The organism is Dehalococcoidia bacterium (assembly GCA_041653995.1).
GTDB lineage: Bacteria > Chloroflexota > Dehalococcoidia > GIF9 > UBA5629 > CAIMUM01.
In genome coordinates this window covers 115,343-230,685 of record JBAZEK010000002.1, presented here as the reverse complement: position 1 = coordinate 230,685, position 115,343 = coordinate 115,343, and the positions used below count along the sequence as shown (strand labels likewise).

Annotated in this window: 106 protein-coding genes and 1 riboswitch (2 of these 107 running past the window's edge); of the genes, 52 read left to right on the top strand and 54 right to left on the bottom strand. The window is 54.1% G+C overall.

The window, feature by feature from the left end:
* Positions 1–198: the 3' portion of a DNA polymerase IV gene (gene dinB / locus WC359_07270; GenBank protein ID MFA5400221.1), read on the top strand. Its footprint begins 1,032 nt before the window's first position; 198 of the gene's 1,230 nt are visible here — the last part of the coding sequence; the start codon falls outside the window, past its left edge; its stop codon occupies positions 196–198.
* Here dinB and WC359_07265 read toward each other — a convergent pair.
* Complete coding sequence (locus tag WC359_07265) at positions 195–353, bottom strand: DUF5670 family protein (protein MFA5400220.1); 159 nt, start codon at positions 351–353, stop codon at positions 195–197. The genes dinB and WC359_07265 overlap by 4 nt on opposite strands.
* Before the next feature lie 132 nt (positions 354–485).
* On the opposite strand from WC359_07265, the gene WC359_07260 reads away from it, so the two are divergent.
* Both WC359_07260 and WC359_07255 read left to right on the top strand, forming a co-directional pair.
* Complete coding sequence (locus WC359_07260; GenBank protein ID MFA5400219.1) at positions 486–1,721, top strand: ABC transporter permease; 1,236 nt, start codon at positions 486–488, stop codon at positions 1,719–1,721.
* A gap of 9 nt (positions 1,722–1,730) precedes the next feature.
* On the top strand, positions 1,731–2,507 hold the full coding sequence (locus WC359_07255) for an enoyl-CoA hydratase-related protein (GenBank protein ID MFA5400218.1): 777 nt from the start codon (positions 1,731–1,733) through the stop codon (positions 2,505–2,507).
* A gap of 83 nt (positions 2,508–2,590) precedes the next feature.
* On the opposite strand, the gene WC359_07250 is transcribed toward WC359_07255, so the two are convergent.
* The 3 genes from WC359_07250 to WC359_07240 are packed head-to-tail and all read right to left on the bottom strand — an operon-like array spanning position 2,591 to position 5,642.
* Positions 2,591–3,163 carry a class II aldolase/adducin family protein gene (locus tag WC359_07250; protein MFA5400217.1) on the bottom strand — a complete coding sequence of 191 codons (573 nt, stop codon included), beginning with the start codon at positions 3,161–3,163 and terminating at the stop codon, positions 2,591–2,593.
* A 22-nt stretch (positions 3,164–3,185) separates the two neighbouring features.
* Positions 3,186–3,455: a 30S ribosomal protein S20 gene (rpsT, locus tag WC359_07245; GenBank protein MFA5400216.1), complete on the bottom strand. Its 270-nt coding sequence runs from the start codon at positions 3,453–3,455 to the stop codon at positions 3,186–3,188.
* 21 nt (positions 3,456–3,476) lie between these two features.
* The gene (locus WC359_07240) at positions 3,477–5,642 is read right to left on the bottom strand and encodes a bifunctional (p)ppGpp synthetase/guanosine-3',5'-bis(diphosphate) 3'-pyrophosphohydrolase (GenBank protein ID MFA5400215.1); all 2,166 of its coding nucleotides are present in this window, start codon (positions 5,640–5,642) and stop codon (positions 3,477–3,479) included.
* Between the two features lie 202 nt (positions 5,643–5,844).
* Between WC359_07240 and WC359_07235 the strand changes: the two genes are divergently transcribed.
* The 8 genes from WC359_07235 (at position 5,845) to WC359_07200 (ending at position 12,351) form a co-directional block, all read left to right on the top strand.
* Positions 5,845–6,000, top strand: coding sequence for a hypothetical protein (locus WC359_07235; GenBank protein MFA5400214.1), 156 nt, complete (start codon positions 5,845–5,847; stop codon positions 5,998–6,000).
* Between the two features lie 154 nt (positions 6,001–6,154).
* Entirely contained in the window at positions 6,155–7,597 is a 1,443-nt protein-coding gene (locus WC359_07230; GenBank protein MFA5400213.1) for a CoA-binding protein, read from the top strand.
* Between the two features lie 22 nt (positions 7,598–7,619).
* Positions 7,620–7,949: a divalent-cation tolerance protein CutA gene (gene cutA, locus WC359_07225; GenBank protein ID MFA5400212.1), complete on the top strand. Its 330-nt coding sequence runs from the start codon at positions 7,620–7,622 to the stop codon at positions 7,947–7,949.
* 52 nt (positions 7,950–8,001) lie between these two features.
* On the top strand, positions 8,002–9,258 hold the full coding sequence (gene hisS, locus WC359_07220) for a histidine--tRNA ligase (protein MFA5400211.1): 1,257 nt from the start codon (positions 8,002–8,004) through the stop codon (positions 9,256–9,258).
* A 19-nt stretch (positions 9,259–9,277) separates the two neighbouring features.
* Positions 9,278–9,829 (top strand): nitroreductase family protein, encoded by a 552-nt coding sequence (locus WC359_07215; GenBank protein ID MFA5400210.1) that lies wholly within the window; start codon positions 9,278–9,280, stop codon positions 9,827–9,829.
* A 102-nt stretch (positions 9,830–9,931) separates the two neighbouring features.
* Entirely contained in the window at positions 9,932–11,137 is a 1,206-nt protein-coding gene (locus WC359_07210) for a homocysteine biosynthesis protein (protein MFA5400209.1), read from the top strand.
* 14 nt (positions 11,138–11,151) lie between these two features.
* Complete coding sequence (locus WC359_07205; protein MFA5400208.1) at positions 11,152–11,562, top strand: NIL domain-containing protein; 411 nt, start codon at positions 11,152–11,154, stop codon at positions 11,560–11,562.
* 66 nt (positions 11,563–11,628) lie between these two features.
* On the top strand, positions 11,629–12,351 hold the full coding sequence (locus WC359_07200; GenBank protein MFA5400207.1) for a UPF0280 family protein: 723 nt from the start codon (positions 11,629–11,631) through the stop codon (positions 12,349–12,351).
* 9 nt (positions 12,352–12,360) lie between these two features.
* Here the strand turns inward: WC359_07200 and WC359_07195 are convergent, their stop codons facing one another.
* Together WC359_07195 and WC359_07190 are read right to left on the bottom strand one after the other, a co-directional pair.
* On the bottom strand, positions 12,361–13,098 hold the full coding sequence (locus tag WC359_07195; protein ID MFA5400206.1) for a hypothetical protein: 738 nt from the start codon (positions 13,096–13,098) through the stop codon (positions 12,361–12,363).
* 39 nt (positions 13,099–13,137) lie between these two features.
* Complete coding sequence (locus WC359_07190; protein MFA5400205.1) at positions 13,138–13,677, bottom strand: MauE/DoxX family redox-associated membrane protein; 540 nt, start codon at positions 13,675–13,677, stop codon at positions 13,138–13,140.
* 232 nt (positions 13,678–13,909) lie between these two features.
* On the opposite strand from WC359_07190, the gene WC359_07185 reads away from it, so the two are divergent.
* The 3 genes from WC359_07185 to WC359_07175 all read left to right on the top strand — a co-directional run bounded on the left by WC359_07185 (position 13,910) and on the right by WC359_07175 (position 16,881).
* Positions 13,910–14,203: a zinc-ribbon domain containing protein gene (locus WC359_07185; protein ID MFA5400204.1), complete on the top strand. Its 294-nt coding sequence runs from the start codon at positions 13,910–13,912 to the stop codon at positions 14,201–14,203.
* Positions 14,204–14,275: 72 nt separating this feature from the next.
* A complete protein-coding gene (locus WC359_07180; GenBank protein MFA5400203.1) occupies positions 14,276–14,560 on the top strand; it encodes a DUF503 domain-containing protein in 285 nt (94 codons plus the stop codon).
* A gap of 35 nt (positions 14,561–14,595) precedes the next feature.
* Complete coding sequence (locus tag WC359_07175; GenBank protein ID MFA5400202.1) at positions 14,596–16,881, top strand: DEAD/DEAH box helicase; 2,286 nt, start codon at positions 14,596–14,598, stop codon at positions 16,879–16,881.
* Between the two features lie 39 nt (positions 16,882–16,920).
* On the opposite strand, the gene WC359_07170 is transcribed toward WC359_07175, so the two are convergent.
* The 5 genes from WC359_07170 to WC359_07150 all read right to left on the bottom strand — a co-directional run bounded on the left by WC359_07170 (position 16,921) and on the right by WC359_07150 (position 22,311).
* Positions 16,921–17,658, bottom strand: a complete 738-nt coding sequence (locus tag WC359_07170; protein ID MFA5400201.1) for an amino acid ABC transporter ATP-binding protein — start codon at positions 17,656–17,658, stop codon at positions 16,921–16,923.
* A gap of 3 nt (positions 17,659–17,661) precedes the next feature.
* A complete protein-coding gene (locus WC359_07165) occupies positions 17,662–18,489 on the bottom strand; it encodes an amino acid ABC transporter permease (GenBank protein MFA5400200.1) in 828 nt (275 codons plus the stop codon).
* A gap of 57 nt (positions 18,490–18,546) precedes the next feature.
* Positions 18,547–19,299, bottom strand: coding sequence for a basic amino acid ABC transporter substrate-binding protein (locus WC359_07160; GenBank protein MFA5400199.1), 753 nt, complete (start codon positions 19,297–19,299; stop codon positions 18,547–18,549).
* A 71-nt stretch (positions 19,300–19,370) separates the two neighbouring features.
* Positions 19,371–21,302, bottom strand: a complete 1,932-nt coding sequence (locus WC359_07155) for a hypothetical protein (GenBank protein ID MFA5400198.1) — start codon at positions 21,300–21,302, stop codon at positions 19,371–19,373.
* Positions 21,303–21,354: 52 nt separating this feature from the next.
* Entirely contained in the window at positions 21,355–22,311 is a 957-nt protein-coding gene (locus tag WC359_07150) for a hypothetical protein (protein ID MFA5400197.1), read from the bottom strand.
* Positions 22,312–22,569: 258 nt separating this feature from the next.
* On the opposite strand from WC359_07150, the gene WC359_07145 reads away from it, so the two are divergent.
* The 9 genes from WC359_07145 to lgt all read left to right on the top strand — a co-directional run bounded on the left by WC359_07145 (position 22,570) and on the right by lgt (position 30,270).
* Positions 22,570–23,142: a flavin reductase family protein gene (locus tag WC359_07145; GenBank protein MFA5400196.1), complete on the top strand. Its 573-nt coding sequence runs from the start codon at positions 22,570–22,572 to the stop codon at positions 23,140–23,142.
* 75 nt (positions 23,143–23,217) lie between these two features.
* On the top strand, positions 23,218–23,652 hold the full coding sequence (locus WC359_07140) for a Fur family transcriptional regulator (GenBank protein MFA5400195.1): 435 nt from the start codon (positions 23,218–23,220) through the stop codon (positions 23,650–23,652).
* A 10-nt stretch (positions 23,653–23,662) separates the two neighbouring features.
* On the top strand, positions 23,663–24,535 hold the full coding sequence (locus WC359_07135) for a zinc ABC transporter substrate-binding protein (protein ID MFA5400194.1): 873 nt from the start codon (positions 23,663–23,665) through the stop codon (positions 24,533–24,535).
* 65 nt (positions 24,536–24,600) lie between these two features.
* Complete coding sequence (locus tag WC359_07130; protein ID MFA5400193.1) at positions 24,601–25,296, top strand: ABC transporter ATP-binding protein; 696 nt, start codon at positions 24,601–24,603, stop codon at positions 25,294–25,296.
* Positions 25,297–25,298: 2 nt separating this feature from the next.
* On the top strand, positions 25,299–26,126 hold the full coding sequence (locus tag WC359_07125; protein MFA5400192.1) for a metal ABC transporter permease: 828 nt from the start codon (positions 25,299–25,301) through the stop codon (positions 26,124–26,126).
* 53 nt (positions 26,127–26,179) lie between these two features.
* Positions 26,180–27,028: a hypothetical protein gene (locus WC359_07120; protein ID MFA5400191.1), complete on the top strand. Its 849-nt coding sequence runs from the start codon at positions 26,180–26,182 to the stop codon at positions 27,026–27,028.
* 115 nt (positions 27,029–27,143) lie between these two features.
* Positions 27,144–28,520 (top strand): NAD(P)H-dependent oxidoreductase, encoded by a 1,377-nt coding sequence (locus WC359_07115; protein MFA5400190.1) that lies wholly within the window; start codon positions 27,144–27,146, stop codon positions 28,518–28,520.
* Positions 28,521–28,541: 21 nt separating this feature from the next.
* Positions 28,542–29,459, top strand: coding sequence for a signal recognition particle-docking protein FtsY (gene ftsY, locus WC359_07110; protein MFA5400189.1), 918 nt, complete (start codon positions 28,542–28,544; stop codon positions 29,457–29,459).
* Positions 29,460–29,463: 4 nt separating this feature from the next.
* Complete coding sequence (gene lgt, locus WC359_07105) at positions 29,464–30,270, top strand: prolipoprotein diacylglyceryl transferase (protein ID MFA5400188.1); 807 nt, start codon at positions 29,464–29,466, stop codon at positions 30,268–30,270.
* Here lgt and recJ read toward each other — a convergent pair.
* A complete protein-coding gene (gene recJ, locus WC359_07100) occupies positions 30,254–31,861 on the bottom strand; it encodes a single-stranded-DNA-specific exonuclease RecJ (GenBank protein ID MFA5400187.1) in 1,608 nt (535 codons plus the stop codon). The genes lgt and recJ overlap by 17 nt on opposite strands.
* 160 nt (positions 31,862–32,021) lie before the next feature.
* Positions 32,022–33,062, bottom strand: a complete 1,041-nt coding sequence (locus WC359_07095; GenBank protein MFA5400186.1) for a CARDB domain-containing protein — start codon at positions 33,060–33,062, stop codon at positions 32,022–32,024.
* Positions 33,063–33,239: 177 nt separating this feature from the next.
* Here WC359_07095 and WC359_07090 point away from each other — a divergent pair, with 177 nt between their 5' ends.
* Positions 33,240–34,058, top strand: coding sequence for an alpha/beta hydrolase (locus WC359_07090; GenBank protein ID MFA5400185.1), 819 nt, complete (start codon positions 33,240–33,242; stop codon positions 34,056–34,058).
* A gap of 19 nt (positions 34,059–34,077) precedes the next feature.
* Here WC359_07090 and WC359_07085 read toward each other — a convergent pair whose 3' ends face one another.
* The 6 genes from WC359_07085 to WC359_07060 all read right to left on the bottom strand — a co-directional run bounded on the left by WC359_07085 (position 34,078) and on the right by WC359_07060 (position 42,455).
* The gene (locus WC359_07085; GenBank protein ID MFA5400184.1) at positions 34,078–34,935 is read right to left on the bottom strand and encodes a pyridoxamine 5'-phosphate oxidase family protein; all 858 of its coding nucleotides are present in this window, start codon (positions 34,933–34,935) and stop codon (positions 34,078–34,080) included.
* A 12-nt stretch (positions 34,936–34,947) separates the two neighbouring features.
* Positions 34,948–35,985 (bottom strand): glycyl-radical enzyme activating protein, encoded by a 1,038-nt coding sequence (locus WC359_07080; GenBank protein ID MFA5400183.1) that lies wholly within the window; start codon positions 35,983–35,985, stop codon positions 34,948–34,950.
* 11 nt (positions 35,986–35,996) lie between these two features.
* Positions 35,997–38,513, bottom strand: coding sequence for a pyruvate formate lyase family protein (locus WC359_07075; protein ID MFA5400182.1), 2,517 nt, complete (start codon positions 38,511–38,513; stop codon positions 35,997–35,999).
* Positions 38,514–38,712: 199 nt separating this feature from the next.
* Positions 38,713–40,002, bottom strand: coding sequence for an MFS transporter (locus WC359_07070; GenBank protein MFA5400181.1), 1,290 nt, complete (start codon positions 40,000–40,002; stop codon positions 38,713–38,715).
* A gap of 279 nt (positions 40,003–40,281) precedes the next feature.
* Entirely contained in the window at positions 40,282–40,860 is a 579-nt protein-coding gene (locus tag WC359_07065; GenBank protein ID MFA5400180.1) for a rubrerythrin family protein, read from the bottom strand.
* Positions 40,861–40,997: 137 nt separating this feature from the next.
* The gene (locus WC359_07060; protein ID MFA5400179.1) at positions 40,998–42,455 is read right to left on the bottom strand and encodes a CoA-binding protein; all 1,458 of its coding nucleotides are present in this window, start codon (positions 42,453–42,455) and stop codon (positions 40,998–41,000) included.
* A gap of 192 nt (positions 42,456–42,647) precedes the next feature.
* Here WC359_07060 and WC359_07055 point away from each other — a divergent pair, with 192 nt between their 5' ends.
* From WC359_07055 to WC359_07045, 3 genes are read left to right on the top strand one after another with little or no spacing between them, the layout of a single operon-like run.
* The gene (locus WC359_07055; GenBank protein ID MFA5400178.1) at positions 42,648–43,379 is read left to right on the top strand and encodes a PKD domain-containing protein; all 732 of its coding nucleotides are present in this window, start codon (positions 42,648–42,650) and stop codon (positions 43,377–43,379) included.
* Between the two features lie 32 nt (positions 43,380–43,411).
* The gene (locus WC359_07050; protein MFA5400177.1) at positions 43,412–44,134 is read left to right on the top strand and encodes a PKD domain-containing protein; all 723 of its coding nucleotides are present in this window, start codon (positions 43,412–43,414) and stop codon (positions 44,132–44,134) included.
* A 2-nt stretch (positions 44,135–44,136) separates the two neighbouring features.
* Entirely contained in the window at positions 44,137–45,018 is an 882-nt protein-coding gene (locus WC359_07045) for a PAC2 family protein (GenBank protein ID MFA5400176.1), read from the top strand.
* Positions 45,019–45,132: 114 nt separating this feature from the next.
* On the opposite strand, the gene icmF is transcribed toward WC359_07045, so the two are convergent.
* A complete protein-coding gene (gene icmF, locus WC359_07040; protein MFA5400175.1) occupies positions 45,133–48,411 on the bottom strand; it encodes a fused isobutyryl-CoA mutase/GTPase IcmF in 3,279 nt (1,092 codons plus the stop codon).
* A 246-nt stretch (positions 48,412–48,657) separates the two neighbouring features.
* On the opposite strand from icmF, the gene WC359_07035 reads away from it, so the two are divergent.
* Positions 48,658–49,131 carry a redoxin domain-containing protein gene (locus WC359_07035; protein MFA5400174.1) on the top strand — a complete coding sequence of 158 codons (474 nt, stop codon included), beginning with the start codon at positions 48,658–48,660 and terminating at the stop codon, positions 49,129–49,131.
* A gap of 84 nt (positions 49,132–49,215) precedes the next feature.
* Positions 49,216–49,869: a hypothetical protein gene (locus WC359_07030; GenBank protein ID MFA5400173.1), complete on the top strand. Its 654-nt coding sequence runs from the start codon at positions 49,216–49,218 to the stop codon at positions 49,867–49,869.
* Here the strand turns inward: WC359_07030 and WC359_07025 are convergent.
* The 12 genes from WC359_07025 to WC359_06970 all read right to left on the bottom strand — a co-directional run bounded on the left by WC359_07025 (position 49,862) and on the right by WC359_06970 (position 62,089).
* A complete protein-coding gene (locus WC359_07025; GenBank protein ID MFA5400172.1) occupies positions 49,862–50,515 on the bottom strand; it encodes a transglutaminase-like domain-containing protein in 654 nt (217 codons plus the stop codon). The genes WC359_07030 and WC359_07025 overlap by 8 nt on opposite strands.
* On the bottom strand, positions 50,512–50,739 hold the full coding sequence (locus WC359_07020) for a DUF167 domain-containing protein (protein ID MFA5400171.1): 228 nt from the start codon (positions 50,737–50,739) through the stop codon (positions 50,512–50,514). The genes WC359_07025 and WC359_07020 overlap by 4 nt, the downstream gene beginning before the upstream one ends.
* The gene (gene mtaB / locus WC359_07015) at positions 50,736–52,028 is read right to left on the bottom strand and encodes a tRNA (N(6)-L-threonylcarbamoyladenosine(37)-C(2))-methylthiotransferase MtaB (protein ID MFA5400170.1); all 1,293 of its coding nucleotides are present in this window, start codon (positions 52,026–52,028) and stop codon (positions 50,736–50,738) included. Before mtaB ends, WC359_07020 begins: the two co-directional genes overlap by 4 nt.
* A 91-nt stretch (positions 52,029–52,119) precedes the next feature.
* Entirely contained in the window at positions 52,120–54,243 is a 2,124-nt protein-coding gene (locus WC359_07010) for a hypothetical protein (GenBank protein ID MFA5400169.1), read from the bottom strand.
* A 17-nt stretch (positions 54,244–54,260) separates the two neighbouring features.
* The gene (locus WC359_07005) at positions 54,261–55,142 is read right to left on the bottom strand and encodes a CbbQ/NirQ/NorQ/GpvN family protein (protein ID MFA5400168.1); all 882 of its coding nucleotides are present in this window, start codon (positions 55,140–55,142) and stop codon (positions 54,261–54,263) included.
* 120 nt (positions 55,143–55,262) lie between these two features.
* On the bottom strand, positions 55,263–56,030 hold the full coding sequence (locus WC359_07000) for a hypothetical protein (GenBank protein MFA5400167.1): 768 nt from the start codon (positions 56,028–56,030) through the stop codon (positions 55,263–55,265).
* A 33-nt stretch (positions 56,031–56,063) separates the two neighbouring features.
* Positions 56,064–56,366: a hypothetical protein gene (locus WC359_06995; GenBank protein MFA5400166.1), complete on the bottom strand. Its 303-nt coding sequence runs from the start codon at positions 56,364–56,366 to the stop codon at positions 56,064–56,066.
* A gap of 101 nt (positions 56,367–56,467) precedes the next feature.
* On the bottom strand, positions 56,468–58,276 hold the full coding sequence (locus WC359_06990) for a bifunctional metallophosphatase/5'-nucleotidase (protein MFA5400165.1): 1,809 nt from the start codon (positions 58,274–58,276) through the stop codon (positions 56,468–56,470).
* Between the two features lie 41 nt (positions 58,277–58,317).
* Positions 58,318–58,794, bottom strand: a complete 477-nt coding sequence (locus WC359_06985; protein ID MFA5400164.1) for a GNAT family N-acetyltransferase — start codon at positions 58,792–58,794, stop codon at positions 58,318–58,320.
* Positions 58,795–58,798: 4 nt separating this feature from the next.
* Complete coding sequence (locus WC359_06980; protein ID MFA5400163.1) at positions 58,799–59,791, bottom strand: ATP-grasp domain-containing protein; 993 nt, start codon at positions 59,789–59,791, stop codon at positions 58,799–58,801.
* Positions 59,782–60,783, bottom strand: a complete 1,002-nt coding sequence (locus WC359_06975; protein MFA5400162.1) for a D-alanine--D-alanine ligase — start codon at positions 60,781–60,783, stop codon at positions 59,782–59,784. Before WC359_06975 ends, WC359_06980 begins: the two co-directional genes overlap by 10 nt.
* A 7-nt stretch (positions 60,784–60,790) precedes the next feature.
* A complete protein-coding gene (locus tag WC359_06970; protein ID MFA5400161.1) occupies positions 60,791–62,089 on the bottom strand; it encodes a KamA family radical SAM protein in 1,299 nt (432 codons plus the stop codon).
* A 338-nt stretch (positions 62,090–62,427) separates the two neighbouring features.
* Here WC359_06970 and WC359_06965 point away from each other — a divergent pair, with 338 nt between their 5' ends.
* Positions 62,428–63,927, top strand: a complete 1,500-nt coding sequence (locus WC359_06965) for a phosphoenolpyruvate carboxykinase (protein ID MFA5400160.1) — start codon at positions 62,428–62,430, stop codon at positions 63,925–63,927.
* 4 nt (positions 63,928–63,931) lie between these two features.
* Positions 63,932–64,765, top strand: a complete 834-nt coding sequence (locus WC359_06960; GenBank protein ID MFA5400159.1) for a hypothetical protein — start codon at positions 63,932–63,934, stop codon at positions 64,763–64,765.
* Positions 64,766–64,788: 23 nt separating this feature from the next.
* Here the strand turns inward: WC359_06960 and WC359_06955 are convergent, their stop codons facing one another.
* The 10 genes from WC359_06955 to WC359_06910 form a co-directional block, all read right to left on the bottom strand.
* Positions 64,789–65,997, bottom strand: a complete 1,209-nt coding sequence (locus WC359_06955) for an ABC transporter permease (GenBank protein ID MFA5400158.1) — start codon at positions 65,995–65,997, stop codon at positions 64,789–64,791.
* The gene (locus tag WC359_06950) at positions 65,994–66,662 is read right to left on the bottom strand and encodes an ABC transporter ATP-binding protein (protein MFA5400157.1); all 669 of its coding nucleotides are present in this window, start codon (positions 66,660–66,662) and stop codon (positions 65,994–65,996) included. Before WC359_06950 ends, WC359_06955 begins: the two co-directional genes overlap by 4 nt.
* A gap of 34 nt (positions 66,663–66,696) precedes the next feature.
* Complete coding sequence (locus WC359_06945) at positions 66,697–68,412, bottom strand: HlyD family secretion protein (GenBank protein ID MFA5400156.1); 1,716 nt, start codon at positions 68,410–68,412, stop codon at positions 66,697–66,699.
* Between the two features lie 10 nt (positions 68,413–68,422).
* Positions 68,423–70,612 carry an HlyD family efflux transporter periplasmic adaptor subunit gene (locus WC359_06940; GenBank protein MFA5400155.1) on the bottom strand — a complete coding sequence of 730 codons (2,190 nt, stop codon included), beginning with the start codon at positions 70,610–70,612 and terminating at the stop codon, positions 68,423–68,425.
* 144 nt (positions 70,613–70,756) lie between these two features.
* The gene (locus WC359_06935; protein MFA5400154.1) at positions 70,757–72,223 is read right to left on the bottom strand and encodes an ATP-binding protein; all 1,467 of its coding nucleotides are present in this window, start codon (positions 72,221–72,223) and stop codon (positions 70,757–70,759) included.
* Position 72,224: 1 nt separating this feature from the next.
* Entirely contained in the window at positions 72,225–72,908 is a 684-nt protein-coding gene (locus WC359_06930; protein MFA5400153.1) for a response regulator transcription factor, read from the bottom strand.
* Positions 72,909–73,024: 116 nt separating this feature from the next.
* Positions 73,025–74,275, bottom strand: a complete 1,251-nt coding sequence (locus WC359_06925; GenBank protein ID MFA5400152.1) for a transposase — start codon at positions 74,273–74,275, stop codon at positions 73,025–73,027.
* 548 nt (positions 74,276–74,823) lie between these two features.
* A complete protein-coding gene (locus WC359_06920; GenBank protein ID MFA5400151.1) occupies positions 74,824–75,147 on the bottom strand; it encodes a hypothetical protein in 324 nt (107 codons plus the stop codon).
* 198 nt (positions 75,148–75,345) lie between these two features.
* Entirely contained in the window at positions 75,346–75,924 is a 579-nt protein-coding gene (locus WC359_06915; GenBank protein ID MFA5400150.1) for a hypothetical protein, read from the bottom strand.
* A gap of 6 nt (positions 75,925–75,930) precedes the next feature.
* Positions 75,931–76,605, bottom strand: coding sequence for a hypothetical protein (locus WC359_06910; protein ID MFA5400149.1), 675 nt, complete (start codon positions 76,603–76,605; stop codon positions 75,931–75,933).
* A gap of 117 nt (positions 76,606–76,722) precedes the next feature.
* Here WC359_06910 and WC359_06905 point away from each other — a divergent pair, with 117 nt between their 5' ends.
* Together WC359_06905 and WC359_06900 are read left to right on the top strand one after the other, a co-directional pair.
* Positions 76,723–77,049 carry a hypothetical protein gene (locus WC359_06905; GenBank protein MFA5400148.1) on the top strand — a complete coding sequence of 109 codons (327 nt, stop codon included), beginning with the start codon at positions 76,723–76,725 and terminating at the stop codon, positions 77,047–77,049.
* Between the two features lie 236 nt (positions 77,050–77,285).
* Positions 77,286–77,531 carry a hypothetical protein gene (locus WC359_06900; GenBank protein MFA5400147.1) on the top strand — a complete coding sequence of 82 codons (246 nt, stop codon included), beginning with the start codon at positions 77,286–77,288 and terminating at the stop codon, positions 77,529–77,531.
* 327 nt (positions 77,532–77,858) lie between these two features.
* On the opposite strand, the gene WC359_06895 is transcribed toward WC359_06900, so the two are convergent.
* Positions 77,859–79,097, bottom strand: coding sequence for a homocitrate synthase (locus WC359_06895; protein ID MFA5400146.1), 1,239 nt, complete (start codon positions 79,095–79,097; stop codon positions 77,859–77,861).
* Between the two features lie 137 nt (positions 79,098–79,234).
* The gene (locus WC359_06890) at positions 79,235–81,283 is read right to left on the bottom strand and encodes a hypothetical protein (protein MFA5400145.1); all 2,049 of its coding nucleotides are present in this window, start codon (positions 81,281–81,283) and stop codon (positions 79,235–79,237) included.
* 191 nt (positions 81,284–81,474) lie between these two features.
* Here WC359_06890 and WC359_06885 point away from each other — a divergent pair, with 191 nt between their 5' ends.
* Genes WC359_06885 through WC359_06875 form a run of 3 tightly spaced genes read left to right on the top strand, consistent with a single transcriptional unit; the run spans position 81,475 to position 84,098 of the window.
* Complete coding sequence (locus WC359_06885; GenBank protein ID MFA5400144.1) at positions 81,475–82,317, top strand: tetratricopeptide repeat protein; 843 nt, start codon at positions 81,475–81,477, stop codon at positions 82,315–82,317.
* A gap of 58 nt (positions 82,318–82,375) precedes the next feature.
* Entirely contained in the window at positions 82,376–83,011 is a 636-nt protein-coding gene (locus WC359_06880) for a GNAT family N-acetyltransferase (GenBank protein ID MFA5400143.1), read from the top strand.
* A complete protein-coding gene (locus WC359_06875) occupies positions 82,983–84,098 on the top strand; it encodes a M20/M25/M40 family metallo-hydrolase (GenBank protein ID MFA5400142.1) in 1,116 nt (371 codons plus the stop codon). Before WC359_06880 ends, WC359_06875 begins: the two co-directional genes overlap by 29 nt.
* Before the next feature lie 21 nt (positions 84,099–84,119).
* Here the strand turns inward: WC359_06875 and WC359_06870 are convergent, their stop codons facing one another.
* Both WC359_06870 and WC359_06865 read right to left on the bottom strand, forming a co-directional pair.
* Positions 84,120–85,013 carry an ArsA family ATPase gene (locus WC359_06870; protein ID MFA5400141.1) on the bottom strand — a complete coding sequence of 298 codons (894 nt, stop codon included), beginning with the start codon at positions 85,011–85,013 and terminating at the stop codon, positions 84,120–84,122.
* A gap of 29 nt (positions 85,014–85,042) precedes the next feature.
* Positions 85,043–85,597: a tetratricopeptide repeat protein gene (locus WC359_06865; protein ID MFA5400140.1), complete on the bottom strand. Its 555-nt coding sequence runs from the start codon at positions 85,595–85,597 to the stop codon at positions 85,043–85,045.
* Positions 85,598–85,685: 88 nt separating this feature from the next.
* Here WC359_06865 and WC359_06860 point away from each other — a divergent pair, with 88 nt between their 5' ends.
* Entirely contained in the window at positions 85,686–86,405 is a 720-nt protein-coding gene (locus WC359_06860; GenBank protein MFA5400139.1) for an MBL fold metallo-hydrolase, read from the top strand.
* 13 nt (positions 86,406–86,418) lie between these two features.
* Here the strand turns inward: WC359_06860 and WC359_06855 are convergent, their stop codons facing one another.
* Positions 86,419–87,468: a nitronate monooxygenase gene (locus WC359_06855; GenBank protein ID MFA5400138.1), complete on the bottom strand. Its 1,050-nt coding sequence runs from the start codon at positions 87,466–87,468 to the stop codon at positions 86,419–86,421.
* 171 nt (positions 87,469–87,639) lie between these two features.
* Between WC359_06855 and WC359_06850 the strand changes: the two genes are divergently transcribed.
* A complete protein-coding gene (locus tag WC359_06850; protein MFA5400137.1) occupies positions 87,640–88,638 on the top strand; it encodes a (Fe-S)-binding protein in 999 nt (332 codons plus the stop codon).
* 67 nt (positions 88,639–88,705) lie between these two features.
* Here the strand turns inward: WC359_06850 and WC359_06845 are convergent, their stop codons facing one another.
* Complete coding sequence (locus WC359_06845) at positions 88,706–90,085, bottom strand: MFS transporter (GenBank protein MFA5400136.1); 1,380 nt, start codon at positions 90,083–90,085, stop codon at positions 88,706–88,708.
* 54 nt (positions 90,086–90,139) lie between these two features.
* Positions 90,140–91,408 carry a phenylacetate--CoA ligase family protein gene (locus WC359_06840; protein MFA5400135.1) on the bottom strand — a complete coding sequence of 423 codons (1,269 nt, stop codon included), beginning with the start codon at positions 91,406–91,408 and terminating at the stop codon, positions 90,140–90,142.
* Between the two features lie 483 nt (positions 91,409–91,891).
* On the opposite strand from WC359_06840, the gene WC359_06835 reads away from it, so the two are divergent.
* Positions 91,892–93,253: a glycoside-pentoside-hexuronide (GPH):cation symporter gene (locus tag WC359_06835; protein MFA5400134.1), complete on the top strand. Its 1,362-nt coding sequence runs from the start codon at positions 91,892–91,894 to the stop codon at positions 93,251–93,253.
* A 39-nt stretch (positions 93,254–93,292) separates the two neighbouring features.
* Positions 93,293–94,819: an NAD(P)/FAD-dependent oxidoreductase gene (locus WC359_06830; protein ID MFA5400133.1), complete on the top strand. Its 1,527-nt coding sequence runs from the start codon at positions 93,293–93,295 to the stop codon at positions 94,817–94,819.
* Positions 94,820–94,928: 109 nt separating this feature from the next.
* Here WC359_06830 and WC359_06825 read toward each other — a convergent pair whose 3' ends face one another.
* The 3 genes from WC359_06825 to WC359_06815 all read right to left on the bottom strand — a co-directional run bounded on the left by WC359_06825 (position 94,929) and on the right by WC359_06815 (position 97,226).
* Positions 94,929–95,225: a GYD domain-containing protein gene (locus WC359_06825; protein ID MFA5400132.1), complete on the bottom strand. Its 297-nt coding sequence runs from the start codon at positions 95,223–95,225 to the stop codon at positions 94,929–94,931.
* Between the two features lie 118 nt (positions 95,226–95,343).
* Positions 95,344–96,108, bottom strand: coding sequence for an SDR family oxidoreductase (locus WC359_06820; protein MFA5400131.1), 765 nt, complete (start codon positions 96,106–96,108; stop codon positions 95,344–95,346).
* A gap of 101 nt (positions 96,109–96,209) precedes the next feature.
* Positions 96,210–97,226, bottom strand: coding sequence for a methyltransferase (locus WC359_06815; GenBank protein ID MFA5400130.1), 1,017 nt, complete (start codon positions 97,224–97,226; stop codon positions 96,210–96,212).
* Positions 97,227–97,648: 422 nt separating this feature from the next.
* Between WC359_06815 and trpE the strand changes: the two genes are divergently transcribed.
* Genes trpE through trpA form a run of 7 tightly spaced genes read left to right on the top strand, consistent with a single transcriptional unit; the run spans position 97,649 to position 104,154 of the window.
* Positions 97,649–99,112 carry an anthranilate synthase component I gene (gene trpE / locus WC359_06810; GenBank protein ID MFA5400129.1) on the top strand — a complete coding sequence of 488 codons (1,464 nt, stop codon included), beginning with the start codon at positions 97,649–97,651 and terminating at the stop codon, positions 99,110–99,112.
* Complete coding sequence (locus WC359_06805; GenBank protein ID MFA5400128.1) at positions 99,093–99,665, top strand: aminodeoxychorismate/anthranilate synthase component II; 573 nt, start codon at positions 99,093–99,095, stop codon at positions 99,663–99,665. The genes trpE and WC359_06805 overlap by 20 nt, the downstream gene beginning before the upstream one ends.
* Before the next feature lies 1 nt (position 99,666).
* Positions 99,667–100,686 (top strand): anthranilate phosphoribosyltransferase, encoded by a 1,020-nt coding sequence (gene trpD, locus WC359_06800; protein ID MFA5400127.1) that lies wholly within the window; start codon positions 99,667–99,669, stop codon positions 100,684–100,686.
* Between the two features lie 16 nt (positions 100,687–100,702).
* On the top strand, positions 100,703–101,482 hold the full coding sequence (gene trpC, locus WC359_06795) for an indole-3-glycerol phosphate synthase TrpC (GenBank protein MFA5400126.1): 780 nt from the start codon (positions 100,703–100,705) through the stop codon (positions 101,480–101,482).
* On the top strand, positions 101,479–102,195 hold the full coding sequence (locus WC359_06790) for a phosphoribosylanthranilate isomerase (GenBank protein ID MFA5400125.1): 717 nt from the start codon (positions 101,479–101,481) through the stop codon (positions 102,193–102,195). Before trpC ends, WC359_06790 begins: the two co-directional genes overlap by 4 nt.
* Positions 102,182–103,369 carry a tryptophan synthase subunit beta gene (gene trpB / locus WC359_06785; GenBank protein ID MFA5400124.1) on the top strand — a complete coding sequence of 396 codons (1,188 nt, stop codon included), beginning with the start codon at positions 102,182–102,184 and terminating at the stop codon, positions 103,367–103,369. The genes WC359_06790 and trpB overlap by 14 nt, the downstream gene beginning before the upstream one ends.
* Positions 103,366–104,154 (top strand): tryptophan synthase subunit alpha, encoded by a 789-nt coding sequence (trpA, locus tag WC359_06780; GenBank protein ID MFA5400123.1) that lies wholly within the window; start codon positions 103,366–103,368, stop codon positions 104,152–104,154. The genes trpB and trpA overlap by 4 nt, the downstream gene beginning before the upstream one ends.
* Positions 104,155–104,156: 2 nt before the next feature.
* Here the strand turns inward: trpA and WC359_06775 are convergent, their stop codons facing one another.
* Both WC359_06775 and WC359_06770 read right to left on the bottom strand, forming a co-directional pair.
* Positions 104,157–105,842 (bottom strand): AMP-binding protein, encoded by a 1,686-nt coding sequence (locus WC359_06775; GenBank protein MFA5400122.1) that lies wholly within the window; start codon positions 105,840–105,842, stop codon positions 104,157–104,159.
* Positions 105,843–106,056: 214 nt separating this feature from the next.
* Complete coding sequence (locus WC359_06770; GenBank protein ID MFA5400121.1) at positions 106,057–106,848, bottom strand: SDR family oxidoreductase; 792 nt, start codon at positions 106,846–106,848, stop codon at positions 106,057–106,059.
* A 224-nt stretch (positions 106,849–107,072) separates the two neighbouring features.
* Positions 107,073–107,205: riboswitch (molybdenum cofactor riboswitch) on the top strand.
* 184 nt (positions 107,206–107,389) lie between these two features.
* Here WC359_06770 and WC359_06765 point away from each other — a divergent pair.
* The 5 genes from WC359_06765 to WC359_06745 form a co-directional block, all read left to right on the top strand.
* Positions 107,390–108,955, top strand: coding sequence for an aldehyde dehydrogenase family protein (locus WC359_06765; GenBank protein MFA5400120.1), 1,566 nt, complete (start codon positions 107,390–107,392; stop codon positions 108,953–108,955).
* Between the two features lie 56 nt (positions 108,956–109,011).
* A complete protein-coding gene (locus WC359_06760) occupies positions 109,012–111,672 on the top strand; it encodes an aldehyde dehydrogenase family protein (protein ID MFA5400119.1) in 2,661 nt (886 codons plus the stop codon).
* A gap of 136 nt (positions 111,673–111,808) precedes the next feature.
* Positions 111,809–112,903 carry a hypothetical protein gene (locus WC359_06755; GenBank protein ID MFA5400118.1) on the top strand — a complete coding sequence of 365 codons (1,095 nt, stop codon included), beginning with the start codon at positions 111,809–111,811 and terminating at the stop codon, positions 112,901–112,903.
* A gap of 7 nt (positions 112,904–112,910) precedes the next feature.
* Positions 112,911–113,591 (top strand): MBL fold metallo-hydrolase, encoded by a 681-nt coding sequence (locus WC359_06750; GenBank protein ID MFA5400117.1) that lies wholly within the window; start codon positions 112,911–112,913, stop codon positions 113,589–113,591.
* A gap of 192 nt (positions 113,592–113,783) precedes the next feature.
* Positions 113,784–115,343 carry the 5' portion of an AMP-binding protein gene (locus WC359_06745; protein MFA5400116.1) on the top strand. 144 nt of this gene lie beyond the right edge of the window, so 1,560 of the gene's 1,704 nt are visible here — the first part of the coding sequence; its start codon is at positions 113,784–113,786; its stop codon lies off the right edge, out of view.

The window sequence follows — 115,343 nt, the reverse complement described above, 5'->3', positions numbered from 1 at the left end:
GTCTCCAACCTGACCGGGGCTGAAACGCAACTCAGCCTGTTCGATGCCGAGACAAAAAGGCTGGAGAAACTGGACCGTGCCATCGACCGGGTGCGAGATAAGTACGGATTCGACGCCATTCAGACGGGCTATACAATAGAGTTAAAGAAAAAATATGGCGGGCGCCGCATCAAAGATGATAAGCCGCCTGCCGGCTAAAATACCTTGAAAACCTTCTTCAGCAACCAGATGATGATCAATATAATACCGATGATGAGGGCAATATTGATCAGCCAGCCGAGGCCGGGAATGGCGATGAAGCCTAAAAGCCAGAGTACCAGCAGGATGATGCCGATGATTAATAGAACGTTCATAGCCACCTCACTTATCAGATACCGTACATTCTCTCTGCGATAATTATAACAGCATCACTGAAAATATAGCCAGATATACACCGCCGAAACTGCGGCAGGTCTCTGAAATAAATTTGCAATATAATAGTAATAATGAGTTTCAGGGACTGTCTGCAGGTATCAATCCAGGTGCTGCGCTCGAACAAGATGCGTTCCGCGCTTACCATTCTGGGGATCGTTATAGGTGTCAGCTCGGTCGTGTTCATGATCTCCTTCGGACGGGGACACGAGGCTAACCTGATGGGCATTTTTAAAAGCCTGGGCGCTGAGACCATTTATATCACCAGCGCCTCCCAGATGATTGACCAGATGTCCGGTATAACGCGGAAATTGACTATGGAAGATGCCCTGGCCCTGGAGAACTCCAGCCGGCTGCCCTCTGTGGCACTGGTATCCCCGATGACGGAAAAGATGTCGACTGTCACCTATGCTAACGAGAAAGTCGGCACGGATGTAATGGGAGCTATGCCCAATATCCGCAGCATCATCGATTATCCCATTGAGAGGGGTTCGTATATAACGGATGAGCATATTATGTCGGGTTCCAGTGTGGCTGTGCTGGGCGCAACGGCTAAAAGTAATCTGTTTAAGGACGAGGATCCGCTGGGTAAAAACATACGCATAAACGGCCGGAATTTCGAGGTCGTTGGCGTACTGGAGGCCAAGGGAGGGTTCCTGCCGGGTGCGGACGACTTCATCATGATCCCGCTGACGACCATGCAGGCCAAGCTGATGGGCGAGACCACCACTGAAGGCCGGCCGGTGCAGACTATCGCTGTCAGGGCCCTCTCGCCTGCCCATATCGACAGCGCCAAGGACGAGGCGGTATCTGTGCTCAGGCAGCGCCACCACATCCGCGAGGGTGAGGACAACGATTTCTATGTCATGGATATGCGCGATATCATCAATCAGATGAAACAGGCGCTGGAGATTTTTCAGCTTTTCCTGGCCAGCGTCGGCGCCATTTCTCTGGTTGTGGGTGGAATAGGCATCATGAATATCATGCTGGTTTCGGTCACGGAACGGACGCGCGAGATCGGTATTAGAAAGGCTATCGGGGCGAGGAGGGTGGACATCGTGAAGCAGTTCCTGGTCGAGTCCGCCATACTAAGCGTATCCGGCGGCATCATCGGTATACTTGTCGCTTTTCTCTTTGTGCTTATGGTGACCGGTGTCAAACTGGGAGGCTATACGGTTCAGGCGCCTTTTTCGCTCGATATAGTGCTGGTCGCACTGGCCGTGTCCACTTTTATCGGCATAGCATCCGGACTCTACCCGGCTGTCCATGCAGCCGGTATGGACCCCGTGGAATCGCTGCGCTACCAGTAGGAGTCAACGATGGCGAAGGTTGAGATAGAGAGGCGCGGACAGATCCTTGTGGTGAGGATAAACCGGCCCGAAGCCCGCAATGCCGTGGACGCCGAGACGGCCGGCCTGCTGGAAGCGGCTGTGAACGAGTTCAGGCACGATAAAGGTCTCAGGGTCATGGTGCTGACAGGCTCAGGGGATGTTTCCTTCTGTGCGGGCGCCGACCTGAAAGCAGCGAGGGGTCTAATAGAGAGAAGGGGCGCCGGGAGAAGCGGCCCTATGGGATTCAGCCGCATCACCGATTTAGGCAAGCCGACCATAGCTGCCGTCAATGGATACTGCCTGGCGGGAGGGCTGGAATTAGCCTGCTGGTGCGATTTCCGCATCGCGTCTGCCGGGGCAAAATTCGGTGTGGTCAACCGCCGTTGGGGTGTACCGCTTATCGACGGCGGCACGCAAAGGCTGCCCCGCATCGTGGGGCTGGGCAATGCGCTCTACCTGATCGAGAGCGGCGCCATGATTAACGCAGAGCATGCGTTGAGGATGGGCCTGATTCAAGAGATAGTGCCTGACGGGGCTGCCCTGGACAGGGCGGCTGAGCTGGCTGTTAGGATGGCGGAGTACCCGTGGACCAGCCTGATTAATGACCGCAGGGCGGCTTACGAGGGGTTGGCCCTCGATTTGCCGCGGGGCATCAAGCGGGAAAAAGATATACACGCCGAGTTTTTCCGGGACGTGGAGATGTTCGAAGGGTTGGAGAAGTTCAAACAGGGCCGGAGACCGGCGCCGCCCACGCCGCCGGTATAATATGTCCTGGAGCATTTGCGGAACAATGCAGGGGCGGGTTTTCAAACCCGCCCGGTTTAATGGGCGCACCTGAAGGTACGCCCCTACAGCTGCTGGATTTTTAAGTTCTTCACCAGGCAGAGTATGCGGCAACTGATCTCAAGCAGTTCTGTAATAACGTAGGCTTCCTCAAGGGTCATGCCTCTGGCAAAGCTGCCGTGGCGGTGCACCATGACCACCGCATGCGTTTTCAGCGCCTCAGCGATCTCATCTGCCGCTCCGCCCGGCTGAGGCTCCAGGCCGAATCCTACTACCGGCACTTCGGGGATAAAGAGCTTTCCTCCCTCATCCTCGGTATGGATGACATGCCGGACGAAGGAGAGGGCTGTAGCATGAATCGGGTGGCTGTGTACGATGGCCTTGAACAATCCCTTTCGGTAGATAGCTCGGTGCACCTGCAGTTCCGTCGAAGCGAGGCGGGTATTTTCGTCATCTTTTTCGAGGCCGGTCCTGATCAGGTCCGATTCAGACAGGTAACCCAGGCGGCTGCCGCTGCGCGTGATTACGACGCTGTCCTCGTCCCTGACGCTCAGGTTGCCGCCGTGTACGGAAACCATGCCGCGGCTGTAGAGATCCGATCCTACGGACTGAAAATGGGATAACAAATCGTCAGTCACTGGCCGGCCTCCTGCGCAAGTGTTATTTCTTTTTAGACGCGTTGAATTTCTTCATCAGGCGCGATTTCTTGCGGGCTGCAGTATTGGCATGAATAACTTTGCGTTTGGCCGCCCGGTCCAGGGAGCTTATGGCCTCGGTTACCGCCCCGCCGGCCTCAGCGCCTTTTTTAGTGGCAATTAATTTTTCCGCTCTGGTGAGCTTGCTCTTGGTACCGCTCCTGATGGCCTTATTGCGCTCTGCTTTCCTTTCAGCAGATCGGGCTGATTTTTCCGCTGTCTTAGTCTTGGGCAATTGTGACTACCTCCTTTGATATCATGAACTGACGTTCATCCTGGCAGTATGGGCCTTGGTGGCATTGATAACGCCACGCAGGCTCATAAGCCTGTTTAATATGTGATTCAACTGAGCCATGCTCTTGATCTCTATTGTCGCAAACATGGTGAACACATCGTCATTATACTGGGTGCTTACGCTGGTAATATTAATCTTTTCTTCGGCTACCGCCGTGGTAATGTCCCGCAACAGCCCCACCCGGTCGAAAGCTTCCACCTGTATATCAACCGGGTACACGTCCTCCATCTGGCCCCAGCTCACATTGATCAGCCGCTCCTGCTCCTCTTCGTTGATAACGTTGATGCAGTTTTTGCGGTGTACGGTGATGCCGTGGCTACGCGTAATGTACCCGATAATATCATCACCGGGCACCGGATGGCAACATTGAGCAAGGTGCGTGAGCAGGTCGCCTACTCCCAGTACCTGTATGCCCGAGCCCTTATGCTGCGCAGGTGCGGCCGTGGGTTTGGCCAGCGGGATCACCTCCGGCTCTCCCGCCAGCTTAGTGGCGATCTGATGAGGCGTGATGCCGCCGTAACCCACGGAGGCCAGGAAGTCATCGGTAGTATCGAAATTGAGCTGCCCCGCAAGCTCCTCGTAGTTGGCCACATCGACACCCATGCGCTTGAGCTCTTTTTCCAGTATCGACCTGCCCCGCTCAATATTTTGCGTGCGCTCCTGCTTTTTATACCAGGCGCGGATCTTCTCCTTGGCATGGGCGGTCTTGACGAAACCCAGGTCCGGATTGATCCAGTCCAGGCTCGGCGCTTTCTCGGCCTTGCTGGCTACTATCTCGACTATATCGCTGTTCTTGAGCTCGTAGTTGAGGGGAACCAGCTTGCCGTTGACTTTTGCGCCGATGCAGCGGTGGCCGAGGTCTGTATGGATGCGGTAGGCGAAATCCAGGGGTGTAGCTCCGCGCGGGAAGGGCCTGATCTCCCCTTTGGGCGTGTAGACAAAGACCTGGTCGACGAAAAAGTCCTCTTTCAATGAGGTCAGGAATTCTTCGCTGTCCAGCGAGCTCTGCCAGTCGATGAGCTGGCGCAGCCAGGAGATCTTCTCCTCGAAATTCAGGTCCGGCTTGGCCCCTTCTTTGTATCGCCAGTGAGCTGCAACGCCGTATTCCGACATGCGATGCATCTCGTACGTTCTGATCTGTATCTCCAGAGGCGTGGAGGCGCCGTCGCCCACCATTACAGTGGTGTGCAAAGACTGGTACCCGTTATCTTTGGGATTGGCTATATAGTCGTTGAATTCTTCTGTGATCGGGTGCCAGGTATTGTGTATGATGCCCAGCACCTTGTAGCAGTCAGGGATAGTGTTGACCAGCACGCGCAGGGCGAAAAGGTCGTGGATATCACCGAAGCTCCTGCCGATAGCTGTATACCTCTGTATCTTGTTGAAGATACTGAAGATGTGCTTGGGCCGTCCGTATACCTCTCCCTGGATGCCGGCTATGACCATCTCGTCGCGCAGTACTCGGGCGGCGTCATCGATAAATCCTTCGCGCAGCGACCGGCGTACCGCCACCATACGCGCGATTTTGCGGTACTCCTCCGGCTGCAGGTATCGGAAAGAAAGGTCTTCAAGCTGCCACTTGATCTCCCATATGCCCAGCCTGTGAGCCAGCGGGGCATATATCTCCAGAGTTTCCTGAGCAATGGCCTGTCTCCTTTCGGGTGGTAATGCCTCCAGCGTATTCATATTATGCAGCCTGTCAGCCAGCTTGATGAATACCACGCGCAGGTCCTCAGCCATGGCGATAAGCATCTTGCGCAGGTTCTCCGCCTGCGTCTCCCGGCTGCTGACTGCTATATCGCGCTTCCATGCCAGCCTGCTCAGCTTGGTCACCCCGTCCACCAGCTTGCTGATATCCGGACCGAACTGTTTTTCCAGCCGTGAGATCGGTATATTACAGTCTTCAGGAACGTCGTGCAGGAGTGCGGCAGCCAGTGTGGAGGCATCGAGCTGCAGGTCGGCCAGGGTTATGGCAGTTTGGAGGGGATGTTCCAGGAAGGGCGCGCCGGATTTGCGCTTCTGCCCGTCATGTGCCTTGAGGGCATAATTATAGGCAGCCTCCACGACAGCCAGCTTGTCGGGAGGCAGGTATTCCCTGGCCTTGGTGAATAATAGAGTGGGATCCATACACTCTCCGGTCAATTGTATGATAAAGCATGGCTGCAACCTGTGGCAAATGTTTTCCGTATTTAATGTGACTTCGGTCATTTGCATGCCGTATTCAGGGGTATTATCATATTTTAACTGGCGGTACCGGATATTCAGTAAGAATCTGATTGCTGGTGGGGCAAACCGTCAGCGCAATGACCAAATATCTGGAGGTACTTAGATGAAAATTGTGAAACTGTGCCGCGAAGGCTCCTGCTGCCCGGCAGTAACCGTATTCGAAGACAAAGTCGAGATCGGCGAAGACGCTAATACCTGCGTCCTCACGCGCGACGAGTTCGAGATACTCAAAGAGAAGATTTTCGCCAGAGAAATCTAAAAACACCAAAATAAGTAATCAAATAGGATCCACCGTCCCACCCGGTGGGTCCTATTTTGTATGAGCCGCCCGAGTGCAAAGTTGAACTTCACGCCCTGTAAAATGTATCCTTGATAAGCCGTTTTTTTCCCAGCGCCGTTAGAAAGGAAGAAACATGAATACCTCTAAGTTTCAAGAACTGAACAGCATCTTTTTCCCCCGCAATACAGCAATCATAGGAGCTTCTCCAACAGACGGCTACACCTACGCTCTGCTTGCGACTAAAATGCGCGACAGGCTCTACCTGGTGAACCCCAACTACCAGGAAGTGCTGGGCAGGAAATCATATGCAAGCGTCTTGGATACAGATGCCCCCATTGATTATGCAGTCATAGCGGTCCCGGTTCGGTTCGCATTGAGCGCCGTCAGCGACTGTATTAAAAAGGGAGTTAAAGGCGTTCATTTATTCACATCGGGATTTAGCGAGACCGGGCTGCCGGAGGGCATCAAGCGTGAGAAAGAGCTGGCCGATATGGCGCGGGGTAAGCTAAGGATCATCGGGCCCAACTGCATGGGAACATATTGCCCCAAATCCGGCCTGTCGTTTAATCCCGCATCCACCAATGTGGAGGGGAATATAGGCGTCATCTCCCAGAGCGGCACCTTTGCTCAGTTGTTTGTCTATGCCGGCAGGACAATGAATTTGAAGATCAGTAAGATGGTCAGCTATGGCAACGCTGTTGATCTCGATTGCCCCGATTTTCTTGAATACCTGGCGGATGATCCCGATACCAGCGTTATCGCCCTTTATATCGAAGGCATCCGTGACGGGAGGCGGTTGAGGTCTGCGCTGGAATATGCGGCCGCTAAAAAGCCGGTGGTTGCGCTCAAGGGCGGCGTCACCGGGGCGGGTGGCAGGGTGGCTTCCTCACACACGGGTTCGCTGGCCGGAACGGGAGAGACATGGTCGACCATGTTCAGACAGAGCGGCGTGGTGCAGGTAGACGATATAGATGACCTGCTCAATACTACCAATGCAATGGACTTATCCAGGGTGCCGTCCGGAAACGGAGTAGCAATCGTTACATACTCCGGCGGATTCGCCGTGGTTCAGAGTGACATGTGCGTGAAGGCAGGGCTCCAGATCCCGCAGTTTTCCCGCAAGGCTGTGGATGAACTGAGGACGTTTGTCCCGGCTGCAGGCACTATGATAGGCAATCCGCTCGATTCGTGGCAACTGTTTTACAGGCACTCGGGCGAAGGCAGGCTGTCAGATGTGCTGCGCATAGTGGCGGGCGAGAAACAAATTCATTCTATTATTCTACAATTCGACATAATAAGGTTTATGACCATGATGTGGGGTAATGGCACCGAGGAGAAACTGAGAGCCATAACCGAGGATTTTCTGGCCGGCTGCCGCTTCGCACGCGATGAGGCCGGCAGGCTGGTAATAATAACGGTGGCCATAGATGCCTATACTGATAACGAGGCGGAACGGCGGATGACTTTATTAGCCAAGAAGATGTGCGAGGATGCTGGATTTCCTGTGGCCGCGTCACTCAGGGAAGCTATCAGGGCGGTCTCTTATATGTACAAGTACGCTGCCATTAAAAAATAATTGATGATAAGGGGGTTGCGGTATGGCGGAGACGACCGGCTTTGCGGTTGTGCTGGTAACTGTGTCCGGGTTGGACGAAGGCAACAAGATCACGTCTATTATTCTGGATAAGCGCCTGGCTGCTTGCGTTAACATCGTTCCCAAGATATCTTCTCTATTCCGGTGGCAGGGTAAAATCGATGCGGCTGACGAGGTGATGCTGATCATCAAGACCAGGGCGTCACGTGTTAAAGATATCATAGACACGGTGAAAAGCGTCCACAGCTATTCCATACCCGAGGTGATAGCGCTGCCTGTCATGGCGGGGAACGCCGATTACCTGGACTGGATCGCAGAAGAAGTGGGAGAATGAGCATTTTTATGACCGCCTGTAATATAATAATGGCCTGAGAGGGAGAACGCATTTGTTTAAAGCACCGCGAGGCACAGCCGATACTTTGCCGGAGGAACAGCCCTACTGGAGCTATATCGAAGACAGGGCGCTGGAGATTTGCCGCCTGTACGGGTACAGCCGCATCGGCACTCCTGCTTTTGAGGAGGCGGGCCTCTTTCTGCGTAGCGTGGGAGAGGGCACGGATATCGTTAGCAAGGAGATGTATATCTTCAAGGACCGCAGTGATAACGAAATGGCCCTAAGGCCGGAGGGCACTGCGCCCGTTTGCCGTGCTTATCTGGAGCACGGCATGGATAACCTCCCTCAGCCTGTAAAGCTGTTTTATTTCGCCGATATCTTTCGCTACGAGAGACCACAGGCGGGACGTTACCGGCAGCACCACCAGTTCGGCTGCGAGGCCATCGGGGAACAATCTCCCTTGCTTGATGCAGAAGTAATCCAGATGGCGCTCAGCTTCTTCGGGTCGCTGGGACTGACGGATTTCTCGCTGCAGTTAAACAGCATCGGCTGTAAAAAGTGTCGCCCGGGCCATTTGCAAAAATTGAAGGAACACTACGCTCCGCTGGGAGAACATCTGTGTGACGACTGCCGCGTCAGGCTTGAGAAGAATCCTTTAAGGCTGCTGGATTGCAAGAAGCCTGACTGCCAGTCTGCAGCCGATCTGGCCCCCAAAAGCGCCGACTATCTTTGCCCGGAATGCGGCCAACACTTCGACTCATTGAGGAATTATCTCGCTGCCCTGAATATCAAATTTGTTTTAAACCACAGGCTTGTCAGGGGGCTGGATTACTACACTAAAACTGTATTTGAGATTCAACCTGCCGACGGCGGATCGCAGAGCGCGCTGGGCGGCGGGGGCCGTTATGATGATTTGATCGCCATGATAGGGGGCAAGACTGTGCCGGGCATAGGTTTCGCCGCCGGGCTGGAGCGCATAGTACTGAACTTGAAGACGCAGAATATCAAGGTAACCCCTGGAGATAGGCCGGCGGTTTATATCGCCTGCCTGGGGGAGGATGCCAGGGTGGAGGCTGTAAAGCTGTCGGCGGCGCTGCGCGGCGAAGGCATCTCGCTGTTGACCTCTTCGGGCGAGCGCAGTCTCAAGGCTCAGCTCAGAAATGCCAATACCGCCGGTGTCAGGTACACGGCTATCATCGGGGGCGATGAAATGAAAGCCGGCACCACGATGGTGCGCAACATGGAAACGGGCGAACAACAGGAGATGCGGCCGGATGAGCTTATCGCGCTTCTGAAGGACGCCAAATAACAGGCAGGAGAATACTGCGATGGATACTTTCGAAGCCATTTACAGCAGGCGTAGCGTGCGCCGGTACAAGGATACCCCTGTTTCCGATGATACTCTCAACAGGGTGCTGGAAGCCGCCCGCTGGGCGCCATCCTGGGCTAATACGCAGTGCACACGCTACGTGGTTGTGAAGGATCCCGAAACCAAAGCGCGGTTAGCGGAATGTCTGAATAAGGGCAATCCTGCCGCTGAGGCTATCAAACAGGCGCCTGTTGCTATTGTGGCCTGCGCCGAGCTGGGTAAATCAGGATACTATAAAGGTGTGACGGTGACCGACAGGGGAGAGTGGTTTATGTTCGATGTCGGCATCGCCATGCAAAACCTGGCGCTGGCGGCTTGTGCCCTGGGCCTGGGCACGGTGCACGTGGGATTTATACCGGATTCTAAAAAGATAGACGCCATACTCGGCCTGCCGGAGGGCGTGGTCTCGGTGGAAATGACGCCGCTCGGCTATCCCGCCGGCGAGTCAAAAGGGCCGCCGCGCAGGGAAATGTCGGAGCTCGTATTTTACGAAAAGTACGGCAGGCATTAGAATTTAGGCAGCGTACCTCGCAGAACAACCACCGCCCGCTGCGGCTGAGGCAGCCGGAACAGCTTCACCGTGCGGGCCTGTAATTTTATAAAGGAGGGAGATATGGCCAGGACGATCGCAGAGATCAATGAAAAAATCAAAAAAGGCCGGGCGGTCGTGGTCACTGCTGAAGAAGTGATCGGCATCGCCCGCAAGAAAGGAGTCGCAGCGGCAGCTAAAGAGATCGATGTTGTGACCACCGGGACTTTCGGCCCGATGTGCTCCTCCAGCGCCTATATGAATCTTGGCCATACCAAACCCAGGATGAAAGTGGGCGGTGGCAGGGTCTATCTCAATGATGTGCCGGCTTATACGGGTGTAGCGGCCGTTGATATCATACTGGGCGCCACGGCCATGCCGGACGACGACCCGAAAAACAGGATTTACCCGGGAGAGTTTAACTACGGCGGCGGCCACGTGATCGAGGAGCTTGTGGCGGGAAAGGATATCCGGATGGTGGCCAGCGGCTACGGCACGGATTGCTACCCGCGCAAGAAGCTGGAGACATTGATCAATATCAAGACCATCAATGAGGCCACCCTGTTTAACCTGCGCAATGCCTACCAGAACTACAACGTGGCCGTAAACGTTAGCAGTCGTATGATTTATACGTATATGGGCGTTCTCAAGCCCAGGCTGGGCAATGCCAATTTCTGCTCTGCGGGCCAGCTTGCCCCGTTGATGAACGATCCTCTGTACAAAACGATAGGTATAGGCACACGCATCTTCCTGGGCGGTGGCGTCGGTTATGTGGCATGGCACGGAACGCAGCATAATCCGTCCGCACCCCGCACTGAGAAGGGCGTGCCCACGCGCGGCGCGGGCACGCTGGCGGTGATAGGCGACCTCAAGCAAATGAATGCCAAATGGCTGGTGGGCACCAGTTTCCTGGGCTATGGCGCAACATTGACCGTCGGCATAGGTGTGCCGATACCCGTATTGAGCGAGGAGATACTTCAGTACACGCTGGTGACCGACGCGGATATACTTGCGCCGGTGGTGGACTATTCCGATGCCTATCCCAACAGGAAGCCGGCTGTGCTGGCCGAGGTCAGCTATGCTGATCTGAAATCGGGAAAGATCAACGTAGGAGGCAAAGATGTCCCGACAGCGTCGCTTTCGAGCTACCCCGGAGCAGTGGAGATCGCATCCACGCTCAAGCAATGGATCAGCAGCGGCAGGTTCCTGTTGAGTGAACCGGTTGCTCCCCTTCCCGGAGTGGAATCCGGCATCAAGCTCAAAGCCCTCGAGGAAAGGCCGTTGCCCTGAAGGAGGCAAAGATTATGAAGGTAGCGAAGAAAATAGTATTGCATTTTCCACAGCAGACCATTGACAAACCCATCGTCAGCGGCCTCATCAGGGAGTTCGGGCTCGATTTCAATATTCTCAAGGCTTCTATTTCCCCGGGCGAGGAAGGTCTGATGATCATGGAGTTGACCGGTGAACAGAAGGACTATAACCGCGGCATGAAATACCTGCGTGAAGCGGGACTTGAGATACAGTACCTCAGCCAGGACGTATGGCGCAACGACGACAGATGCACCCATTGCGGAGCATGTATAGCCATGTGCCCTACAAGGGCGTTCACGCTGGAGGAGAAGACACGCAAGGTACTCTTCGATAATTCAAAATGCATTGTATGCGAGCTGTGCGTAAGGGCCTGCCCGCCCAGGGCCATGGAACTCAAATTCTAAACGGGCGGATTCAAAATCCCGCCCCTGCGAGGTAGGGGCGTACCTTCAGGTGCGCCCGGGAATGGTATGTACGAACAACGCACGTATCGCCACAGCATCAAGGACGCAGACCTTGTCTCCTTTCAGGCTGCTGTGAAGGAAACGGACCTTTTCATACGCGCCTCGAAAGACCTCAGCGCTGAAGCTGTGGCTGCCATCAAAGAGGTACGGGGCCCGCTGGAGAGATACATCAGGGCGCATCCTGTATTCCTGCACAGCCTGGAGCCTTTGAAGGTGGGGAAAGATGCGCCTGAGATCATACAGAGGATGGAACAGGCCGCCCGGCTGGCCAACGTCGGCCCGATGGCGGCGGTGGCCGGCGCCGTTGCACAGATGGTAGGGGAAGAACTGCTGCGTTCGTCCGGCGAAGTAATTGTGGAGAATGGCGGCGATATCTACCTCAAAGTCAGCAGGAAGAGCGTGATCGCCATTTATGCCGGCGAATCCGTGTTTACAGGCAAGCTGGCTATCGAGGTCGAGCCGGACCGTACGCCGCTGGGGGTCTGCACTTCATCCGGGAGAGTAGGACCGTCACTCAGCCTGGGTATGGCGGACGCCGCAGTAGTCGTCGCTCCGTCTGCCGCGCTGGCCGATGCCGCGGCGACGGCAGTGGGCAACGCGGTGAAAAGCGAGAGGGACGTGGATGCCGCGCTTGATCTCGGCCGCAGAATCAAGGGGATCAGCGGAATCGTTGTAATAGCCGGAAGCAATATGGGCGCCTGGGGCGACATCAGTCTGGTGAAAATATAACCGGCCGCGCTAACCGCTGCAGCAGTGCACGCTGATGGTGATGGTGAAAGAATCAGAGCCACCTTTTCCGTCAGATATTTCGCATGTGATTGTATAGTCGGCAGCATCATAAGGAGGACGCCATAATACTTTTGGGCCTCCTCCGGTCAGTTGCCCGCCGGATGCCTTCCACATATATGCCAGTGTATCGTTATCTGGATCCGTGGAGACACATTCAAAATATGCTGTATCGGTTCTTTTCATTATTGGTGGATAATTCTTCTTTTCCGCGTCAGTTGGATTACGTTTTAATGTGATTGTACGTCCTGCCGGCATGAACTTGATAGCAGTTATCGCCGGAGGGTTGTTGGGCTTTTCCGGCACCATAACGGTGGTATCCCGGGAGGTCGCCCCGCCCTTTCCATCGCTGACCACCACGGTAATCAAGTAGCTGCCGGGATCTCCGGGGGCCGTCCATGTCACGGCAGCGCCCGTGCTGTCGACCATGCCGCCGCTGGTGGTCCAGCGGTAAACAAGCTCATCGCTGTCGGCATCGCCGGCAGTACATATAACATTTGCTTTGCCCAGGGGCTGAACTACCGCAGTGTCGGCATGAAGGTCGGTAATCACGGGTGGGTTGTTAACCGGCTCCTGGGGCGCCTGGACAGGTTGTGTGTTCGATTGCCCGCTGCATCCGGATAGGGCGGCGATAAGGATTAAGCCGAGCGCGCTTACAAGCGCCAGGCGAAAACGCAGATTTGAGAACATAGTTAGATCACCTCCAGTTTCAAAGGGGAAAGCTGATGATTAAAACTTGTCTTTGGATATCAATTTATTGATCCATATCTGATGAGCGAAGAAGGACCCCGGATGAACAATTATGATGATGACAGCCAGGATAAAGAGGGCTACGTCGTAATACATCGATTGGATAGGGGTTAATCCCCCCAGCCACTCTTCCCAGACGCCGAAGCAGGTGCAATCCGGGTATTTATCGAGGCCCTGTGAGATCATGTAGGAGTTATTGGCCATGAAACCCAGCACCATCGGCAGCACCAGTATGGCCATGAAGCGGGGCCAGATTCCGATGACCAGCATGAGCCCGATGAGAACCTCAAAGACAGGCAGTATCCAGGGTATAAGGATCAGGCCGATGAATCTGGCAAATTCAGGGGTCATGAGGAAGTCAGGGATGATCCTGTCCAGGAATTCTGTTTGCCCGGGAATCTGGCCAAGGTTGGCCAGCTTGCCGCCTCCTGCAAATATGAGCGTTAACCCGATGAGCAGACAGGCGACGATGCTGATGACACTGCGCACCATGGGCTGCTTATCGTATTCATAGTCCAACGAAATAGTCCATCCTTGTTCTGTAAATAGGTCTTGACTTGCAGAAAATTATAATCTACACTATTGCGAGTATGCAAACCCTGGTTGATGGTGAGTCTTAATCTGGCTGCCTCTTAAATCGGGAGACCATAATGCCGGGACTAAGACTCCCTGCGTATGTTTCAAGAGGTCCTGGGCCATATAGACCCGTCAGTATCCATGGTGCATAGTTATTATCGACAAGGAGGCATCAATGGCCCTAACGGACAAAAATCTTACTTGCGCTGAATGCGGTGGATCATTCGTCTTCACAGTAGGAGAGCAGGAATTCTATCAGTCAAAAGGACTTCAGAACGAGCCCAAGCGCTGCCCTGATTGCAGGACCAGCAGGAAACAGTCCCGCTCAGGAGGCGCCGGCAAAGCCAGGCAGATGTTCACAGCCACCTGCGCAAGGTGCGGTGCCGAGTGCGAAGTACCCTTTGAGCCGAGACAGGAACGTCCGGTTTATTGCAGCAGCTGTTACGCGTCGTCCAAACCGGAACGTTAAATATATTGCTCCCGCAGTCTCCCGCGGGAGCCACCATATACCGATAGCTGCGGATTGGCAGAGCGGTCTTTAGTGAAAGTAGGCGTCTGCAAATTGAAGATCCATATCCCGGGGAGCAGGTCTCTCAAGGATAAAAGGAGCATCGTCAAGTCCCTTGTAATGCGCCTCCAGAAGCAGTTCAACATCTCCATTGCCGAGGTCGATGATCATGACCTGTGGCAGATGACCACGATCGGATTAGCCTGCGTATCCAACCATAAAAACCGCGTTGACGAGGTCATCAGCGCGGCCATCAGCCTGATCGAGCACGATTATCCTTCGATTGAGATCGTGGAGAAAGAGATCGAAACCTACTGAATCTGGTTTTTAATCCAGGGCAGTATAATTGACATATGGATACCTCCGCGTTCCTCGATTACCTCAAGAACGACCCCGAGTACAAAGACCAGATCGTTCATGTTCAATATATACCTCCGCGCGACGCGCGCCCCGGGTGGCCCGACAGGCCCTTTCACACGGTTCTGCAGGAACGGCTCGACAAGCTCGAGTTGAACACCCTCTATTCACACCAGGCTGAGGCCATTAACAGCATCAGACTGGGAAAAAATGTAATGGTCGCAACGCCCAGCGCCAGCGGCAAGACCCTCTGCTACAACATACCGGTACTGAATACTATGCTGGAGGAGCCTTATGCCCGCGCCCTCTATCTTTTCCCCACCAAGGCTCTGGCCCAGGACCAGTTGCGCGGACTTACCTGGCTGGCCGGCGGCGCCATCAATCTGCCCTGGGAATGCGCCACTTACGACGGGGATACGCCCGGCGAAGACCGTTCAGGCATAAGGAAAAGAGCACGTATTGTGCTCACCAACCCGGATATGCTGCACGCCGGCATCCTGCCGAACCATAAATCGTGGGATAAATTCTTCAGGCGTCTCAAATATGTGGTGGTCGATGAGGCGCATATATACCGGGGGGTGTTCGGATCGCACGTGGCCTGCGTACTTCGCAGATTGAGACGTATATGTGCTCATTATGGCAGCAGGCCACAATTTGTGTTCTGTTCAGCAACGATTGCCAACCCGGGGCAACATGCTGAAAGACTGGCGGGGCTGCCATTCGAAGTTGTGGATAGCGATGGAGCTCCTTATGGAGGCAAGGCGTTCGTATTCTGGAATCCTCCCATCGTCGATGAGGCACGCAGCCTGAGGCGCAGCGCCAACAGCGAGGCAACCCATCTGTTCACAGAGCTTGTGCGCAGGCAGGTGCGTACCCTTGCCTTTGCCTCCACGCGCCGGTTGACCGAGCTGATCTATGTGTACAGCCGGGACCTGCTGGGCAGCCCCCTGGGTGAGAAGATCAAGCCATACAGGGCCGGCTACCTGGCCTCCGACCGGCGTGAGATTGAAAGGCAGCTTTTCTCGGGCGAGCTGCTGGGGGCGGTGGCCACCAGCGCCCTTGAGCTGGGAATCGACATCGGCGGGCTGGATGCCACGGTATTGACCGGCTACCCGGGCAGCATCGCCAGCACCTGGCAGCAGGCCGGGCGAAGCGGGCGGCGGGGAGAGAAGTCGATCACCTTTCTCGTGGCGCAGAATAATCCGCTGGACCAATATTTCATGCATAACCCCGATTTCTTCTTCGGCAAACCCTTTGAGAATGCCCTCATCAACTGGGAGAACATAAACATTCTTCACCCGCACTTGCTGTGCGCCGCCTGGGAGAAACACATTGACGAAAAAGACAGGGAATATTTCGGCGATACGCTCGATGCAGCCGGAGTCGAGCTGGGTGAAGAGGGCAAGCTGAGGGGGGAGGGCGACCGCTGGCATATCTCACCCAGGCTGGCACATCCGGCGCAGGACGTAAATATCAGGACCGCCTCCTCCGATCAGTATCAGCTGCTGGATACCTCCAGAGGCTTTCAGGTACTGGAGACGATCGAGGAGGACCATGCCTTCTGGCAGGTGCATCCCGGCGCCATCTACCTGCACCAGGGCGATTCCTATTTCGTCAAGGAGCTTGATATTGAGAAGCATATCGCCCTGGTGGAGCCGGCCGCAGTTCCTTATTACACGCAGACCATGGAGCTGACCGACATAAAGATACTGCAGCAGATGAAGGAGAAGGAGTCCGGAGGCGTGAAAATCCGGCTGGGCATGGTGGACGTGACCAACCAGGTCGAAGGTTTTCGCAAGAAAAAGCATTACACCGACGAGGTTATCGGCGAAGATGTATTGGACCTGCCGCCCCTGCGTTTCATTACCCAGGCGTTGTGGTTCGATCTGCCGCAGCAGGCGATGGATGTCATAGAGAAGAACAAGCTCGATTTTCATGGCGGGCTTCACGCGGTGGAGCATGCCGCTATCGCCATACTGCCGCTGTTCGCCATGTGCGATCGCAATGATATCGGGGGGGTCTCCACGCCTTTTCATATAGATACCGGAAAAGCGCAGATTTTTATTTACGACGGCTACCCGGGCGGTATAGGCATAGCGGAGAAAGGCTATGAAATTATCGAAGGTCTGTGGGCTGCGACGCTCAAGACCATTGAGGAATGTCCCTGCCGCGAGGGCTGCCCGGCCTGCATACAGTCGCCCAAGTGCGGGAATAACAATGAGCCCCTGGATAAAAAGGCGGCTGTCATATTGCTCCGCGGCCTGCTGGGAGTGCTTCAGTAGGTATATTGTGGGAGCAGTGTGCCAGGCTTTCATGCAGCTTCAGTGGCTGAGTATCTTGCCTAAAAATTGCCTGGTACGCTCGTGCTTGGGTGAGTTGAAAAGCACATCAGGAGGGGCTTGCTCGATGATCTGTCCCTCGTCCATGAAAATGACGCGTTTGGCCGCAGCGCGGGTGAAGCCCATCTCGTGAGAGACTACGGCCATGGTCATTCCCTCATTAGCCAGCGCCAGCATGACTTCGAGCACCTCTTTGATCATCTCGGGGTCAAGAGCGCTGGTGGGCTCATCGAAAAGCATGACCTTGGGATTCATTGCCAATGCGCGTGCAATGGCGACCCTCTGCTGCTGCCCGCCTGAAAGCTGCGCCGGTTTTGCATCGGATTTATCGGGTATGCCCACCTTCTCAAGCAGGTTCAGCGCAGTTTGCCTGGCCTCGGCAGGCGGACGTTTGCGCACGACGCGCTGGGCCAGCATCAGGTTGTCCAGGACTGTGAGGTGGCTGAAGAGGTTGAAAGACTGGAAGACCATACCCACTTCGCGCCGTACGGTGTTGATGTTCCTGGCGCTGTCCAGCGGGATGTCGTCCACCACGATCTTGCCTTTGTCGTAGGTCTCGAGCCGGTTAATACAGCGCAGCAAAGTCGATTTGCCTGATCCGGACGGGCCGACGATGACCACGACCTCCCCCCTGGCTATGTCGAGGTCCAGGCCGCGCAGCGCGTGTACCCTGCCGAAATATTTGTGCACCCCGCGGATGCTGATAATAGGTTCAGCCAATCATTACCTCTCGAATTTGGTTTTCTTTTCTATCCAGTTCACCACGCGCGCCGAGAAGAGCGTCATAATGAGGTATAGCAGAGCCACCAGCATCCAGACCTCGATGGGATCGAAGTGGATCGAGGCATATTCCCGGCCGCGCCGCGTCAGGTCTGCCACGGCAACCACGCTGACCAGCGAGGAATCCTTAAGCAGCGCGATAAACTCGTTGCCGATGGGCGGCAGGATTACTCGCACGGCCTGCGGCAAGACGACATGCCGCATCGACTGGAAGTAGGTCATACCCAGGCTGCGCGCGGCCTCCATCTGTCCCCTGGGGATGCTCTGGATGCCTGCGCGGTAAATCTCGCTCATATAAGCCCCGTAACAGAAAACCAGGCCTATAATGGCCATCACGACGGGGTCCGCCTGGAAGCTCTCCAGCGCCGGGATGGCCCAGGCCTTGCCCAGGTACTGGATCATGACCGGCACGGCGAAGTACCAGATTATAAGTTGGACCAGCAGCGGCACGCCGCGCACCAACTCTACGTACAGGGTGGAGATGATATAGACGGCGCGGCTAGTCGAAAGCCGGCCCAGTCCGCCTACCATGCCCACGACTAATACCAGCACAAAGGAGACCAGGGTGACGGTTATCGTTATCACGATGCCGTCCTGGACGAACTTGAAGATATTCATGAAGGGGTCGGGCCAGGCAAAAAGCAGAAGGACTGTGATGCCAACCACCAGAGCCACCAGCCACCACCAGACATCCATACGCGATGACGGCTCAGCGCCGGGTATGTGATCCAGCTCCTCCTGGGGAATCTGCGGTCTGTCGGGCGTACTCATCGAGCAGGATATTATTATACGCCTTAAGCGTAGTGGAGGGTAGACTGGGCGCAGCGCTTAGCGGCCGACCCATTTCCGGTCGAGCGCGTCCAGGAATCCCTCGTCCTTGAGGGCTTTGAGAGCGGCATTTATCTTCGGCACGAGGTGGGCGTTCTTCTTGCAGATGGCGATGCCGTAGTATTCGTCCGTGAAGATCGGCCCGACAGTCTTCAGGGTGTCCTTATTCTTTACAACGTAGCCCTGGGCCACCGGGTAGTCGGCTATAACTGCGTCGAGCTGACCGTTCATGAGGTCCTGGAAGGCGAAGCCGACCTCGTCGAAGGTCTTTACTCTGGCGCCGGGTATTTTGTTGGCCTCGATGATTCCCGTCGTTCCGATCTGGCCGCCGACGGTTTTGCCGGACAGGTCGTCCTTGCTCGAAATACTGTCATTGTTCTTTCGGACTGTAACTATCTGCCCTGCCAGGTAATAAGGGTCGGAGAAGAGTATGGTCTTTTTGCGGTCTTCCGTGATCGTTATAGATGAGACCGCCATATCGTACTGGCACTGGGAAACTCCGGCCAGAACCGAGTCGAATCCTACGTTGACCAGTTCTATATCCAGTCCTGCCCTGGCTGCGACGGCGCGTATCAACTCGGGTCCGAAGCCGTCCAGTTCCTTGGTCTGCTCGTTGATGATCTCGAAAGGCGGCCATGTGGCGTCGCAGGCTACTCTTAGCTTTGCCGGGGACGAAGGCGCCTGGGTGCAGGCCGTTACCAGCAGTGTCATTAGAAGACAGACGGCAATGGATAAAAGTGTGAGTTTTTTCATGGTTGATCTCCCTCGCCGGCGCACCGGCCGGATTCATTATATCATTCCCCGCAGCCTGGCCCTGCAATCGACTAAAGGTACCCCGTGTCCTGCAATTTCCACTGGCGGCGGAAATCAGGTTCCACAGGTATATTGTTCTCCCGGGCGTACAGGCGCAGTTGGAAATGGTCGTAGAAAAGCGTGGACAGTATGCGCATGCGGCGCTGCTCCTCGGGGAAGGTATAGTTGTGTGTATCAAGGATAATACGGCTGATGTCCGGGTATTCCGGCAGGTTCTCGCTGTGGCTTTCCGGGTGATCGAGGTGGATCGTAATGAGGTTGACCAGCTCCGGATCCAGGCAGGCCACCAGTGTCGACGGGTCGTAAAAAGTTCCTCCTCCATCGCGGTACAACTGACCGTTGATATTGGCCGGCTCGATATATGTGTTCATGCTCCAGCCGGCTGCTACGGCCTTGATGACGGGGGCTTCCAGCACTTTCCAGGTGCGCCCGCCGAATTCGAAATGCCTGTCAGGACCTGTCATGCCCAGGAAATCCGAGAAACCGTCGGCGCGCGCAGCAGTGACGGTCAGGGGTAATTTGATGTCATCGAAGGTGAGCTTATCAGGGCTGGCCGAACCCGTGTATTCTTTAAGCTTCTGAGCCAGGAATTCCTGCAGCGGATCAAGGTTACCCACGCCCAGCCATATACGCCGCGGATCGCGGTTTATCCTGACCAGCCTGTCGGTACGCAGGTTGGCGATGAAATCCTCCAGGTCCTCCAGCGCATGTTGTGCTTCAGTTCTATACGTGTCCGGATAGTGCGCTGCTGCCACCTGTACCGCGTGGAAAAAGCCGTTGAGCACGCCCGCGGAGACGCCGTAGATCTGCTTTATCTCCCCTCCTCCACGCTTGAAGCCCTCGTCCACAGCGCGCGCGGTAACCAGCCCTCCCAGTATACCGGAGAAGCCGCCGGCGCCGTAGATGATATTTGCCGGCCGGTCGAAGGGGAAGCTGTCAAGTTGGCCGTTCAATATCTGGCTGAAGCGGGCCATGATTGCCACGCGATCCCTGGATGATTCACGCATATTGGTGGCAGCCTCGGTCGAGCCCACGTAGGGCAGGTCCGCATGGCCTTGAGTCGGCAGAGGGCCCTTTGTCTTGAGCGTTTGCATGGAGAAATCAGGCTGCGCTTGCTTAACCTTTTGCAGGAGCTCGCGCTGACGCCGCAGCAGGTCCAGGTAATAATCGGCCAGCATGGTCTGGTTACGCTCGTGCTGCGAGTGCATAATGAAGACCGAGGTGACTAAGTTAAGCTTCCATTTACGTATTTCGGCATGCGGCTTTGTGCGGAGTATGGGGCGCGGGTCTTTGGCTTCGAGGTCGGCTACGATGGCGCCCGCATCCACTATAGGCGGCCGGCAGTCGTAAACATACTTGCCGTTGACGGTGGACGGACGGGTTGAGAGCAATGTGCTGACTGCAGCTATTACGGCATCTATCAGTGGAGCATCCTGCGGCGGGCCCATGTGCATGAACTGGTACGGGCACTGCAGAGTATCGTCCGGCGGGCCGAATATGGTGAAGACTGCGTCGCGGTCCATGGTGCAGATGTAAAGCGGAAGGCCCAGGTCGGATACTTTTAGCTGAACGGGCGTCCCTTTTGCCGCGCCTGTATATAGATTCAGGCGGTTTTCCAGCCATTTCCTCAAAGGATTGAGGTTGGACCGCCCATACCAGGGATTGAGGTTGAGTGAGCGTATCTGGCCGTTACGGGCTTTCGAGAGGAAGTTGCGAAAGTCATTTATGGCTGATGATGCTTTGCCCCATTTCTGAGGGTCTTTTTTCGCAGCCAGCGCCAGCGCAAAGGCCGTTGCCGTCAGAGCTCCGCCACTGACACCGTAGATTCGGCCGACCGCTGCATTGTCTCTGAGGAGCTTTTCGGCGCGGTCGAGCTCCTTGACTATATCAGGCAGGTCGCCCAGCTTGGACGCCTGAAAAATAATCGAAGGATCGACTGGCATGCGATATTTTAACAGAAATGGCCGACCTGCAGCATGGTACGGGCCGGCGCTTTTACTGCCGTCCCTTTATCACCAGTTTCTTCTCTCCCCAGATGCGCCTGACGAACGCGTCGCCCCTGGCGTTACGGTAGTCGAAGTCGCTGCGTGTCATGCTGGTCAGGTTAACCTCGATACCGGTGGAGTCCTCGAAAACGGCTATCATCTCCATGATCATATCCCTGCTCATGTCCCCTACGATCAGCAGGTCGAGGCCGTTTTCAGGAATGCTCTCCAGCCTGGCCGCCTCGCCATGTATGAGGGCGAGGTTGATGGTGCTTATGTCTTTCAACTGGTCGCGCAGATGGTTAACGACCGACTGGAGTGTGAGGATGGTCCTGGGCCCTGATTCCGGAGGCTGTTCCGTTGGCTGTTCGATGGGTTGTTCCACCGGCTGTTCCGCCGTCGCGTTGATTTCAACGGCGTCTTCGCTTTCGCCTGCGGTAACGACATGGGCAGGGAGCTCTATCACATCGGGCAGCGGCTGGCGGCCGTGATTGGGGATCACACCCATGCCCGGTATGATGGGCTTGTCGCCGTCTTCCAGCGGTGCATGTTTAAATGATTCGGTCATGGCAATGGCATGCTTTATCTCCGGCGGACGCTTTTTAACTTCCTCATCTACGAGTTCGATAGCTTGAGGAGTATGATCTTCTACGACGGAAATGGCGGGAGTGGGAGTCTCAGCAGCTGCTGGACGTTGATCCGCATAGGATTCCAAAATAATTTTCCGCCACTGCGCCAGCTGCGGGAAGCTCTTAACGACTTCATAATATTTGAGATTGCCCTGAGCACGTGAAGTGAACAATCCGGCGTTCTCCAGGTATCCGAGCTCCCGGCGGACGGCATTCAGAGGCTCCCCGGTTAAGCGGGCCACCTCCCGGGTGTAATAGCGCTTGCTTGTGTCGCGTAAAAACAGGTAAAGCACGTTGCGCTTGGCCTTGGAAGTGATAAAATATTTTAAATTAGACATCTATGAACACCTATTATGTTCCAATTTACAATGATTACCATCTTTTTTCAACCCTACACGCATTATCGAGATACCTGGAGATACATGACTATTGATTTCACGACGGAACGATCTGCATATGATTGTGATAAAATTTGTTAAACGGCATCCCCTCTCAATTCTATGAAGATATCAAACAGGGACGGGTAGATTACTACTGGACTCCCATGAAGGAAATATTCGAAAAGTAGGCGATAATATAATCGGAGGAGCCATATTATGGATAAAGTGAAGATTGGACCGCAAACGATGGTGTTTCCCACGCCGGCATTCCTGGTGGGAGCCAATGTTGAGGGGAAAGCGAATTTTATGACTGTGGCCTGGGGCGGCATCGCCTGCAGCGAGCCGCCCATGGTATCGGTGGCCATACGGCACACGCGATATACGATGAAGGGAATGCAGGAAAACATGACCTTCTCCGTCAATGTGCCATCGGCCGATCAGGTAAAAGAGGTGGATTTCTGCGGCATCAGGACCGGCGCCAAGGTGGATAAGGTCAGAGTCTGCAAATTCAAAGTATTCTATGGCAAACTCGAGACAGCGCCCATGATCGAGCAGTGCCCGGTCAATCTGGAATGCAAAATCGAACATATGCTGGACCTGGGCAGCCACGTGCTGGTGGTGGGTAAAATCGAGGAAACTATAGTCTCGGGCAAATGCTTCACCGGGGATAATCCGGATGTCAAAAAGATTCGGCCCATAGGCTGGACCATGCTGCCGGCCAACGTCTATCAGGAATTGGGAGAGACTGCCGGCAAAGCCTTTAAAATCGGGCTGGAACTGAAAGCGTAAGATCGTTGTTTTGACACCAAACCGGCTTCATGTTACTTTTATAAATGAAAACAATTTTCAGTTAGCGATAAAAATATGGTCGGGAAGGATATTGCGGCGGAGCTCAGGAAGCGGGGCTTCAAGCTGACCCCTCAGAGGAAGGCCATTATTTCCGTGCTGGGCAACTGCAGAGAGCACCTGCGGCCGGCTGATATCCATGAAAGGCTGCATAAGAAATATCCCAATATCGGCCTGGTAACGGTATATCGTACGCTGGACTTGCTTCAGGAAAACGGCCTGCTCTGTGAGGTCCATATAGGGGATTCCTGCCGCAGTTATCTCAAACGCCAGCGTCCGGGGGAACATCATCATCACCTGATCTGCCGCGGTTGCGGCAGAGTGGCTGACTTCACCGACTGTGAACTGGAACGTCTCAAACAGCGTCTCGAGCGGGAAACGGGTTACCGCATCAACCGCCACCTGCTGGAATTCATGGGATTGTGTCCGCAGTGTAAGATCAAGGAAGCCTAAGGGAGCAAAGATGTTCAGGCATGTATTATTCATCGCAATTGCAGCAGTACTGTGGATGACCGCGGCGTCCTGCAACACGGCTGCGCCGGCTCAGGTAGAAGGGAAAATGGGTGTGGCGGTGACCATACTGCCCCAGCGGGAGTTCGTAGAATGTGTGGGAGGTGATAAGGTCCATATAACCGTCATGGTTCCGCCGGGCGCCAGCCCGCATACATATGAGGTTACGCCCGCCCAGATGGTGCAGCTGAGCAAGGCCGGGGTTTATTGCAAGGTAGGCTCCCCTGTCGAATTTGAACTTGCCTGGCTGGATAAGCTGTTGGCCCAGAATAAAGATATACTCGTGGTCGATTGCAGCCAGGGCATCGATTTAATCGAGAGCGACGACCCCGATGAGCCGGGTATGGACCCGCATATCTGGACCTCGCCGCGCAATGTTAAGGTCATGGTGAAAAATATCTGCGAGGGCCTGTCGCAGGCCGACCCGCAGAATCGCCAATACTACGAAAGTAACCGTGATGCATATTTAAAAGAACTGGATGAGCTGGATGCGGAGATGGGCGCCCTGTTGAACGGCACGGCCTCCCACACCTTCATAGTTTATCATCCCGCCTGGGGATATTTTGCGCGGGATTATGGCCTCCAGCAGCTTGGCATAGAGCAGGAGGGCAAGGAGCCTAAAGCCGCTTATATGTCCAGGCTGATCAATGAAGCCCGGTTGCAGAATATTAAAGTTATTTTTGTTTCCCCTGAATTCGACTCAAGAAACGCTGAGACCATCGCACGCGAGATCGGCGGTAGAGTGGTAATTATCGATCCTCTGGCCGGAGACTACCTGCAAAATATGCGGGAGGTGGCAGCTGCCTTTGAGGAGGCTTTGAAGTAGCCTTGGCATCCAATGATACTGTCAGGCTGGAAAACGTCTGGGTGAGTTATAACGGCACACCCGCCCTGGAGGGCGTAAATCTGGCAGTAGGTGAACATGACTTTCTGGGCGTCATCGGTCCCAACGGAGGCGGTAAGAGCACGCTGCTCAAGGTCATACTGGGACTGATCAGGCCGCAGCGCGGCGTCGTCACCGTGCTGGGCAACCTGCCGGACAGGATCCGCAACAGGATTGGTTACGTTGCACAGCACAGCGATTATGACCGTGACTTTCCTGTCAGCGTAATGGAAGTTGTGCTGATGGGCCGCTACGGAAAGAGGGGCATGTTGAAACCTTATAACGGATCAGACCGCGAAGCCGCCGAGAAGGTGCTGGCCAGGGTGGGCATGCTTTCGCATGCCCATTCTCAGATCGGGCAGCTTTCGGGCGGACAGCAGCAGCGGACCTTTATCGCCCGTGCGCTTGTCTCCGATCCGGCATTGCTCCTGCTGGATGAGCCGACAGCAAGTGTGGATTCAGCCATGCAGACCGATTTCTACGAGTTATTGGAGGAGTTGAAAAAGGAGATGGCCATTATTATGGTGTCCCACGATATCGGCGCCGTCTCTGTATTTGTGGATAAAATAGCCTGTCTCAATGTGCAGCTCTACTATCACGGATCACGCGAAATAACTTCGGAGATACTCGAAGCTACCTACAAGTGCCCTGTGCAACTTATCGCGCACGGCGATATCCCCCACCGCGTGCTGAGAGAACACTGATCATGTTCGAGGTTTTTCAATTCGAGTTCATGCGAAACGCTTTGCTGGCCGGGCTGCTGGCCTCCATCGCCTGCGGCATAGTGGGTGTTTATGTCGTGGTGAAAAAGATCGTTTCTATGAGCGGCGGCATTGCCCATGCTTCTTTCGGCGGCATCGGGCTGGGTTACCTGTTGAATTTCAGCCCTGTACTGGGCGCCATGGTCTTTTCTCTGCTTTCGGCGCTGACTATGGGGTTGGTGACGCGCAGGACCAGGCTGCCCGAGGACACGGCCATCGGTATACTATGGGCGCTCGGCATGGCGCTGGGCGTTATATTTATCGGGCTTTCTCCGGGATTTGCACCCGACCTCATGAGCTATCTTTTCGGCAATATCCTGACCGTGCCGCTGGGCGACCTGTATCTTATGGCCGCGCTCGACCTCGTTATCCTGGCGTTGACCGCTGCCTTTTATAAGGAGTTTCTGTTGCTTTCCTTCGATGAAGAATTCGGCACCGTGGCCGGGATGCCTGTAAACGCCCTCTATCTGCTATTGCTGTGCATGGTTGCGCTCACTGTCGTTGTGCTGATACGTGTGGTCGGCATGATACTGGTAATCGCCATGCTGGCCTTCCCTGCGGCAATGGCCAGGCAGTTTACCCATGATATCAAGAAAATGATGATACTGTCGGTTATCCTCGGTATGCTATTCACCTTCGGCGGGCTGTGGATATCCTATTTACTCAACCTCGCGTCCGGAGCAACCATCATACTGCTCAGCGGCCTGGCGCTGCTGACGACCTATATCGTAACGGGGCTGCGGCGCAGGACGAAAGTGCACTTTACAGCTTAGGCCTGCCATAGTATGATGGCGGCGTTTCCAAATATATTCTGGAGGATGTATTGATGAGGAACGCGATTTTATTAGCTATGATACTATTGCTGGCGGCATCGGGCTGCATCACCTTTGCCATGGGTGGCGGCACTGCGAACCAGGCGCCGGTAGTGATTAACTTCACGGTCAACCCCGCTTCCATCAATCAGGGAGAGACGGCCATACTTTCCTGGGAGGTGCAGAATGCTTCGTCCATCAGCATCGATCCGGGCATGCCCGCCGCAGCCTCAACAGGTGCCGAAAAGGTAGCGCCGTCATCCACCACGACTTATATCTTGACTGCCAGTAACTCAGCAGGCTCAACCAGAGCTACTGCGCTGCTGACTGTCGCGGGCGCTCCGGTCACACCGCCCGCCCCCGTGCTTCCCGTGATATTATCGTTCTCAGCTTCCCCATCGAGCATTAATGCCGGGGGCTCTGCGATATTAAGCTGGACAACATCCAATGCCACAGGCGCCACCATCAGCGGCATCGGCGCCGTCGGCGCCAGCGGCGCAACATCGGTCAGTCCCGCCGTGACTACGACGTATATTCTGACAGCAACTAACGGCACAAACTCTGTAACCGGCGCGACCAGTGTAGCGGTTACCGGGACTTCCACACCTCCGGTATCTTCGTCCCGGCCCACCATTCTCAATTTCACGGCCAATCCCACTAACGTAGCGCTGGGCGGCTCGACCGTTCTCAGCTGGGACGTGCTTAATGCGTCGTCGGTGGTTATTCAGGGATACGGGCCTGTGCAACCCTCAGGCAGCCTGACTGTGTATACGTCGGGCACGGGTACAATCACATTCCAGTTGACCGCCCAGAACTCCGCCGGCTCCAGCGTTGCCAGCACCACTATATTGGTCTCTCCCTGACCCCTGACGGCATGGCGCTGCCCTGATATTTGTTTGTATACAAAATAACCTTATGCTATGATTGGTGGAAGCGGCCAAGGCCGCTTCCACTATTTTATTAGCAGGAGACCGGAAAATGAAGATAGCGGTGTTGAACGGGAGCCCGAAAGGTGAGATCAGCGTAACCGTACAGTACATTAAATTTATCCAGAAGAAATTTCCCCAGCATGAACTTAAGCTGATTAATGTCGCGCACGATATTATCAGGATCGAAAAAAATGACGATCTTTTCCAGTCGATCATCGAAGAAGTGAGGGAATCCGACGGTGTTATCTGGGCTTTCCCTTTGTACGTCTTCCTCGTTTGCTCGCAATACAAGCGCTTCATAGAATTGATCGCCGAGAAGGGAGCGCAAAAGGCATTTGCCGGCAAGTATGTTACGGTGCTCAGCACATCTGTGCATTTCTTCGACAACACGGCGCATAACTATATGCACGGCATTTGCGATGACCTCGATATGAAATATATCGAGCCGTTCTCTGCGGACATGGACGATATTATGATCGAAAACATGCGCCGTATACTGCTCAAGTGGGCTGATAACTTCTTTGCCGCCATTGAGAAACGTGCACCGACTATGAAGCTATGTGCCCCGGTTATTCACAAGAAGTTCGCTTATAAACCGGGCAAAGGCGCAGGCAAGGTTGAAACAGGGGGGAAGAAGATCAGGATTCTGGCTGATATAACCGACGAGAAGTCCAACCTGGCCAGAATGGTGCAGCGCTTTAAAGATTCGTTCAAGGGTGATATCCAGGTGGTCAGGACAGGCGATATCAAAATGCGCGGGGGTTGCCTTGGCTGTATGGAGTGCGCCTTTGATAACATCTGCGTTTATCAGGGTAAGGATGACTTCATCGACTACTTCAACACCGGACGTGACGCCGATGTAATCATATTTGCCTCGGAGATCGTTGACCGCTTCTTCTCCTCGCGCTTGAAAATGTTCTGGGACAGGAGCTTCTTTAACGGCCATATCCCCACCTCGGTGGACAAGCAAATGGGATTCATAATTTCCGGTCCGCTCAGCCAGGTGGCCAACCTGCAGGAGATCATTAATGCCATGCCGCAAATATCGGGCGGCAACCTGGCGGGAGTGGTAACTGATGAATGCGCCGATTCAGGCCAAATAGATGAGCTGCTGGAAGAATTTGCCGCTAAATGTGTTGATAATGCCAGGCAGACATACATGCTGCCGCGCACGTTTCTGGGAGTGGGCGGGCATAAGATTTTCCGCGACCAGATCTGGGCCCGACTATCGTTTCCCTTTACGGCCGACTACAGGTACTATGAGTCGCACGGCCTGTTCGACTTCCCGCAGCAGGATACCAGATACCTTGAGTTCAGCAAGCAGATGATTGAAATGATCAAGGATCCCAAGATGAAAGAGATGGTGCGTAAGATGATGAAGACCGAGATGCTCAAGGGATATGCCAAGATCGTCGAAACCAAATAACAATCGGGTAGATGGCTCACGTTGTCAGATATAGGAAAAAGAACTGAACAGGGCGTAAGCCGCAGCCGCGAAGGGTTTTTCTCCAGAATAGCCGGGCTTTTCAATCGCGCCAGGATCGAGGAATCGACGTGGGACGAATTGGAGGAGTTGCTGATCTCGGCGGATGTGGGTGTGGAAACCGCGGCAAAGCTGCTGGAACGAGTTAGAAAACGTACCAGGGATGAGAAGCTGATCGAGGGGAGCCAGGTGCGCGTTGCTCTGAAAGAGGAGATGGTACGGCTGTTGGATGTCCCGGTAAAGTCCGAAGCCGTTACATCGGATGCGGCAATGAAGGTGATTCTGATGGTGGGAGTTAACGGGACTGGCAAGACCACCAGCATAGCCAAGCTCGCAGATGAGTACAAAAATAACGGTAAAAAAGTGCTGCTGGGCGCCGCTGATACCTTCCGCGCGGCCGCTATCGATCAGCTTAAAATGTGGGGTGGCAGGGTAGGGGTTGACGTGGTGGCCCATCAGCCGGGAGCGGACCCCGGGGCTGTGGTATTTGATACGCTGGAGGCGGCTCGCAGCCGCACCGCCGAGATCGTCATCATAGATACGGCGGGAAGGCTCCAGACCAAACATAACCTGATGGACGAGCTGAAAAAAATCAGGAAGGTCTCGGGCAAATACGATGCCGAACAGGAAGTGCTGCTGGTTATAGACGCCACTACGGGGCAGAACGGATTATCGCAGGCGCGCAGCTTCACGGAGGCTACCGACGTCAGCGGCATATTGCTTTCCAAGCTGGACGGGACTGCCAGGGGTGGTATAGTATTAGCCATCTGCGACCTGCTGCAAATACCCATCAAATATATAGGAACGGGGGAAAAGATCGGTGATATCGCGCCGTTCGACCCTGTATCGTTTGTAAATGCTATTTTCGGGGATGTAACTTAAAGATATGTTTGATATCGATTGGAATCCGGTATTGCTCACCTTCGGCACGCTTGAGATCAGGTGGTACGGCGTGCTGGTCGTGCTGGCTGTAATCGCAGTGATAGCTCTTTCACTGGTTGAGGCCAGGCGCAGAGGCGTAGCGCAGGATGTCGTGTGGGATGTGGCGTTGTGGGCGGTGGTAGGCGGCATCATCGGCGCCAGGCTGCTGCACATCATAGACAGATGGCAGTACTACCTCTATCATCCCGAGCAGCTGCTGAATTTTGCAGGACTGGCCGTCTGGGGCGCAGTGCTGGGAGGATTGGCAGCCATCCTGATCTACTGCCTGGTAAAAAAGATATCTTTCTGGTTGCTGGGCGATATAGCCGCGCCGGGGGCTATTTTAGGGCAGACTATCGGTCGTGCGGGATGCCTGGTGAACGGGTGCTGCTTCGGTCTGACCTGCGAGCTTCCCATTGCCGTCATATACAGCCATCCCAGCAGCTACGCCCCTATCGGAGTTCCAATTTATCCTACGCAGCTGTTCCATCTTATCTGGAACCTGGCAGGCTTTGTCGTGTTATGGTTATTGCGTAAAAAACTCCGACCCGAGGGTACGCTCTTCCTGCTGTGGCTGATCCTGTTCGGCGCGGGGGACTTTATCATACGATTCTTCCGCGAAAGCGAACCTTTCCTGTTCAACCTTCCGCAGGCTCAGGTCATAGATATACTGATAGTGGTGGTTGCAGTTATCACTCTGATCGTAAGATATGCCATGTATCGTAAAACAAAGCAGCCGTCGGCCCGGGCAGAGGTCAGTAAGAGCGCGTAAAATCAAGCAGGTTGAGCCTGAGTTGCCCCTTGCCGTTGAAATTGTCCACCTCTACGGAATAAACGATATCTATATGGCGGGACAGCTCTCCCAGATAATTTCCCAGGCGAAAACCCATGGTATCCCAGACAATGCCGTCCTGTTTTAACTTGAGCTTTATATGGTCGTTCTGGCTGCCCACCAGCTTCTGTTCCACCACCTCGACTTTGCGGCTCAGGAAAACAGGGGCGGGGTTACCCATGCCGAAAGGCTCGAGCTGACGCATCTCCTCGAACGTCCCTCCAGCGAAAGCTGAAAGCGAAACCTCGGCATCTATATTTATGTGAGGTCGCAGGTCGAGGCCCGTGAGCTGCTCCTCGGCCAGCGAACGAAGCCTTTTCTGCAGTTGCTGCATATCCCTGGTATGTGCGTTGAAGCCCGCAGCCCGCGCATGGCCGCCGTATTTGGTGAGCAGGTGATGGCATGTCTTCAGCGCTTCCATAAGATCGAACTCGGGAATGCTTCTGGCGCTGCCGCGGCAGGAGTCTGCTCCGATCTTGAATAATATGACGGGACGATAGAACTCGTCCGCCAGCCTGCCGGCCACCAGGCCGATCACACCCGGAGGATAATCGGCATCGCTGGCCATCAGGATAACCCTGTCCGCGCCGTCTTCCAGTATCTGACGGCGCGCCTTATCGTAAGTCTCTGCTACCAGGCGCTGCCGTTCCTTGTTCTTCTCTTCCAGCTCGGTGGCCAGTATCCTGGCCTGTGCGTGGTCCTGTGTTACCAGCAGCTGGTAGCTCGTACCCGCGTCATCCAGCCTGCCGGCCGAGTTCAGCCTGGGGCCGATCTGATATGAGATGCTGTCGGTTGTCAGCCTGCTTTTTTCAATTCCGGCAACGTTCATGAGTTCAACCAGCCCGATACGCCTGGTCCTGTGCAGCAAACGAAGCCCCGATTTAACCCAGTAACGGTTCTCACTGATCAGCGGCGACATATCGGTAATAGTCCCCACAGTCACCAGCTCTAATGAGCTATTGAGCAAATCGTCATGCCCGCCGCCGGAAAGCAGCCCCTCCATCAGCTTGTATGCGACACCGACACCGGCAAATTCCTTGAAAGGGCAGGCTGAATCGGTGCGTTTGGGGTCCACGATGATGCCGGCCGGCGGCAGCTCAGCCAGCGGCACGTGATGGTCGGTCACCAGTATCTCCATGCCCATCTTACGGGCTTTCTCGATTTCATCGAAAGCTGTAATACCGGTATCTACGGTTATTACAAGCGTAACGCCCTGCTTACGCAGTTTCTCCAGAGCGGGTATCCTCAGCCCGTAGCCCTCCTGCATCCGATGAGGGATATAGGGCACGACATCTCCGCCGAGCTCACTCAGGCCCTGGACCAGCAGCGCCGTCGCCGTAATACCGTCAGCATCGAAATCGCCGTAAACGGCTATCTTTTCACCTGACAGCAGCGCTTTATAGACGCGGCTGACGGCCTGATGCATGTCGGGGACGCTGAAAGGATCTATGGCAAGGCGCTTATCGGCTTTAAGGAAAATCTCGGCGTCGGAATGATCGGTGATGCCACGGTTATAAAGCAGCCTGGACACAAGAGAACCCGCACCCCGGAATAGCAGGGGTTTCTCGGCATCAGGCAGGAGTTTCCAATGTGTATGGGCCAAATGACATCTTCGCTTTCTTGTTTGGATTTATACCACAAAACATATGTAATGTAAACAATCAGAAGCCGTTCTTCTCAAGGACTGATGTTCAGTTCTGCAGTAGGTAACCGTCCGTTCTGATCAGCCAGTTATAAGTCAGGTACCTTTCTGATAACACATTGCCGTTTTGTGAAACCGACGAGACCACGTTCAATGAATATTCGTAACCGATACATAACTGGTAATACCAGGTGTGCACAACAAAGGGATTACCGTAATACCATCCACCGGGTCCGGAGCCGATGAGTTTCGGTTGATTATGTGTAACCAGCTCTATATAGAAGTCACCGTTGACTTTAATCGCGGGGACCTCTACGCTCACCCATTGCGGGATATAGGAAAACAGATTTTTGCCATAATCCTGGCTGAATAGCTTGTTGTGGCGGCTGTCCCAAATGTTGATTGTAAAACTGGGATTGACGGGCTCGATGGCTGCAATATCCGATCCATAGATCCAGGCGCCGGGCCCAAATTGGGGATTCATATCAAAATCGTGCGTGCTGCTTTTAATATAGCCGAGTATCTCAATTTTATCTATCTCATAACCGCCCGGCGGCGCCGTATATTTGATCATATTTCCTTCGACCATCTGTATCATGTTGCCGGAATAACCTGTGGAGCCCGCCAGAACGTCGCAGCCGTCCACCATACCATTGTCCAATTTAAGCCGCATAAATTCTTTCCGCTCCGGGATATCGATCACGGCTACCTGCGGTGCAATCTTTATCTCATAGTGTCCGGCCGTGGGAAAAGTTGTAGAAAACTCCACCCTGGCCCAGCTGCCCGCTTCTATCGGCACAGGGCGGCTTTCCACCGGAGTGCCGTTGATCGTCAGTTCAGCTACGTATACCCCCGCGGCGTTGCCTGTGTTCTCGATTCTCATGCCGATAGATACAGGCTGTCCCACCGTTACAGACACAGGTGAGATAATGACGGGATCAAATTTGTAGACGGCCGCATTTTGAATGGGAGGTTGTGATGGGGTCTGAACAGGCGATGTGGCCGGCGCCTGTATGCATGCGGCAATCACGGCGACAGCCAGCAGCGCTGATAGCATCAAGACACTTTTATAGAGATGATTTGCTCCCATGTTCTGCCTCCTCCGCAGGCCGGATCGGTCATGCGAGTTAAATATGGCCCTGTCTGTAAGGATTATAAGGTGCTTACCCATCCTTTTCAAAATGTTTTCAGTTTTAGTCCTGTAACCTGTATAATCCTTTTCAGCGGGCTTTTTCTACCTGGACAATACGGCTTTAAGGAGGTTGCCATGCCGTTTGCCAGCTCAGGGGATACAAAACTATATTACGATGTTATCGGGCAGGGCGATCCCCTTGTACTCATAATGGGTTACGGTCACCATTCTCTGCACTGGGGCGATCTGCCGCAGCAGTTCGCAAAAAATAACTATCAGGTCGTTACAATGGACAATCGTGGAGTTGGCAGGAGCGATCGGGTGGATGCACCCATGAGCATCGCTATGATGGCTGATGACGTCTGCAGCGTGATGGACGCGGCCGGATTGAAAAAGGCCAGTGTCTTCGGCGTCTCAATGGGAGGTCTGATCGCCCAGGTGTTCGCTTTTAATCATGCAGATCGGTTGTTCAACCTCGTACTGGGCTGCACGTTTCCCGGGGGCACGCACACGGTGCCTACTGATCCAGAGGGCATGAGAATTCTGTTTGATTATGACTATCTTGGGAAAATGACGCCCGAGCAAAGATCGATGACCGTTTTCCGTTTTTTCTGCTCAGACGAATTCATCGAGGCGAACAGGCCATCTTTTGAGTACTATCACAGGGTGACTACAGAATATCCTACACCCCTCAATATCTTTAAGCGGCAGGCGGAGGCGATAGCCGGCGAGGATACATGGGACCGGTTGCCTTCCATTAAAGCGCCTACCATGCTAATCAGCGGCACCGATGACCTCCTGGTGAAGTTTAAAAACAGCGAGCTGATGGCCAAGAGGATACCGGGCGCGGAGCTGACCCTGCTTCAGGATAAAAGGCACGGATTTTTCATCGAGGCCATTGATTCAACCAGGATATTCGTCAACGGCTTCATGAAAAGGCGCAGCCAGAGGTAATTGCCGCGAAATCGGTGACTTAAAAAGTGGTGACCGCCTCCAGCTTCTGCGGAGGATATATCTGTTCCGACTTGGGAGGCATCGGGCTGTAGACCCAGTCGGCGATCAACTCACCGCATTCTATCCCGCCCATGCTGCGCGTACCTTTATAGATGCCTCGCAACAGGACTGTCTGCATCTCGAAGGACATGCAAAAGAGCGCCGCTGTTGAGCCGGCCGGTATGGCTTTAAGGTCGCTGCCGTATACTGATGAAGCAAAGATAACACGATCGCTGCCTGCCGTCTGTGCCTGTATAACCGGTATAATCACTGGATACCCGTCCGTGTCCACATAGGTTAGGAACTTCAGGTTGTCCATCTTGTCTATCAGCTTGTGCGTGAAATGATTGAGTACTTCCTGGCCTTCACCTTTGCCGGCCAGTGTTTTGGCTATCATGGTCTTTATAGCCGCCTGTATTACATTGGTCATAGGCAGCGCTTTTTTTCCCGTATGGCTAACCAGGTCCATGTAATAGACGGTATGGATGCCGAAATACGCGTTGTAGCGGAACATCGGCGTATTATTCAGTAATTCGTATTCACTGCCGCTTTTGGTTGTGCGGGTAAAGCCGGCCTTGCCGCGCCACAGGTTTTTATCCAGCGTCATGATGAGGAATCCGGTTTTAGGATTCCTTTTGATGTTTGCCTTGCTCATACCTTCGGAGAACTGCCCCCAGAACATCTCCGTGGGTGAGCAGGCTTGCAGAGTGGAGATAAGCGTCAAATGTGGCTGGCCCTCTTCGTTGACCGTGGCGATCAGCCCGATCTTCATTTCGGGCTTAAAGCTTTCGATGTCCTGTTCAGAAAATGTCTTGAATAATTTATCTTGTTCCTGCATCGCCGACCTCCTTCAGGCGTTAGTGTTTTCTACCCGTGCTGCCCCTGTGACGAATATTTTATCGGGGTCCGGACCCGAACCTCTGGCGATCATCTCGAACCTGGCCATATCGGCCTTACTCATGAGGGGCATGGTCGCGTATTTCCATTCCATATCCAGCCGCCGGTACTTATCACGGCAGAGGTTATTGAAAGCGCAGAGCTCCCAGCGCTGCACATCGTTCTCCAGCGTGCTGTGGATAAAACGGCCGATGCGCTCCACGGTTTCCTCCTCTGCTGTGGCTTCGGGTATAAGCGGTGTTCGGATCCAGAGATGCTTACCGGGATTTGCCCTGATATAGTCACGTACATGAATAAGGTTTTCCAGTATCCTACGGTTATCCTGGCCGGTATAGCCGCGGTGTTTCTCAGGATGAATTTCCTTGAGGTCGAAAAGAATGAGGTCAACCAGTGGCAGGATACTTTCCAGTGACGCTGCGGAGCACATGCCGCAGGTATCTACGGCGGTGTGCACGCCGTTTTCCTTCAGTTTGCTCAACAGACCGGCGCAGAACTCTGCCTGCATAAGAGGTTCGCCGCCCGAAAGGGTTACACCTCCCCCCGATTTATCATAATAGACCTTGTCTTTCAGGAGCTCTTTTAACAGCTCGTCCTGCCCCACAATTTTGCCCAGCACTTCCTGCGCGCCGGCAGGGCATTCCTGTGCGCATTTACCGCATGACAGACATCGCGCCCGGTCTCTCTTGATGCCCTCCTCTGTTTTTGTCAGACAGCCGTCCGGGCATGTTTTCAGGCATATGCCGCACCCGATGCAGCGTGACTCCATCCAGTGCATCTGGGGCTTGAAGGAAATGCTTTCAGGATTGTGACACCACAGGCAATTCAAAGGGCACCCTTTGAAAAATACAGTTGTACGTATACCCGGTCCATCCTCGGTGGAAAGCCTCTGGGTATGCAGAATTATGGCCTTATCGCCCCGGACTATATGTTCCGGTATCGGCTCTATGCCGGCCGTCTCGCCGGTCTCGACTGGCGCCTGCTCTATTCTCATAATCGCCTATCTTACATGCAGTGGCTTTCGCGGGCGATTATCTCGTTCTGAAGCTCGCGGCCGATCGATGTGAAATAGGCATTATAGCCGGTTACGCGCACGAGAAGGTGCCGGTAGGTGTCCGGATTTTTCTGTGCATCGCGTAAAATATCGGCGTCTATCATATTCACCTGCAGCGCACTTCCCCCGTTCTCCGCATAGCTGCGCAGGAAGGCTATAAATTTGGATTTGTGCTCGGGATCCCTCAGCAGGGACGGGCTGAAGGTCATGGTATGGCTGGCGCCGTTGGGCAGTACGTTTAAATATCCTTCCCAGTCTCCATTACCTGCCGGGTCCTTGCCCCCCAGCACCTTCCCTACGGAATTAACGTTGGCCGTAGGGCCGTTGATATCTGCCCCTGCGCACGGGCAGATCGCGTTGGACAGGAATTGTCCCTTGGGCCTGCCGTCGGGGCTGGCCGGCAGGATGAAACCGTCGCCCACCCAGTAGTTCCAGGAAAGCATGCCGGGGCGGTATTGTTTACCCGTAACCGAGGTGCGGTATTTCCAGGTTTCGCCGGCCCACAGGTCCATTACATCTTTGCCCAGATTATCCGCCTGGTCATCATCCCTTCCGTATTTAGGCGCCTTATTGAGTGCCCTGGCCTGCAGGACCTCATGCCCCTTCCAGTTATCTTTAAGGGCCTGGATGAGCTCCTGCATGCTGCACTCCGTCTTATCGAAGACCAGGTACTTGATGGCCAGCAGGGAATCCACGGTCGTGGCATAAGTCACAGCTTCCACCGTGACGAAGTTCAGCTCGGCCCCGCCCTCGTTAACGTCCAGGCCTTTATCAGCGCATCCCCTCACCATGCATGAGAGGTAAGGCGTACGCAGATACCTGGCTCTGATCCTGTCTGTCCAGTCGTACAGGTCGGCTGCCCGTTTGATGATATGCCTGGTCTGCGTCACGTAGGCGTCCCAGAACTCATCCCATGTCCGGAATTTGGTAGCATCCCCGGTGTCAGCCCCCGTGCGTTTGCGCGGCTCCTGTTTGCCGGTCATGGGATCCACCCAGGGGATCAGGTCATAGCCGCCGGTGAGCGCATGCTCCACGGCTTTGAGCAGGTTGAGGTTGATGTCGACCGTGCCCGAGCGGTCATTTCCGCACATGGTGTTTTCAAGGCACCCGACCGGCGCATAATCGAAAACGTTATCGGCGTTGATCAGTTTCTCCACCCCGGCCATTTTTGCTTCGCGCAGCATTCCGGCGATCGAGCGTTCGTCGAAGTTAAGCAGGAAGGGTGATCCCTGGCTCGAGGCGATCATGTCGATCACTTTCTCCAGCAGCCTGTCCGGGCTGTGCCGGTGCAGGCGGACATTCGGCTTGGGCTCCAGCAACGGGCTCAACTCGTCGATTACTTCCAGCATGCCGTAGGTCAGGTCGTTGCTGAGGTCGACTCCACCCTTCCCCATACCTGAAATGGTGATAAGCTGCCCGAAGCCGGCCGTAATGCCCTGGTTGCCTCCTGTACGTATCATGGCATCATAGGCAGTATTACAGTGGATCCAGAAGCATTTCAATAGCTCCTTGCCGAACTCACGATCCATGCCCTCATCGAGCGACTTTTTCCAGTACGGGAAGAGGTACTGGTCAGCCCGTCCGAAAGAGACACCCGGGCCGGGATAGTTCTCGTCGCTCATAACGAGCATGTGTGTAATCCACAGCGATTGCAGGGCTTCCCAGAAATTTTGTGCCGGCTCCCATGGAACGCGGCGCAGCATTTCAGACATCTGGAGAAGCTCGCTTTTTCTGGCGCTGTCGGCTTCATTCTCGGCCAGTTGCGCGCAGACCTTGCTATATTCGAAAGCCACATCTCGAGCCATGGTGGCAGCCACCAGCATCGCTTTAATCTGATGGCCCTTTTTGCCGTCGTATTCTCGCTGTGAAAGGGATGACAGCCGCCGGTTCAATTCCTCGTGTACGCTCTTCCAGCCCTCGCTCAGAATTCTTGAATAGTCTGCTACGAGGTGTCCGCTGGTTGCGCCTGCGTTGCCGTAACCATGGTTATGAAACCAGAGCTCAGCGGCGCGGGCGCCTTTTTTCCCGTAAATGGCCTTGGAATATTCTCTGGCTTCCTTCTCGGTAAAGCACCGGGAAGTCTGAACGTTGAAGCGGCCGCCGGCTAAGAGGTCGCCCGGCAGCACCTCGTGCGGGAGATAATATACCATGACTTCTTTGATAAACCAGGCCTGACGCTCCGGCAAACTCCATTCCCAGAAACCCTCGGGGAGGTCCACCTTAAACGATGCCTGCTGGAAGGCGCCTGTGAAAGTCGGGAAGAAGGTATAGGTCTCCGGCACAATATAGAAATTGCCCTCCTGGTACTGAATGTCCCAGGGTGTTCCCGTTGTGAAGCCGGTAAACTCGTTGTTCCACTTTCGATTGTTGCCCTGGAAATAGTAGTCGCGCAGCCACTTGATGCGTGGCGAGAGATTGAGGGGTTCCTTGATCGAGTAGCGGGGGGAATTACAGCTCTGGGTGGTCATAGCCTTGCCCTCCTATCCTTGTTAAACAGCAATAATGAACGAAATGCTGAAGGTAACACTGTAATTTTAGGAGTTTGGCCGGTTTTGTCAACCACTTTTGTCGCTTTCAGGTATGTATGGATACCGGAGGGACCGATTGAAAGCAGAGGGGCGGCGGGCATGCCCGCCGCCCCTCTGCTGCTGCAAATTCAATGAATTATTACTCTGCCATCAGCTGGTCATGTCTTACCCTTTCCATATCAGCAGGAAAGGGCTTGGCGGCCATAAGATAACAGATTCCGCCGAGGATGCCGCCAACGCAGGCTATGGTCAGTGCAGTGCCCAGTGCCTGGGCATCTTGCCCCAGTGCATCGGAGATAGCGCCGACAAAATAAGGGCTCCAGCCTCCGCCGAAGACATACATACAGAAGACCATCAGGCCCCAGACGAGCCCTTTCTGAGCCGCCGGTGCTACATCCTGTGATAAGGCGCTCAGGCAAGGTATTGCCATCACGTTCAGTACACCATAGGCTATCACCAAAACCATGCCTATGCCCTTCATCTGGAAGTAGATAGCCCCTGCAAGGCAGATGGCGCTGAGGAATATAGTGATAGCAGGTATATACAGCCTGCCCCTGGGGTCCTTTTTAAACCAGACGTCCGCCAGGATTCCGCCCACAGGCGAGCCAACTATGGCGGCCAGGACGATCGGCACCATCACGGCATTGGCGGCCGCGACATCCACTCCCCATGCCCTGCCCACATAGGCCGGGGTCCAGAACAGGAACGACATGGACATGATATTGGCAAGGCCGTAACCGACCAGTACCCATACCAATGAGGGTATCTTGAAAAGGGTTTTTATCGATTGCCCGAAAGTGACCTTAACACCCGTAACCTGTGTTTCTGTTACGCTCTTATAATCCTTCATAAACAAGGCCAGTATACCCAGTATTACGCCGGGTATGGCGAAGTACAGGAAGGGGGCCTGCCAGCCCTGGCTCTTGGCTATAGCGCCGGCCAGCACGGATCCCAGCGCGATACCCAGGGGGACTGCCATGTTAAAAACTCCCATAGCTGCGCCGCGTGCCTTATGCGAGTAAGCGGCGCCGACCATGGCTGTTCCGCCGGCCGAGAAACCGGCCTCACCCACGCCGACCAGGCTGCGCGGCACAAACAGCGACCAGAAATTCCAGGCCTTGCCGGTGAGGAAAGTGAAGCCGCTCCACAGGATTGCCATAATGGCGATGGACTTGCGCCTGCTCCAACGGTCGATCATATATGCTACCGGGAAGGAGAAAAGTGCGATGCTGAGGAGGAAGACTGAACCTAAAATCCCCACGTCACCGTCGTTCAGGCTCAGGGCGGCTTTCATCGGTTCAACCACTGCGGCAACCACCTGCCTGTCCATGTAGTTGACCATGTAGAGCAGCGTGCAGATGATCAGGATGTAGAGGGATGCTCCCTTGCCGGCCTTGTATTGCTTGGAATCGCCAGTGTCCTTTGCCACTACATACCTCCTTCTTATTTAATTAGTTTGTATAGATGTCGCCCCCGGCGGCTGATTAAGGTGCGTTAATAGGCGCGGCGATAACGCCCCATATTACCTTTCTGCAGCTACCCAGTCAAGCTAAATATAAATTGTGAACAAAAGAGGAATTTATCAGCCGTTGGAATAGAATTTATGCAAGTTTATTTAGTGTTCCTTTGACGATTACAAAAAATAACAGCCACCGCGCTGTATTACAGTACGGTGGCTGTTGATCTGGTAATTGAAAACCTTAATCGTTTAATAGTTCTCGGCCAGCACTTCGTAATATGACTGAGGATGCAGGCAGGCAGGGCACTTCTTTGGAGCTTCGTCGCCTTCGTATATATATCCGCAATTCGTGCAGTGCCACTTAACCTTCTCTTTTTTCTTGAAAACCTGGACCTCTGCCACACTGCTGATTAATTTCCTGTATCTGGCTTCGTGGAACTTCTCCACCGAAGCTATCTGATCGAAGGAGTTGGCAACCTCCGGGAAACCCTCATCCCTGGCTACCTTGGAGAACTCCTGATATAGCGCCGTCCACTCCATCTTCTCGCCCGCTGCAGCCTCTTCCAGATTCGTCCTGGTGTCTTTGATCATACCTGCCGGATAGGCAGCTACAATCTCCACATCGCCTCCCTCCAGGTACTCGAAAAAGATCTTGGCATGCTCTTTTTCATTGAAGGCCGTTTCCTCGAAGATATTGGCGATCTGCATGAATCCGTCCTTGCGCGCCCGGCTGGCGAAATAGGTATATCTGTTCCTGGCCTGAGATTCCCCGGCAAAAGCCTTCAGCAGGTTCTGCTCGGTTTTAGTGCCTTTAAGTGATTTGCCCATAATAAATCCTCCTCTTATGCAACATTCCACACAGTTTTACAGAATATATACGATGTGTAAGTGACGAAGGTCACGTGTCTATATACAGTATTATTAAATACTATTCTTCGGCTATATGCAACAGCCTTTAAGGCCTCTCACAGGGCTTTCCCGGTCTGTGCCGCATATTTATACAGCCTAGCCAGAGCCCTGATGGTAATGTCGCTGGCGGGATAGACCGGGAAGCCGTTCTGCTCAAAGGCGCTTTTCAGCAAAAGGTTGCCCTTCCTGTCCTCGTCATCTTCCAGAAAAGGATCCAATGATACGCTTAAAAGCACGGGTTTGCTTAATTCGTCCCGGCAATAGCGGCTGCCCTCCAGCATCATCTCTATGATTAGGTTCATATGATCCACAGCCTCATGTTTGCGCGCCCGTCGTATATATCTGAACTGGTCGAACATGAAAACCAGCGAGTCGATGTTATCGTCTTCCGCCACGACTTTGATAATAGCGCTCAGGCTGCCCTCCTTCTGGAAGACTTTATAGAAGATGGGCCAGGCATCGAGAGGATTGCCGATGCTCGTGCCGGCGCGGGGCACCAGGTGACGCAGTCTGTCCAGCGTTTTCTCGCCGAAGGGAGGCACGACCATTCCCTCGGCTGCGCAAAGGTCGGTCTGGATGACGCTGAAACCTCCCGAATTGCTCACCAGTGAAACCCGGTTGCCGGCGGGCAGAGGAGAGTGACTGAAAGCGGCTACAGTGTTTACCAGTTCATCGTGATTGCTGACCTGTATCACGCCGCACTGTCTGAACAGCGTTTTCCACAATTCGGGCGTGCCTGTCAGTTGTCCGGTGTGCGACCTCGCCACGCGGTTGCCGTTGTCGGTCAGCCCTCCTTTGACTGCTACCACCGGCTTTCTGCAGGCCGCATACCGCAGCGCCTCGTGAAGCCGTTTCCCGTTCTTCGACCCCTCGATATAAAGGGCAATCACCTTAGTTTGCGGGTCGTCCGCCATATATTCCAGGAAATCGGGACAGTCGAGATCCGTGGCATTTCCGTAGCTGACTACTTTGCTGAAATGCAGGTTCTTGGTCTTGCCGAAATACGAAAACGACTCTGCCACGCTGCCGCTCTGAGCAATCACGCCCACGTTACCCTCGATCTCGCTGGATTCCGGAACGATGGCCAATCCCGAGCGGGGGCAGTAGATGCCGAAGCAATTGGGGCCGATAATTCTTATTTTTCCCGAAGCAATTTCCCCCAGTTCTTTTTCCAGGTCGTTTCCTTCAGGCAGCCCTGTTTCGCTGAAGCCGGAGGTAAAGATATGGGCCGCCCTGATCCCCCTCCGAATGCATTCGCCTACTATCCTCGGAACCAGCTTAGCGTTGACACCGATGATGGCATAGTCGATCGGCTCTTTGATGTCGAGGACGCTGGCATAGCACTTGCGGCCGAAGATCTCATCGTACTTGGGATTAACGAAATACACATTGTCTTTGATCTTCGTCTTCATCAGGGCCAGGGTAGCTATGTCGGCAACCGGAGAGGCTCCTATGATGGCAACTTTGCTGGGGTGAAAAATGCCGTCCAGTTCAGCATACATCGATTGTTTCATGTACGGATCCTCCTTTAGCGAAGCATTGTCTGCAGAAATAAACGAGTTCTTCTCCGGGCGCCGTTAAAATATGCGCGGTTTCGAATTAAGCAGTTCAAAATTATATAATATTTAAACCGGATCATTTGGCGTATCGGCTCAATAATACGCGAGTCTTAACCGGTTATAATATAACATGAACTTGGAGGTCAAATGACGGAATTACGGATACCCCATTCGTCGTTCCTTTTTATAGCGTTTGTCGCTGCTGCCATGATGCTTAGCGCATGCGCCGCACCTGCGCTGGTAGTTAATACACCGTCGACTCCTGCTCAGCCCTCTATTGCACAGCCTGTGATCGGGGATATTGCGGGAGCAGAGGAATGGCATCCCAATGAGGAAGGCACTCTGATTTGTGCCTGCTCAGATCCCGAGGGGAATCCGATTACATATTACTGGACAGCCGAAAAAGGGATTATCAAGGGAGAAGGACAGAGAGTCAGCTGGGTGCCGCCGGAGGAATTGGGGGAATATGAGATAACATTGAAGGTGACCAACGACAAAGGCGGAGAGGCTATATACAGTAAAAAGTTTACGGTGGTTGCTCCTCCGCCCCCGCCGGTGGATACAACCGTATATTTGAAGCTGACCCCGCCCGCAACCAATGCCGCCACAGAATTTAGACAGGTCAAAGGTCTGTCGACACCGGAAATCCAGTGCGTTGTTCCCGGTGACCCTTCGGAATATACCTTCACCTGGGCGGCAAATGCCGGCAAGCTGATGGCAGATGGCCTTGAAGAGGGGAAAGCAAGCAGGGTGGGGTGGATTGCACCCAATCAGGCGGGTAAATACACAGTGAATGTAATGGTTGTCGACAAGGCAGGGAATAAGGCTGCAGGTGAAGTGAACCTGGAAGTGCTCTGCTGCGGGAGGGGCCCAAATTAATAAGGTCACGTGATTTACGAGGGAAGATCATCATGATAGTTGCTAAAAATATAATATCAGCCACGGTTTTGACTGCCGCACTTGTTGCGGTGCCGTGCATAACTGCTTCCTGCGCCGCGCCTGCACCACCCCCGCAGGTGAACCGTGCGCCGGTCATCCAGCAGATTATCGGGACTTCTGAATGGGCACCGCAGGCGGGGGGGCAGTTGACCTGCGTCGCGCTCGATGAGGATGGCGACTTGCTTGATTATAAATGGATCGCCGACAACGGTACCATCACCGGCAAGGGGGCGACTGTGACATGGACGTCACCGGCCGCCATGGGCAAGTACAATATCACGGTAACAGTCAGTGATGACAAAGGCGGGCAGGCTACCGCTGTTCAGGAAGTTAAAGTTGTTATAAATGCGGATGGCAGCGCCAGCGCGGATGCGCCTGTCGTGTTGAAAATGTACCTTCCCTCCCGTGAAGTTGTGACGGGGTCCAAGCGGATGCGCATCTGGACGGCGACGCCCGTAGAGTGCGTTGTCAATGACGGGGAAGCCAATAATTTGAGATTCAAATGGTCGGCAACCAGCGGCAAACTGCAGGCGGCCGCCGGTATGAATCTGGGCGACGGCACTGCCAGTAAAGTAAACTGGATAGCCCCAGGTGTCGGCGGTGATTTCAGGGTCGATGTCGTCGTGACCGATGCCGTTGGCAATGAGGCCAAAGGCAGTGTGAATTTCGAGGTTTTCTGCTGCAGCACTGAATAAAGATGGAACCAAGCAACATTGTTTTTCTTGAACAGCCGGCGCTGCGCCAGCCCGATCTGGTAGCGGCTTTTATCGGCTGGCCCGACGCCGCACAGGTTTCAACAGGCGCTGTATCTTACATGATAAAAAAGCTGCCTGCCGTAAAGTTTGCCGAGATGAAATCGGACGACTACTACGATTTCGACAAGATAAGGCCCTCCATTAATGTCGAGAACGGGATGCTGTGGCCCATCCTTATGCCGGCCAACAGCCTTTACTACTGGCATAATCCTATCGGGCCCCGCGACCTCATTATTTTCAGTGGCATCGAGCCGCAGATGAGATGGCAGGCGTATGCTGAAGTGATTGCTGACGTGGCGGGCTATTACAATGCGCACCGTGTGTATGCGGTCGGAGGGCTGTACGACAGGATCCCACATACGCGAGAGACACGTATCAGCGGGCTGGTCAATGACCAGACCATGATCGAGCTGCTCGAGCAGGCAGGGATCGAACCTATCAGTTACACGGGGCCCAGCAGTATCCACGGGCCGTTATTGAGCGTCTGTGCTATGCGCCGGATACCCGCTATCAGCATATGGGGGCATGTGCCCTTCTATATACGCGCCGAGAGCAACCCCATGGTATGCTTTGAAACCATAAAGAAAATCGCTGCTCTGTTGGCCTTTGATCTTGACCTCGGAGATTTGAAGAGATCAGCCGACAGCCTGTGCGGAATACTGGATAGGCTGATCTCCGAAAACGAGCAGATGCGCATTTTCCTGCGATCGCTGGAGGAGCAGTACGATCTCGATGGAAACGCTACAGGCGTCGAGCCCGAGGGATCGGCGCAGATCATCAAGGATATCGAGGACTTTCTGCGGGACCGGCGCCAGGAAGACTGATCTGATATTCGCCGGCACGATAAACTGGTTGATGCACTCGATTGCAGTCAGGCTCAGACCACATAATGTGCTCAACGCGATATCATTGAGGGCGATGAAATAACCGATGCGGCGTCACATGTTGCGCCGGTATTTGCCGCCAACCTCGTAGAGAGCGCCTGTTATCTGTCCCAGCGAGGCGTAACGCGCTGTTTCCATCATCTGCTCGAAGATATTGCCGCCTTCTCGGGCCACCTGCTGCAGTTTCTTAAGTGATTCTCTAGCCCCGGCAGAGTTGGTTTTCTGGAAGGCGCGCAAATTGTCGATTTGTTCCTGCTTCTCCTCTGTGGTCGAGCGGCTGAGAGGTATATCAAACGGAATCAGGTTGCCCTCCCTGGGATTCAAAAAAGTGTTGACACCGATGATGGGCAGCTCGCCTGAATGTTTGCGTTGCTCGTAGAGCATCGACTCATCCTGGATCTTGCCGCGCTGGTACTGCAACTCCATACCGCCCAGCACTCCGCCTCGCTTGGAGATGCGTTCGAACTCATCCAGTATGGCCTCCTCTACCAGGTCGGTCAATTGCTCCAGTATGTAAGAGCCCTGCCAGGCATTCTCGTTTTTGGTTAGCCCGAACTCGCGCGTGATAATAAGCTGAATGGCCATTGCACGCCTGACAGATTCTTCGGTGGGAGTGGTAATGGCTTCATCATAAGAGTTCGTGTGGAGGGAATTGCAGTTGTCATAGAAGGCCAGCACCGCCTGGAGTGTGGTGCGGATATCGTTGAACTGTATCTCCTGCGCGTGCAGAGACCTGCCCGAGGTCTGTATATGGTATTTGAGCTGCTGGCTGCGTTCGTTGCCGCTGTATTTTTCACGCATTGCCACCGCCCAGATGCGGCGAGCCACCCGGCCGATTACCGTGTATTCGGCGTCCATACCATTGGAGAAAAAGAAGGACAGGTTGGGCGCGAATGAATCGATGGGGAATCCCCTTGAAAGGTAATACTCTACGTAGGTGAACCCGTTCGCCAGCGTGAATGCCACCTGGGTGATAGGGTTGGCGCCCGCCTCGGCGATATGGTAGCCCGAGATGGAGACCGAGTAGTAATTGCGCACGTTATGATTGATGAAGAACTCCTGGATATCTCCCATCATCTTGAGCGCGAACTCAATGGAAAAGATGCAACTGTTCTGTCCCTGGTCCTCCTTGAGAATATCGGCCTGGACAGTGCCGCGGACGATGGACAGCGTTTGCGCTTTAATCCTTGCGTGCTCATCGGGTGTGGGCAGCCGCCCGTGTTGTTCCGTGAATCTGTCAATCTGCTGGTCGATGGCTGCGTTGAGGAAGAATGCCAGCATCACGGGAGCCGGGCCGTTTATTGTCATGGAGACCGATGTATTGGGTGAGCACAGGTCGAAACCGGCATAAAGTTTCTTGATATCTTCCAGTGTGCATATAGATACGCCGGACTCGCCAATCTTGCCCATTATATCGGGGCTTGCCTGAGGGTCTTCACCGAAGAGCGTGACGGCATCGAAGGCGGTGGACAGGCGCTTGGCATCGTCGTTCTGTGAAAGGAAATGAAAGCGCGTATTGGTGCGCACCGGCCCTCCCTCTCCGGCGAACTGGCGTTTAGGATCCTCTCCCTTGCGCCTGAAGGGGAACACGCCCGCCGTATAGGGGTAGTGCCCCGGCACGTTTTCAAGCATCAGATACCTCAGTCTCTCGCCATGGTCTTTCAGGTCCGGCACGATAACACGGGGAATATTAGTGCCGGCCAGCGTGGTATCAATCAGTTCCACTTTGTATTCTTGTCCGCGTACACTATAGCGGAAATAGTCGCCACTGTAGGTCCTGCGCAGCTCGTCCCAGCCTGACAGCAGTTTGCGGCATTCCGGTTTGAGCTTATCGTGCAGCGACGCCATTTTCTTTTCAATAACTTCCCGCGCGTGCTCATCTTCAATTTCCACCAGTGCAGAGCGCAGCTCCTGGATGCGCCGCGCGATCTCCGCCTGTTTATTCACGCTTTTCTTGTAATCGCGCACCGTCTCGGCAATCTCGCCCAGGTACCGTATGCGGTCCGGCGGGATGGCGAAGCGCACGGCGCTGGTGTGCGACACTCTGTCCTCAGGTATACTGCATGTAAATCGCTGTCCGCATTTTCTGTCGATACATTCAAGAAGCCCGGCGTACAAGCCGTTTACGCCCTCATCGTTGTAGCGTGATGCGATTGTGCCGTAGACCGGCATGCTTTCCAGCGGCGCATCGAATTTTTCATGTGTGCGCCTCAGTATTCTCCTTACGTCACGCAGGGCGTCCTCGGAGCCTTTTTTATCGTATTTATTGAGCACCACAATGTCAGCGAAATCCAGCATGTCAATCTTCTCAAGCTGCGTGGGCGCCCCATACTCAGCGGTCATGACATAGAGGCAGACGTCCGATATGTCCACTATGGCGGTATCGCCCTGGCCGATGCCTGCAGTCTCCACCAGCACCAGATCATAGCCGGCTGCTTTCACCACATTGATGGCGTCCTGGATCACCTCGGGAACCTCGGTTTTTGATCCTCTGGTGGCAAGGGAACGCATATATACATTGCCGCCGTATACGTAGTTCATGCGAATACGGTCGCCCAGCAATGCGCCTCCGGTGCGGCGTTTGGAAGGGTCTGCTGACAGCACCGCCACCGTTTTGCCGGGATTATCCGCCCTGAAGCGCAATACCAGTTCATCCAGCAGCGAACTTTTACCTGAGCCTCCCGTGCCGGTTACTCCAATCACCGGGGCCTTGTTCTGTCCGGCTTTCTCTTTCAATATTTCGCTGTACTTGGACCACGGATCGACTCCCATCTCAGCCAGCGTGATCATCCGCGCAACTTTTGCGGGTTCTTCCGTATTGAGTTTGGCAGGCGCCGGAATGGCTGCGCCGCGTTTGGATTTGTCATGTTCGGAGGTAATGCCGATGGTGTGAAAATCGCAACGCTGCAGCAGGTCGTCTATCATGCCTACCAGTCCCATGTTGCGGCCGTCCTCAGGATCGTAGATGCGCTCAATGCCGTAGTCCTGCAGCTCCTTTATCTCGTTGGGGCGTATGACGCCCCCTCCTCCCCCGAAGATCCTTATATGTCCCGCTCCGAGTTTATCGAACATGTCCTTCATGTACTTGAAGAACTCCATATGCCCGCCCTGGTATGAGGAAACGGCTACAGCCTGCACATCTTCCTGGATGGCCGCTTCCACTATCTCGCCAACCGACCGGCTGTGGCCGAGGTGGATGACCTCAGCTCCGCCGGCCTGGATCAGCCTGCGCATAATGTTGATGGCCGCGTCGTGGCCATCGAACAAGGCAGTTGCGGTTACTACCCTGACCCGGTGTTTGAGTTCATGCCGTGCATGCTTGCTTTCGCCCATGTCTACCCCTTTATGTGAGATTGGCTTAAAGTCTGCAATATTTTAATCTAAACCGCAGGATTTAACCACAGCGGTCGATTTATCCAACAGGTCACTCAGTCACGGCCAAATTATATCATCGCCGGCCGCTTTATTCTGTTTCATCCTGCGCAGACCGAATAATCGAATTTATCAGCATCGATGTGGCGAGATATAATAGTGATGCACGGTCAGAACAACTATCGACCCGTGACAAGGAGGCGGACTATGGCGGAAATAGTGCGTAAAGTGAAGGTCGGAGATATCGCGGGTGACTTTACTCTTCAGGACCATAACGGGAGCAACTTCGTCCTATCCGCTCAAAGGGGGAAACGCGTTCTGCTTTCATTTCATCCGCTGGCCTGGACAGCCGTCTGCGCCAGTCAGATGCTCTCGCTCGAAAAGAATTTTAAGGTCTTTGAATCGCTCAAAACGGTACCGGTGGGATTAAGCGTCGATGCCGTACCTTCGAAGAAGGCGTGGGCCGATAATTTAGGAATAAAGAAGATCCCTCTGCTCTCCGATTTCTGGCCCCATGGCGAGGTGGCCGGATTGTTCGATATATTCCGCGAGAAAAACGGTTTCTCGGAGAGAGCCAATATTATTATCGGCGATACAGGCGTTATTGAACTTCTTAAAACATATCCGCTGAGCCAGTTGCCGGATATAGATGAGATAATCGAGATTATAAAGGGTTTGTGATCGGAGCAACTGGCCTGGAAGGCGGGATAATTGTTAGAATACCCGGAGTGAAGTGTCCGGGCTGCCGGATACAGGAGATATTAAATGAGATACTTATTAGTAGCCTTTATCATTATTGCTGTCCTGGCGGTGGGGTGTGTGACCGTGGTGACACCCCCGGCGTCACCCTCTCCGGCGCAAAGCCCCTCTACGCCTTCGCAGCCGGATACGGTTTCACCCGCTCCGGCACAGGTGACGCCCCCGTCCTTTAATCTTCCCGAACTGGCCGTTTTCAATGTCGTCCCTGCCAACATCGTGTCGGGCAATTATGCGACCCTCACATGGGATGTGCTTAATGCCTTCGACGTAGCAATCGAACCCGGTCTCAGTATAATTCGTCCACGGGGTTCGCAACCGGTCAATCCCGCATTTACCACGACATACAGGCTGACGGCAACCAATGCCCAGGGTTCCATATTAGCTACTACAACCCTGACCGTATCCGGTGTTCCTCCTACCATTGATACACCTGTCATTAAATCATTTACAGCTACTCCTGATGTGATCCGCAGCGGAGGCTCATCGATACTGAGCTGGCAGACGATTAACGGGTCTTCTGCATCGATAGATAAGAACGTGGGACCAGTTTCCGGCGAGGGCAGTACACAGGTATCGCCGATGGTCACAACGACCTATATGTTGACAGTTACCAGCCCTGACGGCGCCCAATTCCAGACGGTGACGGTCAATGTCAAATAGTTGAGCCGAGCTTTCTCAGTTGATCCAGCTGGCGATTGATCTCGGTAAAAGCATCGGTGCGGCCTCTGCGGAATGCACGCCGTGATTGTCTTTGCCGTGCCCATTGATCGATAACTGCCAGCCGTATATATTTTTCCCTGCCTTTTTCATCGGTTATCACATGCCTTTTCAGGTCCCCTCCCAGCTTGAGTATCCCTTTCTCCATAGCGCTGTCGCGTCCCGGATCACTGACTATCCAGTGTCCAAGCCACACTTCGCAATCCACATGGTCCCGCTCATCTCCCAGTTCCTCCAGCCGCACCGGCAGGCCGCTTGCCCGGCTCATCCGGCTCCACAGCGCGCTGTCCGCTTTAATACGATACACGCGATAACGCGCGGGTATCCCGGCCGACCGAAGCATGGCGACCAGAAGGTTGGTCTTGCCCGAACACATGCCCCAGCCTTTTTTCAGGATATCGGAGGCCTTTAAATCCCAGTCTTCGAAACCATAGGGCAGTTCTTTGACGAAGGCAAATATCTTTTCGAATCTCGCCTGACGGGTTGTGCAGCCGGCGGTCAGTTCCATCAGCTTTTGTCTAATCTGGCGACCGGTGTCGAAATCGCAGAGTTCGCTTGGCTGGAGATAGGCGTTTCGGTTGAATGTCATGCACGGTCCGTCCTTATCTCAACTATTTTGTTGCGTCCGCTCAGACCACTGGTGATGCGCACCTGTGACCTGGCGACCCCGAAGTGCTCTGCCACCAGCTTAACAACGGCCTCGTTAGCTTTGCCTTCTTGCGGCTGCGCTTTAACCCTGACCAGATAGCCTTTATCGGTTTTTACGATCTCTTCCCTGGACGAGCGCGGGATTACTTTGATTCCTATCTTCATAATAGTGGTCTCCCCCAGAGTCCGCCCTGTTTGCGTTTTTTCGACCTGCCGATAAATGAAGGCCCTGAATCCCCGATATGGCCGACCAGGCAGGTGCCGGAGATTGTGTTGGTGATATCGCGGCTGCTTCCGGTGTAAACGCGGATGTAATTGTCGGTCAAACCCGAGTAAATCTGCGAGCCCGAACGCACCTCTTTTTCCCAGAGCACTTCTCTGGTTTGACCTGTGAAGCGCCCGGCGAACATATCCGCAGAGCCGGCGGCTAATTCCAGCATAATACCGCTGCGTTGCCTCTTGATATGTTCACTCACCCTTTCAGTCATTTTCGCCGCCGCAGTCCCCGGCCTCGATGAGTACGGGAAGATGTGTAGCGCGGAGAAGTCCAACTGGCGGCAGAAATCGAGGCAATTTTTGAAATCCTCATCGGATTCGCCGGGAAAGCCCACTATGATATCGGTTGTCACTGACGCATCGGGGACCGATGCGCGCACCATTTCTACCGACCGCCTGAAGATATCCGTCGTATAGCGTCTCCTCATGAGTTTTAGTACCTTATCGCTGCCGCTTTGAAGGGCTATATGAAAGTGGCGGCACAGCCGTCTATCCTGCCACAAGGCCAGCAATTCCTCTGTTATCTCCTGAGGCTGCAGCGAGGTAAGGTGTAATCTTGCAATAGATGTTCCATGCAGAATGAGCTTGATCAGGTCTGTCAGGTTCAGTCCATTGCTGGAATATGATCCGATCTCAGTACCCGTAAGGACGATCTCTTTGTATCCTTCGGCGGCTCTTGATCGGATTGCATCGAGCACGGCGTCTGCATCTACACTGAATTTTATCGGGCGAACGAAGGGTACGATGCAATAGGAGCAAAACCTATCGCACCCGTCCTGTATCTTCACGAAGCTGCGTACTCTGGTGGAGCCCTGAGCAAAAACACGGGATGATCGGTGCAAAGGCCGGATCGCCAGAAATTCTGCCAGCGCAGCTTTATCCCGGTTGCCGGCGACCGTGTCGGCGCCGCAGCCGATAAGATCTTTTCCCGCCCTCTCCGCGTAGCAGCCCGTGACTGCAATTGTAGATCCCGGGTTGAGTGCGCGCAGCATCCTGACAAGGTGGCGTGACTTCGCGTCAGCAGTGTGGGTCACGCTGCAGGTGTTTATAATTACTATGTCAGCGATATTGCCGGTTGTTATTGTCAGGCCGCGGGATGCAAAGTCTGCTGCCAGCGCCTCTGATTCGGCCTGATTTAATTTGCAACCGAGAGTATGTATGGTGGCTGTGCGTCTCATAGGCATTTCTACAGCGGAATTATATGGACGTGTGCCGATCAGCGTCAAACCGGCTTCTAACTCCTGTGGAAGCGACCTGCGCCGGCCGTTCCTACATCGATAACTTCTTGTAAAGCATGGGCAGGCGGTGGGGCAGGGTTTCGATATCGTCCAGGACTTCGTAGCCTATATCGTTACACATGGTTCGCAGATAGTCGTTGCCGGCCGAGTCGACGGTCAGGCAGAAGGGAGTAATGTTTTTTTGTGATGCTTCCATAAGTGCCATCTTGGTATCATGGATGGCATATTCCTTATCGTCGTCATCGTAGCCGTACAGGGAATCCTGCGGGTAACCGTCGCTGACCAGGAAAAGCAGTTTTAGATTGCTGCCGCACGTATCCAGCCTGGCAATGGTATGGCGTATAGCCGGGCCCATGCGCGTGCCATGAATCGGGGCTATCTGGTCCACCCTGCGCTTGATCCTCTCCCCGAAAGATTCGTTGAGGTCTTTAATGACCAGGAACTGGACGTTGGCACGGCCATGGCCGGAGAAGCCGTAGATGCCGTAATTGTCTCCCAGCGTCTCAATGGCATGGCAGAGCAGCACGATACTCTCTTTCTCGAGGTCGATGATGCGGCGGCGCGGCTGCATGACGAATTTCATAAAATCGTACTTGAACGACTCTTCGTATTGCATGGTAGGGCGGTTCTTGTTGATGAGGTCGGCCGTTGAGCCGCTCATATCCAGCAGAAATGCTACAGCCACGTCACGCTGGATCTTTTTCTTCTTTGTATAGACTTTGCCTGTTGGCGTATGCCCCGCCCGTTTGTCTATCAGTTCGCCGATAACCAGATCAAGATCATACTCATCTCCATCGTCCAGGTTTTTTGCCTTGTATAGCATTTCGGCAGGCAACCTCTCGAATTGACGCTTGATTTCAGCGGCCAGCGATCTTCGGTTTTCCAGTGTTTTATCGTAGAAGTAGCTGTTGCCTTCTCCCAGAACCTTCTCCCTGATACAGCACCATGAGCTGATATAACGGTTCTCCCTGAAATCCCACTCGTCATAATAAGATAGCCGTTCATCTGCTTCCGCCGGGGAAGGCTTGATTGCGTCGGCCGGCCTGTAGCGGTCGACCTGTGAATACTTGTCAGGCGAGAACTGATAAACATGCACTCCGCGGGGAATGGAGGCTGATGACAGGCCGCTGCCGGGTAGTGACTTAACGTCTTTGATATCGGTGATGCCGATTTTCTGGTCGGCCAGCTTCTCCATGTCTTCAGCGGACATGGGCATATTGGACTTCCGGCCGGTATTGGCCTTGATTTCCAGATCGAGTTTAACTTTATCCGTCTGGAAATTTCCCATGAACTCCTGGCCTTCAAGGTCCGACATATTGGGCTCTCTGTTCTCTGATCCGTATCCGCCTGCGCCCGAGACAAGCGCCTTTTTAGGCACCGTCAATGCGATTTGATAAATGCGGATGGCGGCCTCGGCTGAATCTTCCACGGCGGCAGAAGAGGTGCACAGTAGATCAAGGACGTCTTTGGCGGTATTCAGGGGCTCATACAGGGCATCTTCATCGATAGCCAGGATGGCATCGATCTCCAGCCCCTCCAGCAGCTCAATGAAGGCGCGCCGCAGAGTTATTCCCGATACGCGGGCCAGCGCAAGCAGGTTATATTCCTGCATGCGGCGGTAGCTCTGTTTGAGACCCGGATAATGATGCTTTACGAGATAATTAATGCGTACGTTCTCAACTGCCACAAAGACCTGCATGGCCAGTCTGGGATCATCAAAAAGGGCAAAATATTTTTCGTATGGTGAACTGCCGTGTCCCGTCTCGCCCTTCAACTGGTAGCGCAGATCTTCAAAAATGGTGGATTCTTTATCGTAATCGAAATCGTAAGAATTAAACTCACTGTGCGCGACCTGTTGTGTTACCGCTGCCTTATACCAGTTGAAGTTATCAGGGTAGCCGGCATATTCCATAAAGGAGGCCGGGACCAGTACCTTGATATGCCCATCGGGAGGATTGCCTGATGCCAGCTGGTTCCACCAGATGTTGCGCAGGGACGCAGTGGAGCCTTTTCCGGAAGTGAAATCCACCTCTTTGCCTGTCAGTGCCCTGCAGTAAATCTGCAGCAACGGTTCGATCGAGGCAAACTCTATGCCGTGATAACTGCCGGCGGTCTCTGGTTCAGGCTGTTTGATTTGATCATTAGCCCTGCTCATTGTAGCTCATGGACCTTTTATTCAAATATGGCGGTAACGACTTCCTTAAGTGATTTCTGTACTTCGGCATCATCCGTGATCGACCAGACGGCGGCCACTTCACAGGCCCGCCTGGCAGGAATGCCCTGACGGATCATACGGGCGGCGTATATCAGCAGGCGGGTGCTGATGACTTCTGAAAGGTCCTGCTCCTTGAGATTGCGGATCTTTTCTCCCAGCTGTGCCAGTCTGCCCGCCGTGTCCTCATCGACATCGGCCTCGTGTGCGATAATCCGGGTCTCGATGTTCCTGGGTGGGTGGGTGAACTCGATGGCGATGAAACGCTGCCTGGTGCTATGCTTGAGGTTCTTCAGTATACTTTGATAGCCGGGATTGTAAGAGATAACCAGTATGAAGCTGTCGCTGGCTTCCAGCATCTCCCCCTTTTTCTCGATATACAACGACCGGCGGTGGTCGGCCAGGGGATGGATCAGCACGATGGTATCCTTGCGGGCCTCCACTACCTCGTCCAGGTAACAGATACCGCCGCTCTTGACAGCGCGGGTCAGAGGGCCGTCCACCCAGCGAGTTGTATCGCCTTCCAGCAGATACTTCCCCACCAGATCGCTGGCAGTCAGGTCCTCATGGCAGGCGATGGTGATCAGGGGAATACCGTCCCGCTGCCCGGAGGAGTCTTTGCGCTTGCGCTCCTTCTGGCTCATACGGTATGTCATGTATTCGAGAAAACGAGTCTTGCCGCAACCTGTCGGGCCCTTGAGCAACACGGGTATGCGCTCAGCGTAGGCGGCCTCGAAGAGAGACACTTCATCTTTGAGGGGGAGATAAAACGGCTCCTCGGTTATATAGTATTCCTCGATGATATGCGATTTGTAATCGTGTCGTTTGGCTTTATGAGGCATGGATCTGCTCCGGTTGTTTAATTCGGTCTCCAGGTGATAATTCTATGACTTGCAGGCAAAGTTGGCAATTAATTGTTAGCGGGGGCAGTTATGTTGCGCTCGTGAAATGGCGGGATTTGCTCAGCGGCCGCCTCTGCGCTCCGAGAGCGGGATAAGAGGGTCCTGGCGTACAAGTCGTCCCCTGTACTGAACGGGTGGATTAGGATTGATGGTATGATGTTCGACGATGCGGACAGGTTTCACTATATTGGCGGGATTTCCTCCCCGGGCAGCCGGCGATTCTCTGATCGTGTGGTGGACAATATCGGGCTGTGTGCTCGCGTAGCCGCCGCCCGCCTGCGCCCTGCGGTATCCCGGGCTGTTTTCAATGGTATGGTGAATGCCTGCTGATTGCTGGGCCCTGCCGCCCGGCTGCCCTGCTTGAGGCATTTGTCGTAAAGTGTGATGGATGGTCTCGCCGGGTATAAAAGCAGCCTGGCCTTTGACCGGGGCCGGACCGGGACGGAATATCTCGTGGTGCACCTTCACTCCGGAAGGTAAATTCTCCGCTCTCTTCTGCGCCGCGCTTTTTTCGGAAGCCGTTCGCGACCGTATGAACTGCTCGCGCGGCTTGATCTGCACCGCCGGCCTGTTCAGGTCCATGAGCGGCAGCTGGCCGGGATGCATGGTCCTGACCTCCCAGGTAATCTCCCTGCCGCGGATATTATCAATTTTGTAGACGTATTCCGGATATGTGCGCCTGGGAAGTCTGGTCTCGGGTTTTGATGTGCCCCTCGGGCGCGCCAGCATCGCTATGCCGATTGCCGTTGACGCAGGCTCAGGCGCCAGAATGAGAGCCACGGCCACCACATCTATTACCGCGTCTTTAGGAGTGTAAGTAATGCTCAATTCTGATACCTGATATTTAACCTTTTAAATGTATTAAGCCTTCTCTCGCAGCCAGATTATCCTTTCCGAGACGACCGTTACGGCCTCTTTCTGATCCTGGCATTTGGCGACGTCGTGGGACAGCTTATCGTCACCCAGCACTTCACGCACCCAGCGTGCGAAGTCGTTTTTCTCATCGGTGACGTGATGACGATAGGTTGAAGCATGCATTTTACCCAGCGCAGTTTTCAAATCGTATATGTTGTTCAGTATCTCCCCATCATGGCAGTAGAACCGCTTCACGTCGGGCACATGCCTCAGTACCCTCTGAGCATCCTCTTTATTTCTTATGGCCATGGTAACCTCCTTCCCCCGGTGCTTTAGCCAATTCTAATTATAATCATACCGTCATATTATGGCTTAATCAACCCCGGGCAATCGCATGAGATGACATACGGTTATCGGCCGGGCGGGATGATAATGGTGCGCTCCATGGTGTCGTTTTTAACGTTTCTCAGTATCGCGAGATAGTCGCTCATAGCGTCGACGTCCCTGATATTAAGGTCTGCGTATCTCAGGTAATCTTTAAGCCACGATTTGAAATTATCGGCAAGAGGTCCCATCCAGCTGACCTTGTTGATGAGAGGTTGGACGCCTTTGTCCGCCAGGTAATCGGTGGTGACCATGGTGTATTCGCTATCCATATCCATGTCGATATACGTACCGTCCGCCTGCCTGACCTGAAGGTAAGTTATACGCTCGCCACTGTTACGGCTCATATCGATTGTCATCTTGAGACCTGAGATTTCGAAGCACGGGGGAGGATCTTTGACTTTGATGTGCGAATCGATGCCCATCTCCAGTAGCATTTTGATCAGGCTGCCTCTGATCTTCATGGTGGCCAGATTTTGCCGCAGCGCGAGAACCATTTCGATATCGTTGCGCAGTATGGCGCCCCTCAGGATATCGGACCGGATATTGTAGCTGTCTAAGATAGCGAATTGGACCTCCGGATTGATCCCCTTAGCGCGCCAGAGGAAGGCATCGGCTATCAGCGGTCCGGGGCCTTTATTCAGACCCCGCAGGAGGTTCTCGTCGGCTGTGGCAACTATAGTATTGAGTTCGCCGGAGACCTGCTTTACATAGGGCTGCAATACAGCGTCCATGTCGGGGCTGTTCCAGTAGATTTTAAAACCGGGAACTTTAGCCACGGCGTTCATTATCTGCGAATATTCCGGCCTGCAGGGGCAGAGATGGTTCCAACCCCAGGTATCCTCGACCATAAAGTTGTTTGTCGAGAAGATAAATGGCTGGCCGTAGTAGCCGACGATGTTTCCCCTGTCGTCAAAATCCAGCTTGATGCGGCCCAGCAGATGGTTGCTTTCCCAGGCATGCGCGATCAACACCCTGTTGCCGTCGGGGCCCGTGATTTCAGTGGGATAAGGCATCTCCGGCTTGAGGCCGATCTGTTCGAACTCGGGCCCACCCATGAATGTTGCCGTATGTCCGCCGACAATAATATCGATGCCGGCTACCTCGTTGGCCAGCCTGACGTCGTCCTGATAGCCCAGGTGTGAGAGGATAATGATTTTATTAACGCCCAGCTTATCGAGCTCGGTAATATATTTGCGGGCTGTTTCAGCGGCCGGCAGGAAGGCGACGTTTTTCCCGGGATAACTGAGAAAAGCAGTGTCGGGTGTAATCAGTCCGATAATGCCGACCCTTTCGCCCTCCATGGCATAAATAACGTATGGACTGATGCCTGATAGCAACGGCTCCCGCGACACATCCATGTTGGCCGCCAGCACGGGGAACCTTGCGCGTTTCACCAGGGCTGCCGCCTCCTGGGCATTTTGTGAGAAGTCATGGTTTCCCAGCTCAAGGGCATCAAACTCCATGGCATTCATGGCGTCAATGTCGGCCATTCCCTGGAATTTGGTTGTCCAGATGGTGCCTTCCAGCACATCGCCCGCATGCAGCAGCAGGACGTTTTTTTCCTGGCTGCGAATATCCTCAACAGCGGAGTTGAGCAGGCTATACCCGCCCGCCGTGGCCACCGTATCCCTGCCGTTGACCTTAAGCAGCATACTGTGGGGTATCACGTATGAATGTGTATCGTTTACATGAAGGACGGTCAGGGATATGGGAAGCGTTGTTGCCTCCGCCGGCTGAGAAGCCGTTGAAACCGTGGGCGCGCAGGCAAAGGCAGGCAGAAGCGTTATCAGCAATAAAATGAAACAAACCGATGATGGTCTGAAACGAATCATCTTCAACTCCTGCTTGCCGGGTTGCGGATATTATATGCTTTTCAGAGTGCTTTCCAAAATGTCTCTTTGTGATCGCCGGGATTATAGAAATCGGGGATTGTGCTGACATGTTTGTAACCGAGCGTGATGTACAGGGAGCGGGCTGCCGCATAGTTGGGATTAGAGGAGGTGTCGATCAATATAAGCCGACCACCAAGGTTTTTAATATGATCGGCTGCCATGGTGAAGAGAGTGCCGCCTATACCCTGGCCTTGAAGCCGGGGTGAGACGGCGCACCAGTACATGTCCCATGCGCCGTGCGTCATGGGAGTGGGACCGTAGCAAAGGTAGCCGGCGAAATCGTGCTCGAGCTCAGCTATTAAAAAATGGTATCCGCAACCTTCAGGATCATTGAAATACTCGTCCATGATCTCGCCAAGCACAGTCAATTCGTCCGGCAGAAATGCCCCGGTCTCGTCGGTCACTCTGATGATATGGTCCCTGTCGGAAGGCACGATGCCTCTTATTCTAACTGCCAAAGTCTTACTCCAGAGCGAGGTCGACTATTTTTTGCATCAGATCGGCATAAGTCATGCCTCGCACATCTGCCTGGAGAGCGATACCCAGTTCAGGTGTGATGTCCGGATTGGCGTTGACCTCCAGCACCTTAATGCTGCCGTCAACGTCCTGCCGCATATCTACCCGGGCATATCCCCTGCAGCCTGCCGCGCGGCAGGAGGCCAGGACGGTTTTAGTGATTCTTTCTCTCAAATCTGCATCGACCTCTGCCGGGCAAGATACGGCGGTGTTTATATAATAGTCGGTTTCCTCGTACCATTTTGAATCGAATGTCAATATGCGCGGCAGGCCCGGCGGCAGAGTATAGACGATCTCGGAGATCTCAATCAGCTCGTGCACGGAGTTTCCCAGGATAGATGCATTGAACTCGCGGCCGTCTATAAATTCTTCCACCAGAGCGCTGCCCCGAAAGCGGCTGCTGATCCGGACAACCTGTTCCTTCAACTGCTCCATATCTGATACGACATTTTCCGGCGAAAGCCCGTGGCTGGCATCCTCATCTCTCGGCTTCACAATGCAGGGAAATCTGAGCCGGAAATCGCGAACATCGGCCGGAGTCAGTACCATAAAGTCGGGCGTTTCTATGCCTGCATCACGTAAAACGTTTTTAAAAGCCGCCTTATCCAGAGTCAGGTCCAGCACGCTGGAAGGATTGCCCGTGAAAGAGAGCCCCATGTCTTCCATCATGCGTGCCACCACCGGCTCCGAATGAGGCTGGTCTTCGAAACCCTCGAAAAGGTTGAAGATAACATCGGCCTGAATGTTGCGCAGTACGTGCGGAACACCCTCCAGCGGAGGTCTCAGAGGGACTTTTTCGATCTCATGCCCCCGGCTGATAAGAGCTTTCTTGACGGCCACGACCTCCTCCAGGACACCGGTCGTGGCTTCCTCTTCCCCATTGGGAATAATGACCTGACCCGGAGGATCGTTATAAATAATGGCAATTCTTAAAGGCATAATCGACTCCTCGCCAGTGCGGATTCCAGTATTGTCCGGATCAGCTGCTGATAGGTCCAGCCCATTTTGCGAGACATGATGGGCAGGTCTCCTGAATCAGGATTAAGACCGGGCAAAGGATTAATCTCCAGAAAGTAAGGGACGCCGCTCGATGTCACGCGAAAATCGACGCGCGCACAGTCGCGGCAGCCCAGCGCCCTGTAAGCCTTGATGCCGGCTTCACTGATGCGCTTAAGCGTTGCCCCTGCAAGTTTGGCCGGGCATTCATAATCCACCAGTTTGCGCCAGTCACGCTTGATTTCCAGTGAGTAGACGAATGTTTTGTATTTTCTCTTCGGCACCACCCGCATTATACCAACGATGGAGGGAGGATTGTTGCCGGTTATTCCCATCGTGATCTCCTCGCCATCGATATATTTCTCTATGATTACGGGCTGATCGTACCTGCGTAGCAGAGCGCTGGCGGCAGCCCGGGCCTGGCCGGCCGTATTTACATGAGAGGTCAACCTGATACCCTTGCTTGAACCTTCGAAAGCGGGCTTGACGAATGCAGGCAAAGCAATAGTCTGCTCTTTGATTGCCTTGATATCCTCCCGGCATTCAACCGTTATCCAGGGGGGTGTGGAGACGCCGGCGTAGCCGACTATTTGTTTGGCCAGAGGTTTATCCAGGGTTGCGGCCAGGGTCAGCGGATCTGAACCAGTATAGGGAATATTCAGCATCTCAAGTGCGGCTGGCACCTGGGCCTCACGGCTGCGCAGGTTGCCTCTCCCTTCGGCGATGTTAAAAACGAGGTCGACCTTTGTCTTCAGGATATTAACGAGGAACTTGCGCCCTCCCCCGAGATTGACCGTCCGGTGTCCCAGCGAGCGCAGGCTGCGTGATATAGCCCTGACGACCTTGATCGAATCGTATTCTTCGAGTGCATCCTCAGGGAAATCCCCGCCCGCGTCTATGTCGTCCTTGAGGTCGTAGGCAAGGCCGATTAGCATGTCGTCCTTATTTCGCTGCTACGAGTTCCAGCGCCATCTGCTGATCGTTTGTCTTGCGTCGCCCGTTGCGTCCGGCCGGGGCTGCTGCAGGCCTGGGATTGTGGTAGCTGTATGTTTTACCCAGGTAATTCCTGAATATGAGCTGGCCGTCCGTTTTGGATACCAGGTAGCTGGCCTGCAGAGGCACCTTGCCTCCGCCGCCCGGCAGGTCGATCACGTAGGTGGGCACCGCCAGCCCGGAGGTATGCCCTCGCATACCCTCGATAATGCGCAGGCCTTTTTCCACGGTGGTGCGGAGATGCTCTGTGCCCTCGACCTCGTCCGCCTGGAAGAGGTAGTAAGGGCGAATTTTCGCCTTAAGCAGGCCGTGGCAGAGCTGAAGTTGGCCTTCTACAGAATCGTTTACACCGGCCAGCAGGACCGACTGGTTGTTAACAGGTATGCCGCGGCGCAATATCTTGTCGCAGGCGGCTTTAGCTTCGTCCGTCAGTTCATTGGCGTGGTTGAAATGTGTATTCATCCAGATGGGGCCCTGGCGGGAAAGCATGTCGCAAAGCTCATCATCGATACGCTGTGGCATAACCACAGGTACGCGGCTGCCGATACGAATGATCTCGACGTGAGGGATAGCGCGTATCTTTTTCAGGATGTCTTCAAGGTGCCTGGTGGAAAGCGTCAGCGGATCACCGCCTGAGATAATAACGTCCCTGATTTTCGGGTCGCTGCGTATATAGGCAATCATGCGGTCGATCTCTTGTTGAGGACGCACCCAGCGGCCGCGCCGCCATTCACGCTTGCGCGTACAGTGGCGGCAGAACATCGGACAGATATCCGTTACTACCATCAGGACGCGGTCCGGGTAACGGTGTACCAGACCGGGGACAACAGAGTCTCTCTCCTCCTCCAGAGGGTCTTCGGAAAGAATGCCTGACAGGGCTATCTCCTCAAAAACGGGCATAGCCTGCCGGCGTATGGGATCATCGGGATTATCGTGGTTGATCAGGCAGAAATAGTACGGCGTGATGGAGATAGGAAATTTGTCGGTGACCAGCCTGAGGCTGACCTGATCGTGTATCGTTAAAAAGATAAGTTTAGATAGCTCTTCTATACTGGTGATGCGGTTGCGGAACTGCCACTTCCAATCGTTCCAGTTTTCATCGGATACGCTGTTGAAGAACCTTTGCCGGTTCCTCAACAGGCGCAAGCTTGGAGGCTCTTCTACTTCCGTCGCAGGATGACCTGGAGGTTCCTCCTCTGCGGAGAACTCGAATAAGTCTTGTTGTTTGGTCGTTGATGCTTGCGCCAACTTGGGCTGTGCCTCCTTAAAAATTTAATTTTTTTCCTATTTGTCGCAATCGTATTTTTTTATTCTTTTGTTTTTTATAGCATGTAGAAAAAATCATGTCAAGTATTTTTGGCAAAAAAATCAAAAATATTTTTGAATTGTATCTACGATGGAATTTTTGGGGCTGATTTTTCAGGCGGTGCGGTGGATATACGTTTGCGTAAATAGGCGTGAAATTACAGTATAAGACGGCACATGCCGCAGCCTGCTGATTATTACTAAAGCGATTATAAATTTATCTTTCGATGCAGTATACTCTAATAGTATTAAAAAGGATTGCATAATTATTCTCAAATAAAATGCGAGATATTTTTGCCGCGAAATTCGATCCCGGGAATATCATAGATAACCCTTCAGAAGATAAGTTGAGGGAATGGGCTCTTGAGCAGGGAGGCGTTATCTCTGAATTCGGCAACCTTGCGGTAACGACGCGTGTGCGCAACAGAATCGCCAAATTTACCGAAGTGATACTGGGTGAGATCGAAGACGAGAACGTGAAGCTGGTGGACGAGGTGCTGAAATATCTCAATCACCGGGATATGATCATGCTGGACCGCGTGATGTGCCAGAGCAACGGCTACAAGAAAAGGTGCCGTGTTTACGTAGACGCCCGGTATCCCCGCATACCACTGATGTGGGGTAATACTCTCTTTCCCACCGAGCCGGGAGAGCCTGATTTCATTACGGTTACTGTGCCGGACTGGCCTGAAAAAAAGGTGCTGGTCGTCCCCGAATCTGGCACAACGTTAATATTGGGCAGTGATTACAAAGGGGAGAATAAGAAGGCCATGTTGCGCCAGGTCATGTACTGGGCCAAGAAGGAAGGCAACATCGGCCTGCATGCAGCCAGCAAAATACTGCGAATTATGAAGGATGGCAGGCTTTGCGATAAAGGCTTCCTGCTCTTCGGATTGAGCGGCACCGGCAAGACCTCGCTGGCCTGTCATTCGCACTGGCTGAGGCCGCCCGAAAGAGTGATTATCCGTCAGGATGACGTGGTCATACTCAAGTCCGACAGCAGTGCAATCGGCACCGAGGAGTCCTTTTACATGAAGACCGAAGGGCTTGAATCCGCCGCCCAGCCGCTGCTCTACGCGGCTGCAATCAGCCCGCGGGCTATCCTTGAGAACGTGTACGTCGACAAGGCAACCGGCAAGGTCGACTTTTTCAACTCAACGCTAACGTCGAACGGCCGCGCCATGGTCAAGCGCCGCGACATAGCGTTTACAGATGGCGAAGTCGACCTTGAGAAAGTGGATTTTCTGATATTCATTACCAGGCACAACGAAATCGTACCGCCGGTAGTCAAGCTCTCTCGGGAATGGGGAGCGGCCGCCTTCATGCTCGGCGAATCGGTGGAAACGTCGGCTGGGGATCCTTCCGAGGCGGGCAAGCAGCGACGTGTCGTCGGGACCAATCCTTTTATAGTCGGTTCCGAAGAAGAGGAAGGCAACATGTTCCTCGATATTTTACGTAAAAATCCACACATGCAATGCTACTTGCTGAATACCGGCAGGGTGGGAGGCCTAACCGGAGGGCAGAAGATAACCGTTGTAGATTCGGTCAAGATACTGGAGATGATAGCCAGGGATAAAATCACCTGGAAACGGGATGAATTCTGGGGTTACGAGGTGCCGAACGACATACCCGGATTGGATATAAGCCGATTCGATCTGAGCAATTACTACCCGCGGGAAAAAATTACGGCCCTCAGTCAGGCTCTGAAAAAAGAGAGATTGGCCTGGCTATCGCGCTTCGAAGGCATACATCCCGACATAATCAACGCCCTGCAGCCATAGCTTGATGAGATACATATCACTAGGGTGGTTGCTCTGTTTCCTGCTTTTACAGGCACCGGCGCTTTCCTGCGCCGCGCTGCCCGTTTCGGTTCAGGAAGGAGTTTTTGACAACCTGACTGCGCCGCCAAATGTGCAGCCGATCCTGAATGTGAGTGATAACAGCACGACCGCCGATACCGGCTCCGCCCTGCTGACGACCGAACAATACGATCTGGCAATCGCTGAAGCCGCCTCAATGCTGAACAGCAATCAGGAGGACCTTAGCTTAAAAGAGAAGCTGGCCGATGCCTATATAGCTCGCGCCTGGTATTACAAGCAGAAGCGCCTCAATACATATACACTGGATGACCTGAATAAAGCTTGTGAGATTGCGCCGGAATATTACAGGGTTCATTACGAGCTGGGACGTTTTCACAATAACCAGTGGCAATTCAGCATAGGGTTGTTGGACCTTAACAAGGCGTTGGCCTTTAAGCCTGACTACGCGCCCACCCACAACGAACGGGCCTACTCCAATTATAAAAGCCGGAAATACGAGGCGGGACTGGTTGATGCAGGTAGAGCGATTGAGCTTGATCCAACTCTGCCGCGCTCTTACTGTGTCCGGAGCCTTATCTATGCAGCTCTGGGCGAGCCCGGCCTTGCCATACAGGACGCCGATCAGGCGGTGCGACTGGCGCCGGATGATGCGGCCTCATACTACAACAGGAGCCTGGTTTACACCGCATCGGGTGAGATTGCGCTTGCGGTAGCTGATCTGGAAACCACCCTTCGACTTTCGCAGGATGACCTGCTCACCACGCGGGCCGGCGCCGACCTGCGGGCACTTAAGAAATAGGGCTCCGGAGGGGACTGATTTACCTATTCGTGCCGCAGCGATTCGATGGGGTCGAGGCGGGCGGCGCGGAAGGCCGGATAGGTGCCGGAGACCAGTCCCGTTCCTATCGATACACCTAAAGCGATAAAAACGATGCCGGCTGAAATGACGGGCGTTACAGTGGTAGTTCCAAGTGAGATATTGCCCATCAGCGTAGCCCCCAGCATGGCCAGGCCCAGGCCGACCAGGCCGCCGGTCAGGCTTAAAGCAGCAGCTTCAATCAGAAATTGCAGGAGTATGTCACGGCGTTTGGCGCCGATGGCCTTGCGGATGCCGATCTCGCGCGTGCGCTCGGTGACCGATACCAGCATGATGTTCATGATGCCGATGCCTCCCACGATGAGGGAGATGGCGCCCACCGCCCCCATGAAGAGCGAGAAGCCTGCCAGCGTTGCCTGCATGCTGGCCAGCGTCTCACGCATGTCGGTTATAGTGAAATCGTCCGCCGCGCCTGTTCTAATGTAATGCCTGTTCCTGAGGATGCTGGTTACCTCGGAGATCACCGAGTCCACCAGGTCGGAGTTGACAGCCTTGACGGCGATCTGCTGCACATTGTTGCCGCCGCCGGTCAGCTTGGACTGCATGGTGGTCAGAGGCATCAGGATATAGCTGTCGCCGCCGAAACCTCCCATCTTCTGAAGGGTACCGATTACCTGGTACTTACTGCCCTGGACGCGCACGCTCTTGCCTACCGCGCTCTCGCTGCCGAAGAGGTCCGTTGCCGTCTGGTATCCGAGCACAATTACATTGCTCCTGGCTGAAACATCCTGGTCGGTGATGAACCGTCCCTGATCCACCTGATAGTTACGTATCTCCGTTATTACCGGCTTCACACCGGTCGCCTGTACGCTGGCGCTGTTGTTGCCGTATTGAACGGTTACCCTGCTGCTGAGCGTGGGTGAGACAACGCTTATAGAGGGGGCCACTGTCTTGTCCTGCAGGGCCTCGGCGTCATCAAGCGTGAGCGGTCGAACGCTGGTCACCGCTTTATCGGTGGAGGTGGAAATATAAAGGGCGCTGGCCCCCATATTATTGAAGGTGGTCGTCATGCTGACCTGGAAGCCCTGCCCCAGCGAGACCAGCAACACCACTGCGCACACGCCTATCACGATGCCGAGCATGGTGAGAAAAGACCGCGTCTTGTTGGAGAAGATGGCCTGCCAGGCCGACTTAAGGCTCTCCCAGAGGCTCATCGCTTCTTATCCTCGATGATTGTTCCGTCCCGGAGGTAAATCGTACGCTGTGTGTAGGCGGCGATATCCTCTTCGTGTGTGACCACGATGATGGTTATACCCTTCTTGCTCTGCTCCACCAGCAGCGACATGATGTTATGGCTCATCTGGGTATCCAGGTTGCCCGTCGGCTCGTCGGCCAGTATGACCAGCGGATCGTTGATCAGGGCACGCGCGATGGCCACGCGCTGCTGCTCGCCGCCGGACATCTCGCTGGGCTTGTGGAAGGCCCGTTTGCCGATACCCACCGCTTCCAGCGCCGCCAGGGCGCGCGGCCGCCGGTGGTTATTTCCGGAATATATCAGTGGCAATTCCACATTGCCCACGGCGGTCAGCTTGGGCAGCAGGTTGTAGGACTGGAAGACGAAGCCCAGCTTGCGGTTGCGCATAGCGGCAAGTTCGTCATCGGTCATACCGGCCACATCCACTGAATCTATGATATAACTTCCCGAGGTTGGACGGTCAAGGCATCCCAGTATATTCATCATGGTGGATTTGCCCGAGCCGGAATGGCCCATGATCGAGATGAACTCGCCTTTTTCGCAGATGAACGAGACATTGTCCAGTGCTTTAACCCGGACATCTCCGATATCGTAAATCTTGCTGATATTCTTAATTTCAATCATTTTTAGGCCCGTTTCAAAGTATTTCGCAGGAGCTTTACCTCAGTACGCGCATGGCGCCGCCTGTACTTGTCGGTGGCCTGGTCTGGCCGGTGATAGACCCCGCCGCCGTCTTCCCGGGCATTTGAATTTTGTCGCCATCCGCCAGGCCGGAAGTTATCTCGGTGTACTGGAAGTTCTGCAGACCGGTGGTCACTCTCCTGGGTTCGGCCTGCCCGGTCTTGCTGTTGACCAGAAGCACCATCGAGCCGCCGGGAGTAGATATCACAGCCGATATGGGCACCAGCAGAGCATTCTTGACGCTGGCTACCGTTATCTCGGCGGTGGCGCGCAGTCCGTCCTTCAAATCGTCTTCGGGAAGTCCGGTTGGCACTATGATCACATCGAATTTGACAACATTGCCTGACTTCGCGCCGAAGGGTGAGATGAATTTCACCGTCCAGTTAAATTCTTTATCTGGGATGGCGTCTACAGTGACCGTGGCATTATCGCCCACATGCACCTTCATAATGTCGATTTCATCGACCTTGCCGGTAAATTTGATTACCCGGGTGTTGACCAGCCCCACGGCGGGACGGGTGGCATAATCCTCGGCGGACAGCGGGTCGTTTACCTTGAGATTCACGCTGAAGATCGTGCCGTTGGAAGGGGAGATAATGACGGTGTTCATTATATCCCGCTTGGCTTTATACAGGTTGATCTCAGCGGCCTGGAGTTTGAGGTTGTAGTCCTGCAATGTTTTCCAGTTGATTTTTCCGCCGCTCTCGAATATCAATGTCTGGTTCTCAAGCACGTCCTGGCCAACCTGCAGGTTTAGTTTGGCCGTATAGAGGTCCCAGATCGCATTTTTTAGATCGCCTGCATCCGATGACCTACTTTGCTGCAAACCCTCGAGTAATCGCAGGGCGGACTGCAGAAAATCGACACTTGTTGGCGTATCGGCGTATTTGAAGATCATCCTGCTCTTGATGGTCACAGTGCTCCTGGCGGTCCTGGCCACTTCGGAGATCTCCTGCAACGCCTGCTCAAATTGAGGCGCGATATCTTCGTAGGGTACCGCAGGGTCTTTCATGAGGTTGGAGATTATGATCAGCTTTTCGCGGTACAACCTCATGGTATCTATGGCCTTCTCGTTATCCGTGGTTATCGGTTGCCATCCTCCCGCATCTACGGCAGGGTACCAGGTCGAATTGATCTTTGCGCCCGCCAGCTGCGCGGCGTTGGGCCTGGTCTCAATCAGGTTTTCGCAAACCTGGATATCGAAGTAAGTCATGACCAGCCAGTAACCGGCATCCTTATAGTCGCCTGTGCTGAAATAGGCCGCTGCCGTTTTCATATCTTTAACCGCTTCATCGGCCATCCGGCTTATGCTCAGGTCGGGATAATTGTAGGGCAGATGGTCGGTGTCGCACCCGAGGTCTATGCTGTTTTGCGCGGATTGAATGCTGAACAGGGCGGTTTTTATCGAGTTTATCTGCGACCAGGGGTCCGTCGTGGCCAAAAGCGCGCCCTCCCGTACTTTTTCACCCTCGTGCACCAGTATTGTCTGTACGGTGCCCGGAGTATTGAACGCGAGGTTGAACTGGTCGGGCGCGGTGAGAGTGCCGTCTGAGGTCACTACTATGCTCAGATCTCCCCGTTTAACTTCAACAGGCTGAGAAGCCACAGCCGTTTGGCTGGAAGCGCAGTCCGCAGCCGCCATAGGAAGAAGGATAGATATTAATAGCAATAAAGCAGTCAATCGTTTTTTCATGGCGTTATCTTTATGGAGGTGGACCTCCTCCTCCCGGAGGTGGCCCGCCTCCCGGTGGGCCCATGGTGGTAGATACAGGGGCGCCGCTCGCCTTATCGACGACTATTACCATATCGCCGTCGTTCAGCCCTTTGATTACCTGTACGTACTGCTGGTTCTGGATGCCCAGGGTGACCTCCCTCTTCTCCGTTTCGCCTTTGGTGCCGCTGACGACCGTGACTGTGGAGGCCGTACCCGTTGTGTTTACCGCGGACAGCGGTACCAGCAGAGCGTTCTCAACCGTGGAGACGCCGATATCGGCCGTGGCGGTCAGCTTGCCCCTGAGTTCGACGTCGGTGGGATCAAGCTTTATGCGGACGCTGTATTTAACCACGTTATTGGAGTCGGGTGTTCCTTTGGGTGAGATGAAAAATACCTCGCCGCTGAAGGTCTTATCTGGGACTGCATCCACGGATATGGTGGCCTTTTGGCCGACCTTTATTTTGGTAATATCGATTTCGTCAACCGAGCCCCAGAACTCGATATATTTGGTATTGACCAGCACTATAGCATTGGTGGATGTATTGGTTTTTGAGGATAATATGTCCTTTTCCTTTACTCCTACGCTTACCACCGTGCCGTCGATGGGCGCCCAGATGAATGTGTTGACGTAGTTATTCTGTGTCGTGTCCTGGCTGACCAGCTTGCCGGCCAGGTCGATTCTGGCATTCTGCTCGGCCTTCAGCCCCAGGCCGTGCTGGAGGACCATTTCATTGGAGCCCAATATCCCGTTGCATAGTTCCATATAGTGGCGCGCGACGATCAGGTTGTCGTTCATACTGCTGGAGTACATCCCGCCCTGTCCTATGCCCGCTATTGCCGCGTTAATCCTTTCCAGCGCCGCATTGTAGAGGTAGAGGCTGATGTCTTTGCCGTAGATAGTTGTATCGTTGGGCAGTTTCAGCCTGTTTATGTTTTCGATGACCTCGCCGGCGGTCTTATTGACCGTCTCGAGGGCTGTGCTCAGCAGCGGCCTTGCTTCGTCGTATTTGCCCTCGTTTATCAGTCCGTACACGGTCTGAATATCTGTTTGCGCCTGTCTCAGTGCAGCCGCTTCCCTGCGCAGCTCCTGAATATAGTAAGCGGCGAACGACCCGTCATTTTGTATTGAAAAGAGCGTATAGTTGGTCTCGTCTACGAAGGGCGCCGTATTGCCCAGGCCGGACTCCGGATTGGTGATGGCGTCCTCCAGTATTTTTATGCAGGCTTCCAGGTCCGCCGATGCCACGTACAGCTCGGATGCCGCTGCGCTGAATTCATCGTTTTCAAACAGGGCATACGCCCTGGCTACCTCTTCCTGCGCCCACAGGTAGGATGACAGTATGGTTGCGTTGGGGTAATACATCTGGTAACTGATATCGTTGTGAATTCCTTCTGGTGCTGCCCAAGTGGTCGTGGTTGATGTCCGTGTAGTGGTCACCGATGTTGTGACTGTCGTGCTATCTATCGGTATGGCCTCCGTCGGTATGTCGCCCGCAGCTATATTTGTAGTGGTTACAATTGGAGGCCCCACGGGAGGGGTTACCGTCGTTGTGACTGTTACGCCAGTCGGGCCAGTACCTGTATGAACAACACTTGTGGTTCCAATATCTGTTGTAGTCGAAGTTGTTGTTATAGTACCGGGATTTTTTAACGTTGGTGTATTCCCTGTGATAGTTACTACCGTATTAGATCCTGCCGAAGGCACGCCAGTTGTTCCAGGGGGTGTTAATGTGGTAACCGTAGTTGTAGTAGTCACAGGTATTGTTGGCCCGGTAGTAACTGAACTTGCAATATAGTAACTTGTTGGAAACTGTGGCAGCCGTGGGACGGTTTCGTACATGGTGCTGAGAGAAGACTGCACGGCGTTATTGGCCGCTTTCACATCCAGTTGAGCAGTGGTGTCATCCAGGTATGCCAGCAGCTGGCCCTGCTTCACCTGGTCGCCTTCCTCGACCAGCACCTTTTTAACCTCGCCGGTTGAAGCAAACCGGAGATTATAGTAGTCGGTCATCTCGAGGTTGCCGTCCACCGAGACGCTCACCACCAGGTCGCCGCGCGTAACAGGAATCTGCCTGCTGATGGTTGCCGAAGTTGTGGTGGATGCAGCAGTGCAACCTGCCGCGAAGACTGTGAAGCAGGTTAAAAAGACGATGAGGAGTTTAATAGGGGCCTTGAGCATATCCGTAAGATTTTACACGCTAATTACTTATAAACCAAATTCTTGATTTCAATCTTATTAAAGGTAACATTCAAATGTTAAGATTTTATTTAGCCCAGGCGGGTTCAATGCTGAGAATTGAGCCTGATATATACGCCGAAATGCTTATTGCGCTACCGGCAGCGTAAAGGTGAAGCAGCTGCCTTTGCCTGATTCGCTGCGGGCCCATATCTTGCCCTTGTGCTCCTCAATGATATACCTGGATATGGTTAATCCCAGGCCGCTGCCGCCGGTCGACCTCGATCTGGATTTATCGACGCGGTGAAAACGCTCGAAGATATTGTTTATCTCATCAGCAGGGATGCCCTCACCGCTATCCGATACGCTGATCTCGATGAATCCGTGATCTGATTTTGCTGCGATATTTATCCGGCCGCCCGCGGGTGTATGGGCCAGAGCGTTCTCCAGCAGATTGAGCAGCACCTGTTTGATGCGCAGGAAATCGATGTTAACGCGCGGAAGGTCTGCGGGGATATCGTGAGACAGGTCTATATCCTTTTCGGATGCTTTGGCCTGTACGGCCGTAATAGATAGCCGCACCAGTTCTGCCACGTCCTCGGGCTGCAGGAAGAGCTTCAGTTCGCCTGCCTCAGCCAGGCTCAGCTCCTGCAGGTCGTTTATCAAGCGGGAGAGCAGGATGGTCTCTCCGTATATCGATGAGATAGTTTCCTTATCGGCCTGCATAACGCCGTCGTTTATTGCTTCGAGGTAGCCCCTGACATTGGTGAGCGGACTTCTCAGTTCGTGGGCGATATCCGATACCATGTGCTGCCGCAGCTGCTCGTCGCGCTGCAGGTTATCGGCCATGGAGTTAAAAGTGGAGGCCAGTTCGCCTATCTCGCTTCTATCTCTGATGTCAACACGTTGCGAAAAATCACCTTTGCCCAGAAGCTGTGCCGCCGACCGCAGCTCTTTGATGGGTGACAGGATACGGCGCGACAGAAAAAGGGTAATCAGGAAAGCGACGATAACCGCCAGAAATGCCCCGATCAAGAAATAGCTGCCCAGCTGGCTGTATATAATCTGAAGCGCCGCCAGCCCGATCTCAGACTGCGTTAACGGCAGGATAAATAAAAAACCTATCGTTTTTGATTCGTCCATGGCGGCCGTGGCAGGTTCCGCTGAATCAGGCGGGGGCGGTACGCGCGGTCCGAAGAACATAAAGAGCGGGGGCTGTGATGCCGGGGGTCCGCCCGGCTCGGGACCCCGGTGATCGAGCGAGGAGGTCAACGTTTTGCTGGAAAAGTTCTCGAGGTTCAATTTTTCATCGGGTGTTTCTGACGACGAATCGGCTATTATCTTGCCGTCCGCATCCGCCAGTATGACCCGGTGGCTGAACTGTTCCCCGATATGTGAGACCAGCGGCTGCACGCCTTCCCAGCTGTTGTTTTCCAGGTAATATTCCGTGACCTGGGATTGTATGCGGTCTATGACCATCCGCTCGATTCGATAGCTGAATTCCTGAACCTGCTCTACTGTGGCCCTCCATGTCATGAAAAACACGGCGCCTACGGTCAGCAGGATTACGCACGTGAAAGCAACCAGCAAGCGGAACTGCAGGCTGTTTTTCAAATCACTCCTCTGATAATTTGTATCCCGCCCCGTAAACTGTCCTGATATATCTGGGTCGTTTCGGATCGGGCTCGATTTTACGGCGCAGGTTATGTATATGAACGTCGATAGCCCGGTCAAAGCTTTCGAAGTCATATCCGAAAGCCTTATCTATGATTTCAACACGATCAAATACGCGGCCCGGTTCACGCAGGAAGGCAGCCAGTATTTTAAATTCTACCGATGTCAGGCTGAGTTTTTTCTCGTTCAGGAGCACCTCTCTTTTGGGGAAGTTCAGGTAAAAACCGCCGTATCTGATTTCGGCCGGACCCCGTTCCGCCGGCAGCCTTCTGAAGACAGCGCGCACCCTGGCGGCCAGCTCTCCCGGGCTGAATGGTTTGGTTACATAGTCGTCGGCCCCGGTATCCAGGCCGGTCATCTTATCTTCGTCGCGCGTTCTCGCAGTAAGCATGATGATAGGTATATCAGATTCCGCCCTCAGTATGCGGCATATCTCGACGCCGTCCAGGCCGGGCAGCATGACATCCAGCAGGACAAGGTGCGGTTGCCGTTCCCTGAATATGCGCAATGCTGCAGGACCGTCGTAAGCGGTCAGTACCGAATGGCCGTCCCGCTCCAGGTACATCTTTACCAGGGTAACTGTCTTGACATCATCGTCAACGACGAGAATTTTTCTGCCGCTCATATGACTGCCTGCAAATACTATAAATCAATTATTATGGCCGTGCCACTGTAATCAAAGCTAACAGAAGATTGTTAGCAAATTATTAAGCCCGGGTACATGGCTTTGCCTTAAAAGTCTCATTTTCCTATTACTTTTGGGGCAACTAACGTTTTTGCCTCAGAAGTCCAAAAAGTAGGTTCTAAACCGAGTTCATAAATAGACTGAATGAGTACACAGATATTGTGGCATAGAATCTTACACAGGACTTCGTTCACCTGGGCTGTAGGCGTTTTAGCCTTAACTGCGGTTCCGAACTTTGTCTTAATCATGCTGAAAGTAGTTTCTACATTGGAACGCTTGTGATAGTGCTGTAGAAAGACCTCACGGTTAAAGTTGTAAAAGTGCCACATTCGATTCCAGATATCGTTCATATCGTTGTATGAGGCATTTTTCTGTATAGCTGCGTTTGTTCTGAATGGGATAAAGGCTGTTCCGCCAATCATCTGAGTTGCTTTGATATTCCGTTTGCTTGAATAAGCCTTATCCGCAGATACCTCATTAATCTCAAATGTTTTAGCAGTCTGGCTAAGTAGTGGGGTAAATTGTGGATTGTCAGCGGATTCATACGGATCGGCTTCTACACTTGTTACCACATGAGTTTTAACACCGCACATGATATGAGTTTTTACCCAAGTCTGTTTAGATCGTTCTTTCCCATACTTATGATCGAACCAGCGGCGGTAGGTGGATGTGGAAAAGCCAGAGGAATCAACCGCAAAATCGGTTTCTACGGCTTTCAACGGGCTTGCGCTCTGTTCTATTAAACATTTTAAGACCGGCGTGAGTTTGGGATTTTCAAGGTAACGGAAGGCACTATTGTAATGTGGTGCTTTATCCACAAACCCGTCATTTTGGGCTTCTAAGAGGTCGCTGGTAAGCCTTCTGCCAGACATCATGCAATATGACTTATAGACAAGCGCAAACACAACATCTGAAAGCGGAAGGCGTGGCCTGCCAAATTTGTAAATAGGCTGCTCAATACCATTGCACAGTTCGCTTAGAAGTTTCAAGAAATGTTCCGTCTCATGCGTTTGTGCTTCGTTGTATGTGTGCCAATCTTGGTTATAGGTTACTCTAATTCCCTCTGTATAAGTCACTGTGCCATCTGGTTTTGTTTCTCGCTGAATAACATACTCGACAGCGTGAATGTGTTTGCAAGGCTGTTGTCGTTCCTCAAAATCAGGGCAAGTGCAAAATGGTTCGCCCTGGTCGAGGTTCACAATATAATTTCCAACCCCCGATTGAGAAGGTACTTTCCAACCAATCTTATTCCTCTCAATCCTTGAGGTCGCCGCGATTTGAAGTCCTCGTTCTTGTCTTGCATCCATTTTAATTACCTACCTACTATATACTCTGGCAATATATTACCACATGAGTAGGCATCTGTCAATACCCCTTGACTATATTATTTAAAAGGTATATACTTATAGTGAAAGTTTGGGGATGGAGTTGATGTATGCCGACTGAGACTATTGAGATCAAGGCACAGGGATTCAGGTGCGAGAGGTGTGGTCATGAGTGGATTCCAAGAAATATCAAGAGAGAGCCTCGTGTCTGTCCTAAGTGTAAGAGTCCTTACTGGAACGTGAAACGGAAAAAGCAAATACATTAATTCTAATATCATGGCTGTGCCTGATTAGACTTATTAGATAACCACAAGGGCGATCCAATATTTTGTAGCAGTATCCACCATAGCGATCTTTTCTTTTGTTTCAAAACCCATAATCCAACTACAAGGGCGATAATCTCAGCTATAAGAACAACAATTAGAGGCAATGGTTCGGGTAGATTACTCGGTTGTGCCATGCAGAAGTACACCAACAGGAATAGCACATAGAAAATTACCCATGTCCAATTTAAATGCTTTTTACACCAACTATAAATTTTCATCATCATCTAACCAAGGTCTATCCTGTTTCTTTTTTGGTTCAATAACATTGTTATTCTTTAGCCACAACGGGGAAAACCACCCCATTAGCAACAACCACCATAAACTCCTCTTTTTCTGCCATATTACCCAAGCATTAACAATTACAAAAGTTACACAAAAAAATATCATGTATATTACCATGCCAACCTCAAATACGTTTGGCTTATATGTTGGCAATACTACTGCGAACAATATTCCCCAACAAATAAATATTTGAAGAAAGTATGTCCAGATCAAATGTTCTTTACACCACTCGTAAACTTTAAGCATTCACTACCTCCCTGCCTATTTACCATATAAAGTCAATCCTATCGATACTGTTCTCTAGACAAAAACCTGCGTGTACTTCTTCCCCGCCAGTTATTCCTACCAAAATAACTGATGCCAATTCCCTGCCTCTAACCTTCCTAATCCTAAGTGCCCAGTCATAGGTGTTCACTCCAAACTGTACGCGATTTCTTATTATCTTCACCAAATTATATCTACCTTGGTTATTCTATATAGTAAATCCATTTTATAATAACTTCCTACCATTAAATCACCAACATCTTTATCTGTTTGCGGCGATACAAATACCAAACCGCTATCATTAGTATCAAATACATTAATAGCATGACCCATTATCTCTGTATCATTATGCAAATCAAGAATTACCACGCCACATTTAATGCCTTTTGCGTTCGCATTATCCCGTACCTGTTTTGCGTAGGAAACACAATCAAATACATCATCTACATACTTAATCTCATCTGTCTTATCCATTTCCAAGAACTCCACCACTTCTTCATAACTGACCGCTTTAGGTATCGTAACATATTGATCTAAGTGAGTTACTACAAATTCTTTGCCATTGTCATAACCCAAGGAATATCCTTTTTCGTATCCGACATTTTCACCATATTTGATACCCTTATCCCATCCAACCACATTGCCATTAGTGTAACCAGTAGAATACCCAATCCAATATCCACTGCCTCCAAATACGATTAGCGATATGGCTATAGTTATGATGATGTTTTTCCTGAGAGGCTTCTTAAACCATGCCATTTTCGTTTACCCCATTTCTTTATTAATTCGCTTCATTACTTGAAAGCCCAAATCATTGAGAGTATATGTTTCTTGTAAATTTTGGTATCCACCATGCTCGGTCAAGTAAACGCTACGGACATCTATGATGCCTACTAATCTTATTTGTCGGAGGAATTCAAATAATTGAGTATATGTAATTCCATATTTTGTAGTTAGTGACATCAATTGCCCTGTTTTCCCATCTATATATTTGGTATTGGGGATATTTGGTTCGACTGTAATACCGCCAATTGCTAATTTCCCTTGATACTTCACAAGTAAATCAATATAACTTTTTTCCTCATCAGATATATTCATTTTTAGCGAAGAGAGTTTTTTAATGAGTTGCGATATTTCGTCTTCTCCTGCTTCATATCTATTCAGTTTGGATTTTAAACAAGCCTGTTGTTTGGATGGTATCGACATTAATTTATAAGCGAAAATTGGTAAATATAGAAGTGCCGCTGCAATCACTACTGCTATAATCCAACGTAATTCCCCACTCATTTGATATTCGCCTCCAGGTAACCATCTGAGTATAACGACTGCCAGAGCGAAGGCAATAGCGGAAACAATTGCCTTTTTCCAACTATAGATACCGAGCAGTTCGCAAGTTTCTGAGTGCGCTTGTTTAAGAATTCCCCACCAAAATACCCACACGTAGTCATTCTACCATTTTTGCGATATGCTTCAATTGTATAATGACATACGTGTTTCATATCTAATTTGTTGACACTCCTGTTATACTTTAATAATCATCGTTTGGGAGGTAGGGAGATGCCTAAATCACCGTTTGAAAGGAAAATTGATAATGTCAAAAGTGAGGTTGAGCAATTAAAAGCAGAGCTTCTAAAAACACAGAAAGCCTTAGCAAGCGAATCTGTGCGAAATATTTGCAACTCTTGCTTAATACACGCTAAGAAGTTGGAATCTGTCACGGGACAGAAATTTGTGTCACAACTGTCAAACGAAGTCAAAAATGTCAATGCTAAAATAGACATGTCAGAAAACCCTCTATCTTTAGTAAATGAGTTCAGAGATAAATGTCGTAATCGGTTACATGCGTTAGGTATCCAATTCATTGATGATGGTTTCTATTCTTAATGCTATGTTTAGAGGTTTTTACATTTATTGAGGATTTCTTAACGAGAATACCATAGCCTATGTCGAGATTAAGGGTTGCCCAATCATTGCGTATTCCCTCTCGTATCATTTGTCTGATTAGTTCCTTCTGTTTATCCGTAAATTCCCTATCTGTTCTCATTTAATCATTCTCCTATTTTGTTATTACAGTCTTTTATGATGGTACAATAGTATAGATATTAACTCGGAGGTTGATTGTGTTGGGGAAGATTATCTTTAGTATTGTTCTTATTATTGGTTTCGCAGGTGGGTTTTTGACTTGGCTTACACTTCACCTTGAGGAAATTGCTAATAAATCCTCTGACAATACTAATTGGGGTCTTTATTATTTTGATCCAATTGGTTGTGATATAAATTGCGTTGCAGTTATACAGCCTTATTGTTGGGGCGCATTTTTTATAGGATTGATCGGAGTGATTTACTTTTTGACGAGTAAGAAGTAAATAGATTAATAGAATCACGCCAATTAGGAAAAAACAACATCCATTAACGAACACGGTTATTGGGGCAATGCGATATAAGGCTAGATCACATAATATACAGCCAACTGCCCCAATAATTACAAGAGATACAGATAGCGCTCGTCCAATTTTCCCACAGAATAAGTTATCCTTCTTCCTGCACATCTACCTCACCTCCCCACTCGTAAGAGGCTGACTTTTGGGGCAGATTGCCCACTTTTGGGGCAACAAAGACTTTTAAGGCAAAGCCCGGGTACATTGGAACCACGGCATGGAGGGGATTAAATTTTAAATGGACTGATGGGGAGGCTACTCAAGTGGTATTAGCGTCAAAAGCCGTTTGATGATCGCGGGGTATTTGGCAATGAAATGCAACTCGTCCTTTGTGAGCGGGACCTGCGCCTCGACATTGGCGAAGCGCACAAGCTCGAGTATTTTGCGGGCCTCGCTGGCGTTAGCGAACGAGACTTCCATCTTGCCCATGATATGGCTGAAACCGGAGATGCCCGTATATTCACCCGAGCAGATCATGCGGCCGGTCTCGACCAGCTCTGGCTCACCCCTGCCGAGCTCCTCGAAATTGTAGAGCTCATAGTTCTCGGGGTCCTTGAGCACGCCGTCTGCGTGGATACCCGAGGCGTGGGCGAACGCATTTTCTCCTACTCCCGGCTGGCTGATGGGGATAGGTACGCCGAAGGCCAGGCTGGCGTACTTTGCCAGTTTGTAGGCGCGGTTGAGCTTTATCGCCCTGCCCAGTTTGTATTTATTGGCGAAACCCTTGGACTTGAGCAGGGCGAGGATGCAGGAGAGCAGGTCCGCGTTGCCGGCGCGCTCGCCTATGCCATTGAGAGTCGTGTTTATATAAGCGTCCTGTCCGGCATCAACGGCAGCTTTGGCCCCGGCTATCGAATTGGCAACCGCCATACCCAGGTCGCCGTGGCAGTGTATTTCCACCGGCATAGCGGCCGCATCGGCTATCTTTGTTACGCTCTCATAAATCGAAAATGGATCGTCGAATCCAAGCGTGTCACAGTAGCGGAACCTGTCGCCGCCCGCCGCCCTGGCCTCTCTGGCAAACTCGATCAGGAAATCGATGTCGGTACGCGATGCGTCCTCGGCATTGACGCCGATCGCCCTGGCGCCCAGCTTTTTGGCCATTTGGACCGCTTCGGCCATCTGCTCCAGAACGTCCACCCGGGATTTCCGGCCCTTGAATTTGCCCTGTATCATTTGCTGCGAAGTCGAGATAGACAGGTTCAGATATTCGATCTCAGGTACCATATCGAAAGTCTTTTCAACATCCTCGGTGGTTGCCCTGATCCACCCGCTGAGGCGAATCGGCTTGAGCACCCCCATGGCGGCCAGCTCGAGGTTGGCACGCAGGTAGTTGGTCTCGTGTTTGGTCGTAGGAAAGCCGAACTCCGACTGGAAAACACCGAAATCGTTGAGGTACATGTTGATCATGGTTTTCTGCAGCTTGGACAGGCTCAACCTGGCCGTCTGCACGCCGTCCCGGTTGGTCACATCGATAAAGAATATCTTTCCCATTTTCCGCGTATCCTGCGATGATAAGTTGAACTATTATATCATCGGCTGTGCGTGTAAGGTAATCTTTACGGGGATGTTTGGTTAAAAAAGACCCGGCGCAGGTCACCTGCGCCGGGTCTGATACTTCGGAATCCAGCTTAGCGGCGGCTGGCCAGCAGAATGATGACGATAATGATGACGATTACAAAGCCGCCTATGATCAGCCAGACAAAGACAGGCACACCGGGAGCAGGAGGAGGTGTCGGTCCGCTGCCAGGCGTTACAAACGAGCTTACGGACCCGTTTACGGAGCGCCCGCCGCCGGTCGGATTGAGTGCCACGGCGCGGTAATAATATGTCCTGCCCTGCGCCAGGCCTGTAACGACCGAGCTGAAAGAGCTGCTCCTGTTCAATGTCTGCATGTTGGTGGTATTGCCGAAATCTGCCGTGGTGCCGTATTCAAACCAGACCTGAGCCGTCGCGGTGTTTCCTATATCCTGCAGGTATGCGTTGAGGATGGCGCTTGAAGCTGTAATAGATGTGGCGGGGTAGGTGGCCACGGACAGGGTGGAGTTGGATACGGTGCTGAATATCTCGGTGGAGCCGTAAACCTTGAGGTTTTCCGGCGTCTGAGCGACCGATTGGAAATAGTAGGTTGTGCCCGGGACCAGCCCCAATACCTGATAGGAGACCGTGCCGGGTGAGGTCACAGCCTGCGCTGCAGTAACGTTGCCGAACTCCATGCTCTTGCCGAAATTGAAATACACCTGCACTGAACGCTGCCCACCCAGCGAATTAACGTAAGCGTTGAGTGTGGCGCCGGTCGTGCTGATACTGCTGGCTGCGCCTGTCGTCAGGGACACGGGCGATGAAGGTGTGGTCTGGAATGTGCTGTACTGCCCGTATACGTTGTACCCGTTGGAGAATGCAGCGGACCGGTAATAGTAGGTCAGACCGGGCTGTAATTTGACAACGCTGTTGCTGAAGCTGCCCGGCATGCTCATGCTCTGGTGCGGAGTTGAATTGCCGAAAGTAGTATCGGTCCCATACTCGAACCATACATATGCGTAACTGCTCATTCCCATGGCGTTCAGGTAGCCATTCAGCGTGGCGGATTGAGCGGTGATGTTGGTGGCAACGCTGGTGCTGACCTTTACTCCCGGAGCAGCCGTAGTTGTGAAAATACTATCGAATCCATGTACGGTCATGCCGCCCGTCGCCGAAGGCACTGCCAGGGCACGATAATGATAGATGGTGCCCGGATTGAGTCCCTGGAGAGTGAAATTGAATGTGCCGGGCGAATACATCGTCTGCATAGTCGTAGTCTGTCCGTAGGCAGTGGTCGGACCCCATTCGAACCAGACATAGGCATTGCGGTAGGTCCCCAATGACTCGAGATAGCCTACCAGTGTGGCGGAGTTACTGGTCACACCGGATACGGAGCCGGTGCTAACTGTCAGGCTGGCCGCGCCGGGCGTGCTGAAGCTTTGAGCATTGCCATATACTGCCGATACGCCCACCAGGTCAGGCTTGGCGGCGGCGCGGAAATAATACATGTTATTGGGGCTGAGGCCGGATATCTGCATGCTGAAAGGTCCCGGCGCATAGACGGTCTGCTGGACGGTGGTGTTGCCGTAACCTGTTGAGCTGCCCCACTGGAACCATACGGTGACACTGTCGTAGGGACCCATGCTGGACAGGTAACCACGTAACACCGCTGAGCCGGAAGTTATGTCGGAGGCTGATGATGTCGAGACCTCTATCGGCGCCTGCGGTACCGTGTGCTGCGTGGTGAAACTGACGAACGAGCCCTCGCTCTTCTGTCCCCCCAAAAGGGTCGCCATGGCCACTGCCCTGTACCTGTAGGCCGTTCCCGGCTCGAGCTGCCCCAGATAGGCTGTAAAGAATCCGGGCGAGCTCATTGACTGGTGCGAGATCTCCCCACCGTCTTCGGTCTCGAACCAAACATCAACAACGCTGTACGGTCCCATCGACTGAAGATAGCCATTGAGATTGGCTGATGTACCCGTTATACTCGTGGCACCCTGGGTTGCGACCTGCAGGGGTATGGTCGGAGTGACTACACCGCCGCCACCGATCACGTTTTCCTCTTCTCCATCAGGTAACAGGCCCTGTGCCAGTGATGGCGCGGCAGTCAGAGTTATAAGTGCCAAGGCGATAATTGTGGTGATAATTCTATATATCATATCAAGACACACCTTCCTTACGTTCGCGGACAATGTTACCTTACACGTACTCGTGTGTCAATAACTATTTAGTACCATTAAAGGGATGAATTAATCAGGCTGCGCGAATTTACTTGCGGGAGGCCCGGTGCTACAATTCCGTGATAAAGTCCGACCGTACATGGTCTATAATAAATCTCTAAGGAATACAAATGGAAAAGAAAATAATTGTATGTAAACCGGCTTTTTATCACGTGGCGGCGCTTTTTCTGGTTCTGCTGGTAGTGACTCTGGCCGGCTGCCAGACGGGCAGCCAGGGATACAGCAGCAATCAGGAGGCCGTTGCCTTCAATGAGACGGGAATCGACCTGTATAACAAGGGGGCGTTTGAGAAGGCGTTGCTCAATTTCGATCGTGCGCTGGAGAAGGACCCGTCCAATCCGGCGGTCCACTTCAATAAAGGGCAGGCTCTGGATGCTATGAAAAACTTCGAGCAGGCTATTGATAGCTATGATCAGGCCATTAAGCTTGATTCCAATTTCGCCGATGCCTGGAATTATCGAGGTATATCCTACATGAACTTGGGCCAGCATGATAAAGCCCTGGAAAGCGTGGATAAGGCTGTTTCTATTAACGGCAACGACGCTGTCTACTGGGAGAGCAAGGGACTGGTATACCAGGCCCAGGGTAAGTACCAGGAGGCTGTGCAAAGTTACGCCAGGGCTGCCTCGCTGGATTCGGCCAATGTTGATTTGTGGGACGAGCTCACCTATGCCCAGATGAAGAGCCAGTTGTATGAAGACGTGCTGAAGTCAACCGATAAATCAATCTCGCTTGATGATGCAAACTCGTTTCCCTGGGGCTATAAAGCCAAAGCCCTGCATGAGCTGAAGCGTTACGACGAGGCTATTATTGCCTTTGATCGTGCGCTGGCCCTCGATGTCAATAATCCGGCACTGTGGTACAGCAAGGGGCTGACGCTTGAGACGCTCAAGCGCACCACCGAGGCTAAGAAGTGTTACGACAAGGCTCGCTCTCTGGGATATCAGTTTTAAATGCATTGATAGTCAGGTTTACCTTGCGTATACGATTTATCATTCACAGGGAGGCTATATGAGTATCAACGGCGCTGCCGGGCAGCGCGGCAACAATGAAAAGCCACTTTCCGCGGCCCTGCCTGATCAAGGGGAGAACGGCGGCAGGAAAAAGATAGATATCGATATCAGGGAGATGGAAGTTGACGACATCCCGGAAGTTTTTCACCTGGGCGAGCAGGTCTTTACAGCTGATAAAACGCCCACGCTCTATCGTACCTGGGACGAGTTTGAAGTCATCTCCATGTTCAACGAGGATACAGAGTACTGCCTTGTGGCGGCGCTGGAGGGGCAGATTTTGGGATTTGCCCTGGGCAATGTGGTCACCAAAAAGAAATCAGCCTGGAAATATGGTTATCTTGTCTGGCTGGTCGTATCTCCGGAATACCAGAGGACGGGAGTGGCCAGCCGCCTTTTCAATAAATTCGAGGATAAAATGATAGAGGCAGGCGTGCGTATTTTCATGATCGATACGGAGGCGGATAACCTGCCCGCCCTGCATTTCTTCCGCGCCAAGGGTTTCGGCAATCCGCAGCAGCACATCTATATGACTTATAATCCGGCGGCGACGGAGCAGCAGAAAGAGAAAGAGAAGGAGAAAAAACGCAGCCTGAGGGGGAAAAAAAATGGCGCCGAGCACAGGCGTAGCGGTTGAGATCAAGCCGGATCGACTGAAAAAGCTCCTGCAGGACCTGGTGGACATATACAGTCCGTCAGGCAAGGAAGAGGAGATACTGCTGTTCTGCGAAGAGTACCTGAGATCGAGAGGGCTTAATGTCAAGAGACAGGCGGTGGATGAAAACCGCTATAACATCGTGGTATTGCCCCCCAAAACCGACGAAGTAGACCTTTGTTTCGTGGGTCATCTGGACACGGTAACGGCGCATGATCTCGATGACTTCGGATTCTATGAGGAGGAGGAGAAGGTCTGCGGCCTGGGGAGTTCGGATATGAAGGCGGGCTGCGCCGCCATGATAGAGGCCTTTACGGTGCTGGCGGATAAAAAAGGCAGGTTCCCCTCTGTAGGCATGGCGCTGGTGGTGGGCGAAGAGGAGGAGAGCGACGGCGCCAAAACCCTGGTGCGCGAGTACCGTTTTCCCTGGGCGGTGGTGGCTGAGCCGACCAACATGATGCCCTGCCTGGGCCACTATGGATATCTGGAAGTCCTTTTACGCACACGCGGTAAAAAGGCGCATTCCTCCATGCCCGAGCTGGGGCAGAATGCTATAGAGAATATGCTCAAGCTGCTGCTGCAGGTCACCGGGTATACTACTACGGTCTCCAGCGGGTTGGTCTATAACATCAGGCAGCTTTCGGGTTTTCCCGGCGGATTCGTGGTGCCGGATACCTGTGAGGCCTGGTTGGACCTTCACCTGCCTCCCGATTCCCGTATGGATGTGCTCAAGGCCGACCTGGAACATCTTGTGGAGGATGCCGGCAAGGTCATACCCTCTCTCGATGCCTATATCAGATTTGAAAATACGCAGTCGGGTTATCGCATATCGCAGGACCGGCCGCTGGTGCGCAGGCTGCGCGAGGTTTGCAAGGGTATGAAGGTACCCTGGGAGACGCAGGATTTCCGCAGCAATTCGGACGGCAACGTGCTGTGGGGGGCCGGCGTCGATCCGATTATCCTCGGCCCGGGCCGGCTCGAGACTGCACACACACCAGAGGAATCTGTGGTTTTCAGCCAGGTGGTGCAGGCCGCCCAGCTATACCTGAACTTCGCCCTGGCGATTTGACCGGCGTGCTGTGGCATCAGTTCAGTAGAGCGCTTCCGCGACCTTAAGCAGCGTCTCACGCCCTTTTATCTCGTGCGGGAAGAGGGGTACCTGCGACATCCGGAGCCGGTTGTATTTATCGTGCAGCTGCTTCATGTATATTTGTTGCTGGCCGGCCTTCCTGCGTAAGAAAGCGGAGTCCGACGTCTGAATCACGTTGTTGATGATCAGCCGCTTGACTTTGAGATCATATTTATCCAGATCGCCGAGTATTTCATCCAGCTGGTTGACCGCCAGTGCCTCCGGGATAGCAACTATATTGAATTCCACCCCGTTGCGTAAGAAAGCTACATCGGCGGCCGACAGCTCCTCCCAGCGCCGGATGATATCCAGTATCGTCTCCCTGGTGCCTTCCCCCGCTTTGATTTTAGTATAGATGCGCGGCGCCAGCCGGAGATGCTGTGTGAGCAGCGCGGGCGTCTGCAGCAGCGCCATGGTCTGTCCCAGCGGCGCCGTATCCCAGACGATTGTATCCCACTCCCTGCCGCATGAAAGCTCGCGGATGTAATCGACTATAAATTCCTCGGCCAGTCCCGGCAGTACGGAAGCCATGAAATCAACATAATCAGCATAGGCTATCTCCACGAATGAGGAAAACACATGATAAACATCGCGGCCGAACTTTTTCTCCCACATCTGCCTGGCCTGGCCCGTGCCGATCTCCAGGAAGAAGAGGCCGTCTGCAGCCTGCGACGGGATCTCCGCGGGCGCCGACTGGAAGATGTGCGAAAGTGAAGGAGTGGCATCGGTGGAGATGGCCAGGGTCTTGCGTCCGTGCGATGCCAAATGCAGGGCTGTGGCCGCCGCGCAGGTGGTCTTTCCTACGCCACCCTTGCCGGCGAAAGCTATGACAGGTGTGTTGTTAATAGCGCGCATGAGACTATTGTTTAGAAAGGTTGGCGGTATTAGAGGGAAGTCAGCATTTCTACAGGCAGGTCCTTCACGCCCTTATGCAGCTCAAGGAAGCGATCGATGGAATAATCTGCATCATCGATCGGATCGTGAATGGTGAATTCCCCGAAATCGGGCGCCATCCCCACCACCTGGCGATAGCAGTTGACCATTTTTATCATGGCCGCAAGATCGCCGGTCTTCAGGTAGGTCCTCAGGTAATGAAGGCCCATGTAATGCCATGGCGGGAACACATTGGGATTAAGCTTAATGGCCAGGTTGAAAACCGCGAATGCTTCGTTAACCTTGTCGAGATTGAAGAGGCAGATGCCCTTGTTGGTCAGCGCCATCACGTTATCGGGTTCCCTCTCCAGTGCCCTGTTGAAGCAGCCGATAGCCTCGGCATCCTCCTCCAGCTTGAAGTGGCACAGCCCTTTCTTGAAGATGTCCTCGAAGGTCACCTGGTCTGCGTGTCGGCTTATCAGTTCAACCGAGTACTCGAGAGCATTGAGAAACTCCTCGCGATCGAAACACTCGTCCACGCGCCGGCGCAGTTCCTCAATTGTCATAGCGGTCTCCTCCCGATGGCTCTGCTTAACGATATCACAATACTTCCATGTCACCAAATATGTTGTGCCGGTGTAAAATTAAGAACATATGAGGGAAGTGATACCCGGAGTTTTTCAACTCAGCCGGTGGTGGGACCAGGCCGACCTGGGTTCCAATGTCTACCTGATCGACACAGGCGGCGAGCTTGCGCTGGTTGATACGGGATTTAAAGGCAAAGAGCCGATCATTATTGAAAGGGTACGCGGCCTGGGTTACTCCTCTTCGCGCATCGCTTCAATCATCATCACGCACCATCATACCGATCATACCGGCGGGCTGGCTGGGCTGGTGGAGATCACCGGTGCCAGGGTCGTCGCCCACGCGGCGGATGCGCCTTATATAGATGGAAGGCTGCCTCAGCCTGGACCGTCGCGCCCCGGATGGCTCTGCCGTGCGGCGCGTCCCTTTCAGCACTTGCTGGCTACCCAACCGGTCAAAGTCGATCACGAGGTAGCTGACGGTGACGAACTTCCTTTGGCCGGAGGGATACGCGTACTGCATACGCCGGGGCATACGCCCGGCAGCATGTGCATCTTCCTCAAGAGCAACGGCGTCGTCTTCACCGGCGACCTGCTGGCGCAGCGTTTCGGCCTGAAGTGGCCGTCCATCCCCTTCACAACTGATGTGGCTCAGCTAAGACGATCTGCCAGGAAGCTGGCGGGACAAGAGTTTGAGTCGGCCTGCTTCGGACACGGCTCACCCATCAAAGTCAATGCTGGCAGGCGTATCCGACGTTTTGCAGCGCATTCTCCCTCTGTATCGGACTGATCTTCCAGCGCAGTCAGCGCCGCTTTTGCTGCAGGGAATCGCAGGCCGCTTCAGCCTCGGACATAATGCGGTCAACCAGCTCCTGCACTCCAGGCAGGTCGTCTATGCCGCCGCAATCCTGTCCCGCGAAGAGTATGCCCTCATCGACATCGCCCTCGTTGATGGCCCTGAGATGCCTTCTCATACCGACGGCCTGGCGGGCCTGCGACCAGATGGGGGAACCTTCCTCGGCCCGCCACATCTGAAGGCTCAGCCCGATAAACTTCCAGTAAGATAGCCCGAGCATTTTCCGTATCTCTCCGGCGCCCTGGAAGGCTTCGGAGAATTGTATACCGCTCTTCATCATTCTTTCGGCCGCCTTTGTCTTGAGCACACGCCCGGGCATGCCGTCGAAGGCGTTGCTGTAGAGCGTGTCCTGCTCCGTAGCTTTGAGGCAGAGCTGCTTGAAATTATTGTGTACCAGGCTCTCTTTAGTCAGTGAGAACCTCGTGCCCATCGATATCCCATCCGCGCCCAGGGCCAGAGCCGCAGCCAGCCCCCGGCCGTTGTAAAACCCGCCGGCCGCTATCAAAGGAATCTTTATCTGGCTGGCAACCATAGGGATGAGGACCAGAGAGGTGGCAATGGTGCCATGTCCCGCAGCCTCGTTTCCGGTAATGATTACTGCGTCGCATCCGAGCTGTTCGGCCCTGACAGCGTGCCTGACAGTGGCGGTGGTGCCCATAACCTTGCCGCCGTAAGCATGTACACGATCGATAAACCACGGCTTGCCCAGCGCGTAGTTGAGGACGGGCACCTTTTCTTCGATGGCCACCTCGACGTTCTCGCGCGCTCCGGGCAGGACCAGGGCCTGGTTAACGCCAAAAGGCTTATCGGTCAGGCTCCTGACCTCGCGTATGTTCTTTCTCGCCTCATCCGGGGAGAAGCGCGCCGTGGCCAGCATGCCCAGTCCGCCTGCGTTGCACACCGCCGCCACCAGCCCCGGCTCCGTGATCCAGTTCATCCCGGCCAGCATGATAGGTCGCTGAATGCCGAATAGCTCCGTCATCCTGGTTTTGAACATGTATACATCCTCCTTATTTACGCATGCCTCTTAACTAACGGGTACGGGCGGTAAAAGCCCGCATGTTTTTCACAGCCTATTATGTTACCATAGTCAACGTATATTTTTTCGGCGAAATCGAGACGCCTCAGGGAAGGGCCCGGCAGGCAGATCGGATTAAGGAGGTTAAACGTGTGGAACGCATCTAAATGTGACCTGTGCGGCGATTGCCTGACGAAATGCCTTTATGTGGATTATGACGGGAAGAAAGCTGCTGCAGATATAAAAGACCTCCTGGACGGAAAGCTTGCCGCCATACTGAGCAAATGCGTGACGTGCTGCGCCTGCCGCGAGTATTGCCCCACCGGCGCAGATCCCTTCGACCTGATACTCAAGGCGATGGAAAAGCACGGTTCCTATGCAGGCGCCGATAGCCTGAAGATGTTTGCCATGGCCCCCACTCTGCCGGGACAGGTGATACCCGGCGACCCCGATAAACCCGTCCTCTCGCTCTGCGTGATGGAGTTATCGCTGCCGCCGGATGCCATCGGCGGACAGATGTTCGACGGCCTGACTATCGCCAAGGGCGGCGAGTACTTCTGCTATGTGGGCTATGTGCATGCCGGAGTGGAAACGCCTGTAGCGGAGAATGCCCGGAAATTTATAGATAACGTCGCCAAACTCGGCAATGAAATCATCTTTCTGCATGATGACTGCTACGCCATGGTCGATGCCAAGGTCAGGGACTATGGCATCGAAGTGCCTTTCAAGTACATGCATATCCTCGAATACATGCGCAACTACCTGCGCGATAATAAAAGCAAGATTACGAAGCTGGGCGTAAAGGCGGCCTACCAGCGGCCCTGCGCATCGCGCTACACCCCCGCCAAGGATGTTTTCGTAGACGAGATTTTCGATCTGATCGGCGTACAACGCCCGAAGCGGGAATATGAGAGGGAAAAGGCGCTGTGCTGTTCAGGGGCCTTCGTAAAGGTTTATCCACAGCTGGCAGCCGAGGTGCAGGCTAAAAACGTGGATGATGCCATAAGGTGCGGGGCCGATGTGCTTGTTACCCTCTGCCCCATGTGCGATCGTGTGCTCAGGCGCCCCACGACGGAGCGAGGCCTGCGCAAGGTGTTTATTACGGACCTGGTACGCATGGCGCTGGGCGAGAAGGCCTTCCCCGCATAGATATGTAAGGACAGTAGGGGCGTTGCTTTAGCTGCGCCCGTCTTTGGGCGGATTTAAAAATCCGCCCCTACGATTTGCCCGCGTCCGAGATCTTCGCCTTGACCTTCTCGAATTCCTCCTCGGTCATTTTATATTTACTGAACGGCAGGAAGCTGAGCAGGATCATGGCAGCGGGGAAGAGGCAGAAGACGATGCGCACACCCGTGGCCACGCTTTCGGGTTGGACCCCATCGGTGACAAAACCCGAGAGGGCCAGAGCGAAACCCACGATGGGCGGGCCCACCGAGTAGGCTATTTTCTGGCCGGCCGACCACATGCCGGAGAAGATTCCCTCACGCCGCATCCCCGACTGCAGCTGGTCGTATTCAACAGTGTCGGGCAGCATGGAGAAGGGGAAGAGCTGGAAGCTGGAGAATCCGATGCCGGCTATGAATATCTGGGCATAGAAAATCATCAGTTGTGAGGAGCTGGTGAAGAAGAGCGAGCCCATTGAGAGGGTGAATATGGCCAGGCCGATGTAATACGACCTTATCTTGCCCAGCCTTTTGCCCACAGCCAGCCAGACCGGTATAAAAATGACGCCGGTGACCATAAAGATGGGGAAAGCGATATTCATGGCCGTTTCGGGCAGGGTCATGGCGTATTTCACATAGTAGACGAATCCGGCCATCATCACGCCGATGGCCAGCGCCTGCAGGAAATAGCTCGTCATCAGTATTACGAACGGATAATTGCGGGCTGCGATCTTGACCTGCTCTTTCACAGGAGGCGTCTCCTTGTGTGGCGGCAGCGAAGGTGCTTTGCTCGTGCCGAAGAAGCACCACAGGCAGGAAACGATAATGACCAGCCCGAAGATACCGCCCATGAAGCGGAAGCCGTCCGCGCCGCCTCCACCGGCCGCCACCAGCGCCATGGTCAGCCCGCCGGCCAGCAAGGCGCCGATGGAGGCGAATGTCATGCGGAAGGAGACTATAGAGAGGCGTTCGTTGTAGTCGTCGGACATCTCCGGCACCATGCTGGCATAGGGGACGTTGATCACGGTGAAGGCTGTGCAGCCCAGTGCAAATAACAAAGATGTCTGTAACGCGTTGGCGAACTCCATCTGAAAGCCGGGTGCAAGGAAGAGGATGAAAAACGATAGGCCGAAAGGCACGGCGCCGTAGAGCAGGTACACCCGCCTCCTGCCGAAGCGTGAACGCGTGACATCCGAGATGGCGCCCATGAGCGGATCGGAGATAACGTCCCAAAGCTTGGGGAACAGAAGCATAGTGCCGGCCAGCGCCGGATTAATGCCCATTACGTTTGTCATGAAAAATAGCAGGTACATCCCGGTTGTTACGATGAAGATGTTGCTGCCGATGTCGCCGATGCCGAAGCTCAGTTTAATACCGAGCGGAAGCTTGGAATGCGGCGCCCGGGTCGCCTGGCTCTCCGTTGCATTTCCCATGATCCCCTCCTTGTAGCCTCAAGTAATATCGTTTGGCTATAACGCCGCCAAAATCTAATAAACGCGCCTGTCGACGATTGTCTTCTCACCGCCCGGAATGCTGCCGGCGGGCAAGACTTCCAGAGCGTCGAACCTCACCTTGCAGGTATTCTGGAATTCCTTTCTCAGCGATTCTTCCCAGGCGTCCCGGTCCGCGGGACCGGCCTTGAGCTCCACCTGCAGCAGCATCTCATCCCTGTCGGCCGGCCTGTTAACCAGGATCCTGTAACGTGCTATCTCCCCGAACTTCGAGATAACCTCGTCGGTCTGCCTGGGATGCACGAACATGGCGCGTACACGGACGGCGTCTCCGCTTCTGCCCATGATTTTAGGCAGGCGGGATGTAGTCCGGCCGCATGCGCAGGTTTCGGTCACCAGCATCGAGAGGTCACCCGTTCCGAAGCGTATCAGGGGATATACTTCATCGAAGGGAGTCACCACCACCTCGCCGACCTCGCCGGCAGGCAGGGCCCGGCCGGTCGACGGGTCGACTATTTCAACGATCACGTCGGTGTTGACGTGCATGCCTGCGCCCTTTTCACAGGAGCCCGCGATGGGGCCTATATCGGCGGTCAAATAGTTGTCGCCGCCCACACAGGTGATGCCGTATTTCTCGCTGAACATCTTCCTCAGGGGGTCCCCTCCCATCTCGCCGAAGACCTGTGCGTATTTCAGGTTGAAGTCCTTTTTGATATCGAATCCCATTTCCTCCGCTCTTTTGATGATGGCGGCCAGGAAGGATGGAGTCCCCACGAAGTATGATACCTTCAGGTCGCGCATTATCTGCACCAGGAGATCGGTATTGCCCGTCCCCGCCGGGAAGACGGTGAAACCCATTGCCCTCAGCAGGCGGTCCATTAACATTCCCGCCGGGGTGATGTGATAGGACCAGGTGTTAACGGCTATCTGTCCTTTGCCCATGTCGGGCGGCAGGGTGCCCTGCTTCAACCTCCTCTGCGGGTCATAGATCGGGCCCGGCGATTGATAGATGTGGTCGATCTCATCCAGGGGTACGGCCAGATAGCCCCCGAAGGGCGGAAGCTCCTTCTGCAGCTTGATCAGGTCGTCCTTGCGCAGGACCGGAATTCTCTGCAGGTCCGCCAGGGCCTTGATGTCGCCCGGTTTGATCCCCGCCCCGTCCATGCGCAGCTTGAAGCCGGGGGCTTTGCCGTACGCATAGGCGATGAGGCGCTGCAGCTTCCGGGACATTTCCTTGTCCCTTTGGGGAGCGGGCAGCCGCTCGAGCGAGCTGTCGTGAGGGAAAAGGTCCACTTTCTGCGCCATCGTCAGAGCCTCCCTGCGTATTTTGGAGGAATTATATCACAGCTTAAATTCTTTTCTTATTCACGATAGTGTCGATAATCAGGGAATTGACCCGCAGTTTCAAACCGGCCTTGCTCAGCATATCGAAATTAGGCATTTCAGCGCTTCCGGATCGAACAGGTACCATTTTCTGGTGGCAACGTTGTCGTTTTCTCCGGCCAGGGGGACGAACCTTTCAACCAGGATGACCTCTGACCCGTTCCTTTTCGTTACTATACTTGAGGCGATCCCGGCAGGTTGTCAGCGGACCATTTGATTCCACCTCCTGCGGATATTCGAAAAATATTAGCAGAAGCGTTTGGTACATTTAAACCGGCCGGTTGAGATTATCTGTCTGTTTACATATACTATGTCGATCAAGGTTGGGTATGTTGCTGGAGAGACAGGTACTCGTTTCGTCCGCTCTGTCTATCGTGAGATATTGATTTATTCGTGAGGTGCAGCATGGACCAAAAATTGTCGTTCGGCCTTAAATTCCGATATGGTCTGGCCGACCTGGGCTTTTCCCTGATAACGTCCGCCATGCAGTTCTTCCTGCTCTACTATTACACCGATGTGGCAGGCATCAATCCCGCTCTGGCCGGTGCGGCGCTGCTCGTCGGTAAAATCACCTGGGATGCAATCAACGATCCTCTTTTCGGTTACTGGTCGGACCGCGTGCGTTCACGTTTCGGCAGGCGGCGGATTTTCATGGTCATCGGCGCTGTGCCCCTCGGTTTTGCCGCCTGGATCATGTTCTCACTGCCTACGGGGTTGGAAGGCGTGTCTGCCTTTTTTGCCGTGCTGCTCAGCTTCTGGTTGGTGGACACCTTCCATACCATGACCTGTACTCCCTACTATGCCCTGACCCCCGAGCTGACCCGCGACTACAACGAGCGCGCCAGCCTGACCTCGATCCGCATGGTGTATAACGTAGTCGGATATATCCTGGGCGCAGCTTTGACCACCATGCTGGCCGGGATTTTCCGGGGCGCGGGATTGGACCTGCAGCAGGCATGGAGCGCCACCGGCGCAGTCTTTGGAACCATAGCTGCAATCACTATCCTGATTACCACACTTTCGATCAAGGAATCGCCCGAGTCGGCAGGAGAACCATCAAAAATGCCGCCGGTCAGCGCGGTCTTGACTGCGTTCAAGAACAGGCCCTTTGTAATTTTAATGATCGCCTTCATACTGAGCAGCTTCAGCTTCACGGTGCTGACCGCACTGGTGCCCTATTTCATCCAGTATCAACTGGATATGAAAGACCAGGTCTCATATATATTGCTGGTCATGCTGGTGACGATCGGTATTTGTCTCATACCGGCCAAGCTGGTCTCGGACAGGATCAACAAAGGCCCTTCATACGCGCTGGGATTGTTCATAGCTTCAGGGGCCATTATCACCGGCTTTTTTTTCCCCTACGGCCCCACGCCGTGGATCTATTTGGTAGCGGTGGTAGTCGGCATCGGATTCTCCGCGCAGTGGGTTTTCCCCTGGAGCATGCTGCCCGATGTGGTCGAGTATGACGAGGAGATGACCGGTGAGCGGCGCGAAGGAATCTATTACGGGCTGTGGGCTTTCCTGTCCAAGTTCACCAGTGCGCTCGGAGTGGCTGTCTGTGGATGGGCTTTACAGCTGTACGGTTACGTGCCGAACGTGGCGCAGACGGAACACGCGTTGTTCGGCATACGCCTCTTTTTCGCGGTAGTGCCTTCCGTGATACTCATAATCAGCCTGCCTTTCCTGATCTGGTATCCCATCACGCGCCAGAGCCACGCCGCCCTGGTGAAGGAGCTGGCGGAGCGGAAAGGTGGAACAGCGTAGGCTTATCAGGCGGACGGTCTCAACGGACAGGAGTACGTTATGAAGGCAATAGTTATAGGTTCCGGCATGTCCGGCCTGACCGCCGGGGCGTATCTGGCCGGGGCCGGGCATTCCGTCACGGTGTTCGAGCAGTTTCCAACTGCCGGTGGAGTGACTGCAACCGTGTCGAAGGACGGATTCGCCTGGGATATCGGCCCGCTTCTGATAGAGGGCTTCGCGCCGGGCGACAAGGGACGCCTCATACTGGAGGAACTGGGTGTCAGCGATCGGGTCAAAGTGGTGCGCGAAGACCGCGGACTATCGCTGCCCGAATTTACGCTGTGGAAACCCCGGGAATATGAGGGCCCTTACTGGCGGCGGGAGCACCTGAAGAAGATATTTCCGGACGAGAGCGTACAGCTCGACAGCTACTATCGCTTCTACGATCAGATGATCGATCTTATGTCGCTGGCCCGCCGGGTCGAGATGGCCCGGGGTCCGGCAGCGCTGTGGCTCAAGCTGCGCATGTTAATAGCCTTTCAAAAGGTCAAGGGCAGGCTGAACTGGAGCGGCGCGCAGTTGATGGACCATTACTTCAAGTCGCCCGTCCTTAAAACATTCTTCCTGGGTATCGTGGCCGATTTCGTCACCGCGCCCAGCGAGTTCCCGGCCCTGGGAGTGCCCGCCATCCATCTCGAGACGGCATTCGACAAGCGTATCCCGGCCTACCCGGGCACCAGGAGCGCACAGGCTGCGTTCTGTTATATTATCGGGGGCTGCCGGACACTGGTTGATGCCGTTCAGGGGGCGATCCTGGAGAATGGAGGCAAGGTCATCACCGGCACCGCCGTCAGCAAGATCGTGATCGAGGAAGGCCGGGTCAAAGGGGTGGGGATGGTTGGAGGTGGTTTTGAAGCTGCAGACGTGGTGCTGGCCTCTGGAGGTATGAAAAAGGTGTTCTTCGACCTGGTCGGCAGGGAGAACCTGCCTGCGGATTTAATCAATCAGGTCGAGTGCAATCGCCTGATGGAGTCGGTGCTGATGGTGCAGTTGGGAATAGACTTTGATCCAACACCGTATCAGCCGGCGGCGCTCTGCTACTATTACTATATTCACGATCTGGAGGAAGCGGTGCAGCGTCTGCGCTCCGGTCATTACCATGAGGGCAGGGACGGGCTGCTCATCTATGTGCCTTCGCTGCATTCACCATCGCTGGCGCCGTCGGGCCAGCATGCGGTGACGATCTATACTGTAGCGCCGGATACGCTGGCCGAAGGGTCCTGGAGCAGCCGCCGTGAGGAGCTGGCGGATAAACTTGTGGAGACGGCCGAACGCCATGTACCCGGCCTGCGCCGGCATACCAAAACCCGTCTCATACTCACCCCCGAAGATTTCCGCCTGCGCACCCATCTGAAACACCATTCGTTCGGCGGGGTGCCTCCCGTCATGGGCAACAAGCCGCCGGCCCATAAGACGCCTATCCAGGGGCTGTGGTTCATCGGCGCCCAGAGCGAAAGCGGCGGAGGCGTGGCGAATGTGATGTCCGGGGCGCGCAAAGCGGTCGGGCAGATCCTGCAAAACCGGTAATCTCAGAATAAATCCAGTCTTATCAGGTTCGCCTATCCATTCCGCCTATCTCCGGCGGTTTATGGCGACGGGCAGGCTAATCATCGAATGTGGATAATGCAGAATATCTCTACTTGGCCCGCTTTTTGCCTATTTTAAGGAACTCATCTAACGTGAGCGCTACCAGTGTCTCAGTGTGGGCGATGCCTTTTCCCGAAAGGTTTACCGCAGCCTTCAGAATGGTCTCCTCGTTCTTTGCCTCAAAAACGTTGATGAAGTCATAGCGGCCCAGTGTGATATATTGTCCCAGCACTTTTACCCCCATGGCCTCGAGCGCTTTTTTATTGGCTTTGATTTTACTGGGACTGGTCTTGACGGCCTCTCTCCCCACCTCATTGAGACGAGTCAACGCGATGTAAACCGGCATATCAACCTCCTTCGTATAACTTCTGACCCAGCCTGACGGCCGGCCTGTGTGTGGACGCCATTATAACATTCAACTTACCGGCTGACATTAAAAATTGAAAAACGTGATCGTGCAGTCACTAATGCGAGAACCGGGACAGCAGCCTCTCGGTTGCAGACCGCGGCAGAAATTTCGGCAGCATGACGGCCGTCTTCAGGTGGTTGGGAAACAGGTATTCCTTACGTTCTGATTTCAAAGCGGCCAGGATATGTTTGGCCGCCTGATCCGTGGTCATCGTGAGAGAGCGGGGAATCCCCTGGTGCTTATTTCTTTCCGTGACTACGAATCCGGGACATATCGTCAGCACCCTGATGTTGTACTGCTTGAGCTCAATGCGGGCGGTATCCAGGAACATGCGGCAGGCCGCCTTGGCGGCCGAGTACTGCCCCTGCGTAGGGAGCCCCACGAACCCGGCCAGTGAGTTGGTATTGGCGATGATCCCGCCCGACTCCTGTTTTTTCATCTGCTGGACGAGCGGACAGAAGAAATTGATCATTGTATCGTAATTTATGCGCATGTTCTGCTTGATGTCATCGGGAGAGGCCTTTGCTATTTCGAGCGAAGGTCCTATCCCTATATTCAGCAACGCGATATCGATGTGCCCGAATCTCTGCGCCGCCTCATGAACGGCGTCCGCCGCCTGCTTCTCATCCAGCGCATCGCCGACGATGGCCAGCGCTTCGCTGCCGTTCTTGCGGATGCTTTCAGCAACATCGGAAAGCAATTCTTGTCTGCGCGCCAATATGGCTATGCGGTTATGCCCGTGGCTCAGCGCCAGCGCCACCGCTTTACCGATGCCTGACGAGGCGCCCGTGATTAAAATGACTCTGTCTTTCAGTTCCATATATTGATCTCCCTTATCATAATTAGATTGAGTTACCGCCGTTAACGTTGCCGTTGAGTTCGCTGCGGGGCTGCCTGAAGACTGAGCGCCCCGGATGGATTTCACGGGCGCCGTGCGGTTATCAGCCCGCTGCCGTGCTGCCCGTTGCCGGCGATCAGCGATACGTCACTGAATCCGGCTTTGCGTATGACCGCGATCATCTCGCTCACCGTGTATGTCCCCAGCCATAAGTTGAAGAGGGATGCCGGCAGAGGGCCGGATCTGTCGTTGTTCAGCAGGAAATCGTGGACTATCAGCAGCCCGCCCCGCTTTAACGCCTTTTTAGCCTGTTTCAGCCTTACGTCTGCGTGGCTGCCCGGGCCGTGCAGGATATTGGACATCAGCAGGCAGTCGTAGCCTGAGCCGAACTCGTCTTTGCTCCAGTCGCCTGCCTGGACTTTAACACGTTTGCTCATGCCGAAGCGTTGGATCACCTGCCTGGCGATAACCAGTGTCTCCGGCAGGTCCCACACAACGGCCTTCAAATGTGGGAAGCGCTGGCACAATGCGATGCTGTAGGTGCCGGGTCCGCCCGCTACATCGAGCAGGAGCTTTCTGTCGCTGAGGTCGATCTGCCTGGCCACCCATTGCGCCTGGCCGTTGGATGCGATGCCGTGCATGGCCCAGATCCAGTTATCGAATAGATGCTGCTTGAAATGCTCGGGCGGCTCCGGAGCTGCATCGCGTTTTCCTGTGCGTACGACTTCCGGGAGTCCGGTGGTCGCCCACCAGAGGATCTCATTGTGGTCTATTGTGCCACCGATGTAGCGGGGGCTGTCCTGCAGCAGTACGTCCGATCCCAACTTAGTCAGCGCGAAACGCTCCCCGTCGCGCTTCACTACACCCAGAGCGCAGCAGACGATTAAAAGCTTTTCCGTCATCCGTGGATCTGTGCCGCACTTGAGTGCGACCTGATCTGCCTGTCGCGGTTTTGCCAGCGCCTCGAAGAAACCCAGTTGATGCGCAGCCATAAGGGCGCGCGACGAGCGGAATTGCCAGTTGAGCTCCAGTAAAGCCGCCGCCTGCTCCAGGTTATCGGACCCGAACAGGTCTATCTGATCGTCTTTGCGCCCCTTCATCGTTAATGGAGTATGCCCAAATAACGGGCACCTGTCAACGCCCGAAGCCTGCTATCAGTTGCCGTAGAACTCCGGTTCCACTTTTACCTCATACAACATGGCCTCACTATCAGGGGCACGCATAAATTTGACACCTTTTCATCTGTGATGTTACCATGTGCAGCACTAATGAGTCAGGTAATTTTGAAAACAGTCCTCAGCCTCAACAGCTTTAGCTGCTGGTGGTGGCGAGACATGCCTTTTGCATGTCCGGGAGGACATTGCCTGAAACCATAGCCTCGTAGCAGAGTAAAGATCATCTCAAAACCCTCCTGGATAGCCAGGAGGGTTTTTTTATTTCCCCAATTTAACTACAGGAGGATTAACGATGAAGCAATCTGATAAATATAAAAATGGCCGGGCAGGCCGGTGTAGGAGATAGCATGTATCACCCCTCATTGGAAGAAGTAAAGAAACTCGCCAGGGACGGCAACCTGGTCCCTATCTATCGGGAGATAGTGGCCGATATGGAGACGCCGGTCTCGGCCTTTCTCAAAGTCAGCCGTGGAAAATATTCTTTCCTGCTGGAGAGTGTGGAGGGAGGCCAGAGACAGGCGCGCTACAGCTTCATCGGTACGGAACCGGAGAAGACTATTATCATCCGCGCCGGTGATCAGACCGGTCCCCTGCAGGCTGTAAAAGCCGAGATGGATAAATATAAGCAGGTTCAGGTCTATGGCCTGCCTATCCTCTGCGGCGGGGCGGTCGGATACCTGGCCTACGAAACCTCCGCCCGGTTCGAACAACTGCCTTCACCTGATAAAGATCCGCTGGGATTGCCCGAAGCGGTCTTCATGATCGCCGACACTGTGCTGGCCTTCGACCATGTTACGCACAGGGCTATTATAATCTCAAACGCCCATATTGAGGACGACGTTGAGGCAGGATACGCCCGGGCTGTGAGTCGGATCGATGAGCTGGCGGAAAGACTGACAGCGCCGCTGCCCGCCCCGGCCATACCACATGAGCAGTCCGATACACGGGGTATTCAATCCAATTTCTCGCAGCAGGACTTCGAGGACTGTGTTGACAGAGCCAGGGAATATATAACAGCCGGCGAGGCCATTCAGGTGGTGCTTTCGCAACGCCTATCCACGCGGGCAACTGCAGACCCATTCGACATATACCGGGCGCTGCGTTCCATCAATCCCTCTCCCTACATGTACTTTCTGCATCTGGACGATTTCGATATCGTGGGCGCTTCCCCGGAAACGCTGGTTCGGGTGGAGGACGGAACGGTGACGGTCCGTCCGCTGGCCGGCACACGCCCGCGCGGGGAGGATTACCTCGAGGATACGGCGCTGGCCGATGAGCTGCTGCACGATGAAAAGGAAAGGGCCGAGCACATCATGCTGGTGGACCTGGGACGCAACGACATCGGCCGTATCAGCAAACCTGGCACGGTAGAGGTCAGCGACCTGATGGAGATCGAGCGTTATTCACACGTAATGCATATGGTCACCAATGTGCAGGGCAGGCTCAGCGACGACTTCGACGCCTTCGATACGCTGCGCGCCTGCTTCCCGGCCGGGACGGTCGCGGGCGCTCCCAAAATACGCGCCATGCAGATCATCGCCGAGCTGGAGCCGGATAAACGCGGCCCTTATGCCGGGGCTGTCGGCTATTTCTCGCATAACGGCAATATGGATATGGCCATCGCCATACGCACAATGGTGATCAAGGACGGCACAGCCTGCGTCCAGGCCGGCTGCGGCATTGTCTATGACAGCGTGCCTCAGCGTGAATATCAGGAAACAATGAATAAAGCCCGGGCGCTGCTCAAAGCCATCGAGCAGGCCGGCGATACATCGGCAGTCAGGAGGGAACATGCTTATACTGATCGATAACTACGACAGCTTCACTTACAACATTTACCAGTACCTCGGCGAACTGGGGGAAAGGGTGGTAGTGGTCCGTAACGACCGGGCTACGCCTGCAGGTATCCTTGATATGGACCCGGATCAGATTATTATTTCGCCCGGACCGTCCACGCCGCTGCAGGCCGGCATATCCAATGACGTCATCAGGGAGCTGGGCGCCACCATACCCATACTGGGCATCTGCCTGGGGCATGAATGCATCGGCTACAGCTACGGCGGTGTTATCTGCCGCGCGGCCCGCATCATGCACGGCAAGTCGTCCCTCGTTCATCATAACAGCAGCGGGCTTTTTGACGGCCTGCCCGATCCCTTCTACGCCATCCGCTACCATTCGCTGGTGGTCAACCGCGACACATTGCCCGATTGTCTGGAGGTGACTGCCTGGACCGACGACGGCACCGTGATGGGGCTGCGCCATCGCGAGCATCCGGTGCAGGGCATACAGTTTCATCCCGAATCGTTTATGACCCAGGGCGGCAAAGACATTCTTAAGAACTTCCTCGCTTTAAGGAGAAATTAAGATGATAAAAGAGGCCATTGGGAGTCTGGTATCCGGCAATTCGTTGACTATGGAGGAAGCTTCCTCCGTCATGGAGGAGATCATGGACGGGTCGGCCACGCAGGCCCAGCTGGGCGCCTTCCTGGTTGCTCTCAAACTCAAAGGTGAGACTGCCGATGAGGTCGCCGGCCTGGCCAGCGTTATGCGCGCCCGATCGAGCAGGGTGTCCCTGACGGGTCCGGTGATCGATATCGTCGGCACGGGCGGGGACGGCTCCAACACTTTCAATATCTCGACCACTTCGGCCTTCGTGATGGCCGGGGCGGGACTGAAAGTGGCCAAACACGGCAACCGCGCCATGAGCAGCCGCTGCGGCTCGGCCGATGTGCTTGAGGCGCTGGGAGTGAAGATCGAGCTGAAGCCGGAACAGGTGCGGCAGTGTGTGGAGAAGGCGGGTATCGGATTTATGTTTGCACAGGCCTTCCACCCGGCTATGAAATACGCCGCTGCGCCGCGCCGCGAGATCGGCATACGGACGGTTTTCAATATACTGGGGCCGCTGACCAATCCGGCCGGCGCTGAATACCTGGTGCTGGGCGTGCCCGGTGAAGAGCTGGGCGACAAGATCGCCGCCGCGCTCTGCCGCATGGGCGCCAAACGGGCCTTGGTTGTGCATGGGCTTAATGGTATCGACGAGCTGTCCATCTCCGGCCGGTCTGTCTTGTGGGAGATAAATGACGGGTGTATTGCCTCCGCCCGCCGGTATATATGTCCCGAAGACGTGGGCCTGACCAGCGCAGATGTCGGCGCTCTGGCGGGAGGCTCGCCGTCGCAGAACGCTGATATATTGCGCAACGTGTTGAGCGGCGAGCGTTCGGCCAGGCGTGACGTCGTTCTGCTAAACGCGGCGGCCGGCATCTACACCGGCGGGATGGCAGGCTCCCTGACGGAGGCCGTAGCAACGGCGGAAACCGTAATCGACAGCGGCGAAGCGGCAGGCAAACTGGACCAGCTGATCGCCTTCAGCCGGGATCTGGAATAACGGGATGATACAAACCATGATCCTTGATCAAATCCTGGCTGACAAGCGCGCCGAGCTGGCTGCGACCATGCAGAGGGTTCCGCTTGAGAAAATATCAGCGATAGCGCGCCGGGCGCCCGCTCCGCTCAGCCTCGCTTCAGCTATCGGCGGAACGCGAATCAGCCTCATCGCCGAGGTGAAAAAGGCTTCGCCCTCGCGCGGCCTGATCCGCCCGGACTTCGATCCGGCCGAAATCGCCTCCACATATGCGGAGCATGGGGCGGCGGCAATATCGGTGCTGACCGAGTCGAAGTATTTTCAGGGCAGCCTGGACTACTTAAAATCTATCAAACACGCGCTTCGCTTACGCAGGCTGCCTCTGATCAGGAAGGACTTTATCTTCAACCCGTACCCGGTCTATGAGGCACGGGCCTATGGCGCCGACAGCCTGCTGCTGATCGCCTCGATACTTGATATATCGTCATTACAGGAATTGCTCGGACTGGCACATCACCTCGGAATGGACTGCCTGGTCGAAGTACATGACGAAGCCGACCTGAAGAAGGCCCTTGACTGCGGGGCCCGGATCATAGGCATCAACAATCGCGACCTGCGCACCTTCAAGGTCGATACCGCTGTTACGCGCCGCTTGAGGCCGCTCGTGCCCGCTGACAGGCTGGTGGTCAGCGAAAGCGGCATAAAGGCCGCACGGGATATCACCGACATGGAGAAACTGAAGGTCGACGCCGTACTCATCGGCGAGGCATTGATGGCCTCGCCCGGCATCGGGGAAAAGATCGGGGAGCTTTTCCCGTGACAATCGTTAAGATATGCGGCGTCACCTCGGCAGAGGATGCCGTGAGCGTTGCCGGTCTGGGCGCGGATATGATAGGGCTGGTCTTAGCCCACAGCCGGCGGCAGGTGGAGGTTCAACAGGCCGTTGAGATAGTGAGGCGTGTAAGACGGCTGCCGCAGCGTATCGCTGTGGCCGGCGTCTTCGTCAACGAACCTCCGCAGAGTGTGAATGATATAGCGGCATACTGCGGCCTGGATCTGGTCCAGCTCAGCGGTGATGAGGGCTGGGAATACTGCGGCGCGCTTAAAACACCCTTCATCAAAGTCATCCACGTGACGCAGAGCAGCAACCTTGAGAAGGTTATGCAGGACGTGGAAGCCGGATATCGGGCGGTGCGCAACCGTCCCTTTATCTGCATGCTCGACTGTAAAACTAATGACGGCTACGGCGGCGGTGGGCGGAGCTTCGACTGGGATATCGCAGCCGGCGCCTGCGCCCGTTTCCCGCTGATGGTCGCCGGAGGGCTCTCTCCTGCCAACGTGAGGCAGTTGATACGCAGGGCCGGTCCGGCCGGCGTCGACGTCTCTTCGGGCGTGGAAAGCGCCGGCAGTAAGGATATAGAGAAGGTACGGGATTTCATACGTGCGGTCAGGCTGACAGGCGGCCGACCTGCAGAAGGGCGCAGGCTATTGAAGACAATTCTATTGGAAGGTGAACGATATGTTACCCGATGAAAAAGGCTACTTTGGAGAATTCGGAGGCAGGTTCGTGCCCGAGACGCTGATACCGGCGCTGGATGAGCTGTCGGCCGCCTACGAAAAATACAGGGAAGATCCCGGGTTCCTGTCGCGACTGTCAGCGCTGGAGCGCGATTATTCGGGCCGGCCTACTCCGCTGTACCATGCGCAGAAGCTGACTGAATACTGCGGAGGTGCGCAGGTCTATCTTAAACGGGAGGACCTTGCTCACACAGGGGCGCATAAGATCAATAATGCCCTGGGACAGGGGTTGCTGGCGGAAGCCATGGGCAAGCGCAGGATCATCGCCGAGACCGGCGCCGGGCAGCACGGAGTGGCCGTGGCCGCAGTCTGCTCCATGCTTGGACAGCAGTGCATCGTTTACATGGGTGAGGAGGATGTGCAGCGCCAGTCACTGAATGTCTTCCGTATGAAATTGATGGGGGCGGAGATGCGCCCCGTCTCGTCCGGCAGCAAAACACTCAAGGACGCCATCAACGAGGCCATCAGGGACTGGGTGAGCAATGTGGCTAACAGCTATTACCTGATCGGCTCGGTGGTGGGGCCGCACCCCTACCCGCTGATGGTGCGCGACTTTCAATCGGTGATCGGCAGGGAGTCCCGCTTGCAGGTCATGGAAAAATGCGGAAGGCTGCCCGATTGCATCGTAGCCTGCGTGGGAGGCGGCAGCAATGCCATCGGAATTTTCCATCCTTTTATCGAGGATAGAGGCGTCGAATTAATCGGAGTCGAGGCGGCCGGACGCGGTCTGGAGACAGGCAAACACGCTGCCACTCTGGCCGCCGGCAGGACGGGTGTGCTGCACGGCGCCAGGTCCTGCCTGCTGCAGGATGACGGCGGCCAGGTGCTGGAGACGCACAGCATCTCGGCAGGCCTCGATTACCCCGGCGTCGGACCGGAGCACAGCTACTATAAAGATCGTAACCGTGTGAAATACGTCTCGGCCGGCGATGAAGAGGCGCTGGAGGCCTTTCAATTGCTCAGCAGGCTCGAGGGCATTCTGCCGGCGCTGGAATCATCTCACGCCCTTGCTTACACGATTAAGCTGGCACGGGACATGGATAAGAGTAATCTGATCGTCGTCAACCTCTCCGGCCGGGGAGATAAGGACGTCCAGGTCGTGGCCGGCGCACTGGGGGTACAGCTATGAGCCGCATATCGGGGGTGTTTCGAAACAAAAAACATAAAGCCCTGGTCGCCTATATAACAGCGGGGTATCCGGATGTAGAAGCCACCGTCCAGGCAGCTTTGATGCTGGCGGAATCCGGCTGTGACATCATCGAGCTGGGTATTCCCTTCTCCGATCCCATGGCCGACGGCCTGACCATCCAGCACTCCAGCCATCTCGCGTTGCTCAACGGTGTTACCACCAGGACATGCTTCGAAATAGCCGGACGCATCAGGAGCAAGAGCGATGTACCGCTGGTCTTTATGACCTATCTCAATCCGGTTGTGAGCTATGGCGTGGAGAAGTTCTGCGCAGATTGCGCTGCCACGGCGGTCGACGGGCTGATCATACCCGACCTGCCGCCCGGCGAGCTGCCTGCATATGATGCTGCCGCAAAAGAACGAGGTATCGATACCGTTTACTTCGTGGCGCCCAACAGCTCGGGGGAACGTATCCGCCTGGTGGCGCAACATTCAAGCGGATTCATTTACATGGTGTCTGTGACGGGCGTGACCGGCGTGCGGGAAGGCTTTTCCACCGGCCTGGGGGAAGTGAGCTCAAAGGTGAGGCAGGTTACCGACATACCGCTTTGCATCGGTTTCGGGATTGCCGCTCCACAGCAGGCGGCTGAGGCGGCAGCACTGTCCGATGGCGTGATAATAGGCAGCCGCATCATACAGATCATGGAAAAAGAGGGTCCGCCCTACAGGGAGCTGGGCGAATTCATCAGGCAGGTCAGGGCAAGCATCGACGGCGCCGCAGCGTAGATTTATTGGCTCCTGGCATTCTCCTCATCGATCAATATTCTGCTTAAGGGTTTACCCACGGCTGATTTGGGCAGGCTCTCCCTTATCTCGATATGCCTCGGCACCTTATATCCCGTCAGCCTCTCCTTGCAGAAAGCTCGCAGCTCTTCCTCCGTGCAGGGTATACCATCAAGGACTACCCATGCCTTTACGGCTTCGCCCTGGTAAGGGTCCGGGATACCTGCTACGATCACATCCACCACGGCCTTATGGGAGATAAGCACTTCCTCCACCTGCCTTGGCCATACCTGGAAACCGCCGCATTTGATCAACTGTTTTTTACGGCTCTGTATATATAAATAGCCGTCGTCGTCCAGGTAACCGATGTCCCCGGTATATAACCAACCATCGCGGATCATTTCAGCCGTCTCTTTCGGCCTTTGCCAGTAGCCCTGCATTATCTGCGGCGCCTTGATGAGGATCTCGCCTGATTCACCGGTCGCCATTTCTTTATTACCGGTTTCGGCATCGACGATCTTCAAAATTACATCGGGTAACGGGAGCCCCACCGCGCCATCTTTTTGTGTTCCTTCGACCGGTGTTATCACGGCGGCAAGCATTGACTCCGTGAGAGCATATCCTTCAACCAGGCGCGCGCCGGTCACCTGGAAGAAGCGGTCTCGCAGTTCCGTCAGTAGCGGCGCGCCACCTGCCACGCAGAACTTGGCTTTCTTGAAACTGACCTTGCCCGATTTGACGGCTGGATGGTTGCATAGTGCAAAGAAAAGCGTGGGGACGCCCGGTATGAACGTAGGCTTAACTCTCTTTATTGTGGCTACAAGATCATTAATATCTCTGGGGTTTGGTACGAGCGCCAGCGGATTGCGGTTGACTATGGCTGAACTCATCAAAGCGACATTTCCAAAAACATGAAACATGGGGATGGTGGCGAGGATGATATCTTCCCACGGCACCATGATGGATTTTACCCAGGTGGTGAGCTGGAGACCGGCGATATAAAGCGAATGGTGGGTGCCGACTGCGGCTTCAGTCGTACCCGTAGTGCCGCCGCTAAATAACAGCAAGGCAGGATCGGAGGGATCTATTCTCATCTGCGGGGGGTGGGACTCCCGATACTGCTTCAGCAGATCTTTTAAGCGCAGGTCCCCGGCGTACGGTTTTACTTTATGCCCGCCCTTTTTCTCTTCAATTAGTGTGAAGGCCAGTGAAAGGAACCATGGAAGATATTCTTTTATTTCCGTGCTGATTATCAGCCGCACTTTTGTTGCTGATTGGATGTTCTTAATCTTCCTGTAAAATGTACTTAAACAGATCACCACGTTAGCGCCGCATTCGTTCAGTGAGCGCTCCAATTCGGACGCCGAGTACAACGGATTAATGGGAGAGGCGATCGCAGCAACTTTCCAGATGGCGAGGTGGCAATACACTACTTGCGGGCAGTTGGGTAAAACCAGGGCTACCACATCGCCTTTTTTAACACCATTGGCTATAAGAGCGGCTGCGAGAGATTCGCTCAGCCTGTGCATTTCACTGTAGGAAACCTTCCTGCCTTTGAACAAAACCATGGGATTGCCCGGCTTTTCTCCAACTGCTTCGATAAAACAGTCCAGCAGCGTCTTCTCTGCGTATGGCTGAAGTGTCTGCGGTACACCCTTATCGTAACTTTTAAACCATGAGTACTGATTCATTTTAATAAGCTCCCTATTAATGTTTAATATGTACACGTATCCTGACCTATAGGCTGTGCAATGGGGAAGATTATAGAGTTCCACTACGCGGTCGGATATAGGTATCACTGCTTATACGGATTAAGGAAGCTACGTATTATCTACGTAATTTCTAACAATTAATTAGATACAAGATGTTGGGTGATTGGGAGTTCCCTGTGCCAGGATGCTGCATCTATCGTGCGGTCGGTGCGGCAGGCCTTTTGCCGGCCAGGTATCTGAATAATCCATTCAAAACCGTGCAGGTCAGGCTCGTGATGACTCCCGGTATGAAGACGACCTTCTTTTTGCCCAGCGCCTGCCATGACAGTGCCGCTACTTTGTCTGCGGACATCCAAAGGAATGACGGGATGGTGGAAAAATCAACATTTTTGTATTCATCGACAGAATGGAAGCCGGTGCGGGTGAAGCCGGGGCAGAGCGCCTGCACCCTGATTCCGGCATCTTTAACTTCGATCTGAAGGGATTCGGAGAATGCGATCAGGAAAGATTTGGTGCCGTTATACATCACATTTCCGAATACCGGCAGGAAGGGCGCAGCGGAGGAAACGTTGACGATGGCGCCCTCCCTGCGGGAAAGCATGCCGGGCAGTGCTGCTTTAACCAACCGCACAGGGGCGGTAACGTGCAGGTCGATCATTCTGAGAGACTTGCCGAGATCGACATCAACGAATGGACCCAGCGTACCGAAGCCGGCGTTATTGATCAGCACCGACAGGTTATCGGTGTTCCGGATTTTTTCTTCTACTACACTAATGTCTTTCTCGTTACAAAGGTCGCACTGCATCACGGACACCGCAATACCGTATGCCTTCTCCACCTCTGCGGCAATGGTTTCCAGCCTGTCTTTGCGCCTGGCGATAATGATCAGGTCATAGCCCAGTGAGGCTAGCAGCCGGGCATAGGCTTCGCCGATCCCCGATGATGCTCCCGTTACTATTGCCGATTTCATCAGCCTGTTACTCATATAAACCTCGCATAAAAAGCAAGCCCTGCAGAAACTCAGTCCCGCAGGGATTAATCACACCTGCTGCGTAAGCCCGGCTGCGCTACTTTACATCGCCGCCTGCTCCAAGTCGATACGGCATTATAGGGTTTTCCCCCGTGCTTTTGTCAAACAGACGAGGAGGTATGTCGTATTCCCTATTCACATTGACATGTCGCCGCCGGCATGATAATTTAGGTGAAATAAATATACGAACTCTTCGAGCCGGATAACTAAACCGCGAAGGCATTGTTTACCCGGCCGGTGGCGCAAGCCCGAGGGTGTCGCTGGAAACGGCGGCGCCTCCCAAGTTTGGAAAGGAGAGCGAGAATCTGTTCCAGATCACACACGGCTGGAATAAATATCCAGCGCCCATCGTTTTTATCCCCTTTCGCGCATTCCGCGTGTCTCGCTATGTCTATGCGCGCGGCCTGCGCGCTTCCTTCGCTCTCGCCCTAACACCATCTAACGATGTTGCAGGCACTGGTGGATTCATTAAAAAACAGGAGGAGTATTAAGTCCCATGAAGACGTTTGATGTTGTAAGCCCCATGACAGGTCAGAAAGTAGCCTCATATCCGTTGATGGACGCAAATGAGGTCGATGCTGCGGTCATCCGTGCCCGAAGCAAGCTGGTGGAGTGGTCGGGCACCCCAGTGAAGGACAGGTTGAAGATACTGGCGCGCTCTGCGGAGATACTGGCTGACAACGCGCTGTATTACGCTGAAAGGGTTTCCGATGAGAACGGCAAGACCAGGTTCGACGCGCTGATGGCGGATGTTTATCCCTCCTGCGACATCATGCATTACTATGCGCAGAATGCGGCCAAATTTCTGGCGCCGGTCAAGGTGCCGGGCAATCCCATGCTGCCCGGCCGCAAGATGTACTACATCTTTGAGCCGAGGGGCGTTATCGCCGTCATATCTCCCTGGAATTACCCGTTCGGCCTATGTGTGGGCCCGGTGATTTCAGCCATCGCTGCAGGCAACACAGTCGTTTTAAAGCCGTCCAGCCAGACCACCACCAGCGGTATGATGGTGAAGCGCATACTTGAGAAAGCCGGCTTGCCGGAGGGAGTGGTCAACGTCGTTACGGGAAACGGCTCGATCACCGGGGAGGCCCTGATAGAGAACGCCGGCATCGACATGTTTTTCTTCACAGGCTCCACCGAGGTCGGGCGCCGTGTAAATATCAAGGCGGCCGAAAGGCTGGTGCCTGCCATTATGGAGCTTGGCGGAAAAGACGTGGCGATTGTGACAAAGAATGCCGATCTGGATAAAGCGGCCAACGCAATCAGCTGGGGCGCCTTCACCAACTGCGGACAAACCTGCATCGGCATGGAAATATGCCTGGTGGAACGTCCGGTTTATGCAGCCTTTTTAGAGAAGCTCATGAGCATAGTGAAGAATATTAAATCCGGCGAGAGAGCGGGTGAGGTCGGCAGCATGACCATGGAATCGCAGTACAAGATCGTGGAACGGCAGGTCGAAGACGCCGTTGCCGGAGGGGCGAAGTTGCTGCCCGAGGGCGTCTTGAACTGCAAGCTAAGCGGGATGTGCTACCCGCCGGTGGTCCTCACAGACGTCACCAGAGATATGAAAGTTATGCAGGAGGAGACCTTTGGCCCGCTATTGCCGGTCATGCCGTACGACAATGTGGAAGAAGCTATTAAAATAGCCAACGGCACGAACTACGGGCTTTCGGGGGCCGTGTTCACACGGGACATGGAGGAGGGCAGGAGGATCGCAGGCAGGATCAGGACCGGCTCGGTGAATATCAACGACGCGCTGATCACCTTTGCCGTCCCGGGCTTGCCCTTCGGTGGCGTCAAGGAATCCGGCATCGGCTGTTATCACAGCGAGATCGGTATCAGGGCGTTTACCTGTGTCAAGTCGATCACCGAATGCAAAAACGGCAATAAAAAGGAGTTCTATCAATACCCGGCAATGGAGGGCGCCGAGCAGGGATTGATGGATGCGCTGCGCTTCATGTACACACGCAGCACTGCGCAGAAGTTAAATATGTTTTTTAAAGTGTTACCGTTCCTGATGAAAATGCAGAGTGAGGGTAAAAAACAGGTGGGCAGATGATCCGGATGCAGAGATATTCGACAATTAAGGAATAAAAATATGGAGGGAGGTAGTTAATGGACCATTATAAACTTTTTATCGACGGCAAATTCGTGGATGCCGGGAGCGGAAAAACATTCCAGACGATCGATCCGGGCACAGGAGCGCCCATTGCCACCGTGGCGCAGGCGGGCAAGGAGGATGCCGAGGCCGCCATTGCGGCGGCGCGCAGGGCATTCGATAAGGGCGAGTGGAGCAGGATGCCGGTGAAAGAGCGCATGGCCAAGGTCCAGGATTTCGCCGACCAGGTTGCACAGCAGGGGCTGCGCCTGGCCGCTACGGAATCGATGGATGCGGGCCAGATAATATCGCTGGCCAAGTTCATGCCGCTCATCTCCATCACCCACATGCGCAATTTGAGTCTGGCGGCGGCCACCAAATTTCCCTGGGAGGAGGAGATACCCGTATCGGGCAATGCTTTTGCGCCCGGACGAGAGTTTATCCGCAGGGAGCCGCTGGGTGTATGCGTGGGGATCGTGCCCTGGAACTACCCCATGTATATCGCGGTCTGGAAGATAACCCCGGCATTGTGCATGGGCAATACCATAGTTATCAAACCGGCGTCGGTGACGCCTTTAACCGCCTGCATACTGGCTGAGGCCGCTAAAGCGGCCGGCATTCCCGATGGCGTAATCAACGTCATACCCGGCCCTGGCGGGGAACTGGGCAAGGTGCTATGCACCCACCCCGACGTGGACAAGGTCGCGCTGACCGGCAGCACGGAGGTAGGCCGTGAGATCATGAAACTGGCCGCCGGAACTATTAAAAAAGTATCGCTGGAGCTGGGCGGCAAATCGGCCAATATCATACTCGATGATGCGGACATCGACCTGGCGGTGGAAGGCGCCTGCTTCGGCACCTTCTTCCATCAGGGGCAGGTATGTTCATCGGGCACCAGGCTGCTGGTGCAGGCCAAAATCTACGATCAGTTCCTGGATAAGATGAAGAAGCGCGCCGAGATGCTGCGCGTGGGCTACCAGATGGATCCCAATTCACACATGGGACCGATCGTGAGCAAGGAACAGCTGGCCACCGTCGAACGCTACGTTAAAATCGGAAAAGAGGAGGGCGCAGAGGTTATCACGGGCGGCAGGCGCATCGACGTTCCCGGCATGCCGGAAGGCAATTACTATGCTCCCACCATCTTTGCCGGAGTGAACAACAAAATGCGCATCGCGCAGGAGGAGATCTTCGGCCCCGTGGTCAGCGTTATCAAGTTCGAAAGCGACGAGGAGGCGCTGTCCATCGCCAACGATTCTATTTACGGCCTTGCGGGCGGCGTGTTCTCCGGCAATAACGCCAGGGCCCAGCGCCTGGCCGGGCAGGTACGTACGGGCACGATGTGGATCAACAACTACCACATCTTCTCGGACTTCTGCCCCTTCGGAGGCTACCGGCAGTCGGGAATTGGACGCGATTTCGGCATGGAGTGCCTGCATGAATATACACAGATCAAGCGTATACACGTAAATTCCATGGCCCACAACCACACCAATATGTACTTCCAGCTGATATCGGACTACAAGAAAGTGGACGGATTCAGCTACTCCGCTCCCACGACCGTCGTGTCCGGCCACGGAGCGCTATCGTCGATATACAAGGCGATAGTCGACCTGGGCTGCAAGAGGGCGCTGATACTGACCGATCCGGGAGTTAAGGCGGCCGGCCTGGCCGACCTGGTCAAGAATGCCCTGGCGGATTTCTGCGTAGGCATGTTCGATAAGATACCTGCCGACCCCGATCTGGAGGCTGTGGATACCGCCACAGAGGTGGCGCGTGAGTTAAAGGCCGACTGCATCGTCAGCGTGGGAGGCGGCAGTGTTATGGACACCGCCAAGGGTGTCTGCGTAACCCTTAAAAACGGCGGCAGGGCCAACGATTATCTCAACTTCCTGGTGCTGACCGAGCCGCAGACGCCGCACATCGCCGTTCCCACAACATCCGGCACAGGCAGCGAGGTGACCAGCGTAGCCGTACTCACCAGCCACACCGCCGGCCGCAAGCTGTTTATCGTGGATCCTAAGATCGCGCCGAATGTGGCCATACTCGATCCGATCTTCACCCTGGGGTTGCCCAAATCGCTGACCGTATCGACGGCCATGGATGCTCTGACTCACGCCGTGGAGGCTATGACCAGCACGATGTCGAACTTGATCTGCGACGGCATGGCGTTGCAGGCCATCAGATTGATCGGGGAGAACCTCCCGCTGGCCGTGGAGGATGGCAGGAACGAGAAAGCCAGGATTAACCTGCAGGTGGCTGCCACCATGGCCGGCTGGGCTTTTACCACCGCACAGGTCGGGCTGGCGCACGGCATGGCCCACACAGTCGGCGCGCTTCATCACGTGCCGCATGGCGCAGCCTGCGGCATCGTCCTCCCCAAGGTGATGCGTTACAACGTCGAAACGTCCGCCGACAAGCTGGCGCTGGTGGCGCATGCGCTGGGCGTCAATATCAAAGGCATGAGCGAGAAAGATGCCGCCCTCGCGGCGGCGGACGCAGTGGAAGCGCTGATGCAGAAGGTGGGACATCCCATGAGGCTGCGCGATGTGGGAGTTCCCGAGGAGAACCTGGCCATATGCGCTTTCCACGCCATTGCAGATACAGCCGTTATCTTCAACGGGCGTCCCGTCAGTGATCCCAACGACATAATTCAGCTGTATACACAGGCTTATTAACCGCTGTTACCTCCTATGGGAAGAGGGCGCCCGGGGGCGCCCTCTTCCACAACCGGCGACTGTTGTGAGCGCCGCTTTCTCAATGGTATATTGAAACGTAAGATTTCCACGTGCAGCGCTAAAGGAGAAAGGACAAGTGGCAGACCATAAAGAGAATGGCTCGGCATCTCAGCACTATATGCCGACTATGACCGGGGATTACAGCCGAATTTCCGACACTGCAAAAGCAATTGATTACAAGATATTACCCGCTATGCTGGCCTATATTAAGTCCATCACGCCGCGCATAACACGCATGGACGCGGATACGCCCTTCGTCATAGCTGATTACGGCGCCGCGGATGGAGTGAACTCGAGCGCGCTGTTTGAAAATATCATCGGTCAGATACGTGCCATAAATCCATCGCTTAGAATGAGGCTGGTCTATAACGATATAGCCGTGCGGGACTATTTCGATCAATTCTGGATAAACTCGAGATTGAAACAGATGGGCGGTGTGGAGGCTGATTACATCCGGCGTTCTTTCTATGAGGCGTTTCCCGAGATAAAAGGGAGATTGCATCTCGGGTTCTCCTCCACATCACTGCACTGGCTGAACACCAGAGACGTGGGCACCGATTTTTTTCAACATCCGTCGCAGATACAGGCCAACCAGCTGCCCGAGAAGGACCGTCGCAAGTTCGTGGAGAAATGGAAAAGGGATTGGAGAGTATTTTTGAGGGAGCGCGCCACTGAGCTGGTCGAGGGCGGCGCCCTGTTTATGGCCAATCTGACCAACCGCGGCGGCGACCGCTGGCCGGCGTCGGCGGGATATAACAACCTGCGCGATATCTGCCATGAGCTGTGCCGTGAGGGCAGGATAAAAGAAGCGGAATGGAAGGCTATTTTTGTCCCCGACTATTTTGCCACCCCGCGGGAGATGAAGTCCCTGATAGAGGAAGACGGACCGGCCAAAACGTTTAACCTCGGATTCTTTCAAGAGATGACCGTCCCCTGCGCCTATTATACGCAGTTCAAAAATCGACTTGACGACGAGCAGGCCAGGGCCAAACTGGCCGATACGCTGGCCCATGTGGTGCGGGCGTGGAGCGAATCTTCCATTAAGACAGGGCTTGCTGCCGACGACAAAGGAGAGATCGATGAGATTTATCAGAGGTTGAAGGACAAGTTCCATCGTAATCCCGAGGGTTTGCCTTACGAGTACTGCCTCCTTGAGCTTGTAAAAAGGTAGGAAGCAGATGCAGAGCGCATTTAGAGTCTGTGAAAAGGTCTACATGGTCGGCAGCGCCGATATCTCCAGCGGCATGGATTGCTGCGTCTACCTGGTCGACGCCGGCGAACTGGTTCTGATCGATGCCGGGGCAGGCGGGAGCACGGACAGGTTGATCGACAATATACAGGCGCTGGGTTTCATACCCGAGCAGTTAACTACGCTGATCATAACCCATGCGCATATCGACCATATCGGATCCGCAGCGGACCTGCGCGACAAATTCAATCTCCGCGTGATCGCCCATATGGAGGATTCCGCAGCCATAGAATCGGGTAAAAAGGTGGGCGCCGAGCACTATGGCGTGCGCTACCGGCCCTGCCCGGTGGATGAAAAACTCGCTGGGCAGTTGAATGAACTGGTCATAGGTACGACAAAATTCAATTTCATTCATGTGCCCGGACATACGCCCGGCAGCATGGTGGTGACGATGGAATCGGAAGGGAAGAATGTCCTCTTCGGGCAGGATATACACGGACCGTATCTGCCCATGTGGGGAGGCGACCCGCGGCTTGCGGCGAAATCGCTGGAGCGAATAATGCAATTTGAAGCGGATATACTTTGTGAAGGGCACTACGGCGTGATTAAACCGGCGGATGAGGTGAGGCAGTTCATCGGTGAATTCCTGGATGAGCTCGCATGCCGATAGTTGCATATGAGATCTGCAATAATAAGCCCTTGAAAATTAGCATCTTTCATTTTCTTTTAAATCTGATACAATGGGCACAGGTTATTCCCATTAAGGTAGCTGTTTTCTGAGGTTGTCCGGGCAGGCGCTATCGGTTGGTGGTCAGGCCGGAATGCTCCGGCTGTCATAAAAAACTGAGGAGGTTGTTGCACGATGGCTGATCATTACGATCAGAGGCCCTGGCTCAAGCAGTACGATCCGCACGTTCCCGCCACTATCAAGTATCCCGAGCTCACATTCTGGGAATCCATCAAGGAGTCTTTTCAAAAATTCCCCAAACGCATTGCCCTGTGGTACATGGGCACGCCGTTCACTTTCGGCCAGCTCGATGCTATGTCCAACCGCTTTGCCGCGCTCCTGCAAAAATCAGGTATAAAGAAGGGCGACATCGTCGGTGTGGGCTTGCCCAACCTGCCGGCGTACTTTGTTGCCGCGCTGGGCATCCAGAAGGCCGGATGTGTGCTGAGCGGTGTCAGCCCGCTGTTGACGGAGGAGGAGCTGAAATACCAGCTCAAGGACTCGGGCGCCAAAGCGCTCTTAACGCTGGATGCAATGTTTCCGCGTATTAAGCGGATGGCGCCGGAGACGGAGCTTAAACTGTGCGTTTTCACAAGCATACTGGACTATATACCGCAGCCGATCAAAACGCTGGCAAAGCTATCTAAGAAGGTGCCCACCGGCAAGGTGGAGACTCTCGAGGGCAGGGAGGTCCGGCTGTTCACAGACGTGATGAAAAAGATGCCGGCCGACAATATCGAGGTCAAGGTCGGTCCCGATGATACATGTGCCATGCAGTATACGGGAGGAACTACGGGCCTGCCCAAGGGCGCTGAGCTGACCCATCGCAATCTGGTACGGCAGATGATACAGATCACGACCTGGCTGGATACGCCGGTAGGGGAGCAGGTCGGGCTGACGGCCATGCCGCTTTTCCACATCGCCGGCCTGGTGATGGGGCTGGCCATGTTCTCCAAGGCGGTCACACAGGTGGCTGTGCCAAACCCGCGCGACCTGAAGTTCATTATCAAGTGGATGAAGAAGACCAGGCCGCATCTCATCGGCAATGTGCCCGTCATCTTCCTGGAGCTGATGAAGCAGCCCGACTTCCGTTCCTATGATTTCTCGGGAGTGCAGTATTTCTGCAGCGGCGCCGCGCCCTTCCCGCCGGAGTATATCAAAGAGTTTGAGAGCATTGTGGGCGCAAACAAGCTGGTGGAGGTCTACGGTCTGACCGAGACCAGCGCTATCGTGACGGCCGGTCCGCTTTTCGGCAAGAAGAAGCCGGGTTCGGTCGGCCTGCCCATATCCGATACCGATATTAAAATAGTGGATACCACCACCGGCGAGCCGGTGCCCTTCGGTGAGCCGGGCGAGATTATCATCAAAGGTCCGCAGGTGTTCACCAAAGGCTATTTCGGCAAACCGGAGGAGACGGCCAGGGTGCTACAAGACGGCTGGTTCCATACGGGAGATATCGGCCAGATGGACGAGGAGGGCTACATCTTTGTAGTGGACCGCCTAAAGGATATGGTCAACGTGTCGGGCTACAAGGTCTTCACGCGCCAGCTCGATGACATCATCTGCGAGTTCCCAGATGTCGACACGGGCGCGAGCGTGGGTATACCGGATCCTAACCGGCCCGGCTCCGAGATGGTAGCTACGGCTATCGTGCTCAAACCCGGCATCGAGCAGAGCGAGGAGGAGAAGAAGAAG

Excerpts from the sequence above, each read along its gene's own strand:
- WC359_07215 (MFA5400210.1), top strand. The coding sequence starts at position 9,278 with ATGGATACTTTCGAAGCCATTTACAGCAGGCGTAGCGTGCGCCGGTAC.
- WC359_07135 (MFA5400194.1), top strand. The coding sequence starts at position 23,663 with ATGTTCAGGCATGTATTATTCATCGCAATTGCAGCAGTACTGTGGATG.
- WC359_07185 (MFA5400204.1), top strand. The coding sequence starts at position 13,910 with ATGGCCCTAACGGACAAAAATCTTACTTGCGCTGAATGCGGTGGATCA.
- WC359_06940 (MFA5400155.1), bottom strand. The coding sequence starts at position 70,612 with ATGCTCAAGGCCCCTATTAAACTCCTCATCGTCTTTTTAACCTGCTTC.
- WC359_06885 (MFA5400144.1), top strand. The coding sequence starts at position 81,475 with ATGGAAAAGAAAATAATTGTATGTAAACCGGCTTTTTATCACGTGGCG.
- WC359_07255 (MFA5400218.1), top strand. The coding sequence starts at position 1,731 with ATGGCGAAGGTTGAGATAGAGAGGCGCGGACAGATCCTTGTGGTGAGG.
- WC359_06760 (MFA5400119.1), top strand. The coding sequence starts at position 109,012 with ATGGACCATTATAAACTTTTTATCGACGGCAAATTCGTGGATGCCGGG.
- WC359_07010 (MFA5400169.1), bottom strand. The coding sequence starts at position 54,243 with ATGAGCAGGGCTAATGATCAAATCAAACAGCCTGAACCAGAGACCGCC.
- WC359_06775 (MFA5400122.1), bottom strand. The coding sequence starts at position 105,842 with ATGAATCAGTACTCATGGTTTAAAAGTTACGATAAGGGTGTACCGCAG.
- WC359_06920 (MFA5400151.1), bottom strand. The coding sequence starts at position 75,147 with ATGCTTAAAGTTTACGAGTGGTGTAAAGAACATTTGATCTGGACATAC.
- WC359_06870 (MFA5400141.1), bottom strand. The coding sequence starts at position 85,013 with ATGCGCGCTATTAACAACACACCTGTCATAGCTTTCGCCGGCAAGGGT.
- WC359_06975 (MFA5400162.1), bottom strand. The coding sequence starts at position 60,783 with ATGCTAATCGGCCTTGCCTACGACCTCAAGGACGACATAGACGCGGGC.
- WC359_06925 (MFA5400152.1), bottom strand. The coding sequence starts at position 74,275 with ATGGATGCAAGACAAGAACGAGGACTTCAAATCGCGGCGACCTCAAGG.
- WC359_06825 (MFA5400132.1), bottom strand. The coding sequence starts at position 95,225 with ATGCCGGTTTACATCGCGTTGACTCGTCTCAATGAGGTGGGGAGAGAG.
- WC359_06965 (MFA5400160.1), top strand. The coding sequence starts at position 62,428 with ATGCGAGATATTTTTGCCGCGAAATTCGATCCCGGGAATATCATAGAT.
- WC359_07165 (MFA5400200.1), bottom strand. The coding sequence starts at position 18,489 with ATGAGTACGCCCGACAGACCGCAGATTCCCCAGGAGGAGCTGGATCAC.
- WC359_07090 (MFA5400185.1), top strand. The coding sequence starts at position 33,240 with ATGCCGTTTGCCAGCTCAGGGGATACAAAACTATATTACGATGTTATC.
- WC359_06815 (MFA5400130.1), bottom strand. The coding sequence starts at position 97,226 with ATGAAGGGGCGCAAAGACGATCAGATAGACCTGTTCGGGTCCGATAAC.
- WC359_06765 (MFA5400120.1), top strand. The coding sequence starts at position 107,390 with ATGAAGACGTTTGATGTTGTAAGCCCCATGACAGGTCAGAAAGTAGCC.
- WC359_07115 (MFA5400190.1), top strand. The coding sequence starts at position 27,144 with ATGAAGATAGCGGTGTTGAACGGGAGCCCGAAAGGTGAGATCAGCGTA.
- WC359_07195 (MFA5400206.1), bottom strand. The coding sequence starts at position 13,098 with ATGTTCTCAAATCTGCGTTTTCGCCTGGCGCTTGTAAGCGCGCTCGGC.
- WC359_07005 (MFA5400168.1), bottom strand. The coding sequence starts at position 55,142 with ATGCCTCATAAAGCCAAACGACACGATTACAAATCGCATATCATCGAG.
- WC359_07035 (MFA5400174.1), top strand. The coding sequence starts at position 48,658 with ATGGCGGAAATAGTGCGTAAAGTGAAGGTCGGAGATATCGCGGGTGAC.
- WC359_06820 (MFA5400131.1), bottom strand. The coding sequence starts at position 96,108 with ATGGAACTGAAAGACAGAGTCATTTTAATCACGGGCGCCTCGTCAGGC.
- trpE (MFA5400129.1), top strand. The coding sequence starts at position 97,649 with ATGTATCACCCCTCATTGGAAGAAGTAAAGAAACTCGCCAGGGACGGC.
- WC359_06865 (MFA5400140.1), bottom strand. The coding sequence starts at position 85,597 with ATGACAATTGAGGAACTGCGCCGGCGCGTGGACGAGTGTTTCGATCGC.
- WC359_06995 (MFA5400166.1), bottom strand. The coding sequence starts at position 56,366 with ATGGCCATAAGAAATAAAGAGGATGCTCAGAGGGTACTGAGGCATGTG.
- WC359_07160 (MFA5400199.1), bottom strand. The coding sequence starts at position 19,299 with ATGAAAAAACTCACACTTTTATCCATTGCCGTCTGTCTTCTAATGACA.
- WC359_06960 (MFA5400159.1), top strand. The coding sequence starts at position 63,932 with ATGAGATACATATCACTAGGGTGGTTGCTCTGTTTCCTGCTTTTACAG.
- WC359_07055 (MFA5400178.1), top strand. The coding sequence starts at position 42,648 with ATGACGGAATTACGGATACCCCATTCGTCGTTCCTTTTTATAGCGTTT.
- WC359_07045 (MFA5400176.1), top strand. The coding sequence starts at position 44,137 with ATGGAACCAAGCAACATTGTTTTTCTTGAACAGCCGGCGCTGCGCCAG.
- WC359_07120 (MFA5400191.1), top strand. The coding sequence starts at position 26,180 with ATGAGGAACGCGATTTTATTAGCTATGATACTATTGCTGGCGGCATCG.
- WC359_06875 (MFA5400142.1), top strand. The coding sequence starts at position 82,983 with ATGGCGCCGAGCACAGGCGTAGCGGTTGAGATCAAGCCGGATCGACTG.
- WC359_07235 (MFA5400214.1), top strand. The coding sequence starts at position 5,845 with ATGAAAATTGTGAAACTGTGCCGCGAAGGCTCCTGCTGCCCGGCAGTA.
- WC359_06860 (MFA5400139.1), top strand. The coding sequence starts at position 85,686 with ATGAGGGAAGTGATACCCGGAGTTTTTCAACTCAGCCGGTGGTGGGAC.
- WC359_07095 (MFA5400186.1), bottom strand. The coding sequence starts at position 33,062 with ATGGGAGCAAATCATCTCTATAAAAGTGTCTTGATGCTATCAGCGCTG.
- WC359_07140 (MFA5400195.1), top strand. The coding sequence starts at position 23,218 with ATGGTCGGGAAGGATATTGCGGCGGAGCTCAGGAAGCGGGGCTTCAAG.
- WC359_07085 (MFA5400184.1), bottom strand. The coding sequence starts at position 34,935 with ATGCAGGAACAAGATAAATTATTCAAGACATTTTCTGAACAGGACATC.
- WC359_06890 (MFA5400145.1), bottom strand. The coding sequence starts at position 81,283 with ATGATATATAGAATTATCACCACAATTATCGCCTTGGCACTTATAACT.
- WC359_07080 (MFA5400183.1), bottom strand. The coding sequence starts at position 35,985 with ATGAGAATAGAGCAGGCGCCAGTCGAGACCGGCGAGACGGCCGGCATA.
- WC359_07200 (MFA5400207.1), top strand. The coding sequence starts at position 11,629 with ATGTACGAACAACGCACGTATCGCCACAGCATCAAGGACGCAGACCTT.
- WC359_06770 (MFA5400121.1), bottom strand. The coding sequence starts at position 106,848 with ATGAGTAACAGGCTGATGAAATCGGCAATAGTAACGGGAGCATCATCG.
- WC359_07125 (MFA5400192.1), top strand. The coding sequence starts at position 25,299 with ATGTTCGAGGTTTTTCAATTCGAGTTCATGCGAAACGCTTTGCTGGCC.
- trpD (MFA5400127.1), top strand. The coding sequence starts at position 99,667 with ATGATAAAAGAGGCCATTGGGAGTCTGGTATCCGGCAATTCGTTGACT.
- WC359_07030 (MFA5400173.1), top strand. The coding sequence starts at position 49,216 with ATGAGATACTTATTAGTAGCCTTTATCATTATTGCTGTCCTGGCGGTG.
- WC359_06905 (MFA5400148.1), top strand. The coding sequence starts at position 76,723 with ATGCCTAAATCACCGTTTGAAAGGAAAATTGATAATGTCAAAAGTGAG.
- WC359_06895 (MFA5400146.1), bottom strand. The coding sequence starts at position 79,097 with ATGGGAAAGATATTCTTTATCGATGTGACCAACCGGGACGGCGTGCAG.
- WC359_07265 (MFA5400220.1), bottom strand. The coding sequence starts at position 353 with ATGAACGTTCTATTAATCATCGGCATCATCCTGCTGGTACTCTGGCTT.
- WC359_07075 (MFA5400182.1), bottom strand. The coding sequence starts at position 38,513 with ATGACCACCCAGAGCTGTAATTCCCCCCGCTACTCGATCAAGGAACCC.
- WC359_07150 (MFA5400197.1), bottom strand. The coding sequence starts at position 22,311 with ATGTCTAATTTAAAATATTTTATCACTTCCAAGGCCAAGCGCAACGTG.
- WC359_07155 (MFA5400198.1), bottom strand. The coding sequence starts at position 21,302 with ATGCCAGTCGATCCTTCGATTATTTTTCAGGCGTCCAAGCTGGGCGAC.
- WC359_06805 (MFA5400128.1), top strand. The coding sequence starts at position 99,093 with ATGCTTATACTGATCGATAACTACGACAGCTTCACTTACAACATTTAC.
- WC359_06945 (MFA5400156.1), bottom strand. The coding sequence starts at position 68,412 with ATGAAAAAACGATTGACTGCTTTATTGCTATTAATATCTATCCTTCTT.
- WC359_06880 (MFA5400143.1), top strand. The coding sequence starts at position 82,376 with ATGAGTATCAACGGCGCTGCCGGGCAGCGCGGCAACAATGAAAAGCCA.
- WC359_07060 (MFA5400179.1), bottom strand. The coding sequence starts at position 42,455 with ATGAAACAATCGATGTATGCTGAACTGGACGGCATTTTTCACCCCAGC.
- trpA (MFA5400123.1), top strand. The coding sequence starts at position 103,366 with ATGAGCCGCATATCGGGGGTGTTTCGAAACAAAAAACATAAAGCCCTG.
- WC359_07145 (MFA5400196.1), top strand. The coding sequence starts at position 22,570 with ATGGATAAAGTGAAGATTGGACCGCAAACGATGGTGTTTCCCACGCCG.
- WC359_07210 (MFA5400209.1), top strand. The coding sequence starts at position 9,932 with ATGGCCAGGACGATCGCAGAGATCAATGAAAAAATCAAAAAAGGCCGG.
- WC359_07025 (MFA5400172.1), bottom strand. The coding sequence starts at position 50,515 with ATGACATTCAACCGAAACGCCTATCTCCAGCCAAGCGAACTCTGCGAT.
- WC359_06855 (MFA5400138.1), bottom strand. The coding sequence starts at position 87,468 with ATGTTCAAAACCAGGATGACGGAGCTATTCGGCATTCAGCGACCTATC.
- WC359_07240 (MFA5400215.1), bottom strand. The coding sequence starts at position 5,642 with ATGGATCCCACTCTATTATTCACCAAGGCCAGGGAATACCTGCCTCCC.
- WC359_07230 (MFA5400213.1), top strand. The coding sequence starts at position 6,155 with ATGAATACCTCTAAGTTTCAAGAACTGAACAGCATCTTTTTCCCCCGC.
- WC359_06950 (MFA5400157.1), bottom strand. The coding sequence starts at position 66,662 with ATGATTGAAATTAAGAATATCAGCAAGATTTACGATATCGGAGATGTC.
- WC359_07065 (MFA5400180.1), bottom strand. The coding sequence starts at position 40,860 with ATGGGCAAATCACTTAAAGGCACTAAAACCGAGCAGAACCTGCTGAAG.
- lgt (MFA5400188.1), top strand. The coding sequence starts at position 29,464 with ATGTTTGATATCGATTGGAATCCGGTATTGCTCACCTTCGGCACGCTT.
- cutA (MFA5400212.1), top strand. The coding sequence starts at position 7,620 with ATGGCGGAGACGACCGGCTTTGCGGTTGTGCTGGTAACTGTGTCCGGG.
- trpC (MFA5400126.1), top strand. The coding sequence starts at position 100,703 with ATGATCCTTGATCAAATCCTGGCTGACAAGCGCGCCGAGCTGGCTGCG.
- WC359_07260 (MFA5400219.1), top strand. The coding sequence starts at position 486 with ATGAGTTTCAGGGACTGTCTGCAGGTATCAATCCAGGTGCTGCGCTCG.
- WC359_07020 (MFA5400171.1), bottom strand. The coding sequence starts at position 50,739 with ATGAAGATAGGAATCAAAGTAATCCCGCGCTCGTCCAGGGAAGAGATC.
- WC359_06830 (MFA5400133.1), top strand. The coding sequence starts at position 93,293 with ATGAAGGCAATAGTTATAGGTTCCGGCATGTCCGGCCTGACCGCCGGG.
- WC359_06835 (MFA5400134.1), top strand. The coding sequence starts at position 91,892 with ATGGACCAAAAATTGTCGTTCGGCCTTAAATTCCGATATGGTCTGGCC.
- WC359_07050 (MFA5400177.1), top strand. The coding sequence starts at position 43,412 with ATGATAGTTGCTAAAAATATAATATCAGCCACGGTTTTGACTGCCGCA.
- icmF (MFA5400175.1), bottom strand. The coding sequence starts at position 48,411 with ATGGGCGAAAGCAAGCATGCACGGCATGAACTCAAACACCGGGTCAGG.
- WC359_07175 (MFA5400202.1), top strand. The coding sequence starts at position 14,596 with ATGGATACCTCCGCGTTCCTCGATTACCTCAAGAACGACCCCGAGTAC.
- WC359_06930 (MFA5400153.1), bottom strand. The coding sequence starts at position 72,908 with ATGAGCGGCAGAAAAATTCTCGTCGTTGACGATGATGTCAAGACAGTT.
- WC359_06955 (MFA5400158.1), bottom strand. The coding sequence starts at position 65,997 with ATGAGCCTCTGGGAGAGCCTTAAGTCGGCCTGGCAGGCCATCTTCTCC.
- mtaB (MFA5400170.1), bottom strand. The coding sequence starts at position 52,028 with ATGAGACGCACAGCCACCATACATACTCTCGGTTGCAAATTAAATCAG.
- WC359_06980 (MFA5400163.1), bottom strand. The coding sequence starts at position 59,791 with ATGCCTTTAAGAATTGCCATTATTTATAACGATCCTCCGGGTCAGGTC.
- WC359_07205 (MFA5400208.1), top strand. The coding sequence starts at position 11,152 with ATGAAGGTAGCGAAGAAAATAGTATTGCATTTTCCACAGCAGACCATT.
- WC359_06845 (MFA5400136.1), bottom strand. The coding sequence starts at position 90,085 with ATGGGAAATGCAACGGAGAGCCAGGCGACCCGGGCGCCGCATTCCAAG.
- WC359_06990 (MFA5400165.1), bottom strand. The coding sequence starts at position 58,276 with ATGATTCGTTTCAGACCATCATCGGTTTGTTTCATTTTATTGCTGATA.
- WC359_06840 (MFA5400135.1), bottom strand. The coding sequence starts at position 91,408 with ATGGCGCAGAAAGTGGACCTTTTCCCTCACGACAGCTCGCTCGAGCGG.
- trpB (MFA5400124.1), top strand. The coding sequence starts at position 102,182 with ATGTTACCCGATGAAAAAGGCTACTTTGGAGAATTCGGAGGCAGGTTC.
- WC359_06750 (MFA5400117.1), top strand. The coding sequence starts at position 112,911 with ATGCAGAGCGCATTTAGAGTCTGTGAAAAGGTCTACATGGTCGGCAGC.
- WC359_06915 (MFA5400150.1), bottom strand. The coding sequence starts at position 75,924 with ATGGCATGGTTTAAGAAGCCTCTCAGGAAAAACATCATCATAACTATA.